This is a genomic window from Scopulibacillus cellulosilyticus, assembly GCF_042665295.1.
Classification (GTDB): domain Bacteria; phylum Bacillota; class Bacilli; order Bacillales; family Sporolactobacillaceae; genus Scopulibacillus_A; species Scopulibacillus_A cellulosilyticus.
Genome location: NZ_JBHTCO010000017.1, coordinates 57672 through 173014 on the forward strand (window position 1 = coordinate 57672; position 115343 = coordinate 173014).

Sequence of the window (115343 nt, forward strand, 5' to 3'; positions counted from 1 at the left end):
ATCCGTCATCGGCGAAGAGGTTGGTGAAGCGGGCACTTTGTCTTGCACTGAAAAAGGTTATACGGGGGACTTTGCGATTGTCATGGACACAAGTCACTTAAATATCCAAGGACAAGGCGGTGTCATTACCGGGTGGATAACTGTAAAAAGTAAACAAACGTTCCACGATGGCCTCAGGTCTAAAATGATTCATGCCGGCGGCGGGATTAAAGGAGCCAGTGCCATAGAAAAAATGATGAAAGTCATTCAGGGTTTACAAGAACTGGAACGCCATTGGTCGATTACAAAAAGTTATCCAGGGTTTCCGCCGGGGATCAATACGATTAATCCGGCTGTCATCGAAGGAGGGAGACATGCGGCCTTTATTGCAGATGAGTGTAAGTTGTGGATTACCGTTCATTTTTATCCTGATGAAACGTATGAAGAGGTGATAAAAGAAATTGAGGATCATTTATACAATACAGCATTGGCAGACCCATGGCTAAAAGAGAATCCACCGGAATTTCGTTGGGGCGGCAAATCAATGATCGAAGACCGCGGAGAGATTTTTCCTTCGTTGGAAATTAACCCGGATCACCCAGCAGTTGTTCGTTTAAGCAATCATCACAAGAAAGTAACAAATGAAGAAGCTGTTATAGGTATGTCAACATCTGTCAACGATTCCGGGTGGCTTGGAAGAGCCGGTATTCCTGCCGTTACATATGGGCCGGGGCAATTAGAAGATGCCCATTCAGTAGATGAAAAAGTGAGTATTCATGAATTGCTGGATTTTACAAAAACAATGGCGTGTTTTATTGCTGATTGGTGCAACACACGAAAGGAGAGAGAATGATGTCATTTACAGAACGGTTATCTAAAAATATCGAACCTATTTGGGCGAAAATCCATGATCATCCTTTTGTCCAAGGGATCGGAAATGGAACATTACCTCAAGAAACGTTTGCCTATTATATGAAACAAGATTATGTGTATTTAATCGACTATGCCAAGCTGTTTGCAATAGGTTCTATAAAAGCAAGAGATATTGAAACAATGGGGTGGTTTGCCAGACTTCTGCACGAAACATTCAACACTGAGATGGATTTACATAGGCAATATGCATCGGAATTTGGAATTACAAGAGAGGAATTGGAGCGAACCGAACCAACGCCTATCAACTTAGCATATACACGCTATATGCTCCATGTTGCCCAAAACGGTTCACTTTCTGAACTTGTCTCTTGTCTTCTTCCGTGCATGTGGAGCTATTGGGAAATCGGAAAGGAACTGTATGCCTATAATGGAGAGTCATTGTCCAAGAACCCTTACGCAAAGTGGATTGAAATGTATGCATCAGATGACTTCGGGGAGCTTTGTCAATGGCTGATTGAATGTCTTGATAAACAGACGAATGGAAAGCCGGAATTTGAACTTCAAGTTTTAGAGAAACATTTTCAAACGACATCCCGTTATGAGTATATGTTTTGGAATATGGTCTATGAGCAGCATGAATGGCCAATATGACAGGCGGTATGTTAAAAAAATGAATTAAAAATAGAAGCCCTGGACGGCATTACCGTTCAGGGCTTCTATCGCAGGAAGATGGAATTGTCGTTATGACTTCAGCGCCAAAATCTTTGGCTAAGGAGACGATGGAAGAATTGATACGCCAAATGTAATATAAGTCATAAACTAATTGGTCTTGATTGCTGTTTCCACGAAATGATTGTTCAGGAAAACGTTCAATTTGTTCTCTTTCTTTTTCAAGCTTCCATACTCTTGCTTTAAATGTTTTTCCTATCATCAGCTTATTTAAAGTATCAAGGTTATCTTGTAACCGTTGATTAACCTGTATTAGCGTCCTTTGTAAAAAGGGATTGATTCTGATCTTTCCTTCTGTGTTTGTAGAAGCTGTGAGATGTTTTGCATAATAATTCAAGGCGGTTAGAACGGTCAGCCTTCGTTCGATGCCGGATCTCCCTAACGCACCGGGTGTGTTATGAAGCGGTTTTGCTTCATCCCTGATTTGCTGAAGTTTCTCGTCCAATTCCAATGCCATATCCGCAAGGTAAGCGGATTGATCACTATCTATTAATTTGTTAATAAAACCATTAAGGTATAGTTTTAAGCCGTTCAGGAAGTCTACGGTTCTATCGGAGACTTTATCCCGAGTTTTTATAGGAAGGACAAGAACGGAAACGAGCAATCCGATGCCGACTCCCACAAGTGTATCAATAACACGTGCGGTTAATAATTGTTCATTAACGCCGCCGAGCAAAAGATTATACATGATTGCTAAGACCATTGTCATCCAAAAAGTCATCAGTGCATATGAAATATCAAGGAGATAAAAAGCCATAAAAATACAAATGAACAAGAGTAAGAGTTCCAAATCCGTACGCCCGTCTACAAGATGAGCGAAAAAGAATCCGCAAACCGCTCCAATCAGCGTACCAATAAATCTATGAAAGGCTTTGACAAACGTTCTCCCTACCGATTCGGTTCCAAGAAGAACGACAAACGCAGAAAGTAATGCCCAGAACTGGTGAGCAGGCGACAAAAGATAGCCAAATATTGTTGCAAGCTCACAGGCAATAGCGGCCTGGACGGCTTTCTTTGTGGATACCCGCATCCCCTTTTCATTTTCGTTGTTGCTTGACTCCAATTCGTCACTCTCAGAATTCTCGATGTTTAAAAAAGATTTAAGCTTCTCTTTGTTTATATTTTCTATTCTAATTTGGCGCATACGGTTGGCGCCTTCAATAAGGTGGCTTGCAATCGATTCTACGCGTCTGATTAAATACAACCAGTCTTGATTTTCATCATTTTTGTGATGAAATTGGTCTAAATATGCCCTTAACTCGCGAACAGCATTTTCAGCTTCCTTTAAATGCGAATGGTCATAATCATCCTCCTGCACATCCGAATAGCGTAACGAACGGACGACATTTAGCAGTGATTTTCTGATCACATCATTTTCAAATGCGTGTAATAGCTTTAAACGTTTTAACGCTGAGAATAATGTCTCTATTAACATTTCTGCATTAAAAATATACACTCGCAGGTGCTGGGAGCGAATGCCGGGCCATATTCGAGATGGCTCTGTGGAATGGAGTTCACCTGACAGCATTCTCGTATATGCGTTTAACTTTGTGATATGTCTGTTAAGACGGTTGAGCCTGAGCCAATTAATTTTTAAATCCTGTATCATATCAATCATGATGTCAAACGTTAAATTAACTTGAATATGGAATGAAGCCATGCTGCGTTTTAACGTCCTATCGGAGCGCTCTTTGAATAGAATAAAATGGGACAAATAAGCCGACGCAACACCGATAATAATACCAATTAAAAATAAAAGGAGCTGGTCAAACTTAACGTGCAAGAGAACGGATATATATAAGGAAAAAAACGAGACCATACATAAAGAAAAATAACGTGAACGATAACGCTGTAAATAAAAGGCTGAAAAAATAACAATAAGTAATACAATATCTATCACATGGTTAAAAGTTGACGTCCATGTACCTACTGTGACCGAAATACCCCCAGACAAAGGCAAGAGACACGTGGTGACTTTTTGTTCTGCCATTGTATCGTCATTGACGGCTGTAATGCTCATAAGACTTATGATGCCCGATAAAATGGCGGCTGTTATCTCTCCTTTTGCGAAAGTATTAACGATAAAAAGCATGCTGAGGACAGAACAGGCAACCGCAAATGTGACTCTGAGTGCCTTTTGAAGACGCATTCGTCCGGGATCTGAGGCGGAAATTCGATCAATCCAACGACGAACAGCCAAAAAGTTTATCCATTTTAAATTCATACCTTTTATGATATATGAAAAACAAAATGAGAGCCAGTCAATGAACTTTTTCTGTTTACGGAAAAAAGCTAAAAAAACCGGACCCAAGCGGGAACGGCTTTTATAACTTTTTAAAGTATGTTTTTGTGTGGGGATTCGGTAAAGAACAGCTCAACCAGCATGAGGCAAACCGCGCCAATAACCGCTGCTTGATCACCGAGTTTTGTAAGCATAACTTGAGTTGCTTTAGCTTGATCGGTCAGCCCTCTTTGGCTGATCGTATCCTTAATACTATCTAAAAGAATGTCGCCTGACTTTGTTACACCGCCGCCCATAATAATGCAGCTTGGATTTACGATATGGATAAGGTTGCTTAACCCGATGCCAAGGTATTTTCCCGTTTGTTTAAGCAATTTAATGCAAAATTGATCGCCTTGTAAAGCTGCCTGGTTAATCAACTCACCTGTCAATTGATCAAGATTATTGTCCGTCATTTCTATAAGCATGCTTTCTTCACCCATAACGAGCTGTTTCTTGGCACGTTCGGCGATATAAGGTCCTGCCGCTAATGCTTCAAGGCAGCCGTAATTGCCGCAGCTGCATTTAGGTCCATCAATATCGATGGTCATGTGACCGATTTCTCCGCTTAAGAATTCATTTCCGTGAAGTAACTTCCCATTAATAATTATGCCTGCACCGATTCCTTGGCCAACATTAACACAGACAAAGTCACCGATATCATAGCCATTTCCAAACCATGCTTCACCCAAAGCCATCGAGTTGGCATCATTTTCTATTTTAACAGTCATATTAAATTCAGATTCAAGATGTTCTTTAATTGGAATGTTACGGAGCTTCAACCCCGGGGCATAAATGGCTATACCGTTTTCAATATCAACAATGCCGTGCATGGCCACACCAATACCTAAAATATGTTCATGATTAATTTGTTTATTTTGATTAAGAAGCTGTTTTACTGAGTTTGATAGTAATGATAGAAGACTTTCATTTGTGACCGGATGAATAATATCTATGAAAACTGAGTCAATGATACCGGCATTCAAATTGGTTATGACGGAATAAATGGAGGTTGGGCTGACATCAATTCCAATGACGAAGAAATTTTTTGCATTTATAATAAGCATTGTCGGTTTTCTTCCGCCCCTTGATTCTCCTTGGTTGCTTTCAATAACAATATCAGAATCAATTAATTCTTTAACAATATTACTGACTGTTGGGGGCGTTAACTTAGTCTGTTTGGCAATTTCCGCGCGTGAAATAGGGCCTTCAGTTCTTATTTTATTTAAAATTAATGAGCGGTTAAGTGATTTCATTAATTGGAAGCTTCCGGCTAATAGCTTTTGTGTCATTGATACCACTCCTATGAACGATTAAAACAAAAATAAATTAATTTATACTAAGATTCTGTATATGCCTTTAGTCTTAACAATGGGCAAGTTTTCTTTAATTATAACTCTAGCTGCTTATTGAGTAAAATGGAAATTTACTGATAAAATAGTAAACAGCGCTATTGATAATGTTGTTTATAGGTCCTATAATGAAAGTAAATAAAATTAATTAATAAAGTGTCGGCTGAACTATTTTATCTTACTAAAAGAGTAAATGATAGTAGTTTTAGAAATCTTAATAAAGAAAGCGCTACCTAAAAGAGGAGGGTCATTAATGGCTGAATTAAGATATAATCCTTTACTTGACGACTGGACAATGGTTTCGGCAAAGCGGCAAAACCGTCCGCAAATGCCTAAAGATTTCTGTCCGTTCTGTCCAGGGTCGGGGCAAGTGCCCGACCATTATGATGTCCATCTTTATCATAATGATTTTCCGGTACTTTCTCCAAATCCGCCGGAGCCCGATAATGTTGGAGGATCACTTTATAAAACAAAAGAAGCTAAAGGGAAATGCGAAGTTGTCCTATATTCTCCAGACCACTATGCAACGATACCAGACCTTACCCGGAATCATATGTACAAACTGGTTGATCTTTGGACGGATACATTTGCTGAATTAGATAACGATCCTGAACATAAGTACGTGATGATTTTTGAAAACCGCGGGGAAGAGGTTGGTGTGACGATGCCGCATCCTCATGGGCAAATTTACGCTTATCCTTTTATTCCGTTAAAAGTAAGAACCGAACTGAATAATTGTCAAAAATATTATGAAAAAAATAATCGAAATATGTTTGACGATATGATTACTGAAGAAAAACGTTTTGAACAACGTGTTATTCTCGAAAATGAAGCTTTCATCGCTTTTATTCCATTTTTTACCGATTATCCATATGGTTTATTTGTTATCAGTAAAGAAAATAAGACAGCAATTACCGAATTTACAGAACATGAAAAGTATTTGTTAGGTGATATACTGCAAAAGATTGTCGGCGGTATGGATAAGATATATGATCGTCTGTTTCCTTATATGATGGTGATGCATCAACGACCGTCAAATGGCGAGGATGTAAGTCATTATTACCGTTTTCACATCGAGTTTTATCCGCCGCTTCGCGATAAAAATAAAATCAAATATAATGCTTCTTCAGAGACAGGCGGCTGGGCGGCTGCCAATCCGACAAAAGTTGAAGACACTGCCGGCATTCTTCGGGAAGCGATTACTAAGTATAAGCAAAAGGACTGATCTAATGGAATTAATAAAAAATTTGCTCGACGAATTTAAACACTATTTTCCGGGAAATGATGATATTCGTGTTTTCTTTGCCCCCGGAAGAGTAAACTTGATTGGTGAACATACCGATTATAATGGTGGATACGTTTTGCCGGCGGCGTTATCAAAAGGTACTTATATGGCAGTTAGCTTGCGTTCTGACCGGGAATTTTATTTGCGAAGTGCGAACTTTCCAGATTTGAAAATCAACTTTTCACTTGATGAACTAGTCTACAAAAAGGAAGATGATTGGGGGAATAATCCGAAAGGTGTCATTAGCGAATTAAAGAAGGCTGGCGCGTCAATTAAAGGAGCTGACATCTATTATTATGGGAATATTCCTAATGGTGCCGGTTTATCATCTTCAGCTTCAATCGGTATGGTTACAGCATTTGGATTAAGTCATATGTATAAGCTCCCAGCGGATATTAAAAAAATTGCCTTAATTTGTCAGAATATGGAAAACGATTTTATTGGTGTTAATACAGGTATTATGGATCAATATTCGGTTGGTTTTGGCAAGAAGGAACATGCTATTTTCATAGACTGCGGATCAATGACTCATGAATTGGTTCCGCTTCATTTAGGAGATTATAAGTTTGTTATTACAAACACAAATAAAAGAAGAGGCTTAGCCGATTCTAAATATAATGAGCGCCGCGAAGAATGTGAAAAAGGGCTTTTAGAAATTCAGAAATCGTATCCTGTGTGCCAAACGCTTTCAGATGTTTCATTAGAGATGTTTGAAAAAGTCAAAGAAAATCTCAATCCAACGATAAGAAAGAGAGTTCGTCATGTGGTCACTGAGAATAGGCGTGTCATCGATGCTGTCAGCGAGCTTAAGTCAGGAAATCTAAAAACTTTTGGCAAATTAATGGTTGCTTCACATGAGTCTTTAAGAGATGATTATGAAGTGACAGGCGAACATTTAGATGCATTATTTGATGCTCAAAAAACATGTGCCGGCTGTATCGGGACAAGAATGACAGGAGCCGGATTTGGCGGATGCACGATTAGTATCGTTCATAAAGACAATGTTCCTTCATTTAAAAAAAGTGTAAAAAATAATTATGAAAGTCAAACTGGCCTTGAGCCAAACTTCTATATTTGTGAAGTTGGCGATGGTGTCAAAGAAATAACAAAAGAGGGGATAGTATGACAGTTTTAGTCACAGGCGGCGCCGGTTATATAGGCAGCCATACAGTGCTTTATCTTAAAGAAAAAGGCTTAGATGTTGTAGTTTTAGACAGCTTGCAAAAAGGACATCGTCCCGCAGTCCTTGATACACCCTTATATGTTGGCCATTTAACCGATGAATCAATATTAGATGACGTATTTCAGAAGCATGATATTGATGCAGTCATTCACTTCGCCGCTGATTCACTTGTCGGAGAAAGTGTTGAAGATCCATTAAAATACTATGATAACAATGTCAATGGTACATTACAGTTATTGAAAAAGATGGTCGAGCACGGGGTGAAAAAGATTGTTTTCTCATCGACAGCTGCTACATATGGTGAACCGGAGTCTATTCCAATTCAGGAGTCTGACCCGACTTTTCCAACCAATCCTTACGGTGAGACCAAGCTGGCCATTGAAAAAATGCTGAAGTGGGCTGATCAGGCTTATGGGCTGAAATCCGTTTGTTTAAGGTATTTTAACGCTGCGGGTGCTGACCCGGAAGGCCGGATTGGCGAAGATCATCATCCGGAAACCCATCTTATTCCGATAGTATTGCAAGCGGCACTCGGCCAAAGAGACCACGTCGCAATATTTGGAGAAGATTATCCCACTGATGACGGCAGCTGTGTCCGTGACTATATCCACGTCATCGACCTTGCTCAAGCTCACTATTTAGCCTTGATAAAGCTCGATAAAACAAATGAAAGCGGTATATATAATTTGGGCAATGGTCAAGGATTCTCGGTTAAGCAAGTCATTGAAACATGCCGGCGTGTAACGGGAAAGGAAATTAAAGCTATTTCGTCGCCAAGGCGTCCGGGTGACCCGGCAGTATTAATCGCATCATCACAAAAAGCTGAAAAAGAACTGGGCTGGGTGCCTCAATATGCTTCTCTGGATACGATTGTTGAGCATGCATGGCAATGGCATCAAGTTCATCCAAATGGATACGAAGGGGTCTGACCCTGTGAACTGTGGATAATGTTAATAATGTGGATAAATTAACAAAACAATAAGTTGAATTTGGGGGAGCTGTTACTCTGCTCCCCGATAACAATTCTTGTATAAAAAGTTGTTGACTACGCTTTCATAATGCATTATTTTTAAATTAGTTAATAAAATTAAATAACAAAGACGATGTCTGTAAGCGCTTCAATAAAATATTTAGACATTGTGAAAATTCTGGGAGAGGGTGAAACCAGCATGAACAAAACCTTGTTTGATGCCGGTGTTGTCGATTATATTGTTATTATTGTTTATTTTGTTTTCGTCATCGGTATCGGTTTTTTATTAAAAAAACATATGAAGTCTGGTGAGGATTTCTTCTTATCCGGCCGATCTATACCAACATGGATAACAGGTCTTGCATTTTTGTCAGCTAATTTAGGCGCTTTAGAGTTACTTGGGATGGCGGCAAATGGTGCAGAGTATGGTATTATGACAGCTCATTTCTATTTTATTGGCGCTATACCAGCCATGATATTCCTTGGTTTGTACATGATGCCTTTCTACTATTCTACTAAGATTCGTTCAGTGCCGGAATATTTAAAGCTTCGTTACAATGAAGCAACCCGTGCTTTGAATGCGGTAACATTTGCGGTTATGACTATTCTTGTATCCGGTATCAGTCTGTACTCAATGGGACTTATTTTTAAAGTATTAATTGGCTGGTCGTTAACAACAAGTATTTTATTCTCAGCCGTCGTTGTATTGGTTTATGTAGGATTGGGGGGTTTGACATCGTCCATTTACAATGAAGTGGTTCAGTTCTTCTTAATCTGGTTAGGACTGCTGCCAATTCCTTTCCTCGGTTTGCATGAATTAGGCGGTTGGCATCAAATGCTTGCTCAATTACCTGGCAGTTTTGGACACTTATGGGGAGATACAATGCATGCTTCACAAAATGCCATGGGTATAAGCTGGATTGGTATTATCCTTGGCCTGGGATTTGTATTAGGTTTTGGTTATTGGACAACTGACTTCTTAGTTGTCCAGCGCGGATTCGCGGCAAGGAACCTGCGATCAGCACAAAATACGCCAATTTTTGCAACATTCTTTAAGATGGTCGTGCCGCTTCTTGTTATTATTCCAGGGCTTATTGCGGCTGTTTTGTTCCACAATCTTGGCAAGACGGGCGGCCCGAGTTATAACTTAGCGTTACCAATGCTGATTCAGCGCTATTATCCGCCAGGTCTTCTTGGATTGGGATTAACGGCTATGCTTGCAAGCTTTATGAGCGGAATGGCTGGTAATATTACAGCATTCACATCGATCTTTACTTACGATATTTACCAGGCTTATATCAAAAAAGAAGCATCCGACAAACACTACATAAGTGTAGGACGCTGGTCAATTGTTATTGGTGTTATTGTCAGTATTGGAACTGCCTATATTGCGGGCAGTTATCCAAGTGTTATGGATTATATGCAAACCTTATTCTCATTCTTCAATGCACCATTGTTTGGCACATTCTTGCTCGGTATGTTTTGGAAGAGAACAACAGCTTGGGGCGGCTTCTGGGGACTGCTTTGCGGTGTTGTTGGTGCATTTGTCGCATATTTTGCGATCCCGGCAGAATTCTATGGTTCAGCACAGGCAGGCAATTTCTGGCGGGCATTAATCGCGTGGGTGATTACTATGGTTGTAACCATTGCTGTCAGCTACTTTACAAAACCTAAGAAAAAAGAAGAATTAACAGGGTTGGTATACGGCTATTCCGAAAAACCAAATTACAAACACCTGGCCTGGTATAAACGCCCTGGCGTTCTATCTATTATTTCATTAATTATTCTGGTTATCATTAACATTTGGCTCTGGTAAAGGAGGGTGAATAATGGGATCTAAGAAAAAAGGTTATTTTGATCTTCGAAAAATTATTGGTGTCCTCTTTACATTTTATGGACTCTTAATCAGCGGATATGGTCTGTTTGCCGATCCAACCAAAGCCCATGATCATACTAATCTCAATCTTTGGTGGGGCATCGTTATTCTTATCTTTGGTTTAGCTTTTCTTGCTATATCTTTTTGGAAACCGATATCCGTTGATGATCAAAATGAATAATTTATAAGCCCTGTACAGCACTCAGCTATACAGGGCTGCTTCTTAATCTTCGCTATTTTCAGCCCGTCTGTCAGCTTCCTTAGCACGTTCTAAAGCTTCCTGATCGTCGGAATCAAGGGCTTGTGTATATTGGACATCTTCATTTTTGGCAATATCTTCTTCATGACCATCATATTTACGCTCCATCTCAGAAAACCTCCTATGACTTTCTGCCTTTTTGATAGGCGCTGTCAGCCCTTTTGAATTCTTTTTGATAAAGGACAGATTGTGTTTTGTTTAAATGGTCAAACCGATTGATTGTATGGTTGTCCCGTTTTGATCCCATATGATCACTCCTTTATTATAAGATGTTCAAAAAGTCGGGGAAAATGAATGAGTTAAAGTATGCGTGCTGACTTCTTCGCCGAAGATTATTCAAAGAAGTATTTCCACTTCTCGCCCGTGCTTACGCTCGTTCCTTCTTTTTGAACACCCATTATTATGCTATTTTTTCCAAAAAGCTTTAGTTTAATCAAAAGAAAAAATCCCCCTTAGATAATCAGCTTTGAAAGCCTTCTATAAGGGGGATTTTAATCTATGCTTCTTTCAGCTCATTTGCATTAAAGGTGAAAGTTTGGATATGCTGGTGATGAAGAATATACCGGTCCCTCGTGATTTCATATAAGTGAAACATGTTAGGATCATGATTTATATGATGTGCTTCCAAATTATCAACAATATGCACATAGGGAATTTTTTCTGCAGCTTTTTGGGAACGAATATTTGCTTTGCGAATTTTTAAATAGATCGTATGAATAGCTTTTTCCAGAAATAGTTCAGAAAAAAAAGCTTCTTTGGCTCTTTGGTTATAGCCTTTTCCAAAATAAGGCCTTCCAATCCATGTCCCTAAGAAACCTTTATTATCTGCAATGTCGTATAATGATATCGTACCGATAGGTTGTTTGTATTCATCAATAATTGTTCGGGAAATGAGTTCATTATTTTCTTCTTTCTTCATTGTTTCTTGAACAATAAGTTGATATTCTTCTAATGTTTCGGCTTTATGTCGGACATAAGGGTACACTTCAGGATCTTTCATTAACTGAAACAATACGCCACTTTCCGAAAGGTCACGTTTCTTTAACATGTTACATACCTCCCAGCGGGGTCCACCCCGAATAATATAAAAACTAGGCAATGAATGAAAAAACTTAAAAAGAAACTTATCATCTGTTTAGATGATCTTAGTTGTCTAGCTTTCGGGATGGGAATCGAACCCACTAGGACCAAAGAAACTTTGGTGGCGCACCAATTGCCTTCCCGTAGAGGATGTTCAAAAATGAAGAAAATTTTCGCCTGTTTTGAACATGTTTGCATATGAAATTTAGAATATTATATCCTGTTTTTTATAAAATGGGAATAGAAATTATCATTAATTTAAAAGATTTTTTAATGCGCTTTCAAGACTAGGATATTTAAAATTAAATGATGCGGTAACGGCTTTCTTGGGGATAACTTTTTGACCCTTTGTTATAAATTCACTTACTTCACCCAAGAAAAGTTTTAGAATAAAAGAAGGGAACAGAAACCAATGGGGGCGCTTTGTAACTTTTCCAATTGTTTGTCCAAATTCTTTCATCGTTACAGGGTAAGGCGAGGTGAAATTTACAGGACCATTTATAAATGGATGTTGAATAGTAAAGTCTATCAAACGAACCAGATCTTCAATATGAATCCATGAAACCCATTGCTTGCCGGATGCAATTGTTCCGCCGATAAAATATTTATAAGGTAAAATCATTTTAGGAAGCAAACCATCACTTTGTGCAAGTACAAGTCCGAATCTTGCCAATACAGTTCTGATACCCAGCTCCTCTGCGCGAAGGGCCTCTGTTTCCCAACGATAACTCACATCAGCTAAAAAATCGCTTCCTTCATAGCTGGATGTTTCTGTAAAGGATTGGGTTTTCGATGTGCCGTAATAACCAACCGTTGAAGCGCTGATAAGTAAATGAGGTTTTATAGGCATTTGGCTTAATAAGTTGATCAGTGACTTAGTCGCATTCAAGCGGCTTTGTAAAATGCTTTTTTTCTTTGACTCTGTCCAACGGCTGTTGTATATGGATGCCCCGGCAAGGTTAATAGCAACATCAATAGGCGGCAGCGGGTATTGATTAGCGCTTTTTCTAATTAACCATTGGACATAATGAACATATTGAGAATACTCTTCAGTAATACGTTTTCTTGTAAGAATATAAACGTGATGTTTTAAACTGCTGAAATGCTTTGTTAATGCTCGTCCAATGAAACCGGTCCCTCCTGAAATCAATAGATTCAACTATGTCACTCCTTTGAAATAGGTAATCTTCCTTAAAATATCTCTCTTATTGCCAAATTTTCTTCAAATGACAAGAAAGTCTATAATAGATTGAAGGTGATTAACATGTATCAAATAAATAAGCTGCGGGCAGATGAAAAAAATAAAGGCTATTTTTACGTTGATATTAAGCGGGAAAATGACAGTATTTTAACGATTCATGTCCATGAAGATATTTTTGTAGCGCATGAATTAAGAAAAGGGTTAGAACTAACGCAAGAAAAGCTAGATGCTATCAGGTCTGAAGAAAGCATGGTGAAAATCTATCATCTTGCGTTAAACTACTTATCATATCGTATGCGTACGAAAAAAGAAATGGAAGACTATTTGTTAAAAAAAGGCTTTGAACGAACAGAAATAGCGCAAATCATTCAAAGGCTGTCTAAAGAAAATCTATTAGATGATAAGATATTTGCCGAAGCGTTTGTCAGATCAAGAAAAAGGTTGACCACTAAGGGGCCGAATTATATTCTGCGTGAGCTTGTGCAATCCGGTGTGAATGAACAAGATGCAAGGGCTGCACTTGATCAATACAGTCCTTCAGAACAACAGGAAAACGCCTTTAAATTTATGAATAAAAAAATGGAAACCGGGTCAGCCAAGCGGTCTGCAATGGAACAAAAGCAGAGGCTCACCCGTTTGCTGCAACAAAGGGGCTACTATTCGGAGACAATAAACGATATAATCAACGAAGCTTTTTCCCAGTCGGAGGAAGAAGAATGGCAAGCCGTTTGTTTTCAAGGCGAAAAAGCAGCCCGCAAATACAAAAAGTTTACGGGCTGGGAATGGCAGCAAAAGATAAAGCAATATTTATTTCGCAAAGGATTTTCTGCTTCTCTAATCGAGCGATTTGTTCAGGAATATAAAGACTAACCCAACTGTTCTTTATCGACGTAAATGTCTTGGCGGCCATCATCGTGTTCATAAATATATTTTGCAACAGCTTCAGCTGATACAAGCCGGCTTGTATCCTTTATATGCGTTTCACTTTCCCAAAAAGGCGTGTTCATACCGCCCATATAAACAGGAACAACAGTAATATTGCTGTCGGCAAGCTCTAACTTAAGACTTTCAGAGAAACCCCGGATTGCAAATTTTGTTGCACAATAGACGGATTCATTAAGTTTTCCTTTAAGTCCTGCGGTCGAAATGATATTTAAAATTTTTCCTTTTTTATTTTTTAGAAGCGCAGGCAACATATATTTAGTAAAAAAGATTGTACCTTTTATATTAGTATCGATCATAGATAATATTTTCTCATCTGAAAGGTCTTGAAGAGGACCAAAATGCCCGATACCGGCATTATTAATTAGAAAATCGATTTGTTTAAAAGTTTCTTGAAGATGAGCGGCAGTTTGTTTGATTTGTTCAATATCGTTAAGATCGCAGACCTCAATAAAACTTTGGACACTCTGTTCGGCAAGTTCGCTTTTGACATCCAGAAGCTTACTTTCATTTCTTCCTAACAATATAGGCGTATAGCCGTGTTTTCCGTATTGCAGGGCAAGTGCCCGTCCAAGTCCTGAGCCGCCGCCGGTGATGATGATGTATGCCATTTATATCAATCCTCTCTAGTAAGGAAGTTCAAAAAGTCCGGGAAAAATGAATGGGTTAAAGTAAAATATGCATGCTGGTGCTCCTTCGCCGCAGCATACTCAAAGAAGTATTTCCACTTCTCGTCGCAACTCGCAGTAGTTCGAGATGTATTGCTCGTTCCTCCTTTTTGAACTTAAACTTTAATTTACCTTTTTACTAAATAATTTTATCCTTTATAATAGTACTAGTTAATTCCGATCAGGGGGCATATCCATTATGGAAAAACGGTATAGTCAAATGTCAGAGTACGAATTGCAACAGGAAATTGCCAGATTGAACGAAAAAGCTAAGAAAGCGGAGCAAATGGGCATGGTTAACGAGTTCGCGGTCTGTGAAAGAAAGATTCAGATGGCGAAATCTTATTTAATGGATCCGTCCCAATTTAAGCCTGGTGATGAGTATTATATTTCCGGTGATCCGGGCGATTCATTTAAAATTGCTTATATGAACGGAACATTTGCCTGGGGATACCGGGGAAATGCCAAGGAACTTACCGCATTTCCGATATCAATGCTGGTTAAGGAAAATAATTAACTCGGGTAATAATACAAAAAGAGAAGGGTAAACTTAAGCCCTTCTTTCTCTTCGTGTGGACGGCAACAGTTTTTTTCTGAGCTTCTTCTCGCTGTATACCCATCCGGTATAAGAACTTATAATGTTTAAATGATCATCAAGCCAGACTGCAGCAACAAACGGATAGTGTCCTTTTGACAGATATCTTAAATCAATAAATTTAACTTCATATCCTTTTTCAAATGGGCTGACCTCCCATCTGTGAATAGGGGAAAAGGATAGAAAAGCGTGCAAATTTTTATCTTTCTTTGCAGCCTGTATGATATCATTATCCGGCACCGGCTTTCGGGTAAACGTATCAATAATGTTTACGCTGGCTGCTGTTATTTCGCCGACATAATAATTGTTCTCCGCTTTAACAGATAAATGATATTGCGACCATCGCAAGGTCGGCGACAAAAATACTTCTATAGCATCAGGCAGCCTGGCCTTTACCCGGTTAACAATCTTGCGGTGAACATAGGCGCGCCATAAATAATAAATAATTAAAATGGCATAAACAGCTGAAAAAATCATCCAAGGATAACCAACAAAATACCAAAGTATAAAGCCAACGATATGAATGCCGAAAATGAACGGATCGAAAATATTAATCATGCCTAATGCGACCCAACGATATGATAAAGGTCTTATGGCTTGAGTACCGTATGCGTTAAAAATATCAACGAAAACATGAAGAAAAACACCGATAAAAGTCCACAACCATAAATGGAACATATTTGCCGTTGGAAAAATGATCATGATAACGGCAGCAAGCAGAATCGGCCATAGTAATGTTGCAGGTATGGAGTGAGTGATTCCCCGGTGGTTTCTAATATACGTAGCGTTATTTTTAAATTTAAGTACGGTATCTACATCAGGAATAATTGATCCGGCTAGAGTTCCGACTAGGACGGCGTGAGTTTCAGCAGTGCTGTGCGCAACAACAGGATCAATGGTTGCAAGTCCTGCTAACCCTATTCCCATGACAACATGTGTAGCTGAATCCATAGTATGTTCTGCCCTCCTATTGTTATAGCCACCTAACCATCAAAAAATGACTTTTTCTTGTGAAGTTTATATGTAGACATTAGGCTTAAGCTGTTTGCTGACAATATATCCTATGTTATTAGTATACAACGTGAGAGCCCTTTTCACATGTTTAAAGATTAACGATTTAGGAACTCTTTTACACCTGGAGGTTTTAAAAAAATATGACCATACAGCAAGATTTGGAAAATTTTAAGATTAACCAATTCAACAAAGATCTGATTCAATGGTTTTATCAAAATAAGAGAGATCTGCCTTGGCGTCAAACAAAAAACCCTTATTATATATGGATATCTGAAGTGATGTTGCAGCAAACTCAGGTAGATACAGTTATTCCCTATTATCAACGATTTATTACCCAATACCCGACCCCGGAGGATTTGGCTTCAGCGGAAGAAGAAGCTGTTCTCAAAACCTGGGAAGGTCTAGGCTACTATTCCCGTGCCCGTAATTTACAAAAAGGTGTTCGTGAAGTTGTTGAAGAATATCAGGGTCGTGTTCCAAATAATAAAAAAGATATTTTATCTATTAAAGGGATAGGACCTTACACAGCGGGGGCTGTACTGAGTATCGCATATGACCAGGCTGAGCCGGCTGTTGACGGAAATGTCATGCGAGTTCTGAGCCGCATCTTTTTAATAGATGATGACATAACGAAGCAGAAAACAAGGCGGTTATTTGAAGAAATTATCTATAATATTATTTCCGAAACGGATCCTTCTGCATTTAACCAAGGATTAATGGAAATTGGCGCGCTTATTTGCAAGCCCAAGCAGCCGAAATGTGATCAATGTCCAATTGCCAAACATTGCAGGGCATTCGATGAAGGCGTCCAAACTGAATATCCTGTCAAGAAAAAAAAGACGCCGCCTAAGCCGCTGTTTTTTGCTGCTCTTGTATTACGGGACAAAGCCGGAAAATTCTTGATCAGAAAACGCCCCGAACAAGGCTTGCTTGCAAACTTATGGGAATTTCCTATGGTTCCTCTGGAATCTTTGCAAACAGATACAAATAAAGCAGTTCAGGATTATATAAAAAAGAATTATGATCTTTCTATTCAAATAAACAACACGGAAATGAGCATACAACATACTTTTACCCATTTAAAATGGCATTTAAACTTATTTACGGGGATGATTGATAAAACTCCTGTTAAGGAAGGGGGAAAGTGGGTATCTTTAAAAGAATTGGAAAAATTCCCATTCCCGGTTTCACATCAAAAAATTGTCGATAAAATTAAACAAGGTCTGCTCTCATAAATAGATCAGACCTCGTTTAATCCGCCTCTTGATTCGATTTCTTCAACAACTTCGGTTCTTATCTCAACACCTTCACTATTTAAATATGGGGTTAGCTGCTGTAAACAATGGTGAAAATAAGCGAGTTCATTATCTTTCCATTCAGTTTTCGGGATCATGGATAATTCCGTAAAGTCCCTTCCGTCATACATTGATATCATCCTTTCTCGTATATATATAGTTATGTCCATTTTTAAATCTGCTCATTTAAATAAAGTAAAACATCGGCGGGGTTTTATTTATTCCTTAAAGCCGCTGCTTAAATAGGCAGATTTAGCACTTTGCGCCGGAATAAAAAAATTCTTATTTCTTTTACATAAAAGAAAATGACAATGGTTACATTAACTATCGTGGAGGTGATACCAATGGCAAAGCGTAATATGACACCTGCAGGAACTAACGCTGAACACGTTAGACAACAAAACCAACAAGCTGCAGGTAAAAACCAAGCTGGACAAGCTGGCCAATTCGGCACAGAATTTGCTAGCGAAACTGACGTTCAATCTGTACGTCAAAAGAACCAACAGTCTCAAGCTAAGAAAAGCCAAAACCAACAGTAACATCACCTTACACATGAATGAGCTCCCTAACATACGTTTAGGGAGCTTTAATAATAATTAAGCTATCCAATTTGGATAGCTTAAATTGTGCGATAGGAAATCATGAAATTTACTCAAAAAAATCTTCAAGTTGCTGCTGCCCTTTTTTGCTTTTGACATTTTCCGCATAAGGATTTTCTTCAAACGGCGTTTTTGGATCTAAATTTGTTTTAATTCCAAAAGTCGGACCCTTCGGCTGTTCTGCAATTAATCGATCATTTAATGCATCAAAATCAGGCGTTTGTTTTTCATCTACCATTTATGGAACACCTCCTTGTCTTTTATCATAGACATTTAACGGTGAACTATGTGTTTCCTTCGCCGACACATATTTTAACTTTTCATCATAGCTTGCAGCAGTTTGAGAATGTATCACGCGGTGCTCGATGTAAATCGGATTGTATCAACGTTAGAAAAAATGTAAAACATATTGTTATATTATTTTAAAATTTTAAGGAGACAAGTTATAATATATAAACATATAGCAAATGTCACTTTTTATATGAAAGGGGAACGACGATGCGTTTTCCTCGTATGGGTCAGATCATTCAAATTCAAAGTTATAAGCATGATGGTACGCTGCATCGCGTATGGGAAGAAACCATGGTTTTAAAGGGTACTCAGGATACTGTCATCGGTGCCAATGATCAAACATTAGTGATTGAGTCCGACGGCAGGCATTGGCGGACAAAGGAACCCGCTATCACGTATTTCAGCACCAAAGAATGGTTCAATATTATTTGTATGATCCGCCAAGACGGCATTTATTACTACTGCAATTTAGGATCGCCGATTACTTGGGATGAGGAAGCTCTTAAGTATATCGACTACGATCTTGATATTAAAGTATATCCGAATGGTTCATATAAATTGCTTGACGAAGATGAGTATTCTTTGCATAAACGAAAAATGAATTATCCAAAAAAACTCGATAATATACTAAAAAGCCATGTAAAAGAATTAATCGATTGGATAAAAAATGAAAAAGGGCCTTTCAATCCAGGTTTTGTGGACAAATGGTACAGCTTGTATAAAAAGTTAGAAAGAAACTAGGTGATGCTTTCTGGGCAGCATTAAGCGATATATGAAATTTGTTAAACCGTATAAAAAACAAATTGTAATTACGGTTATTGTCGGACTTGTAAAGTTTGGTATACCTTTATTGCTTCCTTTAATTTTCAAGTACGTCATTGATGATATTCTTAATACATCATTGTCAGATGCTGAAAAGCTGAAAAAGCTTCTCTACTTACTTGGAGGCGCTTTTTTTATTTTTGTTGTGATACGTCCGCCGATTGAATATTACCGGCAATATTTTGCTCAATGGACTGGAAATAAAGTCCTGTATGATATCCGTGATACATTGTTTGCGCATATTCAAAAGTTAAGCCTTCGTTTTTACTCTAACAGTAAAATCGGCGAGATCATCTCTCGGGTTATTAATGATGTAGAACAAACCAAAACCTTCGTTATCACTGGCTTAATGAATATTTGGCTTGATATGTCGACCGTTCTGATAGCCTTAGTTATTATGTTCTGGCTAAATTGGATTCTTGCAATTATATCTATTATTATGTTCCCGGTTTACGCTATGATCGTTAAAATTTTCTATTCTAAATTAAGGCAATTAACAAGGCGCCGCTCTCAAGCGCTTGCAGAAGTTCAAGGTCATTTGCATGAACGGGTTCAAGGGATGAATGTCATTAAGAGTTTTGCATTGGAAGATTATGAGCAGGGGCAGTTTGCTGAGAGAAATAAAAACTTTTGGCAAAAAGCGATAGATCATACATCATGGAACGCAAAAACGTTTGCGGTTGTTAATACCGTTACAGATATTTCACCGCTCCTTGTCATTGGTGTCGGCTCATATCTTGTTATTTCCGGAGATCTAAAGCAGATCGGTACATTAGTCGCCTTTTTCTCTTACTTAAATCAGTTATACGATCCGTTGAAAAGACTCGTGAACTCATCAACGACATTAACTCAGTCAATTGCTTCAATGGACAGGATCTTTGAATTTTTAGATGAAAAGTACGACATTAAGGATAAGCCGGATGCAAAACCGCTTGAAATTGTTGACGGACATGTCAGTTTCCGCGATGTATCCTTTTATTATAATCAAGACGAGTCGCCAGCCTTATCACACGTCAATCTTGATGTGATGCCGGGTGAGACGATTGCGCTTGTAGGTATGAGCGGGGGAGGCAAGTCAACGCTTGTCAGTCTTATCCCCAGATTTTACGATGTCACAAGCGGTGCTATTGAACTGGATGGCCGCGATATCCGTGATTTTAAAGTAAGAACACTTAGAGATAAAATCGGCATGGTACTGCAGGATACGGTTCTTTTTAGTGAATCGGTTAAAAGCAATATCAAAATGGGGAACCCCTATGCGACCGATAAAGAAGTTATTAAAGCAGCCAAAGCAGCGAATGCTCATGACTTTATTATGCAGCTGCCGCAAGGATACGACACCCCGGTCGGAGAACGCGGAGTCAAACTATCCGGCGGTCAAAAACAACGGATATCTATAGCGAGAGTGTTTTTGAAAAATCCTCCGCTTCTGGTCCTGGATGAAGCTACATCAGCCCTGGACCTTGAAAGCGAGCATCTTATCCAGGAAGCACTCGAAGATCTGGCAAAAGACCGGACAACATTTATTGTCGCACATAGACTGTCAACGATTACACATGCTGATCGTATCGTTGTCATTGAAAATGGCAAAATTATCGAAGTCGGCAATCATCACGAACTTATGGAGAAACGGGGCAGCTATTTTGATTTATTCCAAGTCCAACAACTGGACAGTGTATAAATCAAACTGTGGATAACCATCTTTTTTGGGGTCTGACCCTGTGAACTGTGGATAACTTTGGCAAAAGAGAGTCCTGATCGGGCTCTCTTTTGTTTAAGGGTTGACAAAAGAATTATTCAAATGTAAAATTAATCTCGAATTAGAGATAATTTAATTCAACTTAATTAAAAAAGAATTTTGCAGAAATGGAAGTTGGCTAATATTATTTTTTTGCCCTATACCTCGAATTCGAGTTAAATGAAACAAATAAATAATTATTAAAAGTCTAAAGGAGGTAAAACATTCATGAAACACTTTTTCCATAAAGGGAAGGATTTAAGTAAACCGACATTGCTTCTTCTGCATGGGAGAGGAGGAACGGAGACAGATCTTTTACCGGTGGCAGGCATGATTGATGATTCCGCTTCGGTATTAGGCGTTCGCGGAAATGTCAGTGAAAACGGGATGCCGCGATTTTTCCGAAGACTTGCTGAAGGGATTTTCGATGAACAGGATCTCATTTTTCGAACGAAAGAATTAAAAGCGTTTATCGATTCTGCCGCGAATGACTATAAATTCGATCGAAACAATGTGGTTGCTGTTGGCTACTCCAATGGCGCAAACATTGCGGCCAGCCTTCTTTTTCACTATGAAAATGCACTAAAAGGCGCTGTTTTATTTCACCCAATGGTTCCCCGGCGCGGCATTGAATTACCTAATCTCGCCGGCACACCAGTTTTTATAGGGGCAGGTATAAATGACCCCATTTGCAAACCTGAAGAAACAAAAGAGTTGGCCAATATTTTCGAACGGTCGGGTGCAACCGTTGAGATTCATTGGGAGAGTGCCGGCCATCAATTGACTCAATCCGAAGTTCAACAAGCGGCAAAGTGGTACTCATCAATCTAAATAAAGTGATGATTTAATTAATCGGCAAGTTTTCTTAATTAGGCATTTTAATTAATAGTAAATGAGAGGGTGAATGGAATGGAACTCAAAGGGATTCATCATTTATCAGCAATCACAGCAAAAGCTGATAAGAACTTTGATTTTTACACAAAAATATTAGGTCTCAGGTTAGTTAAAAAAACAGTTAACCAAGATGACACTTCGGTTTATCATTTGTTTTATGGAGATGAGAAGGGGAACCCCGGAACCGAATTGACCTTTTTTGAAATTCCGATGGCTGGACGAAACCATGACGGGGTTAATAGTATATCGGAAACCTCCCTTCGTGTTGCCAATGATCAAGCATTAGTTTACTGGAAAAAACGCTTTGAAGACTTTAATGTAGACCATGAAGACATTTCAAAACAAACAGGCCGCTCCGCACTTTCTTTCAAAGACTTTGAAGGACAACGCTTAACTTTAGTATCGGATGAAAATAATGATGGTGTCAAAGGCGGCACCCCTTGGGAAAAAAGTCCGGTACCTCAGGAATATGGTATTCGCGGATTGGGACCAATTAAATTAACGGTTAGAGATGCACAAAAAACAATAAATGTGTTAACAGAAATCATGGGATTCCGTGAAAAAGGGCGCTACCCTTCCTCAGTGAAAGGACAACCGGACATTTTAGTATTCGAAACTGGAGAAGGAGGAACCGGTGCAGAAATTCATTTAGAAGAGAGAAATGATCTGCCTCAAGAACGCCTCGGACGCGGTGGTGTTCATCATGTTGCATTTCGGGTTGACAATGAAGAAGAATTACGGGAATGGATAACGAAAATTCAAGCAGTCGGATTTCATAATTCTGGATATGTCGATCGTTTTTATTTCCGTTCTCTCTATTTCAGAGAGCCGAATGGCATATTATTCGAATTAGCAACAGACGGCCCCGGCTTTGACACAGATGAAGATATTAACCATTTAGGTGAGACGCTTGCTTTACCGCCATTTTTCGAATCACAGCGGGAGCAAATTGAAGCGAAATTAAAGCCTTTAAATACAAGACGATAATAAGCTTTAATTACGATAAGCACTCTGGCAAAAGGGGATAAAAAAAAACTGATTGAAATAAAACAACTATTTTTAAATGACCCGGCATATTAAATGATGTCGGGTCATTTTGGCAGGTTATTATTGAAGGGGGATCACAACTAACCTCCCTTTTCTTTAATTCTTGTTTTGTTATCTTTTTAGATTAGGTGCCCCCTGTTCGATAATAGTCTGTCTTTCACTTTTTCGATTAATAACTACAATTCCGCTGGCAACAAGAACAAGTGCGCCCAAAATATAAAAAGTTAAATGCTCACTCGGAATAAATATTGCTGACAAAATTGTGCCGGCGACAGGAACAACGAACTTATATATTGAAACCTCCCCGGCTTTATTATATTTAAGTAATGAAAACCATAATGAAAAGGCAACTGCAGATAGAAATGCAGAGTAAATTAACAAAGCCCAGCCTGATAGTGTAAAATGCATAGAGCCTGGTTGAAGCTTCGGAAACCCGATAATAAGCATGGTAAACGAACCGAAAAACATTTGGTAGCCGGTTAATGCAAATGGATGAATGTCAATTGAGAGTCTTTTGGCCAGAAAAGTACCTAATGCATTAGACAGACCAGCCAAAAGAAGAAAACCTTCGCCTAAAAAGGAAAAATTCAACGAAAAATCTTCTCCCCAGTTTGCAAGCACAATACCTCCAAAACCTGCAATTAATCCAAAAACTTTACGCCAATTTAAACGATCGTCCGAATATATAAAATGGGCCATAATAACAACAAAAAACATTTCACTGGAAGTTAAAATAGCACCTTTCATACCTGATGCATGAGCCAATCCAATATAAAAAAAGAAGTATTGCAGACTTGTTGTAAAGAATCCCAGACTTATAATTGCCGGTAAATGACGCCGCTTAAGTCTTAAAGCTTTTCTATCAACAATAAACATTAAAACTAACAGAATAAGTGAGGCCATCATAAACCGCATACCTGCAAAGACAATTTGTGCCAATAAGTTATTTTCAGAAATTCCGAGTACATGATAGCTGACTTTGACGGCAGGAAAGGCACTGCCCCATAAGATAGAGCAAAAGACAGCAATAATAATGACCCAATATCTTTTTGTTAAAAAAGCTTTAAAATTCTTTGGTTGTCCCAAAATTGCCCAACTCCCAAAAAAACATTGTATTATGGCATCTTCCTGTTTTAGCAGGAAGGCAGGTAACCCCGTCCGTCAAAAAGGGTGCACCTTACTCCTCAACACTTTCATTAACAGTAAAAGTCACTTTACTCCCGACCGCATAAAATACAGAAGTATGAACAGGAATGTGGTTTTTATCATAGGCAATTTTTTCAACTCTAAACAGCGGTTCGCCAACTTCACAATTTAACAGCGGCGCCTCTATTCTTGTAGCGAGTGCAATGTTTAACTCTCTTTTACTTGAGAAGGGCTGGGTATGATAAATATCTTTTAAAATTTTATAAGTGGATAATGAGTCTTCTATATATTGATCCAGATTCGGGAAGCGGTTCAAAGGATAGTGTGCGGTATCAAGCATTAAAGGTTCATCATCCAAATATAATTGTCTCACTAGTTTTAACACGGGTGCATCTTTCGGGATATTAAGTTTCTCTTCAAGATCCGGTGTTGATGATATGACTTCTTTGGAAACAACATGAGAATTAGGCTTTTTCCCAACAGTTTCTACGAATTCAGAAAATCCGGTGACAGCAAGGAGTTCGCTCTTAAAGGGGCGGTGTTTAACAAACGTTCCTTTTCCTTGCTGGCGGTCCAGGATGTTTTCTTCAACAAGATCGCTGACCGCTCTTCTTGCGGTGATTCGGCTGACCCCGTATTTTTCGCATAGTTCGATTTCAGTTGGTATTCTATCTCCGTATTTATAAACGCCTCTAGAGATTTCTTCTTTTATAATACTTTTCAATTGTTCATATAATGGCTGAGCACTATCAGCATTCAGTTTCATAGTATTCACCTGCAAACATATTAGATTATCCTTCTTTTATCATACTAATTCTTTTCTAGGTAAACAATTCCATTAGTAAAAATATTCAATGATAGTTAATTTTCATAAAATTATTGACAATGGTTATCCATGGTTTTATTATAATGTTATATAACGTTATATTCAAGTGAAGGAGGATAGCAGATACTTAAGGCACTTATTAATGAAAATTCATTTTTATTGGAGGTTATATGATGGCAACACAATTAACAGCTGATAAACAGGTACAAGAAGTTTTAGATGCGCTTAAAGGCAAAACTATAAAAAATGTATTCTTTGTCGCTTGCGGCGGTTCTTCAGCACTGATGTATCCAAGTAAATACCTTTTAGATCGGGAAGCGAAAACAATTGAATCGGATCTCTATTCTTCGAACGAGTTCATTCACAGGAATCCAGTAAAGCTTGGCAAAGACTCATTGGTTATTTTATGTTCTCATGCAGGCAAGACGCCTGAAACGGTCAAATCAGTCAGCTTTGCGAAAAGCAAAGGCGCAACAACCGTGGCTTTGACACATGAGCTTGGTTCGCCATTAACAGCGGATGCTGATTTTGTCTTACGTTATGAATGGGGCAAAGAAGCAAATGCCTTTAACACAAACTATAGCTTTATGTATCAGCTGGTTATGGGGCTTGTTTCTATTTATGAAGAAAATGATAATTATCAAAAAATGTTAAGCAGTTTGGATCAGCTGCAAACGGTATATGATAGGGCCTTAGAACAGTTTAAAGACAAAGCAGAACAGTTCGGTCATGATTATAAAGACGAGAAAATCATTTATACAATGGGAAGCGGCGCGAATTACGGGATTGCCTACTCATTTGCGATATGTATCTTAATGGAAATGCAATGGATTCATTCACACGCCATTCATGCCGGGGAATACTTCCATGGACCGTTTGAGATTCTGGATAAAGATGTGCCATTTATTATTTTGCTAGGTTTGGATGAAACACGGCCGCTTGAAGAAAGAGCCTTGAAGTTCTCAAAACGATTCGGAGAAAAACTTGTTGTATTAGATGCAAAAGACTTTGACCTGAAAGAAATTGATGAATCTATGAAAAAATATATTGCGCCGCTTGTTTTGAATCATGTGCTTAGACTGTATGCAGAAAAATTAGCGGATGAAAGAAATCACCCGCTTTCAGAAAGAAGATACATGTGGAAACTTGAATACTAAAGGATGTTCAAAAAGTCCGGGAAACATGGCTGTCGAATTTCTTCGTTGCGTCGCCGCTCCGGTTCTCACGTAGGTTCAGACTACGCTCCGATCCTCGCGGCTTCCGCGCCTCGAACTTCTCGGCCTTGTTTGTCCTCCTTTTGAACACATATTAAAAAATAAATATTCAATCCAGGAATTGGGGATGTGCCGATCCTCAATTCCTTCCTTATATCATTATACCATTTTCGCACTGAAAATTCTAATAACGGGGGGTGCAGCTGTCTTGAAAAAACTTTTATGCTTGGCAGCGGCTTTGCTTCTATTCACTTCCGTAATAAGCGGCTGTTCACATTCTGAAAAAAGTACAGCCAAAAGTACATCATCATCTCATAAAGATGGCCAAATTACATTGAAATTTATTCATCGCTGGCCTAAGGAACCGGAAAGATCTTATTTTGCGAGCGTTGTTAAAGAATTTGAAAAGGAAAATCCCAATATTCACGTTCAAACAGAGGCGGTTTTAAACGATGCTTATAAAGAAAAAATTCGTGTTTTAGCGGGAACGAATCACCCTCCCGACATTTTTTATTCATGGAGCGGAGAATTCGCTGATAAATTTGTCCGCGGAGGGAAAGCGTTGGATTTAACCCCGTATTATGAAAAAGACAAAGCATGGTCAAGCCGATTAGCGCAGTCACAAATTAGTCCTTTTACGTTTAATGGAAAGATATACGGTGTCCCATTATTTATGGATGGGAAAACTTTTTTCTACAATAAAAATATTTTTCATAAGCTCCATTTGGATCCTCCAAAGTCATACAACCAATTGATAGAAGATTCAAAAGTAATAAAATCAAAAGGCTATATACCGATTGCATTTGGAGATAAGGCCCCTTGGGCGATTGCTCATTATATTGGAACGTTAAATCAACGAATGGTGCCGCAAAGTGTTCTTAAAAAAGATTACAACCGTAAGACAGGCACTTTTACTAACCCTGAATATGTAAAGGCATTGGAAAAACTTAAGGAGTTAAATCCTTATTTCAATAAAGATGTTAATGCAATGGATCACGAGTTTGCAAGGCAAATGTTTAATGACGGTAAAGCAGCCATGATGTTTTTGGAAACGAATGAAATAAGCTTAGTTGAACCTGATATTCATTTCAAACTTGGTTTCTTTGATTTACCGGGTATAGAAGGCGGACAAGGCCGGGCGGATATTATGTCAGGTGCTCCTGAAGGATTTATGATTTCATCAAAAACGCAGCATCCGGAGGCTGCTATGAAATTCCTCGAATTTTTAACGAATAAGAAAAACGGACAAAAGCTTGTTAAAGATGCCGGGTATCTAAGTCCGGTCGATGGTGCACTGACAAAAGATAATTCAACAAAAGCGATGCGCGACGCCGCAACTCAGGTAAAAAATTCAAAGGATATGGCCGAGTGGCTTGATTCTGCGCTTGATATTCGAATTGTAAACGCATACTTAGAGGGTGCGCAAATGATGTTAAATGGCGATATGACACCCGAAGAAGTGATGAAGGGCGTTCAAAAAGCCGCAAAAAGCGTAAGAGAGCTTGCCAATGTAAAATAAAGGAGGGACATCAATGCCAAATCAGAGAAAATGGTTCCCATATGTATATTTGGCTCCCGCTTTAATTATGTTATTGCTGTTTGTCTATTATCCTATTATTTGTAATTTGTATTACAGCCTGTTTGATTGGAGCTCCTTTACACCAACAATGCAATTTAAGGGGCTTGGAAACTTTATTGATTTGTTTCATGATCCAATTTTTTATACAGCTTTAAAAAATAATATATGGTATGCGGTGATATCACTTATTTTTCAAGTGGGAGGCGGGCTGATCCTTGCGGCAATTTTAGAGGACAAGCTTGTGAGGAGATTTTCTCCATTTTTTAGAACAGTATTTTTTATACCGGTAATCATTTCTATTACTGTTATTGCTCTATTGTTTGACTTCTTTTATAATCCTGAAATTGGATTGTTAAATAAGCTTCTTGATTTAATTGGATTACACGGGTGGACAACAGGTTGGTTAGGTAACGGTCATACAGCGATTTTCGCAGTTATTGCCGTCTCGCAGTGGCAAAGCATTGGGTATATTGCCATGCTGTTTATCATTGCTATTCAAAAGATTCCGAATGAAATCTATGAGGCAGCTGAAATTGACGGTGCAAGCAAGATTAAGCAGTTTTTTCATGTAACAGTCCCAGGGGTTAAAGAAATGGCCTTTGTTACGACGATTGTTACGCTGACTCAAGCGTTTACAGTTTTTAATGAACCAAATATTTTAACTGACGGCGGGCCGGGTTATTCCTCACAAGTCCTGGCAACCTACTTGTATCACTCAGCCTTTGAAAATGACTCAATGGGTTATGCTTCAGCGATAGCAACAGTTATTTTGGCCATAACGTTAATTATTTCAGTGATTCAGTTGAGATTATTCCGTTCGGGAAAGGAGGTATAATCTATGGAAACAGAAAAACAGTATGAATACACTCAAGCCAATGTCTTATCGAAAATTGAGCCAAAAAAACTGTTAAAAACAAAAAAGCCTTTCTTGAGCGGATTTGTTGTATACTTTATTTTGATCGTTTATTTTATCATCATTGCTTACCCTCTCCTTTGGATGGTTATGAATTCCTTCAGAAGCTCAAAAGAAATTTTAGGCGACAGCTGGGGATTTCCAAAGGAATTTTTAATACAAAATTATGTTGACGCATGGCAAAGCGGGATTGCCGGTTATTTTCTCAACAGTGTGATTGTAACAGTGGCTACTTGTGTTTTAACGGTTTTAATCAGTGCGATGGGCGCGTATGCTTTTTCAAGATTTCAATTTAAAGGGAAAAATATTTTGCTTATATTCTGTCTAGGCGGACTGATGTTATCGCCGCAGGTAAGCTTAATCCCTTTATATAAACTCATGCAAGCGCTTCACATTTATAACACTTATTGGGCAATGATTTTGCCTTATGTTGCTTACCGGATTCCATTCACGCTGCTATTGATCCGGGCGTATTTCTTATCAATACCGAAAGAACTTGAGGAGTCAGCCAGTTTGGACGGCTGCAGCAACTTGCAGATATTTACGAAAATCTTCTTGCCATTAAGTAAGCCTGTATTAATGACAGCAACAGTCATGACCGGTTACTTTGCATGGAATGAGTTTATGTTTGCGATCGTTTTTGTTGATAATGATAAATTAAGAACAATTCCGGCCGGCCTTATGCAGTTTCGGGATGCCTTGCAAACGAATTGGGGCGTCTTGTTGGCCGGGCTAACGATTTCAGCCTTGCCAATTGTCATCTTGTTCTTATTTGCACAAAAATATTTTATTCGCGGTATGGCAAGCGGAAGCATCAAGGGTTAGACGAAAGGGGACTTAACGATGAAATTAATTGGTGCAGGAGATAATGTTGTTGATTACTATTTAGATAGAAATGAAATTTTTCCAGGCGGCAATGCTTTGAATGTTGCCGTTTTAAGCAAACAAACCGGCGCGGAACAAACCGGCTATATCGGTATTTTAGGAAACGACGGACCGGCAGCGCATATCATAGAAACATTAAAAAAAGAACAAGTGGATATAACTAGAATCAGACAAGCTTTTGGTGAGAACGGCATGGCAAAAGTGGAACTCAACGATGAAGGTGACAGGATCTTTGTCGGTTCTAACCAGGGCGGTGTTCAGAAGTCGCTGACGCTTCATTTTACGGATGAAGATTTGGCGTATATCAGGCAGTTTGATATTTTGCATACGAGCGTATACAGCCGCATTGAACATCAGTTGCCTAAGCTTCATCAAATAATAGACATTTCCTTTGACTTTTCAACCAAAATGGATGATGACTATCTTGATGCTGTTTGTCCTTATACGAAGATAGCCTTTTTCTCAGGCAGTCATCTGACTGAATTGGATTGTTGGAATTTCGCTCAAAAAGTTCATCAATATGGAACGGAAATTGTAGGCATTACACGCGGTTCGAAAGGTGCCTTTTTATCAGCAGATAACCATATTTTTGAACAGCCTGTTATTCCAACAGAAGCGGTTGATACGCTTGGTGCAGGAGACACGTTTATCGCAGCTTTTCTCACTCATTATTATAATGGAAGTTCGATTGAACAATCGATGGAAAAGGCGGCAGAAGCCGCAGCGGAAACATGTACACAATACGGGGCTTTTGGCCATGGGCTGTTTTTTACGTCCACAGTATAAATAAAGGTGAATGAGTTTCAACAGCCTATAGTTATGCCTCACGAATACAAACTTATTTTAATCCCGGAAATTCTTTTTGACATAAAGAATTTCCGGGGTTTTTTTATTTCGAACACGGAGATTTTTATTAACTGGAACCAACTTAAAGGTGTATAAAGGTATTTTTACAAGACCATAATGTGGAAGATTAAAAATGCTGGAGGTGGCAAAGGTGCTTACACCTAGGGAGTTAGATAAATTGATGATTTCTTATGCAGGAGATGTGGCTCACCGCCGTAAAGAAAGGGGATTAAAACTTAATCATCCTGAAGCGGTTGCTTTCATTACCCGTGAGCTTCTTGAGGCTGCCAGGGATGGGGAAAAGAACGTTTCAGAGCTTATGGAATACGGCGCCACATTGCTTAAAAAGAAAGATGTCATGGAAGGGGTACCCGAGTTGATTACAAAGATTCAAGTTGAGGGTTTATTTGAGGACGGTACCAAATTGATCACTGTACATAACCCTATCCGTTCATAATTGATAATCCTCTTTCTAAAGCTAGCTAAATAATAAGTTCCCATTTAAAACGCCTGAAAGCATCAATAAAAATAAAAATTCACTTGGTATTAGGAAAGGAAGAATGATTATGATTCCAGGAGAAGTGATATACGGTAAGGGAGATATTGTTTGTAATGAAGGAAGAGAGACAATTGAACTTTCCGTTACAAATACAGGGGATCGTCCTGTGCAAGTAGGCTCCCATTTCCATTTTTTTGAAGTTAATAGGCAATTGGAATTTGATAGAAAGAAGGCTTTTGGCTACAGGCTTGATATTGTTGCAGGTTCATCGACAAGATTTGAACCAGGAGAACAAATGACAGTTCAATTGGTTGCGCTTGCCGGGAAACGCCGAGTTTATGGACTTAATCAATTGACAAACGGTTCTACCAAGAATCCATATCAACTTACTAAAGCCATGGAAAGGGCGGCAAGACTCGGATTTAAAACTAAAGATTCAAAGTGAATCAGGAAAATTAAAATGTCAAAAGATGTCCTTTACACAACATCGGATTAAGATTCTAGATTAAGGGAGCGATGAAGATGTCTTTTAAAATGTCACGCGAGGAGCGGAATTTGCAATTTGGCCCTACAAAAGGGGACAAGGTCCGGTTAGCTGACACAGAGCTATTTATTGAAATCGAGGAAGATAAAACAATTCCCGGTGATGAAGTGCAATATGGTGCAGGAAAGGTCATACGGGATGGTATGGGGCAATCGACGAGCATAGAGAGAAGACATGGCACGCCGGACATTGTTATCACTAACGCAACAATTATTGATTGGTGGGGCATTATTAAGGCAGATGTCGGTATCCGCGACGGAAAAATTAGTGCGATTGGTAAGGCAGGCAATTCGGATATTATGGATAATGTTGATCCGAATTTGATTATTGGTGCATCAACAGAGATCGTTGCCGGTGAAGGGCTTATTCTAACAGCCGGGGCCATTGACTCGCATGTTCATTATATTGCACCGCAACTTTGTGAACATGCTTTATCAAACGGTACGACGACATTTATTGGCGGAGGCGTTGGCCCAGCGGCAGGAACGAACGGTACGACATGTACAAACGGGCCCTGGAATATTCAAAAAATGCTTGAAGCGGCAGAAGGGCTGCCGATTAATATCGGTTTTTCCGGTAAAGGCAATGCATCATATCCAGGTCCTTTAGCCGAACAAATTGAAGCCGGGGCCATTGCATTGAAAATTCATGAGGACTGGGGATCGACGCCTGCGGTTATCGATGCAGCCCTTAAAATAGCAGATGAATATGACATTCAGGTCGCTCTTCACGCTGACTCTTTAAACGAGGCAGGCTTTGTTGAAAGAACGATTGAAGCTTTTGATGGCAGAACCATTCATTCTTATCATACGGAAGGTGCCGGCGGCGGCCATGCACCGGATATTTTGAAAGTGGCCAGTGAACAGAATGTCCTCCCGTCATCCACTAATCCAACTAACCCTTATACTGTTAATACGATGGATGAAGAGATGGATATGTTAATGACTTGCCACCATCTTGATCCGGCAAGTAAAAAGGATGTCCAGCTTGCTGACTCTCGTCTCCGTAATGAAACAATGGCAGCTGAAGATGTGCTGCATGATATGGGTGTTCTTTCGATGATGTCGGCAGACGCCATGGCGATGGGCCGTATCGGTGAAACAGTACTGAGAACGTGGCAATTGGCTGATAAAATGAAACGTCAATTTGGAAAATTGAAAGATGAAACTGGAGACAACGATAATTTCCGTGTTCGGCGGTATGTCGCAAAATATACGATCAATCCAGCTATTACTCATGGCCTTGATGATATCATTGGCTCTATTGAAGTCGGAAAATATGCAGATCTTGTTTTATGGGAACCGGGATTCTTCGGCGTCAAGCCAAATATGGTTATTAAAGGCGGCATGATTTCATATGCACAAATGGGAGATGCAAACGCGTCCATACCTACAACGCAGCCGGTCATACACCGACCGATGTTTGCTCAATTCGGAAAGGCTATTAAGACAACTTCTTTGACGTTCGTTTCTAAGGCATCACTTCGTAACGGGATAGGTGAAAGACTTGGATTAGAGCGCGAGTTGTATGGTGTGACAGGCTGCCGCCATATCACTAAAAAAATGATGAAATTAAATAACTTAACCCCTCAGATTGAAATTGATCCTGAGACTTATGATGTAAGAGCTGATGGTAAGCTTTGTACATGTAAAGCTGAAAAGACAGTCTCCATGGCAAGACGTTACTTTATGTTTTAAAAATAATTGAAGTTTTCAATTTAGTTATAAGAAGTATAGTTTTCTATACTATTTATTTTAGAGGAGGATGACTAGTGATTATTACATCTATTGCAGGTCAATATTCTGAGACAAGTGAACACGAAGCCGACATTGAATATGTCTATTTAGATTCGGAGGAGTGTCCAAAAAAAAGATTTCGGACAACGACAGATAAAGGTACCGAAGTGGGTATTGATCTCCCGCCGGGTCCGCCATTAAGCGAAGGCGATATTCTGTATGCTGATAACAATCGGTTGATTGTTGTTAAAGTTAAACCGACTGATGTCATTGTGGCTAAGCCGCAAACAAAAAAAGAGATGGGCGAGCTTTGTTATCAAATTGGAAACTTGCATCAGCCGCTTCTAGTTCTGGAAGATGAGGTGCTTATCCCGGATGAAAAACAAAATGTAGATTTATTCCGGGCAGTCGGCCTTCCATTTCGTCAAGAAAAGCGGGTATTGCCTCAAGGCTTTGCAACAAAACGTACCGTTCATCGCCATACACACCCGCATCATCACGACGATGCGATGGAACACGGGGCGTGAGAAGGATGTGGGAACTGCTTCAATATACTGACAGCGCTTTTCCCACAGGAGCTTTCACGCATTCTTACGGCATGGAAAGTCTTGTTCAAGAGAAGGCCATTCATGATTTGAACAGTGCTGAAAAATGGCTTGTCCGTTGTTTAGCGAAAGGCTGGGCGCCAACCGATGGGTTAGCCATCCTTTTAGCTTGGCATGCAGTAAACGAGGCAGATGCACTTAGTATCCGAAACGAGCAGTTATTTGAGAATCTGGCGGAAATCGATATGACGCTGACCGCCTCCCGTCCGGCGAAAGAAGCAAATGATGCTTCTGTATCTACCGGTAAGCGCTTATTAAAAGAGGCCGTACAAATCCAAGACTCGCCGATACTTTCGGGTTATTATGAATGGATCAAGGGCCAGAAGCTTTTCAACTTTCTTGGGAATTTTTCAGTCGTCTACGGTATTATCGGCGCTTCGTCGGGATGGCCGTCAGAGCAAACAGGACTTGCCTCTGCATATGCAACGTCCGCCGGGCTTGTTGCGGCACTGATAAAACTTGTGCCGCTCGGTCAAAGTGAAGGACAGCTGTTATTGAGCCGTCTTTCCAAGCCGCTTTTTGATGCCATAACTGAACAGAAGAAAAAAACCCTTAGAGAGCTTGGTGCTTCTCTACCCCTTTGGGATATTGCGCAAATGAGACATGAATCATTATATTCACGTCTATTCAGATCTTAATATTTATAAGGAGGTTGAAATTATGAAACCAGTACGGATTGGTGTTGCCGGGCCTGTCGGCTCCGGTAAGACCGCTTTAATTGAACAATTAGTAAAACGAATGAAAGATCAGTATAGTACAGCAGTGATTACAAATGATATTTTTACAAAAGAGGATGAGAAAATCCTTGTACGGACAGGTGTGCTTCCTCCGGAACGGATTAAAGGGGTAGAAACAGGCGGGTGTCCGCATACGGCTATTCGCGAAGATGCGTCAATTAATCTTGATGCCATTGATGAGATGGTTGGCCGCTTTCCAGACCTCGACATCGTCTTTGTTGAGAGCGGCGGCGACAATTTGGCTGCAACCTTCAGCCCCGAATTAGCGGATTTTGTTATTTTTATCATTGATGTCGCCCAAGGCGAGAAAATTCCTCGCAAAGGCGGACCGGGTATTATGAAATCAGATCTATTTGTTATTAATAAAATAGATCTTGCCCCGCTTGTCGGTGCCAACCTTGATGTCATGCGAAGCGATACGGAACGCATGCGCGGCAATAAGCCGTACAAAATGACAAACCTAAATAACGGAACTGCAGTGGATGAAATTGTTAGCCATTTACGTAAATATGCCTTGTTAGAGGATTTGAAAGAGGAAGGAGCATAACCCTTATGAATCCCAAAGGATGGCAGCAGAGAATTTCAGTTGCTTGCGGTGAGGATAACAGAACGCATCTTGTTGAAAATTATGCAGAAGCCCCTTTGAGAGCGTTCGGTCCTTACTCTGATCCAAAAGGGCTTAAAATGAGACTTGTACAAATTGGCGAAGGGATTTTACAGGGTGATCATTATAGAAATACATTTACCGTCGGAGCAAATGCTACGCTAGTGATTGATACAGATTCATATACGAAGATTTATAAGGCGCCAAAAAGATCTTCGTCGCAGAACATGAAATTTTCAATTGGGCCCGGCGGAACATTGTATTACCTTCCAGACCCGGTTATCCCTTTTGCAGGTTCTGATTTCACACAACGGACAACAGTAGAGCTGGATGAAGGATCCCGGGCAGTATTATGGGATATACTTACCCCGGGGAGGCTTGGTTCTGGAGAGTGTTTTCAATATAAACGTTTCCTCAGTGAAACACGTGTGATATCGAAAGAATTAGGTGACCGCTTTCCTCTCGTTTGGGACAGGCAATGCTATGAGCCAACTAAAGCGGATCTTAACCAACCGCCGTTTTTTGGCGAATTTACTCATATTGGAAATCTGTGGATTGTAGCGTGGGGCGAATCAACTAAGGATTGGCCAACAACCGATTGGATTAAAAGCGTTCGACTAAATTTACAAGAGCGCAATATTATTCCTGAACCTTACCTTAAGCCATTTGAGGATGAAGAAGAAAATCAAAAAGAATCAATAGTGGCTTTGCCGAAAAAGCGCAACTTTTACGGAGAAATCAGTCAGCTGACGTGCGGCGTGCTTGTCCGTGTCCTCGGAAAGTCAGCTGAAGACATCGTGAATTTTTTCGATCAATGTGTTGAAAGTCTTCATCGGCAAGGGGAATAATCAGGGTAATGAGGAAATAGCAGTATGTCCTTTTTACGAAAACACCCAGATGCTTAAGTAATAAGTATCTGGGTGTTTTGCTAAATAATTAACTTTTCTCCGATAGTGTGTTTTCAAAGGCTAAACCGTTACTGGTGATTTTTTTTTATGAAAGTCAAGTCCCGAGAGAACTTCTTCAACGTAGCCGGCACGAATCACAAAATCTCCAAAGTGTTCACCTTCATGACGTTCTTTCGCATATTGAAAAAGAATAGGACGGAGTGTTTCCAGGATCTCCTCTTCTCCTATATTTTCGCGGTAAAGTTTGTTTAGGCGCTCACCAGCGAAACCGCCGCCAAGATACATATTGTATTTACCCGGCGCTTTGCCGATAAAGGCAATTTCCGCTAATCCCGGACGTGAACAGCCGTTAGGGCATCCTGACATACGTATAACGATTTCTTCATCATGAAGACCGGCTTCATCTAAAATAACCTCAATCTTATCCAGTAAAGAAGGAAGATACCGTTCAGATTCCGCCATAGCAAGCCCGCAAGTCGGAAGAGCTACACAAGCCATGGAATTTCTTCTCAGAGCGGAGTAGTGCTTGCCTTCAGTAAGTCCGTACTTTTTGACTAACTCGTTTATTTCTTGCTTCTTTTCGCTGTCAACATTAGCGATAATCAGGTTTTGGTTCGGGGTTAGCCGGAATTCCCCAGTATGAACTTTGGCAATCTCCCTTAGACCCGTCATAAGCGGATAGTCTTTAAAGTCTTTGATACGTCCGTTTTGAATAAATAGATTCAAATGCCACTTGCCGTTACTGCTCCGGGCCCAGCCATAGCGGTCGCCGTTATGGTCAAAATGATAAGGGCGTGCTTCTTCAAGCTCCCAACCTAACCTGTCATTTAATTCATCTTTAAACCAATCAAGGCCTCTGGCATCGATCGTGTATTTAAAGCGTGCATTTTTTCTATCTGAGCGGTTGCCGTAATCTCTTTGGATTGTGATAACTTTTTCTGCCACCTCAACGATTTTATTGACCGGAATGAATCCAATGACACGGGCAACCTGCGGGTAAGTGTTTGTATTTCCGTGAGTCATACCCATGCCGCCGCCAACAGCAACATTAAATCCTTTAAGCTGTCCTTCTTCTAAAATCGCAATGAAACCTAAATCATGAGAGAAGATATCTACGTCATTTGTAGGAGGCACCGCTATACCAATTTTAAATTTCCGGGGCAAATACACGGGACCGTACATAGGCTCAATATCTTCATCTGCTTCACGGCTGTCTGCCACTTTTTCTTCATCAAGCCAGATCTCATGATAGGCTTTTGTCCGCGGTGCCAAGTATTTATCCAGTTTATCGGCCCACTCGTAAACCTCCGAATGAATCTCTGATTGGTAAGGATTAGGGCTGCACATCACATTCCTGTTGACATCACCGCAAGCGGCCAGCGTACTGAGCAGTGCTCCGTTAATTTCTTGAAAAGTTTTCTTTAAATCCCACTTAAGAATACCGTGCATTTGAAAACACTGCCGGGTCGTCAGTTTAATTGTTCCATCGCCATATTTTTGGGCCAGATTGTCCAAGACTAACCATTGTTCAGGCGCCGTTACACCGCCCGGGGTACGTACACGCACCATAAACTGATAATCAGGTTCGAGTTTCTGCCGCCTGCGTTCATCCCGTAAATCTCTGTCATCCTGCTGGTAACTCCCGTGGAACTTTAACAACTTATTATCGTCATCAGACAGTGCACCTGTTAACTGATCTTTGAGCCCTTCAGCAATCGTTCCGCGAAGAAAGTTGCTTTCCCGCTTTATCCGCTCAAGGTCGCTTGGTTTTCCGTTATTTGGCGCTATACCTTTATTATCCATCGTAAAACTCCTTTCAATTAATCTTCAGCACGTCAATACACATCACGTTGATAACGTTTTTCCTGGCGCATTTGTGTCAAATAGAGTTCTGCTTCGTCCTGGGTCATGCCGCCTTCTTTTTCAAGGATCGCCTGCAATGTATGGTGAACGTCCTTAGCCATGTTCTTTTCGTCGCCGCAAACATATACATTGGCCCCATCTTTAAGCCATTGATAGATGTCCCGGCTTTTCTCAAGCATGCGGTGCTGGACATAAACCTTTTCAGCATTATCGCGGGAAAATGCGACATCCATTCTAGATAAAACACCTTCCTTAAGCCACTTTTGCCATTCAACCTGATAAAGAAAGTCTGACTTAAAATGCTGATCACCGAAAAATAACCACGTTTTTCCGAGCGTGCCTGTTTCCTCTCTTTCTTGCAGGAATGATCTGAAAGGAGCAACGCCAGTGCCGGGTCCAATCATGATGACCGGCGTTTCAGAATCCGACGGAAATTTGAAATTAGGATTACGGTGGATATAGATAGGCAATAGGTCGCCGGGTTCTATCCGTTCTGCGCACTGTCCGGAGCAAACACCAATCCGGTTGCGTCCGAGTGCTTCATATCTAACGGTTCCAATTGTAAGATGAACCTCATCCGGGTTCGCCTTAAAGCTGCTCGAGATTGAGTAAAGCCGAACAGGTATCCTGCGAAGAATCTGTAAAAATTCGCTTGGCGCTACTTTTCCAGGCGGGAAATCCCGTATCAAATCAAGCAGATCGCGCCCATCGAGATAGGATTTAAGTTCTTCCTCATGTCCTGATGCAATGAGTTCTGTCAGCTTTTCATTGGAGAAAAGCTGTGCTGCCTGTGTAAGCATCGGCTTTGTCAGTCTGGTAATCTCGAAATGGGAGATCAGAGCCTTACGTAATGTGCTCGTTTCACCTTGTTTATTTACAGGAACGATTTCTTCAGGGTTCCAATTCATCTCATTAATGATATTGTCTGCTAAGCCGGGATCATTTTCCGGGAAAATGCCGAGACTGTCACCCGGTTCAAATTTAAAATTAGACCCCTCGAGAGATAATTCAAGATGACGGGTTTCTTTGTTTGACCCGCGGCCGCTAAGTTTTAAATTTTCTAATACCTCAGCTTTAAAAGGATTAGTTCTTGAATAGACCGGCTTTTCTGTTTGCAATGCCGCTGCTGCCTGTGCAGTTGAAAGTATTTGTTCACCGGCAGGATTAGACTCCTGAGCCTCGCTTAATTTACTTAAAACACCCTCAACCCATTCCGCGGCTGGTTCATCAAAATCTACGTCACAATCAATCCGGGGGTAAAAACGTTCTCCCCCTAATTCCTCAAGCCGTTTATCAAAATCTTTGCCAGTCTGACAGAAAAATTCGTAAGACTGGTCTCCGAGTGAGAGTACTGAGAATCTCAGACCATCCAATTGGGGTGCCCGTTTACTGTTAAGAAATTCATAGAAGGACAAAGCATTGTCCGGCGGATCCCCTTCTCCATGAGTGGCCGTAATAATCAGCAAATCCTGAACATTTTTTAAAGTTTTTGGCTTGAAATCGTCCATCGAAGATAGAGTTGCTTTAAATCCTTGTTCCTCTAATTTCCGATGCATCTCTTCAGCAAGCGATTGTGCATTGCCGGTCTCGGAGCCAAAGAGCACCGTGACTTCCCGGGAAGCAGACTGGCTGACATTTTGAGAAGATCCTTCGGTGACGAGAAGACTTTGACCGGCGGTATCAGCCGTTGTAGAAATGGCTGCTTCAAAACTGGAAAGATACCCGCTGAGCCAAATTTTTTGTTTATCTGTTAGTGTTGGCAGCAACTGATTAAGAAGCTCTGCCTGCTCCTGACTAAAAGGACTGTTCGTTACTTGGAAATTCAAAATATTCACCTCGCAAATGAGTACATTTACTTTTTAAATAAAGCCTTCGGTTGTCCGATCAGCCATTTTTTCACTTTCAGAATAATCAAGATATCTAAATGAAGAAAGTTTTATAAGGGCTCCTGTACGGCGCAATTCATAGGAGCTAATCATAGCCCGATGCAAAGCGGAAAGGAAGGCCTTTTCATGCAGTAAGCTTTGCAACCAGGCAGTTGCTTGCGCCTTGGGGCTTGGTACCAGCCAAATTTTCTTTAATTTTTTATTATTATTTATAATAACCCCAATTATTCCGATGAGTCAACTTAGAATTTGTTAATAATTTTTAAAAGGATGAAGTTAGATCTTTAGAAGCTAATAATCAGGGAGATAACGGGGAAAGTGCATCAAGATTTAAAGGAATTAAAAAGGATAATAAAGCTAATACTCATAAAGGAAAGTCAAAAAGGGCAAAAAAGTGTCTTCGGCTATTAAATAATGAAAAACTATTCTTTTATATTGTAGGTGATTAATCAATGCTTGATGAAAAAACACTTGAAATTGTTAAATCAACAGCACCCGTTTTAAAAGAGCACAGTGATGAAATTGGCAAACATTTTTACAAACTTTTATTTTCAAAGGCTCCTGAACTTTATAATATGTTTAATCAAACAAATCAAAAAAGAGGAATACAGCAAGAAGCGCTGGCTTATGCAGTCTATGCAGCTGGGGAAAATATCAATCATTTAGATGAAATAAAGCCTCTTGTTATGCGGATTGCCGAAAAGCATAGGGCTTTGGGTGTTAAACCTGAACAATATCCAGTTGTAGGTGAAACATTGCTTCAAGCTGTAAAAGATGTCCTTGGCGACGCTGCCACAGATGAAATCATTGATGCTTGGGCAGCCGCTTACAATTATATCGCAGATGCCTTCATAAGCATTGAAAAAGAACTCTATGATAAAACAGAACATGAAACTGGCGGCTGGTTGGGCTTTCGTGACTTTATTGTAGATAAAAAGGTACCGGAGACGGACCAGGTGACGTCCTTTTATCTTAAACCTAAAGATGGAAGAGCAATAGCCGCGTATCAAGCGGGGCAATATCTGACACTGAAAGCAGCCATTGAAGGCGAGAAGTACACACATATGCGGCATTACAGCTTATCGGATGCCCCAGGCAAAGATTATTATCGAATTAGTGTTAAACGTGAAGAGGCTCATGGGGATGCGCCGGAAGGGATCGTATCTAATTATCTTCATAAAAAGGTTAAAGAAGGCGATGTTTTGCAGTTTGCCGCTCCAGCCGGTGATTTTACTGTAACGTACAATGACCTGCCAATCGTGCTGATTAGCGGCGGCATTGGACTAACCCCTCTAATGAGTATGCTGGAAATGCTTGTTGAGAAACAGCCGGAGCGATCGGTAACTTTTATACATGCGACAATGAATAGTACAACTCACGCTATGAAAAGCCGTGTTGAACAATTAGTTGCAGATCATAACAATGTAAAATCATATGTTTGTTACGAAAAGCCAACAGAAGATGATAAAAACTCACGTAACTTTGATAAAGAAGGGTTTATAGATCTTGAATGGTTAAAATCAATCTTGCCTGGCAATCAAGCTGATTTTTATTTTTGCGGGCCCATCCCTTTTATGAAAGCGGTCAATCAAGCGCTTAAGGATTTCGGTGTGTCTAAAGAACACAGCCATTATGAAGTCTTTAATCCAATCAGTATTTTGGAGGAAGCGTAAAGCCTTGCTTCTGCAGCTAATAAGTTAAACCTTCTAAAGTGCAAAAGAAAACCGCATTCAAAAAAGAAATGCGGTTTTTTTTACAGTGAATTAAAATTCTCTTATTTTATCAATATAATGACTTAAAGCCAATAACGGCCAAATATGCGGATAACTATGATAATAAATATAAAAATGCCCCGGTAACCCGGCACCCATTGGATATGTCAAGGATTTCTCAGGATGGTTTTCCCGATTTAATATATAGTCGATGCCTTTTTCAATCTCTGTGGTCGGCTTTTCATAAATTGATATTAAGGTATCGACTGCCCAGGAGGTTTGTACAATTGTAGAATATGTGAGGGGCACAAAGGTACGCTTTTGATCACTTTTACATGATTCACCCCAGCCGCCGTCTGATCGCTGAATATTCTTTATCCATTCAGCTGCCTTTTGAATAGCCGGGTGATGGGATGGTACCCCGACAGCTTTTAATCCGGTTACGGCCGCCCATGTACCATAAATATAAGAAACACCCCATCGGCCATACCATGAACCGTCGTCTTTCTGATTTTCTATTAACCAACGTACACCTGATTCTATACGCGGATGACGAATGGTTAACCTTAAATAGTTGCCGAAAAATTCAAGTGTCCGACCTGTTAAATCAGCCGTTGATGGATCTATGAAAGTATCTTTCAAATTTTCAATAGGTAATAGGGTAATGATGGATTGGTGGGTATTTTTGTCAAAGGATCCCCAGCCGCCATCATCATTCTGCATGTCAAGAAGCCATTTGACACCTGCATTCCAGGCTTTTCGATATTCATTATGATCAAGCGTAAACCGGGAAATAGCACGTAAAGCGGCTTGTGTATCATCAATGTCTGGAAGACTTGAATTATTCTCTGAAAATCCCCATCCTCCTTCAGTGCGATAATCCTTTTGAAAAGAAAGTAAGTATTTTGCTGAAGACAAAATGGCTGGATCATCAATAGAGAGTCCCGCTTCCTGCAAGGCATAACTGAACAATGCGGTGTCCCATATCGTTGAGGATGAATTTTGTATGTGACAGTCTTCATCAATTTTAAATAATAAAGATTTTAAGCCGGCGACAGCATTTTGTAAATGGCGTGAATGAGAATCATAGCCTAATGCAAGGAAGGCATAGATCATAAAAAACGTTGCACTGGCATAACTGAACAAGGTGCCATCCGCTTCAATCCCCTTAAGCATATATGATTCAGCTTTCTTAATCGCAGGTTTTGCCAAGAATTTTGATATTGAATAAATTCGTTTGCTTTTTCTTTTACGTTTTTTCGATATTGAAAATAAATGAGATAAATCAGGCGTCCACTGATTTCTAAATGAAGGCTTATGATGGCCTAATATTAAAATCGGTGCCAAGTGGGCTTTAACATAGGAACTTAATTTATATGAATGTATTTTATTCATCATAAAAAGCGGAAACGGGAAAAAATATGGCCAAGGATAAAGGTCATTAAGTGCTAACATAAATTTTGTTGAAACGTGTGTATTTTCAAGGCCGCCTTTCTTGAGAATAAATGACTCAGCTTTTTTCATATTGTTATCGGAGCCATCAGCATAACCTGAAAATAGCAAAGCAGTATAGGCTTCAACTGTTGCTGACAGGTTTCCGCTTTCATCATCATACAACCGCCAAGCGCCATTTGATTGCTGCGTATTTAATAAACGATTAACCAGAGCTTTGATCAAATCTTCCTCTTTATATTCAAGAACACGGAGAATGATAATCATATAGGCATCTGTCATTGGGCCGCTCTCAAAGCAGTATTTCCACGAACCGTCATCGGATTGATTTTTTTTAATATGATTGATCATCTGATGAATTTCACTTTTAACTTTTTCCTTAATAATCATTCCTTTCCCATCCCTTGCCGAATTGATTTATAACATGACTGATATAGGATATGATCAAAAGCGTGTAATACGGAATAGTTTGAATGACTATTTTGGCAGTGAAAGGAGTCGGAGCTGCTCCTAAATGGAAAATTTGGCTCATAAAAGAGGGGAAATGCTCATAACGGGGATAATTCGCTCATAATTGGAATATGGTTGCCCATAAAAGTGAAGAAGCCGCTTAGGGGTGTCGTTTAAAACTGAAGGAAATGATACTTATAAATTAAAAAGGGACTGTCCTAAAAGTAAAGAAGACTTTTAAGACAGCACCATTTATCTTTCATTATTAAAAAATGAATCAACAACTTGTTCAATCTTTTCAGGATCAGGATCTTGACCGGTAAATTGGAAAGGCATTTCTTGTAAAAACATACCATCTTTATATACGTGTACAGCGCCTTTTTGCAACATCACACTATATTCAACATCAAACGTGTATCCGTTCTTCTGAATGGCTCCCATTTATATTCCCCTTTCTGTCATCCGTATTTTTCCACATATAAGACAAGTTATGTAAAAAACATTTATATGATAAACTGGACTAAGAATTTATCAGATTTTTGAAATAAGGCGTATAAAAGAACATTACTAATCGGAAAGGTGAGGTTTATGGCAAAGTTAAAGCAGAGCGCATCGCCCATGCTAAGCCTGTCAAAATATTAATTGATGAAGACTTGCTGCAATATGATAAAATTTGGGCAGCAGCCGGACATCCAAAGGCCGTTTTTCCGCTTACATCTGATGAACTTGTACATAAGACTGATGGACAGGTTTGTGTAATAAAGGAGCAGCTTTAGAGATATAGCTCTTGACATGTAAATGTTTCAAGGGCATATATATCAACTTTTATGGAATTTGATTGTATTTTTTATACAAAAGACTCTTGTAATTTTTGCCTTTTAGCATTAATGTATATAGAAGTAAAGGGATTTTCCGAATTTTTTTAGATTATACGATATTAACTGAGATGGGTGTCTAAATCAGAAATACATGTTTTGTGAAGCTTCAAATGTGAAGGTTCTTTTTTGTTTTCTTTTTAAGGAATTTCTGGACGTTAATATTTTAGTTTATTAAACTTTTCATTTTCGTACGATTAACAAATAAATATAGAAAGGAAGTAGATTTGTTTTGTCGTTTCAATCGAACAGTCTTGAGCAGTCCCTTTGGACAAAGTCATTCATAATGCTGATATTTGGGAACTTTTTTACTTTTATGGGTTTCCAAATGTTAATACCTATTATGCCGCCCCATATTCAAGACATTGGTGCCTCGGGGGTTGAAATTGGTTTGGTCACAACGTTATTTTCACTGGGTGCTGTTTTTATGAGACCCTTTATCGGGTTTTTACTTGAATTCAGAACCCGTAAACCGCTTGTATTAATCGGTATTTTGTCACTGTTTGTTATTACGATATTTTATCCGCTAACACAAATTGTTTTTGTTTTCCTATTGATCCGTTTATTCCACGGCTTAGCATGGGGATGGGCTACAACTTCTAATGGGACGGCAGCCGTTGACAACGTCCCGCCGAAAAGACTTGGTGAAGGCATGGGTTATTACGGCCTTTCGGCGACGATTGGTATGGTTATTGCACCGAGCTTAGGCATTTTCCTTTATAATCATTATAATTTTCGTGTCACCAATACCGTGTCTGTGATATTGTGTGCTATTGCTATTATCTTATTGTCTATAAGTAAATACCGGTCGCCAGACAATGTAAAAAATGTAAAACGGGAAGAGCTGAAATTTTCTTTTTTTGGTTCTCTGATTGATAAGACCAGCTGGTATCAGGCACTAGTTACATTGATGGCGACTTTTGGATATGGGACGGTGACGACTTTTATTGTTATTTTTGCTACTGCACGCGGCATCCATCAGATTTATTTATTTTATTTATTTAATGCCATTGTAGCGACCTTTTCAAGACCTTTAACAGGAAGGCTATTTGATAGAAAAGGTCCAAAAACCATTATACTTATTTGTGCTTTTCTCGCATTTGCCGCGCTTTGGGTGCTGTCGTTTGCCACTTCAAATATTTTTATTATTATTTCCGGTATTTTGTTTGGCGCTGGTTACGGATCGCTTCTTCCAACGCTTCAAGCATGGATCCTGTCGCAAACGAAACCGGAACGGCGCGGCGTTGCCAATGGTATGTATTATTCAGCCATTGATTTAGGCATTGGTCTCAGCGGATTAGTGTTTGGTGTTGTTTCACAATTTGTCGGCATTTCAACAATATTTAAGATATCAAGCTTCTTCTTTATTTTAGTTATGATTCTTACAATATTTTATCGGAAGAGGCATGTAGGAAAGAGTATAAAGGTGCAGCGGTCACGCAGGACGGGAGCCTGAAGAAGGCACCCGGATTGATCCAGGTATCTTTTTAAGGTCTTTAGACGTAGTATTCGTTGTCCCGTAAAGAACAATAGAACCGATTTTCCTATCACATAAGGAAAATCGGTTCTTTATTAAACAATTAATCCCAAATATTAGGTCTTTTAACTTTCATTGTTCTTAAATAGTCTAAAAGTTGTCCCGTATGTACTGCTTCGTGATATGCTATACGCATTAACATATCTCCTAATGAACGAATATACCCTTCATCGGAACGATCTATTTTGATTGCACTTAGATCTTCATTAGAAAAGGAGCGAACTGTCTGTAAAAATTGTTGATGATAAGTCTCTGCAAAATCTAATTCATCTTCAACTGAAATAAATGGCCTTTTTTCAAATGGAGAATGAAAATCTTTCAAGCTTCCTCTATTTTCAATGGCAAGGCAATAATAATACTCTGATTCTAATACATGGCGGACCATTTCTAAACATGTCATGGCGCTTTCATCTGGCTTCCAATTCAATTTATCACCGGGAATGGCTTTCCATACAATAGTACTTCTTCTTCGAGTTTCTTTCAGGTTTAATATTAATAAATCAATAGTGTTCATTTATTTCTCCTCCTTTTTTAACCTTTTAAATTAAGTTTAATAGAGAAATTAAATAAAATGCAAATATTGTTTTTTGACGATAATTTCTGCCAAACAGAAGAGTTTGTTTTGAATGTTAATCACCCTTGTTTATATCAAATTAATAGTTAGTTTCATATAGTAGATGTTTCCTATTTCTTACGTTACTTCCTATAAATGATACAAAAGGTATATTGTGGACCGAAAATTTTTATAGTATTGTGAAAATATCTTAGAACAGGAGGTGTTAAATATGAGGATTAATGTTAAAAAAGCAAGCAAAAAAGCTGGTGTTGTATTAGGTTTCCCAGGTTAATAACTTCCAAGGGTATTACTTAAGATTTTAGAAATAGGGAACTATCTGATGATAGTTCCCTATTTCAGTAAATTTATACAGGAGGTCTTTTTGATGATTAAACCTAAATTTAAAGAAACAATACCGGTGTTTTTTGTAAATAATGAAATACATATAGGTGAAGAAGATGGTGTAGCAGGAATCATTGAAGACCCTAACGGCAGTATTAAATATCTAATATCGTTAATCGATGGAAAAAATACTATTGAAGATATTACAGAGAAAGTGTTACTTAAGTATCCAAACATTACTTCTCAAGAAGTACATGAAGCGATTAAATCATTAGATGAAGAAAAATATCTTGAAGACAACTCTATTAGTCCAAGAGTAATGGGTGAATACGAAAGAGAACGATATAAGGCAAATTTAAACTTTTTTTCGCTCTTTACATCTTTAGAAGATAGTAAATTTGAGATTCAAGAAAAAATTATGCATACAAATATTGCTTTATTAGGTATTGGGGGTTTAGGCAGCCAAATATTATATCATTTGGCGGGATTAGGATTTCATAATATAAATGCCTTAGACTTTGATACTTTAGAGTTGAGCAATTTTAACCGACAGTTGTTATATTCTGAAGAAAATATCAATGAACTAAAGACAGTACTTGCTAAGAAAAGGATTTCAGAGTTTAATCCTAATATCAACTTAAATATTACAAACAAACGGATCGAATGTTCAGAAGACGTTATGAACCATATTAAAAATAGCGAATATGTCATTTGTGTCGCTGATAAACCTACATTATATATTCAAGACTGGGTAAATGAAGCTGCAGTCAAGTTGAGAAAGCCTTTAGTTTCAGGTGGAATACTAAATACCAGAGGGCGTTTCTTTTCTGTGATACCCGGAAAAACTGGTTGTGTAGAGTGTCATAAAAAGACCCTAATGGAAAGTGATAGAACTGTTAATGAGGAACTTAATAATATGAATCAAGTAAACTTTCAGAGAAATAATGCAGCAATTAGTCCAAATGTAGCCATGCTAGCCGGTGCTATGGTTAATGAAGTTTTAGGACTAGTTACAGGTATTAGCAAACCCATATCATTAGGGAAAATGATGGAATTAAACTTCTCAACATATCAAACATATTCTATTTCAGAGTGGGAAAGACAAGACAATTGTCCAGTTTGTCATTCCATACTGCAACATTAACTCATTAATATTATAGCTGCTAAGAAGGGATATATATGAAATCTTATCAAGTATTAAAAAACAAAGATTTTTTATTTATATTTCTAAGTGCTACAACCAGCAACTTTGGTACTTCATTTTTTCAGGTTGCATTACCTTTATTAGTTTATAAACTAACCAAATCACCAAGTTTAATGGCTGTAACCTTTGTGTTAGAAATAACTCCTCAAGTTTTATTTAGCTTATTAGGAGGAGCCTTTGCAGATAAAATAAGCAAAAAGATCATTTTATTGGCAGGAGACATTATCTCAGCTGCCTTAGTTATTATCATTCCTATCACAGGACTAACAAATCATTTAGACGTTTGGATTGTCTATGTTATAGGATTTTTATTATCTTCAATTAGTGCATTTTATCATCCCAGCTTTGAATCTATAGTTCCAGAAATTTTACAAGGAAAAAATTTAATTCAAGGTAATTCTTTATTAAAGTTGTCTGAAACGATAACTACATTTATAGGTCCTTCTATAGCAGGTGTTTTAATATCCATAATTGGAACAATAAACCTGTTATATTTTAACTTTTTCACTTATTTCTTTTCAGCAGTATTTATTAGTTTCATAGCTAATAAATATAAGAATAACAATAATGACAATTCATCAATTTTGATTTCTATTAGAGAAGGTATTGATTACGTCGTTAAAACTAAAATTATATTAACAGGTACTATTTTTATATTTTTAATAAATTTAGGATATGGAGCAATGGAATCTTTATTCATGTTTTATCTGAAAGGTACGTTAAATCTTTCCTCTCAATACATTGGATTAGTGTTTTCTTTACAGACATTAGGATCATTTTTAGCCATTTATTTAGCCAATAAATTAAACAAATTACCAAGAGGAAATGTCATCATTTTAGCCGGAATCTTAATAGGGTTAGGACAAACAGCATTAATATTTTCTCAAGGGCTATTAATTATATTAATTACATGCAGAATAATCATTATAGGATCAGTTACTCTATTATCAATTAATTGGTTTACTTTACGACAAGAAGTCGTTCCATCTGGTCTGCTCGGTCGTGTTATTAGCTCAACACGTATGTTAGCTTATTTAGCTTTGCCTTTTGGCGGGATGCTGTCAGGTATATTTGTTCAGTATATACATGTAAAAGTCATATTTATTTTAGCTGGCCTTATTACAGTCATAGTATCTGTTATCGGGATTAAAACAGCATTATTTAAAAAAAATCAACAAGTTAAGAACGACATCACTAGTGGAACTAACTGAATATATACACTGATTTTCTATTGCATATTAGTGTCGATGGAATGTGGAGAAAAATTATACTTTTCTCCACATTCTTTATTTCACTTCGTATTGGTTCTAATTATTATGCCGCTATTAAGTCTTCCTTCTTACATAAGTTCGGTTACTTTTCCATAGGACAAAACATTCTCCGTTATTCGGTGAAAAGTTCTTTGGTTTTTAATCTCTTCACAAATTTCCTTAAGTAAAGTCACAGTAGATCTAAAGGGAGCAGATCCGCAACTTAATCTTTCTATTCCAATTTTTGAAAGCTCCGTTGTAGAAGGCATTTCCGGACTCACCAATAGATTAATTGGGCAAGAAATTTTTTGGCGAAGGGCACGAATAACCTCCAAGTCATTTAAGCCAGGAACAAATATACAATCGGCGCCAGCTTCCTCGTAAGCTTCAGCCCTTTTTATTGTTTCTTGAAAACGCTGATAGGGATTGCCAACATCTAACCAATACATATCAGTACGTGCATTAATAAATAATGCAGTATCGGTTGAAATAGAAAGATTTTTAATGGCCTTGATCTTTTCTTTTTGTAATGAAATATCAAAAACAGGATGTTCAGGATCCCCTGTACCGTCTTCAATATTAATTCCGACTGCTCCAGCTTCTATGACCCTCTTTACAGTATTTAACACTTCATTTACGGTTGATCCATATCCGGCTTCGATATCCGCGCTGACGGGAATATTTACAGAGCTCACGATGTTTTTAATTGTCCCGATCATTTTTTCCAAGGGTATATTCTGTCCATCTTTGAACCCTAAAGAAGCAGCGATACCTGCGCTTGTTGTCCCTATTGCCTCAAACCCACACTCCTCAAATATTTTAGCACTGATGACATCCCAAGCGTTTGGGAGTACAAAAACAGTATTTTGTTTATGAAGCTTGGAGAATTTTTTCGCCTTTAAGGAATGATCTATACTATTCATCATAAAGCCCCTTTCATGTAATTTTTACACAGCAGATGTTTTCGGCCCAATTATCACAGACGAAAGAAAATGCAACTATATAGTTATGGTACAGGAGCGGATCATCATCCGTAATATTTATTCATTACGTAGTAAAAATTTATAAACAAAAATTCTTAATGATGTAAATCCGTGTTTTACCGGCTATACCTCATAAAGACGTACAGCTATATCTTAGGGCCGCCGTTATCATTTGTTAAATATGTTTGGGTTTCAATTTTCCTTTTATGAGCCTTGTCTTTGTAAAATTTAATAACGTGTTTCGTTTGAAAAGTTGTTCCAACCATTCTAAAATACTGTTTATCGGAATATTGGATCCAATTACCTTTTTTTGATCCATTAAGATCTGCAGCTGCTGGGGCTGATAATAATGTAGACCATTTCGATTTTTCGGTATAATTTATAGTTTTACTGTAATGCCAAGAATCTTCATATACACTTTTAAATCCGAATTCAAGTGATATGACTAAAATCACCAAAGCTAAAAATAAAGCTGAGACTAAGACCTTTTTCAATTCTTCAACGCCCCCTTTTGTTGTTTATTTTTTTAAAATAAATAGCTATTGCCATTATAATATTTTAATATATTGAATATTTTGTAACCCTTACCCGACTACAGTTCATTTTACGTAATACAGGGAATAAACCCAAGAAGGCAATTTTCCCATTTTTAAAGGGGATAAAGGTAGGAAAATATAGAGAACTATATATAAAAAGGAACGATGAATCGTTGCTATATGCCTAAAAATGTTATTTAAACACTGAAATCAATTCTTCTTAATTTAAAGGGGAAGCGGTTTTCGCGTACTTAAGCGGTGCAACTTTATTTCAAAACTGTGATTATAATCATTGGATGAACAACAATTGCATATGGCGAAGGAGGGCCAGTGCCGGAGGGCGTAAAGAAAAGAATACCGTCTCAACAAGTTAGCAACGATGGTATAAAATTTGTTTCCTTAGTAAATTGAAGTCTCGGCTTATTTAAAAAACTGGCAGGAATTCTGCCAGTTTTTTAATGAGAGATAATTTAGTAATGTATGATTATTACTTCGCCTTTGCCAACTGCTTTCTCATTTCTTTAAGTTCTTCTTCAATTTTTATAAGAACCTTTTCAGTCCTCTCGGTATTTGCGCCAACAGATTCCATCTTTTCAAGATCACTTTGAATACGTACATAATCAGATTTTAACTCAATGATACGTTGTTCTATTTCTTCCTTTGTCATTTCGATCACCTCGTTCGCCGTTGTGTACTTTTATATTAATTCTTATTTGTTTAATGTGGCAAGAAGACCGTATTTTTAACCTTTATCATTTCATCATGGATAAAGGTAGAGAAAGTTTATAGAAATAAAAACTTTTTTGTTGAAAAAATGCCTATGTATGTTCATAAAAATCAAATCCCGCAGATTTCAATTATCTAGAGCTTAGGGAAGACCTTCCTTGCACCAATAAAAAGCCAAGAAGTAAGTACAAAAGGCATAGTCAAAGCTGGTAGCCCGAATGGCAACAAATAAGAGTCAACACCGGCTGTGATTGGTACTGTGACGATGGCTGCTATAATCCCGGTCAATGGCGCAAATCGACTCCTGATATCGAAAACTGCAGCAACGGCAATAATAGTTAATACGGCATTATACCCATAAAGTCCTAGATTGATCGAGGTAATATCTGCTCCTAGCATATAAGCTGATACCCAGCCGATGACTGTTCCTAAGGCAGTATAGAGGCCTAATTTCCAACCGGCGCAGAATATGCCAATCAAAATTATAATCCCAGACCAAAACTTGTCTTGCAAAAATATTTGACCAATGCCGCGAACCAACCCATCCTTCCAATCTATATGGCCAATTGTACTCAATTTCCAATGGGAAAGAGTCTGCGGTACCAGGTTCGGACTTAGTTTGATCAAGCCTAAATGGTAGGAAGCGAGTAACACAATCCATGTTACAGCAATAAAAGGGAACGTAAGCACCGGAATCCCGGAAGAGCGCATGACATGCATCATCGCAGCCGTCAAAAGAGCAGCAACTGCCGCACCGGCTAAAGCAATAATCCAGCGCTGACCGCCGGTTAAATTTAACGATAATGCTATTCCCGCCAAAACGGAATTATAACCAAATAAGCCTTGTTTGACGGTTTTTTGATCTGCCCCGCCTGCATGTCCAATTAATGTTCCTATAAGTGCGGATGCAATGGTGATGATCCCTATAGGAAGAGAAGCAATCGCTATGGCAATCAGAATGATCAACCCGGTCAAAGCGTTCTCAATCAAAATGACTTGCGAAATGCCTTTTAATGATGCTGATATTAATGAGAAAAATGCCCCGTTAGTAAATGAACTTTGTTTGCTATTTTGCATTACAATCACTTCTTTCTTTATTAGAAGATTAATAGGGCTTTTGTACTAGCATATTGTTGCTGTTTTTAAGTAACCGTACATGATTACCGGGGGCTGTAACGCTTATTTAAAGAATGACTAATATTATAGCAAACCTTCGAAAAATAGAAAAAACATTTATTTGATTTTCTAACAGTTTTCTCATCAAATTTTAATCTTTATCTCATCAAGTTATAATCCTTGATGGTTATTATTATAAACAAAGGAACATAATTTATTTAAAGGCATATCCAAAAAGATTGGAGGCGTTATCATGTTTAAAGATTTTGAGATAAAACCAATGTTTGAAGATCAAATACACGAGAGACATCAATTTTCCTTAAATATTTTAGGAAGTAATTATAGCGGCATATATCATAAAGGAGATATTCAATGGTTTAATCCGCATCCTAAAAATAATTTATCGAACGACCATTTAGGAAATGTTGAATCTAAAATCCACGAATTATTATTTGACTATTTGAAACAGTGATACTTTAATGAAACTATATGAATGATGTCCCGTATAAAAAAACGTTATACGGGATTTTTTGTGTCTAAAGACACATGTTTATTTCAAAAATTTGATTGTTTTACTTTTAACGGGCGAATTTGAATGTTATTACATATGTATAAAATTCGACAATTGATACAATAAAATCGACAGATCTTAAGCGGAGGATTATAATTTTATTAACGGTGCTCGTTCCCTTTAGGACTATTTAAGATTAGTCTATAGGTGATTTGAGTGCTTTTTGTTTTTAGTGTGAAAAAACTCTATCCAGGTAAAATGGGTATTCAGCAAGGAGGGTTGGTATGCGTTTATCACCTCGGGAGCAAGAGAAGCTCATGATTGTTGTAGCTGCAGATCTGGCCAAACGCCGAAAGGAAAGAGGATTAAAGTTAAACTATCCGGAAGCGGTAGCGATGATTACATACGAAATTATGGAAGGTGCCCGTGATGGAAAGACAGTTGCCGAATTGATGCAATATGGAGCAACGATTTTGAAGCGTGAAGATGTCATGGAAGGTATTCCGGAAATGATCGATGATATACAAGTGGAATGTACTTTCCCTGATGGAACAAAACTAGTGACTGTACACAGCCCAATTAGATAAAACGCTGGGAGGCTAGTAATCTATGAAACTAGGAAAGTTTGTGCCTGGGCAATTATTCTTAAAAGATGAAGATATTCTTTGTAATAAAGGAAGAAAAACATTGAAAGTCACGGTTACAAATACAGGTGATCGGCCGGTTCAAGTCGGTTCTCATTTTCATTTTTATGAAGTTAATGAGGCGCTTCAATTTAACCGGGATGAAACTTTCGGAACCCGCTTAAACGTTCCGGCGGGAGCGGCAGTACGCTTTGAACCTGGAGATAAAAAAGAAGTTGAATTAGTGGATTACGCCGGTGAACGCCGTGTTTACGGATTTAACAATAAAACAGACAGGGAACTCGAAAGCGGGTGTGGCAAATGAGTTTTAAAATGTCGAGAGAACAATATGCCCAAATGTACGGTCCGACAACAGGTGATGCGGTCCGTCTGGCGGATACTGATTTAATCATTGAGATAGAAAAAGATCATACCGTCTATGGGGATGAAGTGGTCTTTGGCGGAGGGAAGGTTATTCGCGACGGGATGGGGCAGCATCCACTTGTCACCCGCGGTGATAATATTCCCGACTTGGTTATTACCAACGCTGTTATTATAGATTATACCGGGATTTATAAAGCAGACATCGGTATACGGAATGGGAAAATAATGGCCATTGGTAAAAGCGGCAACCCGTTAGTTATGGAAGGCGTTGACATTGTTATTGGGGCATCGACAGAAGTTATCGCGGCTGAAGGAATGATTGTAACTGCCGGCGGCATTGATGCACATGTCCATTTTATTAATCCTTCTCAAGTTGATACGGCGCTTGCATCAGGTTTAACGACATTAATTGGCGGAGGTACAGGACCAAGCGCTGGTTCCAGAGCTACAACCGTTACCCCGGGCGAATGGAATATTCACCGGATGCTTGAAGCCGCAGAAGGGTTGCCTATTAATGTCGGTTTCACCGGAAAAGGTCAAGCTGCTTCAGAAGAACCGTTAGCAGAACAAGTAAGAGCTGGCGCCATTGGCTTAAAGGTTCATGAAGATTGGGGAGCAACCGCTTCAGCCATTGATTATGCGTTAAAAGTCGCGGACAAGTTTGATGTTCAAGTGGCCCTTCATGCAGATACCTTAAATGAGGGCGGATTTTTAGAGAATACGATGGCTGCTATTAAAGACCGGGTCATTCATATGTATCATACCGAAGGCGCAGGCGGCGGACATGCCCCGGATTTAATTAAATCAGCAAGTTATTTAAATGTTCTTCCGTCATCTACGAATCCGACTCTTCCTTATACGGTTAATACAATAGAAGAGCATCTTGATATGTTGATGGTTTGTCACCATTTAAACCCTTCTGTTCCAGAAGATATTGCCTTCGCTGATTCCCGTATTCGCCGTGAAACGATTGCGGCAGAAGATATCTTGCAAGATATGGGGATCTTCAGCATGGTCAGTTCGGATGCCCAGGCAATGGGACGGGTTGGAGAGGTTATTCTCCGCACATGGCAGACAGCGGATAAAATGAAAAAGCAAAGAGGTAAAATGGCAGGTGATAAAGGCATTGCTGACAATAATCGTGTCAAACGCTATGTTGCCAAATATACAATTAATCCTGCCATTACCCACGGTGTTTCTGATTATATTGGTTCAATAGAAGTTGGAAAAATAGCCGATCTCGTTATTTGGAAACCTGCGTTTTTTGGCGTGAAACCTGAAATGGTATTAAAAAGCGGCATGATTGTCCAAAGTCTGATGGGGGATCCTAATGCATCCATTCCGACACCCGAACCTAACTTATATCGCCCGATGTACGCTTCATATGGAAAAGCTTTATCGAAAAGCTCAATAACGTTTGTTTCGAAAGCTGCGATTGATGAAGATGTTAAAAATAAACTTGGGTTGGAAAAAACGATTCTCCCTGTCCGCGGCATTCGAACCCTTACGAAAAAAGATATGAAACTTAATAATGAAACACCTGCAATAACCGTAGACCCGCAAACGTATGAGGTAAGGGTGGACGGTGAGTTATTGACCTGCGACCCTGTTGATGAAGTGCCAATGGGGCAACGATATTTTCTTTTCTGAGGTGGAGCAATGATTATCGAAAAAGTTATTACAAACATTAATGATATGGAATCGGAAGAATTAAAAAAGCGTCATATTGAAAAGGTTTATCTTGAAAGCGGACACTTGGTAAAACGTATTCAAAGATTAAAAACAGATCACAATAGAGAAATTGGTATTCGTCTTCGTGATCCTAAAGATCTCATGGCTGGTGATGTCTTGTATATGGACGACAAAAATATGATTATTGTAGACGTCATGCCTGATGATTTACTGATCATCCGTCCGCGCAGCCTGAAGGAAATGGGAACGATCGCCCATCAGCTGGGAAACCGGCATTTACCCGCACAATTTGAAGATAATGAAATGCTTGTACAGTACGATTACTTAGTAGAAGAGTTGCTTGAAGATCTCGGAATTCCATACGCTCGTGAGAAAAGGAAAGTAAAAGAAGCTTTCCGTCATATAGGACACAGTCATGAATGATCAATTATTTCCTTTAATCCAGTTATGCGATTCCAACTTCCCAACGGGAGCGTTCAGTCATTCCTTCGGTTTGGAAACATACATCCAAGAGGGGAAAGTATATAATAAGGAAACTTTCTCTAAGTGGCTTCAGGTCTATTTAAATGAACAGCTTGTCTATACAGACGGACTTGCTTGCCGCCTTGTGTATGAAGCACTTGAAAAGGATGACATTCAAAAGGTATGGAACCTTGATCAAATGTTAATCGCCCAAATTCTCCCGCGTGAAACAAGAGAAGGTACACACAGGGTCGGAGAAAGGATGCTGAGTATTGTCGAATCATTGTATGATGTGCCTGCTCTTTCTTTATATCGAAACCGTATAGACAACAATCAATCTTTTGGTCATTCTGCTATTGTCTTTACGATGGTTGCCCATCACCTGAGTGCTTCTAAATCCACTGCTGTTTTATATTATTTATATATGACTATTTCAAGTCTTGTTCAAAATGCTGTACGGGGAATTCCATTAGGTCAAACAGCGGGACAGAAAACGATTAGAGAGTTTCAATCACTTTTACAAGATGCTGTTAAGAAAATTGAATGTTTAGATGAAGATGACTTCGGTATTGTTTCACCAGGCCTTGAATTATCGCAAATGAAACATGAACGGGTAAATATACGAATTTTTATGTCTTAAAAATATGTTCAAAAGATCTTGGGACAAGCATTAGTTGCCGCCCTCTTTTGAACATTCACTTAAATTTGTAATCATTAAGGAAGTGTTTTTAATGGAGCCAATTATCATCGGATTAGGCGGTCCTGTTGGAGCAGGAAAAACCATGTTGGCTGAAAGATTGACGAGGTTTATGAGTGATGAGATCAGCATGGCAGTAGTCACAAATGATATCTATACAAAAGAAGATGCTAAAATTCTAATTAGAAGCGGTGTATTGCCTGAAGATCGGATTATTGGCGTTGAAACCGGGGGATGTCCTCATACAGCAATAAGGGAAGATGTCTCTATGAATGTAGCCGCCATTGAAGATTTGAAAAAGCGCCATCCGGATGTACAATTGATATTAGTTGAAAGCGGCGGTGATAATCTCGCCGCAACATTCAGCCCTGAGCTCGTAGACTTTTCTATTTATATTATTGACGTAGCACAAGGTGAAAAGATCCCGCGTAAAGGCGGGCAGGGAATGATTAAATCTGATTTATTCATTATTAATAAAACGGACTTGGCGCCTTATGTTGGCGCAAGTCTCGAAGTGATGGAATCTGACACAAAAGTCTTCCGCGGTGATAAACCATTTGTATTTACAAATTTAAAAGAAAATGATGGACTTGATAAAGTGATAGATTGGATCAAACAAAATGCATTATTAGTAGGATTGGATTGATATGAAAGATTGGACAGGTATCTTACGGTTAGAGGCAGAAAATAGACTGGGAAAAACAGTCGCGAAAGATATATTTTTTCAGGGTGCTTTCAAAGTACAGCGCCCTCATTATTATGATGGATCAGGACAAGCCTGTTATTATATATTAAATCCGGGCGGCGGTTATTTAAACGGGGATCGCTATAAAATGGAATTTTTGTTAAATGAGCAGTCAGAATTGCTCCTGACGACACAATCGGCAACAAAAGTGTATAAAACACCAACACAGCCCGTCTATCAGGAAACTGAAATTTCTCTTAAGGCCGGAAGTTATCTTGAGTATATTCCCGATCCGCTTATTGCGTATCGTCATGCGCGGTATAAGCAAAAAAATATTATTCGCATGGAAAAAGGCTCGACATTTCTCTATACGGATATACTTACTCCAGGATGGTCTCCGGATGGGGAATTGTTTGCATACGATATGCTTCAGTTAAAAAATGAAATTTATATGGATGACCGTCTGGTTGTCTATGATCATATTAAATTAAATCCATTAGAGCAGATTATTTATGAAATTGGATTTATGGAAGGTTTTACTCATTTAGGTTCAATGATTGTTATTGGGGAGCAAGTAAATGCTGAGTTTCTCGATCGTTTGTACGAGTCATTAGAAGTTAATACATCGCAATACAGTGTCGGCCTCTCGCTCTTGCCCGTCCCCGGTTTTACTCTCCGGGTATTAGCGGCATCGACCCAGCAGATTGAAAGCATCTTTGCCCGTTGCCATCAAATGATTCGTCAAGAATGGTTTAACAGGAAGCCTGTCTTTCTTAGAAAATATTAATATTTTTTTGCCATAAATAGAGGAATCATTTATGGCAATGGTGAATCAAAATGGGGTAAATATTGAAGGTAATTTTATAACAAAGGATGAAACGGTGAATGTCAACTTTAATATTAATCCTCGTAGTCTTTATACTTGGAATCCGGCACGGCTTGGATGCTGATCATCTCGCATATATTGACGGTGTTGCACGGTTTAATTGGAAGGAAAATAGTCCGTTTGCCCGCTGGGTAGGGACTTTCTTTTCCTTTGGACATGCCTCTGTTGTTGTTGTTATTGCTATTATTCTTGGCACAGTGAGCAGGCATTTTACTTACCCAAGTTATTTTGATGCTATTGGATCATGGGTTTCTATTATTTCTTTATTTTTAATTGGCACCCTTAATCTTTATAACCTATTAAAAACAGCCAAAAATCAAGAATATCAACCGAGCGGTATTAAAGGAAAAATGATTCCTAAACTGTTCCGGGAAACGACCAATCCATTTGTCATTATTTTGACAGGCGTCTTTTTTGCCGCGGCTGCTGATACAGTCAGTCAAACGGCAGTGTGGGCGTTGGCAGCCGCCCATCAGGCAAGCTTCATGCCGGTTATATTAGGCTTTACATTTATGATTGGTATGATGATCACAGATACAGCAGATTCATTGATTACTTATAGGATGATTAATCAATCCGGCAAAATGGGTCAAGTTGCTTCAAAGGTTATGGGCTGGATCATTGTTGCACTGGCCTATGGCGTTTCGCTTTATGAAATGATCACTTTCTTTAAACCATCAGCGGAAGTAAACTTCGAAGTTGTCGGAGTTGTCATTTTTGCTATTATCGCGTGCTGTTACATTATTTTAAAAGTAAAAAAAGCTCAAGATATGTCTAATAACTCTGATGCCGCGCATTAATGGCTGGAAAAGAAAAGTGTAGGGAACTGCTCCTCTGCACTTTTTTTATTTATCCTTCTTTTCCGATGTGATTAGAGGAGAGGCATTTGTTTTCGCTAAAATCAGCGTCATGATAAAATGATAAAGATTAATCCATTATATAAGAAACACTAACCATAATAAGGAGGTGTCCCAAAGCCATTGGGCTTTGGTATGACATGAAAATTGCAAACGGTGTAGAAATGCTGGAATTAAAAACTGACGTTACAGGGCATCAAATGACCTTACATCCGTCTTTGGTTTGGGATAGTGATAATGTTGTTTTAATTGATGCAGGAGTACCTGGACAAGCAGATCAGATTCGTGCAGAAATGGAAAAAGCAGGCGTTTCATTCGATAAACTTACGACTGTTATTTTAACGCATCAAGACTTTGATCATATTGGCAGCCTTCCGGAAATTATTCAGCAATCAAAAAATAAAATTGAAGTTATCGCTCATGAAGCAGATAAGCCGTACATCGAAGGCGAAAAACTCTTGATGAAAATGGATCGTGAGCGGGCGGAAAAAATGACCCCTCCTAAGGCAAAAGTTGATAAAACGGTTGCCGATCAAGAAGAATTGCCTTATTGCGGAGGCATTAAAGTTATTTATACACCGGGACATACACCGGGCCATATCAGCCTGTACTTAGAGAAAAGCAAAACACTGATCACTGGTGATGCCATTGTTAGTGAAAATGGCCGTCTTATCGGTCCAAACCCGCCATTTACACCTGATATGGACCTTGCTCTTCAATCTATAAAGAAATTTACTGAATATGATATTCAATCTGTTATTTGTTATCATGGCGGCTTGTGCACTGATAACGTGAATCAACAGCTGCGCGATATAGTAAAATAACCGGCTAATAAAAAGACGCTCTTTCATCAATGGAAAGGAGCGTCTTTAAATTTTAATAACTTTATTTCTTAACTAAATACAAAGACAGGCCACTGAAACAATTAAGATTCCTTCGTTAAGTTAAATTACATAAGTGTAAGAAATTATGGTTGAATGAATTCCAATGGCGGTACACCTTATTGACTGCTTCCTTTTTCTATTTCATATTTAAGTGCAATCAATGTACGGGCGGTCTGGATTTCAGCGGCACTGATGGCTAACACTTCACATCCTCTTTTCACCTTTAAATCGTACAGCGGACTATATTTTATTGACCCAGTCTCTAACCTGCTTAGTATCATTTCGTCAATGCCGCAAGCTTCTCCAAAAGCACTGAGGGACATGTTTCTTAAGCACCGTAAATAACGGATTTCTTCTGGATTAAACGCATATGTGTAGGGGAGTTTTCTTTCACCAATTCCAATCATTGTTAAAACACCTCACATTTGATAGATTATTTTGGTGGCTATAATCAATTGTTTAAAAGTAGTCAAAGTTAATTTCCGCCTAATTCTTCGTCAAAAAATGACATTTTGCTAATCCTATTATAAAATATAAGTATCAGAAAAGGTAACCGTTTTGAGAATTTTATATATTTATCATACTTGATGTCGGAAAATAATGAAAGAAATAGGTTTTAATTTTTCTCAGCCAAATGAGAAACTAAGTCAAGAAAATCAGAAAGATGAGAGAGTTAGATTCCAAAAAAGTTTATGTAAAAGATGTTTTATTCTAAATAAAAATAAACCACCCTTCAAGTTAAAGGGTGGCTGACCTTTAATTAGCTGCTCACTAATAGGCAGCATTATTTTTTACTGAAAAGTCTGGTCCAAAATCCAGTTTTTTTTGCTGGCTGTTCCTCGTCCGGTTCTGTGGCTGCCGCAATTTGCTTTGTTTCCTGAAACTCCCTAAGTACCTTCATCAACTGTTGGTCTCGTCGGTGGCTATCCTCTTTGTAAGCATGTTCAAGTTCTTTAACATTATCGGTTAAATCTAACTCTGTTTTTTTAAAACTTGTAACATCTTCATCAGCGGCAAATGCTGGATCGTTCTCAGAATCATCCGGCTTATCGTCATCAATTATTTTAGGAAACTCATTTTTTAAAGCGGCTTCAACATCAGCTGTTTCGAATCTTTCTTCATAAAGTGTTTTAATTCGTGCTAATACCTTTACGGCTGAATCTTCATATCTTCTGCCGCGTTGTCCCCCGCGATGAGCAAAAAAGTCTGGAAAGTTGGAGATATAGCGACGAATTGAACTGTCAGTTATATTTGTTCTTTCGGCTAATTCTTTGATCGTAAGCCATTCTGTCATTAGCTTCCCCCTTATCGTTACTGCCTATTAGGCAGTTATTAGTTATTACTAACAGATTTTACAGTACATATTTGACGTCACTTGTCTCCAGTCCTGCCAAGCCTTATGATTCTTTGTCCAAAAAAAAGGCGGGGCTAGCCCGCCTTTCTTGACATTAATTTACCGCAACACACGGTGCTTCAGCTGAGGGAAAGTTTTACGAATTTGATCAATCTGATCGAGGTTAATTTCACTTTTGACTATCGTTTCAAATTCCCCGGCTGATGCCATAACGACTCCCCAAGGATCAACAATTTGACTATGTCCTGACATAAGGACGCCTTTTGTTGTTCCCGCACAATTACTTGATATAAGGAAGCATTGATTTTCCAGGGCACGAGCTGCATTAAACAGCTTCCAATGTTCAAGACGCTGGTGAGGCCAAGCTGAAGTAATAAGCAATATTTTTGCCCCTTTATCAACTTGAGCACGATAGAGTTCCGGGAAACGAAGATCATAGCATGTGGATAAACCAACCTTCCCAAATTCAGTATCCACGACTGCCGGCGTATCCCCCGCAGTCAATATCTCTCCTTCCAGTGAACCGTAACGGAACAGGTGAATTTTTCGGCTGGTACCAACCATTTTTCCCTCGCGATTAAATAAAACACTAGTATTATAGTAATTATCGCCGTCTTTTTCTACAAAACTACCGGCAAATAACCACGCGTTTAATTCTTTTGCTTTTGCGGAAAAACGTTGTACAAACGGCCCGTCTAACGGCTCTGCTTCATTCGTATAAAGATCAAATGCAAAATAGCCGGTGGCCCAAATTTCTGGAAGAAGAATAAGGTCTTGATCTTTCAAGTTATCCAACATCTTATCCACGCGTTCAATTCGTTGTTCTTTTGACTCCTTATCCGGAATCTCAAGTTGAACACTAGCCACTTTGATTGAATTTACCATTGTCATGTTATTTCCTCCTTTAATTACGGATAAGCGGTTTGTCTGGTTTGATACCTAACCACATAAAGATTGAGATTAAGATTGGGATAATACTAAACAGCAGTGTCCATTCCCAGCCAATGGTTTGAGATAACCAACCACAAACAAGCGGTGATAAAAACGCTCCAAGATTGCCCCAAAAATTCATCCATCCGGATACTGAACCTGAATATTCGTTACCAAGGTCAAGTGCACTTGCCCATGATGTGACAACCGGGAATCCAAGGGCTCCAAGCGAAATCGTTAGCCATAAAATATTCATTGCAGCTGTAGTAGAATGCGACGCAAGATACATTGAGACAGCAAAAATAATGAGACCGCCTATGGCCAAACCGCCTCTTGCTGCCATCTTGGACTTACCGTTTTTAACCATTTTATCAGAGATGGCTCCGCCAGTCATGACTGTTATAAAGATTGCCAACCAAGGCAAACTAGCCGCAAATCCGGAGTTTGCAAGTGACATATGACGAGCTTCCTGAAAATAAGTCGGCAGCCAAACTAGGAAAAGGGTGACGATGTAGAGTGTCACGAAGTATTGTAATCCAAAAATCCAGAAACGGGGATTTGCTAATAACTTACCCCAAGGTGCAACTTTTTTCTTTTCTTTTTCAACAGTTCTTTCTTCGAGGATCAATTCAAGTTCTTCTTTACTGATTTTTGGGTGCTCTTCAGGTTTATTTCTGCCAAGAAGAAACCAAATGACTGTAACAATAAATCCAATAAGACCAAAGACATAGAATACTGCGTGCCATCCCCAAGCATTATAAATAGCAATTGTAATAATAGGAGCTATCACCGGTCCAAAGTAGGAACCTGCTAACAAAGCACTTGAAGCTCTTCCTTTTTCCTGTTTCCGAAACCAATACGTATTAAATACCGCATTACCTGGATACATCGGACCTTCGCCTATACCAAAAAGAAATCGAACGGCTCCGAGAACACCATACGACCTCGCTACAGCGGTGAAAATAGTAAAAACAGACCACCAGAACATGGCGAAGGCAACAATAAAGCGTGAGCCATAACGTTCACTAAGAAGTCCAGATGGAATTTGTGCAATAGCATAACCAAGGGAATATAATGAATTTAAGAATCCGAATTCAACTTTATTCATGTGAAAGTCATGCATCATCGGTGTCGCCACAACAGAAATATTTGATCGGTCCATGTAAGCGATAAGACCTATTAAAAAGAAAATAAATGCAAGCCACCATCTAAGATGAGTACGTTTTTTTGACATGGTATATCTCCCCTCCTTATATCGTATTGATTGATGACTACTTTAAAATGAAATTCTCTTGTTTATCTCGGTGCAGCCGTCCGTAAGAAAGCGGGGGATGAAGGAAACCCCCGCTGATGGAAATTTCACTTTATTCTTTTACGGAAATATCACGAACAGCATACTCGTGGGTTATCTTTCGATTCGTTACCGGATCATGCATGGTTAAACGATATTTATCCCCATATTTAAATGAGCCGCCAAGAATCGGTACGGTTCCCCCGAAAAGCACATTGCCATTCTCATTTAAATTTCCTCTTTTTTCGGTTAGTGTTAGAATGTCAGATATATGCATAACAGATGAAACTTGACCTTCTTGATAAGTCTCCCATTGTCCTTCTATGTTAATTTCACAAGTCAACATAATGTCATCCCAATGTTCAACTAACTCATCAACCGCCCATGCATATTTGGCAACAGGTTTTGGTGTTGCTTGCTTGGCATAAGGAATGCTATAACCTTCGAGTTCCCGATCAGTATGATCTGATCCGACTGTTAAATAAGTCGTATTTTTACTTTTTAGAAGTACAAATTCTACTTCTCCTGATGTTTTTTCGCCTAGAACATCGATGGTTTCATTTTGTGTAACTAAAATGTCACTGACAGGATAAATCATTGGTACAGTTGGCGGCGGTGCAATGCCTTCACGGCTTAATTCTTCGATATGCTTTTTCACCATTTCTTGATTTCTGCCTGAATAGCCAATACATAAGGCTTTCTCTACATTGAATTCAATGATTTCTTGATTGGGTAAAATGAATTTTAACTTATGCATGTAAAATAACGCTCCATTCTCAAAGTTTTTATTGGTTATCTATTAATCGGTAAGATTGTTCGGTTTTCTCCAAGTGATGATTCATAGCCTTTTTACATGGTGCTTCGTCTTTTTGTTCTAGCGCTTCAATAATTTTACGATGTTCTTCAATAACTTCTTCCATTCGTTTTTGTTTCCTAATGGCTTTATGACCAATCAAACGAGTGATGTTATGAAGTTTTATAATCATTTCTTCTATGATATTGTAATCAGTCCATGTAATAAGGGATAAATGGAACTTCTGATCAAGCTCAATAAAGCCAAGCTCATCTTTTTTTTCGATAGCTTCTTCTTGACGGCAGACGAGTTCTTTTAATGTTTTAATTTGTTCAGCAGTAACCGTTTTCAAAAGTTTGGATAGAATTTCAGGCTCGATGACTTTTCTTAATAAAAAAATTTGTTCAATTTCTAGTTGGGTATATTCTCTAATCTTTAGACCTTTTCTTGGTACGGATATCAGCAGTCCAGCACCGATCAGTTCTTTGACAGCCTCCCTTACAGGCGTACGGGAAATTTGCAGGGCTTCTGCCAAGTCAGTCTCGGTATAAAATAAGTCGGGCGATAACTGTTCCGTTAGTATGGCTTTTTTTAATTGTTTATAAGTCAGTTCTTGAATTGTGTCTTTTTTTACTGCTGGACCGACATTTAACCGTGACATTGTTTAACCTCCTTCGACTTAAGTATTAAGTATTATGTGTTATGTGTTATGTGTTATGTATACATAATACAATAAAAAATCCTATATTCAAACAATTAAATCTTGGAAAACTATTTCATCTTAATAAATAGTTAAAAAATACTAAACAAATATTATTCTTTTATTTGTTAGATGTTGAAAGCCGTATTGGATTGAAAAAATAAAATATAAACAAAGTAAGCAGGCTATATAATTTCTCCTTTTTGGAAATAAATGTTTCTGAAAGGAGAGAGAATCAATGTTGCGGGTACAAATAGGCAAGAACGGTACGATGAATTTAAAAATTTTGGGGATAGCGGAACACGGCAAGGATAAATTGGATTTCTATTATAAAAATATAAATGAACCGGCATACATATCAAAATATTGGATTTCATTAAGCTTTGATGGTTCAAAGTGGAACATCGCTGACTTCTGTGTCTACAATACAAAAGAAGAAGCATATCAATATGTCGGAGGGTTATTTTCTCATATATTAACAGATCCTCTAATAGACGGTCTCATTTCATATTATGATTCTACAGATAGAAAAAAACAGCATTTTCAAGACTTGATTGACGAGTTGCATGGATTATAGCGGGATATTTTACTTTTCAAAAAATATAATTTTGAAATAGTTTAAAGTTAATTCAATGAAGGAAATTGAAATTACCGGAACAAAAAATGTTACTATATAGTTAGTTAGACTCAAATGTTACATATAATAAACGGCCATATTAGGAGACAACATGATTACGACAGAAATACAGAAAAATGGCCTTTTTTATCAAAGGCTTAGTAAAATTAATCAATATTCAATAGAAACAAAGCAATGTATTGAAAATACGGTAAAAAAACTGATCGAAAATGATACAAACATTAATCGTCCGGGGATGCTGCTGGGAAAGATCCAAAGCGGTAAGACGAGAACCTTTATAGGTGTTACTGCACTTGCTTTTGATAATGGCTATGATATTGCCGTCGTTTTGACAAAAGGAACAAGGGCACTGGCCCAACAAACCTATGAGCGGTTAAAAAAGGAATTCGCATCCTTCAGAGATGAAGATGTTGTACAAATTTTTGATATTATGACGATGCCTGATAATCTTATAAATTATGAATTAGATCAAAAACTGCTGCTCGTCGTTAAGAAAGAAATGCATAATTTGAACAAGCTGTTTAAAGCGTTTTTTGAAACTTATCCATGCCTTTCTAATAAAAGAGTATTAATTATAGATGATGAAGCGGACTTTGCAAGCATTGGTTTTAAGAAAACAGATAAGGAGATCATTGAGATTAATAGAATTGCAGGTCAAATTGACCAGCTTAGAAAGGACTTAAAGCATTCGGATTTCCTGCAAGTGACCGCGACACCGTACTCGCTTTATTTACAGCCAGAAGAATTAAAAATAAATGAATCATCGAAAACATTTAAGCCGGTAAGACCGGCTTTTACCGAATTAGTTCCAGTGCCAAAAGAATATATTGGCGGGGAATATTATTTTGAGGAAAGTGAAGAAAATAAATCAATAGCTTCCTGTATATATGAGCCAATTACTAATGATGAATTACTCGTGTTAAAGAAAGAGGACCGGCGCCGTTTTAAAATTGAACAAGCCTTAAAGAGTCATAAAGTTAAGTCGCTTAGAAATGCAATCATGACTTTTATGGTTGGCGGGATTATTCGGCGCCTGCAGGACCAAGATAAAGGAATCAAGCCTAAGAAATATAGCTTTATTATTCATACGGAGCAGCGAAAAGGGACCCATGAGTGGCAGGAATCCATTGTTATAGCTGTCAAAGAGCAGCTTAGACAAGCATTAGCCAACGATCCGCTTGTTCTTGAACAATTAATTAAAAGTGCTTATAACAACTTAATTAAATCTATTTGTCTAATAGATGGTACTGCTCCAAAATACGAAGAAGTCAAGTGCCAGGTATTATTAGCTATTAAACAAGACTATTTGATGGTGACAAAGGTAAATTCAGAGAATGACATTAATCAACTATTAGATGATACCGGGCAATTAAAATTGAGAACACCTCTAAACGTTTTTGTCGGGGGGCAGATTCTGGACCGAGGTGTTACAATTGGTAATCTCATCGGCTTTTATTATGGCAGAAGCCCGCGGCGATTCCAGCAAGATACGGTCCTGCAGCACTCCAGAATGTTCGGTTACCGTCCTCTTGAAGATCTTGCTGTCACCCGCTTTTATACGACAATAGAAATTTATGATGTTATGAAAAATATCCACGAATTCGATTCGGCATTGAGAAATGCCTTTGAGAAGGGCGGACATAACAATGGTGTTGTTTTTATCCAAAAGGACAGCAGGAACAAAATCATTCCATGCAGTCCGAACAAGCTGATCCTGTCAACAACTACCACGTTAAAACCTTTTAAACGGCTTTTGCCTGCAGGCTTTCAAACGGGTTATAAAACTTATATTTCAAAAACAGTTAAAGAACTAGATCGATTGATCATGGAACGCGGCAATTTTAAAAAGCCGTATCTTATTAATGTAAAAAGGGCTGTGCAAATTATTGAAAAGATTAACGCTACTTTTGATGATAAGGACGGTACTCCTTGGGATGTAAAATCCTTCATTTCATGTATGGAATATTTATCGCTTAATGCTGAAGGGAAAGAGACAGGTCATATTTGGGTTATTGTTAAAACAGAGCGGGACAGTTCCCGTACAAGAGAGGACGGCCGGTTTATAGATTCCCCTGATACGGCAAGAGGTAAAGACAGCGAATTGAAGCTTGCAAGAAAAGTTGCGACTAAAGTTCCAGCGCTTATTTTATTAAGGCAAAAAGGGGAAGAGATCAAAGGCTGGCGCGGCTCGCCTTTCTGGTGGCCAGTGCTTGTGACACCGGGGAATACGCCGGTGACTGTTTTTCAAGGCGGTAATAATAATAGCCTTTTGGATTAAAATATATGATTGGTAACTTCTTGATAGGGAGATTACCAATCATTATTATTTTTATCCCGGTGCAACCGTCCGTAAGACGCCCACCTCAAAAACGTAAGAGAATCATTAATGTTTAGGCGGGAGATAACGAAAAGTAACACCTCGAAGAAATTAAAGGTGAAGTTGATTCTGTTGCAGTGACATCAGTTTTCTCACCTGTTTCAAGAAAACATGAAGAAAGGGCGCAAGAAATATTAAAAGAGGTAATAGGAAATGATTTACCAGTCTCATTGTCATCTGAAATTGGAAGTGTCGGTTTACTGGAAAGGGAAAATGCGACAATTTTAAACGCCTCCGTTGTAAATGTCGCACATACAACAGTCAATGGTTTTGTCAATGCACTAAAAGCAGAGGGAATTGAAGCAAAGGTCTTTTTGGGGCAAAACGACGGTACTTTGATGTCTGTAGATTATGCACTCAAATACCCAATTCTTACAATTGCCTGCGGTCCGACAAATAGTTTACGGGGCGCTTCTTATTTAACAGGTTATGATAACGCGCTTGTTGTTGATGTGGGAGGAACGACGACTGATGTTGGCGTTTTAGCCGGATCATTCCCAAGAGAACCATCTCTTGCCGTTGAAATTGGCGAAGCAAGAACGAATTTCAGGATGCCGGATCTTGTATCAGTTGGCCTTGGCGGCGGCACCGTCATCCGTATACATGAAGATGAATCTTTTACAATCGGTCCTGACAGTGTCGGTTACAAGATTACAGAAAAAGCATTCATTTACGGGGGAGACACTTTAACAACAACAGATGTCGTTGTCGGATTAGGGTTTGCCGATCTGGGCGATCCGACAAAGGTCAGCCACTTGGATAAAGCATTGCTAGAGAAGATTTACGCAGCAATGGTTGAGCACATTGAGACAGCGATTGACCGTATGAAGACAAGCGCCGAACCAGTTCCGGTTATATTAGTCGGCGGCGGAAGCATCCTTGTTCCAGACAAGCTAGAAGGGGCATCTGAAGTCATCCGACCCAATCATTTTGGTGTCGCCAACGCTATCGGATCCGCAATTGCTCAAGTCAGCGGGCAAGTCGAACGAGTTTTTTCTCTTGATGAGCATGGCCGGGAAAAAACATTAGAGCTGGCTAAACAAATGGCTATTGACGAAGCAATAAAGGCCGGAGCAGATAAGGAGCGCTGCAACATTGTTGATATTGAGGATGTACCACTCGCTTACTTGCCAGGTAACGCTACACAGGTAAGGATTAAAGCAGCAGGGGATTTAATGATTACTGCTGAAGAAAATGTGATGTAATTTAGAAAGTAAGTAAACCAGCCCTTTTGTGATAGGGCTGGTTTTTTTAAGTTTACGAGATTTTTTGGCAGGACTTTATCTTATAAAAGGCAAAAAAGATCCAAATAAGAAACTGGAATTTAAATTACAGTTAATGAGGTTATTGCTTAAAAACGAGCCGGGTGGTAAAAAATATAGTAAGAAAACCATACAAAATTTATTCGCATTTATTGATCATATTATACGGTTGCCCAAAGAAGATGAAAAGACATATGAGCGGGAAATGGAAGAAATGGTAAATAAGGAGGATGCCGGTATGAACTTATCCATTGAAGACACACCATTTGCCAAATATCTTATAAAGAAATACAAAAAAGAGGCAGAAGAAATAGGTGAACAGAAAGGATTACAAAAAGGATTGCAAAAAGGATTACAAAAAGGAATTAAAGAAGGAAAACAAGAAGCAGCAAAAGAAATTGCAAGGAACATGTTATTAGAAGGTTACAGTATTAAAGAAACCGCTAAACTTACACAGGTGTCTATTGAGGAGATCGAAAAATTAAGAGAAGATATGTGAATAATGGCAGTTTGTGAAATAGTGTAGTGATGGATGTCCAAATTTACAAATGTAGAAAAAGTAACCCATTCTAGGTCCTAATTTCAAGATAAAGGTAATAAATGGATTATTTTTTGGTGTTCGTAGATAATTACATTAGCAGGCTGTACAACTAGGCCTTTTTCTCAGCTAGAATTTCAGGTATTTCTAAATCTCAATAAAAAGGTATGTATACTACATTTCTTTGTATAACTAAAACAAACATTTCTTTGTATTTTCATTAGTTGTTACAGCCTTTAACTTATTTTAAAAAAACGAGGTCATTGGAATGAATTATAATATGAATGAATTTCATATCGACCCTTGAGCCACAAGGGATTCAGAACACAAAAAAATGAGTACCTCCCCAAATGTCGAATTGAGTAAGCACCACACAAACTCATAAGACTGGAGGAAGACTCCCTATGACTATTATACAACAAGGAAGCCTTTTTGACCTGCAAGAATTATATGATTTAGAATGTTTGATTGAAAAAGCTGAACATGAAGCTAGTCTTCCTCTTTTCGAAAAGAAGATTGAAGATCAGAATATATTGAAAAAGGGCATTAAAACAGCGATATTAAAATAACTTTTTAAAGCATTTGCGATATAAAGGAATATTATAGATGAAACTTCCGCTAATGGAAGTTTCACCTTATCGCTTTTAATAGTGTTTTGATTTTGTTTGTTGTAATAACATTTATCGATTTTTCACAGTTACATTTATGGACATTTTGGAATCTTAATGAAAAGGTTTGTTTACTACTTTTCTTTTTATAACTAAAATAAACGCAGCTGTTCATTTTCATTAGTTGTTTCAGTAAGTAATTTATAACCTAGGCTCCTATATCCCTTTAAGCGTTTTTCGTACATTTTTTGAAGTATAGGTTCACGGTGATCGACATAATCATACACTTGTACAACTTGTTTATTATCATTCAGCCGATGTAACCTTCCAACGTATTGGCTTAATATTCCTTTCCATGAAATTGGTAAGGTAAGGAAAAGAGTATCTAATCGACTATCATCAAACCCTTCGCCAATATATTTACCCGTTGCAATAAGAAGCCGCTCCTGATCATTAGGAATTGTTTTTAATTTGTTTAATTCATTACGCTCCTGTTTAGCAGTCATTCCACCAGTTAAAACGATCAAATTTTTTACAAAACCTTGAAATTTACATTTTAATTTTTCTATATGAGCGATACGTTCGGTAATGATTATTGGCGATCGACCTTTATCTAATGACTTAAGAACATCATCGAATATTAGCTCATTACGTTTTTCGTCCATGGCTAATTCTCCAGATAGATTTTGAAATATTTTTCTTTCTTCTTTCAAAGAGCTTTTAAAATGTGTAAACCTAGGTATAATAAGGTGTTCAAATGGTCGAACCCGTGCTTGCTTTTTAGCACTTACTTTAAAACGCACTGGACCGCATTGCATGTAAATGATAGGATAAGTCCATCTTTTCTAGTTGGTGTAGCAGTTAGGCCGTGAACAAATTTTGCGGCTGCCTTTTTTAAAACCTGTTCAAAACTAAATGCTGAGATATGATGACATTCATCTACGATAATTTGACCATATTGATTTATGCCATCTTTTACTTTACCTTGATGATTAAGACTTTGAATGGTTGCGACGTCAATTTTACCAGTCGGCTTGTTTTTTCCGCCGCCAATTCGCCCAATAGAGTTTGGATCTATTTCTAAAAAACTAGAAAGTTGTTCAGTCCATTGCTCGAGTAATTGTTTACGATGAACAATAATAAGCGTATTTACTTTTCTTTCAGCAATTAACGATGCGGCAACGACTGTTTTCCCAAATCCAGTAGTTGCGGATAAAATGCCATTATTATATTGAAGAAGTTTCGATACAGCCTCTTGTTGCTGTGGCCTTAATTGACCTTTTAAAGTAATATCTAGCTTTTCTCCAACATTGCTGTGATCACAAATAATAGTATTAATAGAATGATCATTGAATAACTTTTCGACGTCTTCTAAAGCCCCGCGCGGTAAAATGATATATGATGGATAATCTTCGACGCAGTCAATTTTCCTTTTAATACCATGGGTAGAAAGGCGTTTCTTTTGCGCTTTATAAAACTCTGGATTGTTAAGCGTACCTAATTGTATTAATTGATTTATGATAGAAGGTGGAAGATTTCTTTTTTCTATATAAATGCCATTTTTGCATACAAGCTTAATCTCTTTTGGAAATAGGGTGGTATTCTCATTAACCTTATCGCTTGTTGAAATTTGTAAACTAACATTCTCATCTTTAGTTTGGTTTACAATATTTTTTACAGTTTCCAAGGACATTTTTTGAACAGTTGATAAATAGGTCCATTGATCTCGGAAGGGTTCAAAATTTCTATTAACAAAAAGACTATTCCCGTTGTAACCAGGGTGAAGCTGTAAAGGAAGGGCTATTAAATTTCCAAAGCCTCCTTTAGGAAGTGTGTCTTGATTTGGAAATAAGCGATCATATGAATCCAAACCAATTTGGTATCTGGTATTAAGTGTGGTAGATAATAAGCCTGATCCCATTTTTCTAGCAAGAGAAGCGGGGATAGGCGTTTCAAAGAAGATCCAAACATGGGCTCCATTACCCGAACGTGATCGTTCAATATTAGCTGGGACTTTAAAGTTATCGCATGTATTTAAAAATGCAGAAACATCTTCTTTCCAGTTTTTTTTATCAAAATCAACTGCAAGTAACCAACAAGTTTCATCTTCTAATAGCGGATAGATCCCCATTGTATGATCTCCGTTAAGATGGTCATTGATTGTTTGATCAGAAATAGGAATAAGTTTTCTATTTAAGCATTCAGAGCATTTAATGTTTGGCTTTTCACATAATGATGGATGCCATTCATTTTGACATGCAGGTGAGTAACCTGATTTTCCGCTTTTTGCTGATTCCCAGCGTTGTGCATAAACATCCTGTCTTCCTTTGAATAAGCTTCTATACAATTTAATTTTGTCTTTTATAGTAGATTTCTTTGTTATAATACGATTTTTGTTTAGTAATGGTGTTGTTTCCGAAATACCAAGAAGATATCTTAGCCGTTTATTTTCATCTCTTAAACGCTCACATTCTCTTAATGCCGTCTGCAAACGAATTTTTAAATCTTCCATAGATATCCCTCGCTAAAGGTATAATTAAGAATTTATAATTGGGTGTAGTACTATTATTGTACAAAAAATAAGAACTTATAAGTAATAGGAAATTAATTACTTTAATGGTGCTCTTCTAATTTATCAAAACCGGAAAGGGATAAGCATCCTAGTAACGATGGAAATCTTTAAGGGGAAAACATTAAGGGGGGAGTTCGATTTTCGATTCATCGCTCTTCTTCAGGGTTAATACCCCAAAAAATTTGATGTGATATTTCTGTATTAGCATAATAACAAGCCTCTACTAATACTTGTTCTTTTTCCTTTAAAATTCTATAAACAATAATAACATTGTTAATTAAAGTCCAGAAGTATCCATTAAACTCAAAACCTGGATAATCCGCAACGCCTTCAGCAAGTTCATAAGGATTATGAGAAAGCAGCAATTTTGTTCGAAAATACACTTTTTCATAATCAATGTTAAAAAATTTCCCAAGATTCCGAAGAGCCGTTCTTTCCCAAGTTACACGGAATTTATTATCCATCATTCCTGGCCTCTCGAATAATTTTTATTGCTTCTTTATCATCCTTAATATAATCTTGGTTTGAAGAGGCTTCCTTTAATTGCTCTAAAATTTCCTTATTATTAAAAATTGCTTTTGTCATATATTTTTTTTGTTTTTCTGTTAGTTGAGGCTTTTTCTCGATTGCGACTGAGTAGCCTAAACTTTCAATTGCATTTACTAACTCATCTAAAGCGATTAATGATTTATTGTTAACGATTTTGTCAAATTGCTCTCGACTGATGTAATCCATAAAGAATCACCTGCCTTTTTATTTAGTATACCATGATTCGATTTTCTGTTAAATTTACTGGTTGCACATAATTGTTTTAAATAACGAATGAATTTCATAAATAACAATCCTTAAGACATAAGGGGTTTAGAACATTAAAAAAGGAGTAACTCCCACAAATCTCGAAATAGTAAGTTTCGACACAAAACTACAGAGAATGGAGGAATACTCATTAGTTTAGGCTATTAAAATTTTATCTGAACTTCTGGGATATAAAATGTTAATTTATTTTATAGCGTTACCGATATTATATTTGAACGTTGTGGGAAAGATTAGTGGCTTATCATACACTAATCTTTTTTATGTAGGCAAACAGCTTTAAATAAATATCAAAATCTTTATAAACCTATGAATTTTGGGATTGACTTATAGATATATAATTGGTTAAATAGAATCAATAAAATAAATTAACAAGGAGGTGCTCATTTGAGAATCCGTCTATCCTTTCAGATGTCATCATTTCCATTAGGCTATCGATTCGGATTGTTATCAGTTATTAAGGATATCATACGGGAAGGTTCCGAAGCTTACTATGATGAATTTTTTGTAAAGAACAAAAATAAGATTAAGCCGTATGCGTTTTCGGCTTATTTCAAAGACATGAAAATAGAAGAAAACAAGATTTTTGCAAAAGAACTTCATTTAACAATTTCAAGTTCAAAATATGATTTTATTATGTTTTTGATAAATGGTAGTCAAAAGAAAAAACAATTTATATATAAAGATCATTTATTAGAACTTAAACGTGTTGAAATGTTAAAAATAGATGATATTAAGCATTCAATAACAGCATTTCGTACTTTATCGCCAATACTAATCGAAAATAAAGACGGAAAACCGCTTTCTCCTGATTCACCTAACTATTTATGCGAACTAGAATACGCGTCGCAAAACATGGTTACAGAATTACTTCAAAGACCCCTTCAGCAACCAATCAATATACTTCAATCAAGCTTACAAAAGCAAGTGATTAAAGAACATTTCCATCAGACCCAAGATAAACCTTTATATTTTACCGCTTTTAAAGGACTAATTGTTTTAGAAGCACATAAAGAAGATCTCCAGTGTTTATACGATTGCGGCCTAGGCTTCAGAACTAATCAGGGGTTTGGACTTTTAGCAAGAGAGGAGGTAGGTGGATGAATTTTGTCTTACCGATGAGTGAATGGCATTTGAATCAGGGACTGCTCGGTTATTATCGGATATTAAAGAAAAGCGGTGTAGATGTTCAAACAACGGATGATGGGCTAGTTTTCGATACAGAACATTTGGAAGTACTACCGCAAGCTATGTTTAATTATTATTTGGATAAATACAGTGTTAAGGCACGAGAAGGGAGAATTATTCAATCCTATTGGTCAAAGTTTGCTAATGGGGATAAAAACGCTAAAAAGGAAATAAATGATCGCTTAAAAAAACAAATTTATGATAAGGTAAAAAAATATTATTCTGAAACACCGTCAGGAGCAGAATTACTTGAGAATATTGAAAAGTTTCGTGCTGAAAAGACGTATTCAGAAGAACTTAGCGAGTTATTAAATACTATTTTTAAGGGATTAGAGACACCAGAGATTCATGATAAGCTAACTGCAAACTTTTTCAAAGCTGTCATACTTGGCCCATATTTTGGACAGGTTAGTTTCCTTAATGTTGTTAAAAATGATTTAACTATTCCACAACAAATTGAGCTATTCACAAGAGATTTTGTCCAACCAGTAATTGAAGAAATAAAGTTTTTGGATCTGCTTAAATCTGCTAAAAATGAGAAGCAAGTAACCAACTTTATTGAGAATGGTCAGCATAAAGGGATTAAATCATTAAAACGTCCGTTAAAAAAGCTTTCTTTAAATGAAATAAAAGCATACATAAAAGATACAGTCAATAAATGCAGCTTTTTTGAAGACTTTTTAGGGTTTGAACAATTCAATGAAGGGGTTTTTTCCCCGCTTGCTTTAAGTGCGGGAAATGCAATTAATTTTTCTTGGAATGCAAATGGTAAAGTCTCTATACCAATTAGTGCAATTGCAAAACTAATTTTATTTTGTTCCCCAGCTGGTGCCACCATGTCAGGAAATAAATCCATTTTCGTTCAAAATGAGGGGATATTTGCTGAGTTATTAAAGGTAAATGAACATTATTCAAATCAAAAGAACATGGATAAATCTTTTGACGAAATTATTTTTGATTTGGTTGCGGAACAACAATTAAAAGCAGATTACACGATGAAAAACTTTTTAATTCTAGAATATGAATCGGATTATCAGGCCAAGAAGACATTACTTGATTATATGACGCTTACACCGGAACTTACTCATTTATTTAAGGAACATAATAAATTATTTAGCTATATGTCTTACCGTTTTCGTGTTTCTTTAATACATGACTTACTAAATTACAAGGATACAAAACAATTACTCTTTTATGAATTAAGAGAAAAGATAAAGCATCAATATTCGTCTCTTGAAATTATTTACGCTACACTTATTCGGCATTTTTATCAATGTTATCAGAAGGGAGGCGTCCAAATGTCAATGGACACCAAAAAACAAAGCAGTTATATATGGGTATTATATAAGAGTGGTGCTTCTATTCAACGAATCGTTGGTGAAAAAAAAGCTCAAGGTATTGCTTATCGTCTCCTTAATACAGTGAAGTCAGGTAATAAAAAGCAATTTATGGATACGATAATGCGGGTTTATATTTCAGCTAATCAACAAATGCCATCATTGTTTCTTAATGTTTTGCATGAAGAGAAAATGGATTTTGCTACTGTGGCGGATTCATGGATAGCCGGTTTGATTTCTAAAAAAAATGAGGTAGGGGATGAAACCAATGATTAAAAATAAAGCGCTAACATTTACGGTTGTTTTTCGAGCCAATTCATTAAATTACGGGGAAGGTACGCAAAATATTTCTGAGTTAAAAAAGTTTCATCGTGGAAACGGCGAAGCATACTCCTTTGCTTCACGGCAAAGTATTCGCTATGATATCGTGCGCTTGGGCAATCAGTTTTATGAATGGAATTTAGATGTCGTTGATAAATCAAAGGGTGTTGTTCAGTTTAAAGACGATTGTACAATTAAAGACTCAGTTGAAATGGATTTATTTGGTTATATGAAAACGAAGGCTAAAGAGGGTGCTACAAAGCGTTCAGCCGTTTGCAGATTAAGTCATGCTATTTCTTTAGAACCTTATAAGAGCGATTTAGAATTTCTGAATAATATGGGTTTAGCTGCTCGTATCAATGAAGATCCCAATCTGGCTACTCTTGAGCAGCATATAAGTTTGTATACTTACACAATAACAATAGATCTATCGAAGGTTGGTAAAGATTTAGATATTGAACTAGATCAAGTGGAAAAAGCAGAGCGCGTCAAGCAGTTACTAGAAGTCACGAAGTTTTTAAATCGAGAAATTCGAGGTCGACAAGAAAATCTAGCACCTTTATTTGTTATTGGTGGAGCATACAATATTCCTAATCCATTTTTTCTTGGCAGAGTAAGTTTGTTAAATGAAAATCCGGGACAAATCAATATAGATTTGTTATCCGATTCACTTAATCAAAGTGTGTTTGGACAGAACATAAAAGATCAAACGAAAATTGGTTTAGTTAGAGGAACGTTTAAGAATGAAAGTGAATTTTCCTCATTAGCCGATGTAGTTTCTATTGAAGCGTTTTATCAATATCTCCTAGAACAAGTGGATGATTTTTATGGAGTTTCAGTATGAAAGCATTAAGGTTGAAATGTTTTCAAGAAACAGCCTGCTATACAAAGCCATTTGCTTCTAAAGTAGCAGAAACTTATCCTTTGCCGCCTTATTCAACGGTAAAAGGTATGATACATGCAGTAATGAACGCTACGGAACTAATACCCTTTTCATTAAGCGTTCAAGGAGATTTTGAAACAAGAATCGTTGACTATCGTAAAACTTACATGGTTAAGAAAAAAGGTTTTGCCATGCCAATCATTATGGATGGGTTATCTTCAGATGTTCCAGTTTATGATAATAAAACAATGACTTCTATGCCACTATACACACATATGCTTTATAATGTAAATCTTATTATCCACGTAAGAGCAGAAGAAGATTTGCTAGAAAAAATGCTTGTAGCTTTTCAAAACAACGATCAACATCTCTCTCTTGGAAGATATGAGGATTTATTAAGATTGGATGATGTTGAGATTGTAGAGTTAGAAGAATGCGAGGGAGCAGAACTTACAAATAATATTTATATTCCAGTTTATTATTTAAATGAAAACATTAGCGGTATACCTTATCAATTAAATTGGATATACAATATTAAGGATGGTTTACGAGAATGGGAAAAAATTAAGGTAAAATATGTACCGAAAGCTACAGACATTTATGATGATGCTATGACCCAAACTCTCTATATTGATCAGGAAGAGAATCTTGTGTTTTGGAATGTTTAAGTTTGCTGAGGGTATTAGTTTCCTCAGCTTTTTCTATAATCATAAACGCATTAAATAGGGGGAGAGAATTTGATATATGCAAAATCAGATCCAATTGAAACACTTTACGAGCATACAGAAGAATTAAAAAAACGCTTAGTTATTTTGAAAAAAGCATATGGAAAAATTTTTGGTAATGAAAGGCTATGGAAAGTTATACAATATGCTGTTCAGTATCATGATGCAGGAAAAGTCTATAGCCCGTTTCAAAATAGAATTTGTAAGACCATTGGGGAAAATATAAAAAATGATAGCGAATTACCTTATATTCCTCATAATTACTTATCGCCATTTTTCGTTCCATACTCACAATTAAATTTAACAGATAAGGAAATAAAAGTTCTCATTCAATCAATTACTTATCATCATGAAAGAAACCAATCGATTTTAAAAAAAGAAATAAAAAGAGCTTTAAAGGAAGATTTAATGCATAATCAAAGTTCCCTAAGTGAACATTTACAAGTATTTATTCCCGAAAAGGAAGAGAACATTTTCAAAACATTTGGTTTAATGATAAATAGAATTAAGTCTGGTGATGATACAGAGCTTTATTTACAATATATACTTGTAAAAGGTCTGTTGCACCGCCTTGATCATGCCGCTTCCGCCCATGTTGAGATTGAGTCCGATGTTGATTATGATTTAGCGGAAATGACGGAAAAGTACATTATAACAACGTTAAATAAAAAAGATGCAAAGGTTTCTGAACTATTAAGACCCGTTCAAATCTTTGCTAAGAAAAATCAAAATAAAAATTTAATTATAGTTGCACAAACAGGAATGGGGAAAACAGAAGCAGCTTTACTTTGGGCTGGAAAAAAGAAAACCTTTTTTACACTGCCTCTTCGTGTGAGTTTGAATGCCCTTTACGATCGGGTAAAAGATCAAATGGGATTTAAAGGTACGGGGCTTTTACACTCATCCAGTGCCAGTCATTTAACGGAAAAAGGGGAAGAGGATTGGGAAATCATTAGGGATCAGTCGAAACATTTATCTTCGAAGCTATTATTTACAACGATTGATCAAATTTTAAAATTTCCTATGAAGTACAGGGGATATGAAAAGTATTATGCTACAATGGCGTATTCGGCTGTCATAATTGATGAAATTCAAGCTTATGATCCGAAAATTGCTGCTTTTTTAATTAAAGCCATTGAAATGATACACCAAATTGGCGGTAAATTTATGATTATGACGGCTACACTGCCAACTATTTATAAAGAAGAGTTAATAAGGCGGGGGGTTCTAAATTTAGGTGATTATCTCTACGGTGAATTTGTTAATGATATCACTCGGCATCGAATCCAGTTACAAAATGAAAAAATAGATAATGCCACTAATGAAATTGCAAAAATAGGACAAGAAAAGAAAGTGCTAGTCATTGTTAACACAGTAAAAAAGGCGCTGGAAGTCTATCAACAACTTAAGAAAAAACACGTGGACAATGTCCGCCTTCTTCATTCTATGTTTGTGCAAAAGCACCGTTCAATGCTAGAAAATGATATTTTAGCGTTTGATAAAAGGGAGAATGAACCGGGAATTTGGGTAACAACGCAACTTGTTGAGGCTTCAGTTGATATTGATTTTGATGTCCTTTTTACAGAAATGTCAACGCTCGATAGTCTTTTTCAAAGATTGGGCCGCTGTTACCGTAAAAGGGAGCTAGACCATGATGGGATTAATGTCAATATTTATACAAGGGAACCATCGGGGCGGAAGTATATATATGATGAAGATATTATGGATCTTAGTGTAGAAGCACTATTACCCTATAACAAAAATATTCTTAGGGAAAAAGATAAAGTTCAGTTAGTCAAAGATCTATATTGTCGTAAGCATCTTCCAAAGCAATTTTTAAAACAATTTGACCAAGCATTAAATGAAATTGATAATTTTCCTGATTATTATTATGACAATAATGATGCACAAAAACTACTGAGGGATATCCAGTCCGAGTTAGTTATACCCAGTTCTCTTTATTATGAACATCTGGATTTATTTAAACTTCTGACAAATGAGGAAAATCCCGATAAAAGAGCAAAGTTAAGGAGGGAGATTGAAAAATATACTGTCTCATTAAGGAAGTCAAAAACACGAGGGTTAGTAAAACCGATTCCGTTTATACGAAACGGTAAGGATGGTAAAAATTATCCCGTCATTTCTTATATAAAGATATTAGATCTTCCTTATGACTTTGATGAAAAGGAGACAAAAGGGTTTGGTGTTCAACCTAGTAAATCGATAGAGGAATCTATATAGCATGAGGACTCTGACTTTTATGCCAGGGTTCTTTTTCTTTAAGTTATAAGGAGAAACAATGAAGTATGTTTTTTATAAAAGGGGAAATGACTGATTATGGGAATAATCTGTAATCATTATAAAAAGATAGGATGACGGTATTTTGGAAACACGCACAATTGGCGGGATTCACTTACACTATTTTGTTTTATGTAAGAGAAAACTTTGGCTATATGAACATGGAATCACAATGGAACAGGAGGATGACCGTGTTCTTGAAGGAAAGGTACTGCATCAAAGAGCATATCCACAAATTAAGAAGCGAGAAATTTTAATAGACAATGCTTTCAAAGTAGATATGATCGATGGAGGTTATATCCGAGAAGTTAAGATTTCAAGTAAAATGCCTGAAGTTGATAAAATGCAAATGCTATTTTATTTGTATCAGCTTGAGCAGCGCGGCATAAAGAAGAAAGGTCTTATTAGTTATACGACTGAGCGTAAGACAGTTGGTATTGAATTAAATAAAGAAAACCGTAAGCTTATTAAAAATGCAATTACTAGGACAAAGGAAATAATTGAACAAGATCAGCCGCCAATTTTAAAAAAATATCCATATTGTAAAAGTTGCGCGTACTTTAGCTTTTGTTATTCAATGGAGGATGATGATGAGTGCTAAGGGATCATTATATTTTTAATAACGGTCGGTTAAAGAGAAAACACAATACTGTATATTTTGCGAAAAATGATGGTGAAGAGCAATCATTGCCCGTCGAGAAAATACGGAATTTACACCTGTTTGGTGAGGTTGATTTTAATTCAAAATTGCTTAATTTTTTAAGTAAACATGACATTGTTTTACATATTTACAACTACTACGGTTATTATTCGGGCACTTATTATCCGCGAAAGAAAAATGTGTCCGGCTTTTCACTTGTGAATCAAAGTGCTCACTATCTAGATAATTATAAACGTATGTTCTTGGCCGTTCGCTTCTTACAAGGGGGCGTTCATCATATGTTAAGAAACCTCCGCCGCTATAAAGAAAAAACTGCACCTATTATTGCGGAAATGGAAATGGAAGCAATGAAGATGCAAGTAGCAGAGACTATTCAAGAACTAATGGGTGTTGAAGGATGTATCAGACAGCATTACTATAGAGCGCTTAATGATGTTTTAAAATATGATTTTGTTTTTGAAAAACGTGAAAAGCATCCACCACGTGATCCTTTGAATGCGCTCATCTCTTTTGGGAACACAATGATGTACCGTACAGTTTTGTCAGAGATACATCGTACATCCCTAGATCCAACAATTAGCTATCTACATGAACCTTCAACAAAACGTTTTTCACTTAGTTTAGATATCGCTGAAATATTCAAACCATTAATAGTCGATCCAATTATTATATCTTTAATAAATAAGCGCGGTATCTCTAAAAAGCATTTCAGCTACATTGAAGGTGAGATATGCTATTTAAATGATGAAGGGAAAAAGAAATTTATAACAAGGTTTGAAGAACGACTAAAACAAAGTGTAAAGCATAGAACGTTAAAACGGCAAACCACTTATAGGTATATGATTCGTCTGGAATGTTATAAGCTCATAAAGCATTTAATAAACGATGAGATTTATAAACCGTTAAAGGCATGGTGGTAAAATGTTTGTCATTATTACATATGATGTAGGAGAAAAACGAGTAGGAAAAGTTTGCAAAAAATTAAAGGGATACCTTGATTGGACACAGAATTCAGTATTTGAAGGTGAAATAACAAAAGGAAGTTTGGATAAATGTTTATTTGAATTGGATCAAATTGTTAATCCTAACGAAGATTCAATCTATTTATATCGTGTTGACAATCCAAGAAATATAAAAAAGCATATATACGGTCAAGAAAAAAATCACTCCAATTTCTTTCTTTAATGATATAATAGGTACAATGAAATAGTTCTTTGTTTGCAGTAAATCGCTTTTATAATAAAAATACCAAAACCCTTGAAAATACTGGGGTAGAGTGCGCTTTCAATATAATTTTAAAAATATAACTCATGGTTTACTGCAAAAGGTACAAATATAGTTATATCAAAGTGCCCGGAAAGCCTTTGATATAACAGGGTTTTTAATTGTTTATTTTTAAGGGTTTTATCTGAACGTAGTGGGATATAAAGGGCTAAATGGTTCATCAATGGACATTAATCTCCATCCTCCGTTTTATCTGAACGTAGTGGGATATAAAGTCCAACAAAAATTTATCTTCCTCAGGGTGGACATAAAGTTTTATCTGAACGTAGTGGGATATAAAGAATAGAGAGAGCTTTTAGAACTTGATTATCGAAATCAACCTGTTTTATCTGAACGTAGTGGGATATAAAGATATGAAAAAGATATTCAGAAAATGAACGTCCCTAAAGTTTTATCTGAACGTAGTGGGATATAAAGAGTTTTAGAGGATTTGGAACTGATGAAATTTGTATTAGTTTTATCTGAACGTAGTGGGATATAAAGAGAAAATACAAAGGCCGGCATAGAACCTGAATGGCTTGTTTTATCTGAACGTAGTGGGATATAAAGTTTATAATCATCTTCTGCACCGGTTTTGCATGTTTAGTTTTATCTGAACGTAGTGGGATATAAAGCAATAATGCGATTTGTATTACTTTCAGCAACAGTCGGTTTTATCTGAACGTAGTGGGATATAAAGGGAATTTGGTTTCCCACTCCTGATATTTCTTTTCTAAGTTTTATCTGAACGTAGTGGGATATAAAGCCGTCCGTTGATATAAGTATTCCATGACTACCGTACATGTTTTATCTGAACGTAGTGGGATATAAAGGAGTGCACTGCGGCTTTGATAGCGGATGTTTTAAGGTTTTATCTGAACGTAGTGGGATATAAAGTACGTTACGACGGGTGCAGTCTTAATTACGAGGAAAAGGTTTTATCTGAACATAGAGGGATATAAGATTACGGGTTCGTTCATTTTGATGTTATTTGCCTTCTCTTAAAGTAAAGGCATTTTTTAGTCTAGTCAGTCTAAGCATTATGGACCGTGGCATTTGAGAAATTGGAGTAAAGTTATTAATGTTATAAGTTTGTGCTGGATTATTTTTATCTATATCATGATGATTATTCCGTCAAATCAAAATGCACCCACGCCCTTCTTGTTATGTTTATTATTTTACTTATTATGGACTTTCGTATTATAGAAAGTATTTTGAAGGATCTGGCCAGGCGCTGATGAAGTAGTTAAATGATACGGCTGATATAGAAAGTTAATAAGTTATATGATTGAGCAAGAACAAAAATATTCTCTCTTGTTTACTTGTCAAATTTCAAGCTATTATTAGATGATTTTTAGACTAAAAAAGGAAGTTTCCTCTATTTGAGAAAACTTCCTTAATCTTAGTTAGAAATTATGAGCGGCTTGTCTATCCTTCAACAATGAAATACTATATTCCGGCAAAATCATTTAATAGGAGGCGATAGGAGCCCATGCTTTAAATTGGGGCATATAGTTCAATTACCCTGCATCACTACTGATTACTAGGGAAAGAAAACTCAGTTTTTAATCCGATGTCTTTGGCTTCAGGCCATCTTTCCGAGATGGTTTTTGTTTTGGTGAAGAAGCGTGCTGTGTCCGGGCCGAACATATGGCCATCACCGAATTTTGAACGTTTCAACCCTCCAAAGTTGTGGTAGCCGACCGGGATCGGAATTGGAACATTCACCCCAACCATGCCAACTTCAATTTCTTCTGTGAATTTTCTAGCGGCAGGGCCGTTATTTGTAAAAATAGTCACGCCGTTTCCATATTCGTGCTCATTAATTAAGTTAATCGCTTCATCTAATGTATTAACGCGTACTGCGATACGGGCAGGCCCGAAAACCTCCTCCTGATAGATTTTCATATCAGGGGTAACATGGTCTAAAAACGTTGGCCCTAAGTAAAACCCTTTTTCTGATTGTGTATGTCGTCCATCTATACATAAATGCGCGCCTTCTTCTAGACTTTCATCAATATATTTGATGACCGTATCTTTAGACTCTTGTGTAATGACGGCTCCAAAGTCGGCATTTTCGTCGTTATAAGATCCAACTTTAAGCTCTTGAACTTTCTCTTTTAATTTAGCAACGAAAGCTTCGGCTGTTTTTTCTCCAACAGGCATTGCTACAGAAATAGCCATACAACGCTGCGATGCTGCACCATAAGCTGCTCCCAGGAATGCTGTTACGGCTTGATCGATATTGGCATCAGGCATAATGACCATGTGATTCTTGCCGCCGCCGAATGAAGCTACCCGCTTATTATGACGTGTTCCTTCATGATAGACATACTCTGCAACCTTAGTTGAGCCGACAAATGAGATTGCATGGATCTTAGGGTTATGAAGAATGGCATCAACCGCTTCTTTGTCACCATTAATAACTGTCCAAACCCCGTCTGGCAAGCCGGCTTCTTTCCATAACTCTGAAAGGAATAATGCAGAATTCGGTACCTTTTCAGAAGGCTTTAAAATCACTGCATTGCCTACGGCTATTGCCATTGAAGTCATAGCAAGCGGCACCATCGCCGGAAAATTAAATGGAGAAATAGCCGCTACAACGCCCAATGGTTGTTTCATAGAAAAAGAGTTAATCTCTCCGCCAACATTAACTGAGTATTCCCCTTTTAACAAATGCGGCGCATTGAGGGCTAAATCAACGGACTCGATTCCTCTGCCAATTTCACCTTTTGCATCGGCAATGGTTTTGCCACTCTCAAGGCCAATCATTTCAGCCAGCTGATCCGTTTTTTCTACCAGCAGACTTCTAAATCGGTGGATAATTTGTACCCTTTTCCCAACTGAAATTCTCTTCCACTTTTTAAAAGCAGCATGCGCTGCTTCGACAGCTTCGTTCACTTCCTCTGTTGAAGCTAGCGGGCACAAACCAATGATCTCTCCAAATGAAGGGCTGTAAATATTACTAGTACGCCCGCTTTTCCCTTCCGTCATTTCACCGCCAATAAAATGTGTTAATGTTTTTACATTATTTTGAATTTTTGTCATTGATAAAACCTCCTCATTTATCGTGAAAGTTAAATTAACTTCTAAGGACTGCCTATTTCCATTCATTGTTTTGCATTTTAACATCAATGTTTCCTGAATATGTAACTTTTGTTTGTTTCTTTTTTGTCAGCATATATGAAAGAATAACAATAAAGGTAATCACACATGTAAACAGTAACTGGATTTGCATAGATTGAATAAATGCCATGGAAATTAATAAAGTTGCAATAGCTAAAATGGTGAAATAAGTAAGGTACGGGTAAAACCACATTTTAATTGTTAAAGCGCCAGGGTTCTCCCTTTCCATTTTCTTTCTCATACGTAATTGAGAAATAGCAATGAGTAAATATAAAATCAATGTGATTGCATTGCACGAATCAACCAAGAATAAAAAAACCGTTTCTGGCGAGATATAATTCATGATTACGGCTACATAAGAGAAAACGGTACTGGCTAAAATGGCTTGAACAGGAACACCAGTTTTGCTAACCTTTAAAAAGCGCTTCGGTGCCTCGCCTTTTTCAGCTAGGGCAAACAGCATGCGCGATGTTGCGTATAATGCGGAATTGAGGCAAGACAATACAGCTGTTAAGACAATGAAATTCATAATTTGAGCGGCAAAAGGAATGCCAATATAATTAAGCACAGCGACAAAAGGACTTTGCAAAATTTCTGATGACCCCCAAGGGAGCAGTGTAACGACGACCATAATCGAACCGATATAAAAAACCATAATCCGCCACGTCACTGAATTGGTTGCTCTTGTAATAGCTTTTTGGGGCTCGGCTGATTCTCCAGCTGCAATCCCAACAATTTCTGTTCCCATAAAAGAAAAAATCACTGTGGCAACACCTAACAAAACCGCTCCAAATCCTTTTGGCATAAATCCGCCTTGTCCAATCAAATTTGAGAAACCAACGGGCTTGCTATCGGGTGCGAAACCAAAAATAAATGTAAAACCGATAAACAAGAATAAAATAATGCTGACAACTTTTATTAACGAAAACCAATATTCAAATTCGCCGTATGATTTTACGGAAAAAAGGTTGGTCAGCGTTAACAAAATAATCAAAATTAAGCTGATTAACCATAACGGGATACTGCTAAACCAAGAATGCAGAATAGCTGCCCCGGCGGTTGCCTCAAGAGCGATTGCAATAACCCAAAAGAACCAATACAGCCACCCGATTGTAAAACCTGCCCACGGACCTATAGCTTCATGAGCATAGTGAGCGAAAGAACCGCTGGTCGGGTTTACGGATGCCATTTCTCCCAACATTCTCATTACGAATACGACAAGCATTCCAGCTATTGCATAAGAAAGAATTGATCCGGGGCCAGCTGAATGAATGACAACCCCGCTTCCTACAAAAAGTCCTGCTCCAATAACACCTGCTATAGCAATCAATGTCATGTGGCGCCTTTTCAAACCCTTTTGTAATTGATCAGCCATCGTTTTCTCCTTTCATATAAAGCATTGGTGGATAATTCAATCTATTTATAAGATTCTACCATGTTAGCGTTTACATGAAAATAGACAAAGTGTAAACTTATAATAGATAATATATTGACATCGTTTATCCCGATGCAACCGTCTGCAAGATTTCCGCCTTAAAAATTGAGAATAAGAGATGAAGTTTAGTAGGGGAGATAACGAATGACTAATAATCCCTTTTGGAGGCAAATTCAATGCTTAACGAAAATTTCACTTTTACTATTAAAGATGTACTAAAACGCCCATTGTTCCAAGATGCAGATGTTGCAGCCGGGCATAATGGGTTATTACACCCGGTTCAATGGGTACATATTCTTGAAACACCTGGAGGCTATTCTTTTCTCAATGGGGGAGAATTAGTTCTGTCTACTGCCAGCGGATTCGGCAAAGATAGTCGTGAACGTCTTTGTTATTTACGCGAATTAATTAAAAAAAGGGCAGCCGGCTTATGTATTGAGCTTGGATCAGTCATCGGGGAAATTCCTCAAGATATGATAGAGTTGGCAGAACAGCATGATTTTCCTTTAATTGCTTTTAAAAAACCCGTCCATTTTGTCAATATAACTATGGACTTGCATGAAACCATTATGTATCGCCATATAGAGGCCATGCGTGATCTTGAAAAGTATTCGCTGGATATTCAACGACTGACTCTTGAAACTCAAAGTATAAAGAAGGTCCTTTATAACTTTCATAAATTCACAAATGAGCAAACGTTCTTTATCAATTTAGATAATTCCTCTCTTTTTATACCAGAGATGTCTCAGTCAATTGAAAAGGACTTTGTTCATTCATTCAAAACTTCTATACCCCATACTGATATTTCTGGACAAAATAAAAAGACATTATCTATCTCAGAAGGGGAACAAATTCTTTATCAACCAATAATGGCTATGGGGCATGCCTTATCATATATTGGTGTCATCCTGCATGACCATGATCCCGATCAATTTCTTTATTTGTCACTTGATTATACTGCTACATCAATGGCCCAAATTCTATTACGAAAAATGTTTGCGGAGGAACGATTTATTGATAACCAGCACCGGATACTTGATGACATTCTCCAAGATAAGATTAAGGACAAAGAGCATATTCAAACACTTTTAGGGGTTAAAAATAAAAAAGATTCCCCGCCATCATACCTTCCTATTATTTTAGAAATGAAACAAGGGAGTGACTACTACGACCAACAAACAGATTCTCCTTTCCATGATTTAATTGGAATTTTCCGTTTAGTTATAACCCGCTGTGGATTTCGTGCATTTATTCTTAGCAAGGGATACAGAGTTTATTTGCTGCTTATTGAAAGAGATGAAGGCGATAACTCTGATATTCGTAAAAAATCAAAAAAGGTCGCTTTGGAATTGGAAAAGTCATGTAAAAAAGCCTTTGGTGCTGAGGTTGGTATTCGTTTGGGGATTGGGAGAATTTCATGCAACTATCATCAGATTAATCTTCATTTTGAAGAAGCCGAACAGATGATGCGCTTTCCTTCAGAAAGTTCTACCCTCCTTTTTGATGAACTTGGGGTATATAGACTTTTTATACAGAATAATACTTTTGCGCTGAACTCATTTATTAATGACTATCTTGGTCCAATTCTTGAGTATGATGCGGAACACAACAGCCATTTGTTATTAACGCTAAAGGTACTCTTAAATAGCTGTTCAAAGCAAGAAGCTGCAGAAATTCTATATATTCGACGTCAAACACTCTACCAACGTCTAGAAAAATTGAAGAGAATGATAGGTGAGGATAAGTTTATGCCGCATAATCGTCTATGTCTTGAACTGGCAATACACGCATATGAATGGTTAAACAAACCAATTCATTAAATTTAAAGAAGAGTTCAAAAGGCGCTCACTTGGTGTTTTTTACTTTATATTTAACTGAACGTTTCTTTTAATACATAGCAGAGCTTATAATAGTGAAAAAAAACCCACCCTAGCTATGTTTGCTAAAAGCTTGGGTGGAGTCATTTTTTAAAACTATAACCGTACTCTTTTGAAAAAGGGGCGTATAGTTTAAAGCCGATAGTCTGCACCTGGGTGTATCAGGTGATAATTTCTCCTTCATATACGCTCGCTTGCGAATTAGAATTACTTTTTTCTGCTTTGTGGGAGTGATGCTTTTGAAACATGTCACTGTTAATATAGGCATCAAAGGCCTCTTTTGTTTCCCAGCGCGAAATGGCTTCAATTTTGTTGTCAGCCTTCCACAGCTCCATATTGACAAATCCTTTAAATGCTTTTAAGTGCGGTGCCGATTTACGAAACCTTTCGGCTACTCTCTCAGTATCCTCAGTGGCAATTGTATTGACTACAACATACATGTCAAGTCCTCCCTTAGTTCAATGATTTTGACACAAGTGTCGGTGGAAATTACAAAATTTTTATTTAATTGTTGAAGCTATCATCTCAGATTCCGACACAACTGTCAATTTTGATGCTTTGACTGTTCAGGATCCTTTTGATCCTTTCATTCCTTCATATAAAACTAAGAAAATCATGTCGCTCCAATCCCGGTCTGTCAGCGCTTCGTTATTTGGAATATCAATAGCTGTGAAATAAAACCGGGCAAGAACGGAACTTGGTATATCGGGGCGGATTTCACCGGCATCTTTCGCTTTTTCAATTAAATGAGTTATCATTTGATAAAGTTTTTCGTGTTCCTCGGAAAGCCTGTCAATTGAAGATTTAACCGCAGGTGAACTGCTGCGGTTTATTAATGGAATCATCTGTGAGATTTGATGGATCTGAGAATATTTTATAAAAATATGCATTAAACTTTTCAACTGCTGTAAGGGAGATATTGAAGACTCCAAAGCATTGCTTTCAGCGGTAATCCAGTTCATAATGTTAAGCATATAGGCTGTAACGAGTTCTTCCTTGTTGGCATAATACTCGTAGATTGTGCTCCTTGCCACATTTAGCCGATCCGCTAACAGCTTAAAATGAAAGCTTTCATACCCTTTTTCCAATAGCAGACGCTCAGTTTCATTCATAAAATCTTGAAATTCAATTTTTCGTTTCGCCATAAGGTTCATCCTCATTCATTCATAAATCCGAAGTTATCAGTTACTTCCAGTCTCTAATGTAATGTAAATTGGTTAAAAACTCAATAAGTAAAGATACAATGCTTTAAACCATACAAAAAAGTCCAATATCACGGTTTTGTACAAGATTTCATTGTACTTCCGATATTGGACTTCATTATATAAAAACTTAATTCTCATGACACATAAAAGTAATGTGATTTTTTGAAAAAAGATCTAACGTGTCTTTTGACACAGGCTGATCGGTAATAAAAGTGTCAATTTCATTTGCATTTGCAAATGATGCAATAGATGTATTACCAATTTTGGTATGGTCTATTAATGCATTGACTTTTTTTGTTTTCTTTATCATTTCTCTTTTTAATTCTACTTCATAATAATTAAAATCAGTTAAACCTGTTTCAAAAGTAAATCCATTTCCCGAAGTAAACATTTGATCAACGTTGATTTTATTTAATAAATCTACGCCTAATGTCCCTTCTAAAGAACTTGAACCTTGCTTTACAATCCCTCCAAGCAAGATTACCGTTATTTCGGCGTTTTCATTTAATTCTAAAGCAGTATTAATGCCATTTGTGACAACTGTTAACCGAATGGGTTTATTTTTTAACAGTCTGGCAAGTTCTAAAACTGTTGAACTGGCATCAAGTAGAATGCATTGGTTGTTTTTTATCAACTCAATGGCTTGGTGGGCAATTTTAACTTTTTCTGCTTTATTTTTCTTTTCCCTTACTGAAAAACTGGTACCGTTTTCAACATAATCGTTTAAGACAGCCCCTCCAAATGTACGGGTCAACAAACCCTCTTTTTCCATTTTATTAAGGTCAGACCTTAGAGTAGCTTCTGATACACCCATTTTTTTCGATAGATCCTTAACCGTTATCCGTTGTTCTTGATTAAGCAACTCCATAATTTTATTTCGTCTTTCAGCCATAAACATTTTCGCCATATAATATCACCTTATATTCAAACATAGTTGTTTTTGTATCCGTAACAATAAAATTGTTTAATTACCTTTATTATAACAATAAATAATGAATTTGAAAGATCATTTTTTAATGAAATGATAATAAATGAAAGTAAACGAAAATAAATGAATTGACAAAATAAAAACAAACGATTACTATATGATTATAGTCAATAAAATTCAGATATATTCAGCAGTAAAGAGAGGGTGTTTCTTTTGAAAATTGCGCTTGGTTCAGACCATAACGCTTATAATATGAAAGAAGAAATAAAAAAATATATAAATGAACTGGGTCATGTAGTTGAAGATTTCGGATGCTATTCATGCGAAGCCGTTGACTATCCTGATGTTGCTTTTAAAGTTGCCCAGGATATAGTTGAAAATAAGTATGACAGAGGTATTTTGTTATGTGGTACAGGGCTTGGTGTTTCGATTGCCGCAAATAAAGTTCCAGGCGTTCGGGCAGCGGTATGCCATGATACTTATTCTGCTGAGAGAGCCCAAAAAAGCAATAATGCGCAAATCTTAACGATGGGTGCTCAAGTCATAGGTATTGAACATGCCAAAAAGGTTGTTGAAGCTTATTTGAATTCAGAGTATAATGGCGGGCGTTCAGCACATAAAGTCGAAAAAATAAATGAAAAGGAAAGACAATTTTTGAAAGGAGCCTGCAGTTAAAATGAAAAAGTTGATGAACGATCCAACAAATGTTGTTGATGAAATGATTGACGGATATTTGAAAGCGCATCCAACATATATTCAACAATCCCCTAAAAATAGCCGAACCATAGTTACAGTTAGAGAAACTAAGCCAGGCAAAGTAGGTGTTGTTATTGGCGGCGGTTCAGGGCATGAGCCAGGTTTTATGGGGTACGTCGGGGATGGTATGGCGGATGGCGTTGCGATAGGTAATATTTTCGCTTCACCTTCTCCTGATCCGATTTTAGAGGCGGCAAAATTAGTTGATAAAGGATCAGGTGTTGTCATTTTACATGGTAATTATGCGGGCGATGTTATGAATTTCGGCATGGCGAAAGAATTGGCTGAGATGGAGGATATTCGTGTAGAAACAGTTCTAACTACAGATGATGTTGCATCTGCCCCGAAAGAAGAAAGTGAAAAACGCAGAGGTATTGCAGGTGAATTTTTTGGTTTTAAAACTGCAGGTGCAGCTGCGGATAAAGGCTATCATTTAGACGATGTTGTCAGAGTTGCTAAGAAGACAAATGAAAACACACGATCAATGGGTGTAGGGTTAAGTCCTTGTTCCTTGCCTCAGACGGGAGAGCCAAGTTTTGTACTTGAGGAAAATGAAATGGAAATCGGCCTTGGCCATCATGGTGAACCGGGTATTGAAAAAGGTCAAATTCAATCCGCTGATCAGGTTGCAGATCGTTTGTTAAATGATATTTTGGCGGATATGCCTCTGGAAAAGGGGGATAATGTTGCGGTTCTTGTTAACGGCCTAGGCTCCACTACAAGGATGGAGTTATATATTATGTTTAGGAGAGTTGAACAAGTGCTTAAAGAAAAAGGTGTAAAAATTCATCGTTCTTATGTAGGCGATTACATGACATCGTTAGAAATGGGCGGCTGTTCCATTACACTCATGAAATTAGACGAAGAATTAGCGGAACTAATCGATTATCCTGCTGATTGCCCAATGTTCGTTCAAAAATAGGAGGATAGACATGATATATAGTGCAAATGATTTAAAACAATTCTTTAAAAATGTTGTAGAAATGATAGAAGACAAAAAAGATTATTTATCAGAGCTTGATAGAAAATTAGGTGACGGCGATCATGGCGTGACGATGTCAATTGGGTGGCAAGCTGTTAATGAACAGTTAGATTCCGATTTAAAAGATGAAGAAGATTGTACAAAAATTAGTATGGCAGTTGCGCGTACATTCTTAAGTGCAGTAGGTTCATCTGTCGGTCCTTTATATGCGACAGGGCTTTTAAGAGGGGCCAAGATTGCAGGTAATAAATCTGAGTTAAATGACAGCGACCTTGTCAACTATTGGGCCGCTTTTGTTGATGGTGTCAAAGAACGCGGCGGGGCTGAAGTTGGCGACAAAACGATGATGGATACACTTATACCTTTCTCTGAAACATTAAAAAAACAATTTACTGAAACAGGTGAAGCTAGCCTAGCCTTTGAAAGCGCTGTTGAAGCAGCAAAACAGGGGATGGAATCAACAAAAGATTTGTTATCAAAAAAGGGCAGATCCAGCAGACTAGGGGAACGTTCAAAAGGTGCTATTGACCCCGGCGCCGCATCAGCTTATTTAATCCTATCGATCTTTTTAGATTCCATTAAATCATTACAACATTATTGATTTAATCAATCAATTTTATAAAAAGAGGTGACTGTTGACTGTATGAAAAGTATCGTTTCTGACCTATTGAATATTACTCAAAAAGCTGCTATTGCCGCTTATCCCTGGATCGGCAGGGGGAAAAAAGATGAAACAGATGGTGCAAGTACCAATGTCATGCGGAATTTGTTAAATCAAACAGATATTGAAGGCGTCATTGTTATTGGAGAAGGTGAAATGGATAAGGCACCAATGCTTTATATCAATGAAAAAGTTGGAACTGGTTCAGGGCCAATAGTTGACATAGCCGTTGATCCGGTTGATGGCACAACTTGTGTTGCTCAGGGACAAGGCGATGCGATCACTGTTATGGCTGTTGCCGAGAAAGGCGGCTTATTGCACGCTCCGGATATGTATATGAAAAAAATTGCTGTTGGTCCCAAAGCAAGTCAAGTAATTGATATAGAGAGACCGCTCACTGACAACTTAAAAGCCGTTGCAAAGTCCTTAGGGAAGCCTGTTTCAGATCTTAATATTATGGTTCAGGATAGAGAAAGACACCAGTCGATGATTGATGAGATTCGCCAAATCGGCTCCAAAGCAAAGTTGTTCTCAAACGTTGATATCACGTGTGCAGTAAGTACTGCCATTATTGAAAAAAAAATTGATATGTTTGTTGGCATTGGCGGTGCGCCGGAGGGGGTTATAGCGGCCACAGGATTAAAATGTTTAGGAGGTAATTTTCAAGCACAGCTTTTGCCAAAGAATGAATTGGAATATCAACGTTGTGTCGACATGGGAATCACTTATCCAAATCAACCGCTGAAGCTGGATGATATTGTGAAAACAGAAAATTGCTTTTTTACAGCTACAGGAGTCACCGACGGATTTCTATTAAAAGGTGTAGAAGAATATAGAGATTATTTTATTACCCATTCTTTTAGTGCGACAGGTCGTCACGGACATTATCAATTTATTAAAACAGTACACAGTCATATAAAGCATCATAAATCCAATCAACCAAACGTGTCTATGGCTTAAAATCCAAAATAAGACTATTAAAAATGGGGGATGAACATAAATGAGTGCAACTGTTAAACCGGAAGTGTCTAAACAATTTGTTATTCCAGAAACTATGAAAGCGGTTATGGCTTATAATCCAGGAGATTATCGTTTAGCAGAAGTCGAGACGCCTAAGTTAGAAAATGATGAAGAAATTATTATTAAGGTTGAAGCTTGCGGCATTTGCGCAGGCGATGTAAAAGCGTATACCGGTGCGCCTAGTTTCTGGGGCGATGAAACGCAGCCGGCTTATATTAAAGCGCCTATGATTCCAGGGCATGAATTTATCGGACATGTTGTTGCCAAAGGTGATAAAGTTAAAGATTTTGAAATTGGAGATCGTGTTATTTCGGAACAAATTGTACCTTGTTGGAACTGCCGTTTTTGTAAGAGAGGCCAATATTGGATGTGTGAAAAACATGACTTATACGGCTTCCAAAATAATGTTAACGGCGGTATGGCGGAATATATGAAATTTACAAAAGAAGCTATTAACTATCGTGTTCCTGATGATTTACCGATTGAAAAAGCTATTTTAATAGAACCTTATGCATGTTCCCTTCATGCTGTCCAACGTGCGCAAATTCAACTTGGCGACTTCGTTGTTCTTTCAGGGGCGGGAACGCTCGGTTTAGGTATGGTTGGTGCCGCAAAGAAATGCGGGCCGGGTAAACTAGTTGTTTTAGATCTTGTTGACGAGCGTTTGGAACTTGCTAAAAAGTTTGGTGCAGACATTGTATTAAATCCTTCTAAAGTAGATGTTGTAAAAGAAATTAAAAACATGACGGATGGTTATGGATGCGATATTTATATCGAAGCAACAGGTCATCCAAAATCAGTTGAACAAGGGTTAAGTATGATAAGAAAATTAGGCCGCTTTGTCGAATTTAGCGTATTTAAGGATCCGGTTACTGTTGACTGGAGCATTATCAGTGACCGTAAAGAACTCGATCTATTAGGATCTCACTTAGGACCATACTGCTATGATCTTGTCATTGAAGGGATTTCTAATGGCGACTTTCCAACTGAAGGTGTTGTAACACATCAATTACCGCTCAAAGATTTTCAAAAAGGTTTTGAAATGGTTAAGTCCGGCAAAGAATCCCTTAAAGTTGTTTTAAAACCTTAATTTATATTTATACATTTCTTTTAAAAGGACGTGGCGTTAATGGATTATAAAAAAATATTCGATTTAACAGGGAAGACTGCTATTGTTACAGGCGGTGCTGTCGGCTTGGGAAGAGAAATGGCTGAAGCGATTGCGCAGTTTGGATCCAATATAGTTGTTGTTGATATTCAGGGAGAGGCAGCTGAAAAGGCTGCCCAAGAATTAAAAGAAACTTATAATGTTAAGACATTAGGGATAGAAGTTGACGTGACAAGAGAAGATCACGTTCAACAAATGATCCAACAAGCGGTCAGTAAATTTAATACAATAGATATTCTCCTTAATAACGCTGGCATATGCCAAAAAATCGATGCGCTTGATCAAGACTATAATGATTGGAAAAAGACAATCGATGTCAATATTAATGGCGTATTCCTAGTTGCAAAGTATGTTGGGGAAGTCATGAAGGAAAATGGCGGAGGTTCCATCATTAATACAGCTTCAATGTCCGGGATTATCGCTAACCGGGAATCTCAGACAGCTTATAATTCATCAAAGGCTGCAGTAGCCATGATGACCAAAAGTCTTGCATCAGAATGGGTCAATGATAATATTCGCGTTAATGCCATTGCGCCGGGTTATATGAAGACTGAAATGGCACGCCCGCTATTTGAAGAAGATGGTGAATTGAAATGGGTGCTCGACCTAGTGCCTATGAAAAGGCTGGGCGAACCATACGAACTTGGCGGGACCATTGTTCTGCTGGCCTCTGACGCCTCATCGTTTACGACAGGATCTGTTTTTGTGATTGATGGCGGTTATACGATTTGGTAATAACGAAATTTAATATTAGGAAAGTGAATGTTTCATATAAATTGTTATGTTTACTTTCCTAATTATCGATATAACAAATTAATTAATTTGAATATCCAGATTACAAATGGTTGTTCTTTACCTAATTTATAAAGAAATTTGGTGATAAAAGTGAAAGCGATACCATATAACAATAATTTTCTTGATAAGATAGGGATACCTTCACATCTTTTTTGGGGATACTTGGGAGTCATGATATTCATGATGGGAGATGGCCTCGAACAGGGATGGTTAAGTCCCTATCTCGTCCATCATGGATTAACATTGCAGCAATCTGCAACATTATTTACATGCTATGGTATAACCATTGCAGTTTCCTCTTGGTTCTCGGGCGTGCTTGTAGATATGTTAGGAACGAAACGGACGATGCTGACAGGATTAATCCTTTATATCATCGGTACTATAGGTTTCGTAGGGATTGGAATAACTAAGTTATCGTTTTTAACGATGCTGCCAACATATATGCTTAGGGGCTTTGGATACCCGCTCTTCTCTTATGCTTTTCTTGTATGGATTGCTTATAGAACACCTCAGAAAAAGCTTGGCTCTGCTGTTGGTTGGTTTTGGTTCGTATTTACGGGAGGGATCAATGTTCTTGGGGCTTATTACTCCAGCTGGGCAATTAAGCATTTAGGCCATATTAATACTTTATGGAGTGCTCTTATTTGGGTTATTTTAGGCGCTATATTTGCACTGGTTATTAACCGCGACAAATTAGAAAGAAAGACAAGTCATCAAGGAACGGCACAATTCAAAGAACTTTTGAATGGTTTAACAATTATCAAAAAGGAACCAAAGGTTGGCATTGCCGGCATCGTTAGAATTATCAATCAAGCAGCACAATATGCCTTTCCGGTCTTCATCCCGACCTATTTAGAAAGTTATAATATTTCGACTGAAGTATGGCTGCATTTATGGGCAACCATTTTTATAAGCAATATCGCTTTTAACTTATTCTTTGGCTTCATTGGTGATAAATTTGGCTGGCGAAATACGGTTATGTGGTTCGGCGGTGTCGGCTGCGGTGTCTTTACACTCATGTTTTATTATGCACCACAATTTGTAGGCGGTAACTTTTGGATCATCTTAATTATTGGTATTCTATGGGGAGGTTGTATAGCCGGATACGTTCCTCTCTCGGCACTTGTTCCATCACTTGTAAAAGATGAAAAGGGTGCTGCAATGTCAATACTAAATTTAGGTGCAGGTCTATGTGTCTTTGTAGGGCCGGCTATTGTAGCTCTTTTCATTAATGTTGTCGGTAATACAGGCATTATATGGATTTTAGCCATTCTATATTTTATTAGTGCATTTCTAACTAAATTTGTGACATTACCAAATAACGCCAAAACAGTTGAAATATCAGAAGAAGATGTCGCGCATCTAACGCATTAGGGTCAGACCCCAAAAAGTTGTGGATAATGTGGATAATGTGAATAACTATGATAGCCATCAATGGGAATAAATCCTGCTCCTGTTGATGGCCTTATTATTTTTGATAAAAAAAGACCAATCAACGATTGATCTTTATGTAGTAAAAATTATTCGCCTCTTATAATTTTGTTCCGGTCAGCCATTTGCGGCGGTTGATCCAGCCATCCGTTTTTAATCATAATTTTGATGCCGTCTTCTGCATAAAAGTATATATTTTTAGCCATTAACGCCATTTTTAAAGTCAAGTCATTTCTAAGACTGAAAATGGCACCGAAGCTTTGGCTTCCTAAACCGAAACTATTCAAAAGAAAAATGCAAAACATCATAAGCTTATCTGAAAATGGTGATTTTGTTGAGTTTGTAACAAAGTTTCCAGAAGCTGCAGAAAAAGATATGTCGCTTTGCAGCATTTTTTCTTCTAATTCCTTGATTATTTTCTTTGAAATTTCTTTCCCTTTTACAAAGTAATCTTTAACCTCTTTGTTCTTAGCGCATTGCGCAAATCCGGTAATCAGCTGTATACCAATATTATTCGTTTCAATACTATGGTGAAGATATCCAAGTTCAATTGTATTTAATGATCTTTTTTCACCAAAAAGGTTAAAACCATTTAAGTAATTAGTATCATTAACGATCTCATTGGTGATTGGATGTGTAACGTTAGGCGGCCGGGAAAGAATACCCTTTTCAAGCAAATATTGCGTGCAAGAGTTATAACATTTTTGAGTAATGGCCGTAAGATCTTTGTATATTAAGACAACATCCTCACGATAGGCCATATTTAAATGGAGGGTATACATTCCCATGCTAATTTCTTTCAAAATACGAACAAACATAATATCAAAACCGAAGTCGAATAACTTAGGAGCGTTTCGATCTACATCTCGTTCATTAAAACCATTGGGAATAGCAATATCTTCATTTTTAAAAGTAACTTCTATTTTTTCAACATATGTTTTCAAGTTATGCCATAAATCAGTCATTATATTCTTAGCTTGTTTATCATCTGATTTCTCAATAAAATATTCCAGAACTCTCATGATAAACGTTTTTTCAAGATAAGTTAGCCATAAGGTACCGATTTCGGATGAGCTTAATGGTTGTGATGACCTTTGCAAGTTGTTAACCTCCCATTAGTTTATATAGTTAATTTTTTCAATTCTTCTGTTCATATTCGGGAAATTTAAAAGAATTGTTAATAAGTTTTTTGGAAGGTGAAAAAGATTCACTTGCTTTAAGGTATAAACTATCGAATTTTTTTAATAAGCAGAAGCGGCATAAGAGAAGGTTGTTTCCCTATGCCGCTTAGATTAATTCATTGTTAACCTTTTGCTCTTGCTGTTGAATGTCTAATAACAAGCTCAGGCTCAAATGTTGCAGATTCAATGTTGTTTTGATGATTTTCAAGCATATCGATAATAGACTTCGCTGCAGCTTCACCCATCTTTATTTTTGGATGCCTAATCGTTGTTAACTTAACTTCTGAAATTTTGGCAAGATGAGAATCATCATAACCAACAATTGATAAATCTTCAGGGACTTTCAAGTTGAGCTCGCGTACAACGTCTAATATTCTCATAGCTGTTTCATCGTTATAGCAAAAAATTGCTTCAGGCCTATCAGATAACGGCCTTGAAAGATATTCCTTTACTTTTGCTTTCAAAGGCCCCTTATGCTCTTCGGTTGTATAAGTCACGATCATATCAGGAGAAGGAATCTGATGTTGATCCCGGTGAGCCTGGATATATCCCTTCATCCGGTTAACGCCTTGCAAGTCGTCTGTTTTAAAAATGCCCATGATTTTTTTATGTCCTAATTTAAGTAAATGCTCAGTTGCCAAATATCCGCCTTTTTCATCATCCATAGTAAAACTTGGCGCTGCAAGTTCGGGGTATGAAGCATTAATCATGACATAAGGGATTTTATGTTTTTCTAAATTCAAGTAATAACCAAGGTTGGGGTTATGCAAAGCACTCTTTGTTGGTTCAACAATCAGGCCGTCAATGTTCTTAGTGATAATGTTTTGTAAACTCTTCTTTTCATTTTCAATATTATTATTAGTGCTTGTCAAAAGCAGTGTATAGCCGTTTTGAGATAAATAAGACTCGATACCCCTGATAATTGAAGGGAAAATATAATCAGAAAGGTATGTGGTTATGACCCCGATAGTTTTATTTGTATGGACTTTTGTGTCCGAGAAACGATCCACAACATAGGTGCCGCCGCCCTGGATTCGGTAAAGCCATCCTTCATTAACAAGTTCTCCAATCGCCTGACGGACAGTATGGCGGCTAACGCCAAATTTCTCCATAAGTTCACTTTCAGACCCTATTTTTTTATTCGGTTCAATAAGCCCTTCAAGAATCCACGATTTAATTTCCTCTTGTATTTGAATATATTTTGCAACCATGTTATGCCTCCAAAAATACATACGTACAAATATTATTTTAACACATTTAATAAAAGGGTTGCTATTTGTTTGTATTGAATTCAAATACTATAAGTAATTTTCAAAAAATAATTGACAAATGAAAAGGCTTCATTTTATATTTATTGTACGTACAAATCTATACCTTTTAATTTCAATTAATAACATATACGTATGTTTATGGATGGGAGGTGAAGTCCTTAATAAAATATACCATTGGGGTCAGATTTTGAATCGGAATCTGCTCAGGTGGTGCTTATTGAAACATCAAATGGATGGATTTCGTCTACAGTAGTCAGGGAATGTCTCGACGGTGTTATTGTTTAAAAACTCTCAGGTGCGGACGTAAACCTTGAGGAAAATTAGCAGCAGCGCAAGTGACTGGAAGACAGCTTCATTACTTCGCTTTATGAATTTATGGTGAATAACCAAAAAAACATCTTTTATGAAGGACTACACTTATCCCTTAGAGCCGGAAAATAAATGATTCTTAGTTCTCAGGGTTAAAAGGCATTAAGAATAGGAGTGATTTGGTTATGACAAATTTTTTAAATCCCATTGTATTACAAAGAGCCGATCCTTTTGTATATAGACACACAGATGGTTTCTACTATTTTACAGGTTCCCATCCATTATATGACCGGATTATTCTTCGACGCGCAGCTCACCTTAATGGATTACATGATGCACCTGAGTATGTTGTTTGGAAGAAGCACAAATCCGGACCTATGAGCCATTTAATATGGGCTCCCGAGATACATCGAATCAAAGACAAATGGTATATCTATTTTGCAGCTGCTCCTAACGAAGAAATTGAAGATGACACATTTAATCATAGAATGTTTGTCATAGAAAATGAATCTGACAATCCAATTAAGGGAAAATGGATAGAAAAAGGGGAAATTAAGACAGAATGGCCAACGTTTGCACTTGATGCAACAACATTTGAACACAAAGGGATTCAATATTACGTTTGGGCTCAACAAGATTTAAATATTAAAGGGCACTCAAATATTTATATTGCCGAAATGGATAATCCCTGGACCTTATCAACCCGGCCGGCAATGCTTTCGAAACCAGAACTTCCATGGGAGATTAAAGGATTTTGGGTGAACGAAGGACCATCAGTATTAATGAAAAATGAAAAAGTATTTATAACATACTCTGCAAGTGCTACTGGTCCGGAGTATTGTATGGGGATGTTAACGGCAGATGCAAATGATGATTTATTGGATCCAAAATCATGGACCAAAAGCAAAGAACCTGTCTTTCAAAGTTATTCACCAAACAATCAATTTGGTCCGGGACATAATAGTTTTACAGTATCTGAAAACGGCAAAGAAGATATTTTAATCTATCATGCCAGAAATTATACAGAAATCGATGGAGATCCGCTTTATGATCCGAATCGTCATGCACGAGCCCAAAAGATACAATGGGACGAAGGTGGAAACCCTATTTTCTCTGTGCCTGTGCCGGATGAAAGATGGACACCAAGATTGCCAGAGGTTGTAACTAAATAATTAAATGAGGAGATAACGATGAACAATCTTAAAAAGGCTAGTTTCTGGAATTTTGGCGGTATGTATTTCTTTTATTTTATGATTTGGGCGTTAGTGTTAACTTTTCTGCCATATTGGTTAAAAAATCAAGGACATTTAAATACAGGTGATTCAGGGTTAGTCTTCTCAACAATGGCCCTGACAGCTTTAATTCTTGAACCTATTTATGGTGTGATTCAGGATAAATTAGGGCTGAAAAAGTATTTGTTTGCCTTTGTGGTTTTATGTCTCTTATTTGTTGGACCTTTTGTTCAATTTGCTTTTATACCATTATTGAATATTAATCCTATATTTGGTGCCGCTGTTGGCGGAGCTTTTCTTAGTTTATGTCTTAACGGCGGGGTCGGCGTTGTGGAGTCCTATATTGAAAGATCAAGCCGGGCCAACAAATTTGAGTACGGTCATGTGAGGTTGTTTGGATCATTGGCGGGAGGCACGGCAGCGTTCATAGGCGGTATCATGTTTGTCCGTAATCCATACAGCATTTTCTGGGCTTCTACTTGTTCTGCTATTATCTTAGGTCTTTTACTATGGATGGTTAGAATTAAAAAACTTGATTATCAAAAAGATGAAAGGGTTAAAGATGAAAGCGAATATGTGAATAAGGATAATATCTTAAAAGTTTTTAAGAAAAAAAGTTTTTGGGGACTTTGCTTATTGATCATTGGAAGCGCATGCATGTATGATGTTTTTGATCAGCAGTTCCCTAACTATTTTGCCAGTTTTTTCACTCATAAATCAGCAGGTGAATCTTTTTTTAGTAAAGTAGCATCCGTTCAAACATTTTTAGAAGCCGGGTTTATGGTTATAGCGCCGTGGTTTGTCAATAAAGTTGGAGCAAAAAAAGGTCTTATTCTATACGGGATCATTTTATTTATACGTGTTCTTGGCAGTGCATTCTTTACTGATATATGGATGTTAACTGTTTGGAGATTAATGGCATCCCTAGAAATGCCCTTAATGTTAGTTTCAATAATGAAATATATTACCGGTGTTTTCGATCTTCGTTTATCTGCAACAGTTTATATGTTAGGTTTTAATTTTGCCAAACAAGTCGGGGTTACTATTTTTTCAACAGTTATGGGGAAGCTTTATACCAATATAGGTTTCCATAATTCGTATATCTTCTTGTCAATTTTTATCATTGTGATGGTCGCCATCGGTGCATTTTTGATGGAAAACGATAAAACAGCAAATCAAACTCAAAATATTAAAGTTAAAAAAGTAATAAAACCTCTATAAATAGTTTTTGGGGTACAAGCTAATATGAAAATGCATTTTAGTTATTTAAATTACTTAGAACACTCAAAAGGCTTCATAAACTTGTGATAACGAAGTCAACAAGTAACTTTTGCACCAGCTGGACAACGCCTTTAGTTCCTTTAAAAAACTTGAAAAATTAATAGAAATGACATCTAAACCTACTGAAGATAATCAATGCGATATTAGTTGCGTTTCTGATTCGTAAGATTTTATATAAGTATAAATAGTTGGAAGAAAAAATGGCCTGATAATGATTCAGGTCCTTTCTAGTTTAAATCTAGGGTCAAGTATTCACTATGTTGTATTATTCAACACATGTTCTACCATCAATGATGAATGATAATTTTGTTTCATTTAACTCACTTTTTCATAGTTATCCGCATTCTATTTCCAATTTGAAATATTTGTACGTACATATTTTGTTGGAATTTGAGGAAATTAAAGATTTTGTATTATTTTTGCATGAATTTAACGGAAGGTTCAATTTTTTTATGTTTTTTATTTTGGTTTTATGCCATTTTCTCCTTTATTACAAACATAAAGGAGAAAATGGCGGTGTATTGTTATATTGATTGTAAGTATATATATATATTGATAGTTGACAAATTGTACGTACAAATTATATACTGATGTTGTTAACGAGTTAACCGGAAGGGAAAGAAACTCTTTCCTTTTATAGATATTGAAACCGCTGTCAGAGAAGGGATTAACGTGAAATCGAATAAAACAAATATTAAGCAAGCGATTACCAAGGGAGAAACTTCTCTTGGAATCGAATTCGGATCTACACGTATAAAAGCAGTGTTGATTGATAATAGTTTTGAAACAATTGCTTCTGGAAGTTATGAATGGGAAAACATTTTGGATGATGGAATTTGGACGTACAACTTAGTGGATATTATTACTGGTTTGCAAGCTGCTTATAGCGAAATGAAGCAAGAAGTTGAACGAAATTATGGAATTACAATTCGAACAATTGGTTCTATTGGAATTTCTGCAATGATGCACGGGTATATGGCTTTTGACAACACTGGTGAGCTGCTTGTTCCGTTTCGGACTTGGCGTAATGCAACAACCGGTGTTGCGGCAAAAGAATTAACTGATAAATTCCAATTCAATATCCCTGAACGGTGGAGTATTGCTCACCTTTATCAAGCAATATTAAATGAAGAGAAACATTTACCCCGTATTGATTTAATGACTACTTTAGCTGGATTCATACACTGGCTGCTGACTGGCAATAAAGCCATTGGCATTGGCGATGCTTCGGGTATGTTCCCGATTGATGAATCAACGCAAGATTACAATAAATCGATGATCAAAAAGTTTGATGAACTCATTGCGGCCAAAGGTTATCCTTGGAAACTAAGGGATATTCTTCCTAAAATCTATATCTCAGGCGAAAAAGCAGGTGAATTAACCGAAGTTGGAGCGAAAATTCTGGACAGATCACAAAATTTACAACCTGGTATTCCGCTGTGTCCACCAGAAGGTGATGCCGGAACAGGGATGGTTGCTACAAACAGTGTAAGGAAACGTACCGGAAACATCTCAGTAGGAACTTCAGTTTTTGCCATGATTGTATTAGAGAAAGAACTTTCTAAAGTGTATCCGGAAATTGATTTGGTAACGACACCAAACGGCAACCCTGTTGCAATGGTTCATGCAAATAATTGTTCAAGCGATATCAATGCTTGGTTGGGATTGTTCCGTGAATTTTCAGAGGCGATGGGACAAAAAGTTGATTCAAATAAATTATTCGATGTGATGTTGAATAAAGCTTTGGAAGCTGACTCGGATGGCGGCGGTTTGCTTAGCTATGGCTATTTCTCAGGTGAAAATATCACAGGATTAGAAAAGGGCAGGCCGCTATTTGTCCGCTCGCCTGAAAGCAAATTCAATTTAGCCAATTTCATGCGGACTCATCTTTTTACTGCTTTTGGTGCTTTGAAAATTGGAATGGATATTTTAACAAAGAAAGAAAACATCTCAATTGATAGCATTTTAGCTCACGGCGGTTTATTTAAAACCCCTGTTGTTGGGCAAAAAATTGCTGCAGCTGCATTGAATGCTCCAGTCTCTGTTATGGCAACAGCAGGAGAAGGCGGTGCGTGGGGAATTGCTATTCTTGCTTCTTATATGATGAACAAAGATCAAAAAGAAAGCCTTGAAGACTTTCTTGATAATAAAGTCTTTGAAGAGGTTGACAGGCAAGAAATTTATCCTGATGAATTTGATGTTAAAGGATTTGAAGCATTTTCCGAACGATACAAAAAAGGTTTAGTGATTGAGCAGGTCGCTGTAGATCATTTAGTGGAAAACGGGGGGAATTGACGTGTTAGAACGACTGAAAGAAGAAGTATTTCAAGCTAATTTGGATTTGCCTAAACATGGACTCGTGAAATATACGTGGGGAAATGCAAGTGCCATTGATCGTGAAAGTGGATTATTTGTTATCAAACCTAGCGGTGTTGATTATGAAACTATGAAAGCCAGCGATATGGTGGTTGTTGATTTAGAAGGCAATGTTGTTGAAGGAGAGTTGAACCCTTCATCAGATACACCGACTCACGCCGTGCTTTATAAGCATTACCCGGAAATCGGCGGTATCGTTCATACTCATTCAACTTGGGCGGCAATTTGGGCTCAAGCTGGCCTCGATGTTCCAGCGATGGGGACCACTCATGCAGATACATTCTATGGTTCTATACCATGTGCACGCTTCTTGACGCAAGAGGAGATTGATCGTGGTTACGAAGCGGAAACCGGTCATGTCATCATCGAGACCTTTGAAAAGCGCGGATTAGATGTTTTAGCAGTTCCCGGTGTCTTGCTTCATGGTCATGGTCCATTTACTTGGGGCAAAGATGTAAAATCAGCGGTAATGAATAGTGTGGTATTAGATGAAGTGTCGAAAATGAATTTATTTGCACGGGAATTAAATCATTTTGCTGAAGAATTACCACAACGTATTCTAGATAAACACTATTTACGAAAACATGGGGAAAACGCCTATTATGGTCAAAAGTAATACAAACTATCAAATGAAGAAAAGAGGATCATTATGTCAACAGTAGGAAAAAAGGAATTTTGGTTTGTCGTAGGTTCTCAACATCTTTACGGGGAAGAAACGTTAGCAGAAGTCAAAGCGCACGCACAAACGATGACCGATGCATTAAATGAAAGCGGTGTTTTACCTTACCCGCTTGTATTGCAAGATTTAGCTGTCAGTGCAGATAAAATTACTAGCATCATGAAAGAAGTTAACTATCGTGATGAAGTTGCCGGTGTCATCACTTGGATGCATACTTTCTCGCCTGCGAAAATGTGGATTCGCGGAACAAAATTATTACAAAAACCATTACTTCATTTAGCAACACAATTCAATGAAAGTATTCCTTGGGCAACAATCGATATGGACTTCATGAACTTGAACCAATCAGCTCATGGTGACCGTGAATATGGTTATATCAATGCCCGTTTGAACAAACAAAATAAAGTCGTAACAGGTTACTGGCAACGTGCTGAAGTACAACAGCAGATGGCAGAATGGATGGACGCGGCGGTTGCTTATAATGAAAGCTTCAACATTAAAGTCGCCCGCTTTGGTGATAACATGCGTAACGTTGCAGTTACCGAAGGGGATAAGATTGAGGCGCAAATTCAGTTTGGGTGGACAGTTGACTATTTTGCTATTGGAGACCTTGTTCAATACGTGAATGCTGTTAAGGATGAAGAAATTGATGCGTTATTTGCGGAATACGCTGAACTTTATGAATTTGATTATGGTACGTACAGTAAAGAAGATTGGGAAGCCAGCGTCAAAGAACAAGCAAAATATGAAATCGCTATTAAACGTTTCCTTAATGATGGCGGTTACAATGCCTTCACAACAAACTTCGAAGATTTATATGGTATGAAACAGCTTCCCGGTCTTGCAGTTCAACGCTTAATGGCACAAGGATACGGCTTTGCTGGTGAAGGAGATTGGAAGACTGCAGCGCTCGATCGCTTACTGAAAGTGATGAGCCATAACCAATCAACTGGCTTTATGGAAGATTACACTTATGAGTTAGCTGCTGGACAAGAATCAGTCCTTCAATCACATATGCTTGAAGTTGACCCAACTTTAGCAAGTAACAAACCAAAAATTATCGTGTCTCCATTAGGTATTGGTGATCGTGAAGATCCAGCACGTTTAGTATTTGACGGTAAAGCGGGAGACGGTGTTGTTGTTTCAATGGCTGACTTTGGTACTCATTTCAAACTTTTGATCAACGAAGTTTCGGCATTTGAGCCAACTGTACCAGCTCCAGAGCTTCCGGTGGCCCGTGTCCTTTGGAACGTCAAGCCAAACTTCCACGATGGAGTTAAAGCCTGGATTGAGAATGGCGGCGGTCACCATACAGTTGTTTCATTGAATTTAACAACAGACCAAATTGTAACTTATGCAAAACTTGTTGGCTTAGATTACGTCATTATTAAGTAATAATGCTGCTGCCCTCCGGGGAGGCTTCGCTTCCTTGGAGGGAAATTAGATAACTCAATCCGTTAAACGGCGTGTATATTCCATTAGTTAGGGAATGGAATCAGAATTATCAGGGATATAATCAAAATCATGATTTCCAAATTCGCCTGAGGGACCGCAGTTTTCAGGAAAAAATGAAAGCGCATAAATTAACGTAACTGTGTGGGTTATTGAAAACAGACAATGTAAAGTATCAAATAAGTTTATCTTCTTCCCATTTGCAGGTATCTTATTTGGTTGCGATATCGGGATTATCACCGGTAAGGAAGGTGGACCTGCAGTTTGAAAAAACTTTATTTCTTAAAAAGCCATCAATATTTTAGTAGTGGGATTTTTAAACAAAAAAATTTCAAACCTTAAGGGGGGAACTTTAATGGTTGGTGAAAAGAAAATCTCGAGTGGCTTCATTTATTTTTTCGGGGCTTTTGGCGGCATTCTTTTTGGTTATGATATTGGCGTTATGACGGGTGCATTGCCTTTCCTGGAAAATGATTGGAACCTTCAAAACAGCGCCGGCGCTATTGGCTGGATTACTTCTGCGGTGATGTTTGGAGCAATTTTCGGAGGTGCACTGGCCGGACAGCTTTCTGATCGTTTAGGACGGCGTAAAATGATTTTAATATCTGCTTTAATTTTTGTTGTTGGATCCATTTTGTCAGGAATAGCCCCTCATAATGGGCAATACTTTTTGATTGTTGTTCGGATTTTATTAGGATTAGCCGTTGGTGCTGCTTCTGCGCTGGTCCCGGCTTATATGTCGGAGATGGCTCCTGCGCGTTTACGCGGGCGTTTATCAGGCATTAATCAAACAATGATTGTTTCCGGGATGCTGCTCTCGTACATTGTCGATTATTTGTTAAAAGGGTTGCCGGAGACAATGGCATGGCGGTTGATGCTTAGTTTGGCAGCTGTACCCGCTTTGATTTTATTTTTTGGTGTGTTGCGGTTACCCGAATCACCACGTTTTTTAATTAAGAACAATAAACTTGATGAAGCACGCAAAGTGTTGAGCTTTATTCGCTCCAAAAAAGAAGAAATTGAGTCTGAAATAAAACAAATTCAAGAAACTGCCAGAGAGGAATTGAAGGCAAATCAAAAAGCGTCATGGGGTACATTATTGAGTAATAAATACCGTTATTTGGTCATTGCAGGAGTGGGTGTAGCGGCTTTTCAACAATTCCAAGGCGCTAATGCAATTTTCTATTACATTCCTTTGATTGTAGAAAAAGCAACAGGGCATGCAGCTAGTTCAGCGCTGATGTGGCCAATTATTCAAGGGGTTATTCTCGTAGCAGGTTCATTAGTATTCATAATGATTGCTGATAAATTTAATCGCCGTACTTTATTAACAGTGGGCGGAACGATTATGGGGCTGTCCTTTATTTTGCCGGCAATATTGAATTCATTAATTCCTCATGCAAATCCGATGATGATCGTTGCTTTCTTATGTATCTATGTAGCGCTTTATTCATTCACGTGGGCCCCTTTAACTTGGGTTATAGTTGGAGAAATTTTCCCGCTGGCGATTCGTGGACGTGCGTCAGGTTTGGCTTCATCATTTAACTGGATTGGCTCTTTCTTAGTTGGATTGTTATTTCCAATCATGACCGCTTCGATGTCACAAGAAGCCGTTTTCGCAATTTTCGGTGTTATTTGTATACTTGGGGTTGTATTTATACGGATACGCGTTCCTGAAACTCGCGGACGAACCTTGGAAGAAATCGAAAAAATAGGACAAAAAAGACAAGTTGGGGGAAAAAGTGCGTAAATAGACCGATAATGTTGCTTTCTTATGGCCGAAGTTGCTGCTTCGGCCATTTTTTATACTTTTAGTATAAATCAGCAGCAAAGACGATAATTCGATGTAGATGCCAATTTAAAGTTAAAAGAATAAGCGGTGCTCCTGCGCGACGTTATTCATAGAAGCTTTTCAAAGCTCATCGCAAAGCTTCAAAGAAGTTTATTCAGGCGGCCGCTTAACTCACTCGTCTACGCCTAACGGCTTTCCAATCGGCAAGTTTTCTTTAATTTGAAATAAAAAGTAAAAAGTCTTTACTTCTTTGGATAAAAGCCTATTTTCTTTATGTCAAGAAAATGGGCTTTTTTTCATCGATTTAAGGACACAGAGATGCCAGGCTTGCAACTGTTTTAAATCAAACAAAAAAAGTGGAGTTACTCCATTTTTTTATGAAAATGAATTCAAAAGTCTCTCAAATGGCTATTGACTTGGAGGAAGCTCCAAATCATATAATGGCTTCACGAAGTGTGAATATTCTTGACGATATTATGATATTCGTGTCACATAAGGGAAGAACAAGCTATGAATATAATGAACGGATTGGGAGGTGAGTGCCAAGTTTTCTTCAGAAACTTTAAAATTCCTTTCCCATAATTAAAACGCACTTTGTGTAGGACCTAATCAGTTTGTAAGAGTTACGCTTTACCAAAATTGAAAGCATTTACATTAAAAAGTATAAGTGTTTGTAAAATTTTAAGAGGGGAAGATCTTGATGGTAAGGACTGGAACTCAATATTTAGAATCTATTAAAGACAAGCGAAATGTATTTATCGGCGGAAAAAAAGCAGATGATGTAACCACTCATCCTGCTTTTAAAGGGATCACTAGAACTATTGCCAATCTCTACGATATTGCAGCAGATGAGAGTAACAATATGACCTATGAAACAGAAGATGGAACGATAGCAAATAAAATCTATATGATTCCAAAGAGCAGGGAAGATTTGCGGGATCGCAGGGAAGCGATTTCAAAGTGGTCTGAATCTACATTTGGCTTTGTTGGCAGATCCCCTGACCATGTTGCGGCATTTATGGCAGGGTTTGCAAGTTCACCGGAGGTTTTTGAACGCGGAAATCCAAAATTGAAAAATAACGCGCTGAACTTTTATAAATTCGCCAGAGATAATGACTTGTATTTATCCTATGTCATCATTCCTCCGCAAATTGACCGCAGTAAAGCAGCTCATGAGTTAGAGGAAAAATTCCTGGCAACCGGTGTTTATGAAGAAAGACAGGATGGCATTGTGATTAGGGGTTCTCAAATGCTGGGGACAGGGGCAGCCGTATCTGATTATTTGCTTGTCAGTTGTATTACACCATTAAAGCCTGGCGATGAAACCTATGCGGTCTCTTTTGTTGTTCCAATGGATGCCCCGGGATTGAAACTGTATGCACGGCCAAGCTATGCAGCGGACAAACCAAGTACATATGATTACCCGCTGTCCACTCGTTTTGATGAAAGTGATGCTTTAGTCGTCTTTGATGATGTATTTATCCCTTGGGAGCGTGTTTTTATTTATAAAGACATTAAATTGGTACAGGCGCAATTCCATGAGACGCCGGCTCACCGGTTGGGGAACAGCCAGGCACAAACCCGTTTTGTCAGCAAGCTCAAATTTATCATTGGTTTGGCTAGAAAAATTGCAGCCGCTAACGGCATTGATAAAATTCCGGCTGTTGCAGAAAAATTAGGTGAATTGGCTTCACTGGCATCATCGGCTGAAGGAATGCTGCTCGCTTCAGAATATTATTGTACGATTGATAAAAACGGTACAGCAGTTCCAAACTCACGCTTCTTATATGGGGCAATGGGTTTACAAAACACACTATATCCGCAAGTGATTCATATTTTCAGAGAACTTGTTGGCGGAGGTGTTCTGCAAGTGCCGTCTTCCTATAAAGAATTAATCAACCCTGAAACGAGAAATGACATGCAAAAGTATATTCGTTCGGCTACGGTTCAAGTAGAAGAAAAAGTACAGCTGTTTAAGCTTGCGTGGGATGTAATCGGCAGTGAATTTGCCGGCCGCCATCAACAATATGAAATGTTTTATGCGGGCGCGCCATTTGTTGCCAAAGGATTCTCATTCAGAAATTATGGATACGAGGAAGCGGTAGCATTAGCTGACAAATGCTTAGAAAGTTATGGTCTTCCAGAGGAAGCTTCCGTACAAAATTAACTGATTGACTATTGGAAATTGTCAGGTGATGGGGAGTCCTTCAAGTGAAAATAGGGTCCGTTCAGCTAGAAATAAAAAACTTGAATTAAACTGCCATACTAAAATTTTAAAAGATTCAGAGGAGGAAGTCATATGCCAAAAACAGAATTAGAATTTACTCATTACAGCAATTTTGAAGCAGAGCCATTGAACGTAGAAGGCTTGTCACAACGGGTGATTGCGGAAGATCCAGATACAAAGGGAGTTGCAACGCGTATCCTTCAGTTTGAGCCGGGCACTGATACATCGCCGAATGGCGTTCAAATTCATGATTTTTGGGAAGAGCTAATTATTATTGAAGGTTCAATTATTGATTTGGAATTAAACGAAGAATTTAAAGCGGGAGATGTTGCAACTCGTCCTCCTGGAATGAAGCACGGTCCATGGAAGTCTCCAAATGGCTGCAAGATTTTTGAATGCCGCTATTACGCTAAAGGGCAATAAAACAAGACATTCATCAGGAAAAACAAGCGGATAAGTATATATTTTGTGAATGGTTCGCTGCCCATTACACTTAACTGCTTTTGCAGCGTTTTATGTATACCCAATACAGAATTCATTATAAGAAAAGATAGCCTGAGAAAATAAAATAGCCAATAAAATATGTTATGGGATATTCTCCCCGACTAAAAATCTATGAAAAAGAAGATGTAATCGGCAGTCCAATAATGGAATGGCTCATGTAAGGTAAATATTTGTCCAATTCATTACCTTTTAGAGTCATTTCCTAATGGATTGCTTACTTTTTAAGGAGGTCATTAGCGAATGGATGATAGAACGTTTAGAAACGCAATGGGAAAATTCGCGACTGGAGTAAATGTTATTACAACCTTAGCAGACGGTGAAGCACATGGAATGACAGCAAATGCTTTTATGTCGGTTTCGCTCAATCCGAGATTAGTTTTAATATCTATTAGTGAAAAAGCTAGAATGCTTGATAAAATCAATACTTCCGGAAAATTTGCTGTCAATATATTGTCAGATGCTCAAAAGGAATATTCCATGCATTTCGCCGGACAGATGAAAGAAACACACACAGTAGAGTTCGATTGGATGGATGGCGTACCGGTAATAAAAAATGCTTTGGCTAATATAGTTTGCAACGTACAAAGTAAACAAATTGCCGGAGACCATACTTTATTTATCGGAGAAGTGAAGGATATCAATTTTGGCGAAGGTAAGCCACTCACCTTTTATGAAGGTAAATATGGTGAAATTGTCGAAAAAGAAATTAGGCAGGAAATCTAAAAATTCGTATTTGTAAGTTTGCCGGACAGTCTACTTGTTATAAATCTTATGATAGGAGGAGTTCGATTGGAAAAATTAAACCAAAAAGGGAAAATGAATTCAAAAGAGCTTTGGAATTGGACAGCAGTGGAGCTTGCTCATGGCATTAAAACTAGGTTGATCTCATCGCGTGAGGCGGTCTTAAGTTCGTTAAACCGCATTCAAGAAGTCAATCCGCACATAAACGCTTTAGTAGATGTATCAGCAAAGGAAGCATTAGCGGCAGCGGATGAGGCTGATCGAAAAGCAGCTGAAGGTAATCCCCTTGGACCCCTGCACGGTGTGCCTGTTTCGATTAAGGTCAACATCGACCAAAAGGGACATGCGACAACAAACGGTCTGGTGGACTTACGAGATAACATTGCTTCGAAAGATAACCCGGTGGTTGCAAATTTAAGGAAGGGCGGAGCTGTATTTGTAGGCCGCAGCAATACACCGGCTTTTTCTTTCAGATGGTTTACAGACAATGATTGTCATGGTAAAACGCTTAATCCATGGCATGCGGAAAAAACACCAGGAGGATCCAGCGGAGGAGCTGCTGCCTCGGTTGCGACCGGCATGGTACCTATTGCTCATGGTAATGATATAGGCGGTTCGATTCGTTATCCAGCGTATGCCTGCGGTGTTGCAGGACTTAGGCCAACTGTTGGCCGAATCCCAAGTTGGAATGATTCTGATCAACAAGACAAGCCCCTTTCGAACCAATTAATGTCTGTACAAGGCCCGTTAGCACGCACCATATCCGATCTTCGGTTGGCATTTGACAGCATGATTGGTTTTGATCCCCGCGATCCAGTCTCTATGCCGGCCCCTTTAAAGGAAGAGCCCTTAAAGCGGCCAATCCGCGTCGGGCTTTTGCGTGATGTTGGCGTTGCCAGACCAAATGAAGCTGTAAACAAGGCTTTGGATGAAGCAGCCGTAAGATTGCGTTCAGCGGGCTATATTGTTGAAGAGGGTTGAACTTCCCCTATTCGCTGAAGCGTACCGACTTTGGCTTTTACTTTGTTTGGGGGATTTCCGGCAAAAGATGCCTCTTGTGGAGCAATCAGGGGATCAAGGAATTATAAAAGCCTTAAATCATTACTCCGCCATTTCTGAAGTGTGGTGGGGGCCGAACCCGGACCTTAAGGACTATATGAAAGGTTATGCGCGCCGCGGGACGCTTATTGGTCAGCTTCAACAGTTTTTAGAAGACTGTCCATTAATCTTACTCCCGGTTTCATCCGAGCAGGCCTTTGATCAGGATGCGGATATTGCCAGTATCGAGAGCATGCGGCATGTTGTATCTGCACAGTGGCCGATGACATCGATTCCGACACTTGGCTTTCCGGCAATTTCTGTTCCAACATCCGTTGCGGAAGGACTTCCTGTTGGCGTTCAGATTCTTGGCAGGAAGTTTCGTGAAGATACATTGTTTGAAGCAGCGGAAATTATTGAGGCGCATAACGATATAGTTACACCAATAGATCCAAACTGGAATTCTTAAGAAGTTATTTTCTGATTAGCATCCAGAAACAGAGGTTTTTTGGCCATTTAAAATTAAATAAATCTTCAACAGAAAATAATTGATTTATCAAATTTAGAAGGCTGAAGAAAAAAGACTGAGAAAAATAAAGAGGGTGATTAATCCTATGGATGAAAGTGCCAAGCTGCAGCGCTCGCTTACTTTAATGTCAGTTGTACTTTTTGGATTTTCGTTTATGGCACTCGGTACTGTTTTTAGTACCTATGGCGTTGCTGCTGAAATGTCACACGGCATGGTTGCGGGCTCTTATGTTATTGCCTTATGTGTCATGCTTTTTACAGCCTATAGTTATGGACAAATGGCAAAAGAATTTCCTTATTCGGGTTCCGCTTATACATTTGCTCAAAAATCGATCAACCCATATATTGGATTTTTAGTTGGTTGGTCAATATTGTTAGACTACTTATTTATTCCTATGGTCAATTATTTGCTCTTTGGTATATTTTTCTCGGCTGCATTTCCGGCTATCCCCAGTTATGTTTGGATCCTATTCATGTTGATACTTGTAACGGGTGTTAATGTTTTAGGGATAAAATTAGCTAATGCTGCAAATATCATTTTGACAGTTTTAATTATTTGCTTCATTGTCATTTTTTGTGTTTTATCAATTCAGTCAATTATGCATGGTACAGG

The 115343-nt window shown here is 37.9% G+C and carries 111 protein-coding genes, 1 pseudogene and 1 CRISPR repeat array (2 of these 113 cut by a window edge); of the genes and pseudogenes, 74 read left to right on the forward strand and 38 right to left on the reverse strand.

Features of this window, described 5'->3' with window-relative positions:
- Positions 1-832, forward strand: the 3' portion of a protein-coding gene (locus ACFQRG_RS13345) for an acetylornithine deacetylase (RefSeq protein ID WP_380966778.1). 452 nt of this gene lie to the left of the window's left edge; the window shows 832 of its 1284 coding nt (coding positions 453-1284); its start codon lies off the left edge, out of view; it ends in the stop codon at positions 830-832.
- Complete coding sequence (tenA, locus tag ACFQRG_RS13350) at positions 829-1503, forward strand: thiaminase II (RefSeq protein ID WP_380966780.1); 675 nt, start codon at positions 829-831, stop codon at positions 1501-1503. Before ACFQRG_RS13345 ends, tenA begins: the two co-directional genes overlap by 4 nt.
- Before the next feature lie 49 nt (positions 1504-1552).
- Here the strand turns inward: tenA and ACFQRG_RS13355 are convergent, their stop codons facing one another.
- Positions 1553-3781, reverse strand: a complete 2229-nt coding sequence (locus tag ACFQRG_RS13355) for an FUSC family protein (RefSeq protein ID WP_380966782.1) — start codon at positions 3779-3781, stop codon at positions 1553-1555.
- A 134-nt stretch (positions 3782-3915) separates the two neighbouring features.
- Positions 3916-5154 carry an ROK family transcriptional regulator gene (locus tag ACFQRG_RS13360; RefSeq protein ID WP_380966784.1) on the reverse strand — a complete coding sequence of 413 codons (1239 nt, stop codon included), beginning with the start codon at positions 5152-5154 and terminating at the stop codon, positions 3916-3918.
- Between the two features lie 313 nt (positions 5155-5467).
- Here ACFQRG_RS13360 and galT point away from each other — a divergent pair, with 313 nt between their 5' ends.
- The 5 genes from galT (at position 5468) to ACFQRG_RS13385 (ending at position 10709) form a co-directional block, all read left to right on the forward strand.
- Positions 5468-6439 (forward strand): galactose-1-phosphate uridylyltransferase, encoded by a 972-nt coding sequence (gene galT, locus ACFQRG_RS13365; RefSeq protein WP_380966786.1) that lies wholly within the window; start codon positions 5468-5470, stop codon positions 6437-6439.
- A 4-nt stretch (positions 6440-6443) separates the two neighbouring features.
- The gene (locus ACFQRG_RS13370; protein ID WP_380966788.1) at positions 6444-7625 is read left to right on the forward strand and encodes a galactokinase; all 1182 of its coding nucleotides are present in this window, start codon (positions 6444-6446) and stop codon (positions 7623-7625) included.
- Positions 7622-8611, forward strand: a complete 990-nt coding sequence (galE, locus tag ACFQRG_RS13375; protein ID WP_380966790.1) for a UDP-glucose 4-epimerase GalE — start codon at positions 7622-7624, stop codon at positions 8609-8611. The genes ACFQRG_RS13370 and galE overlap by 4 nt, the downstream gene beginning before the upstream one ends.
- Before the next feature lie 240 nt (positions 8612-8851).
- Entirely contained in the window at positions 8852-10468 is a 1617-nt protein-coding gene (locus ACFQRG_RS13380; RefSeq protein WP_380966792.1) for a sodium:solute symporter family protein, read from the forward strand.
- Between the two features lie 13 nt (positions 10469-10481).
- A complete protein-coding gene (locus ACFQRG_RS13385) occupies positions 10482-10709 on the forward strand; it encodes a hypothetical protein (protein ID WP_380966794.1) in 228 nt (75 codons plus the stop codon).
- A 42-nt stretch (positions 10710-10751) separates the two neighbouring features.
- Here the strand turns inward: ACFQRG_RS13385 and ACFQRG_RS13390 are convergent, their stop codons facing one another.
- The 4 genes from ACFQRG_RS13390 to ACFQRG_RS13405 form a co-directional block, all read right to left on the reverse strand.
- Complete coding sequence (locus ACFQRG_RS13390) at positions 10752-10895, reverse strand: hypothetical protein (RefSeq protein WP_380966796.1); 144 nt, start codon at positions 10893-10895, stop codon at positions 10752-10754.
- A 13-nt stretch (positions 10896-10908) separates the two neighbouring features.
- Positions 10909-11034 (reverse strand): YfhE family protein, encoded by a 126-nt coding sequence (locus ACFQRG_RS13395; RefSeq protein ID WP_380966799.1) that lies wholly within the window; start codon positions 11032-11034, stop codon positions 10909-10911.
- Between the two features lie 249 nt (positions 11035-11283).
- Positions 11284-11835: a GNAT family N-acetyltransferase gene (locus ACFQRG_RS13400; RefSeq protein WP_380966801.1), complete on the reverse strand. Its 552-nt coding sequence runs from the start codon at positions 11833-11835 to the stop codon at positions 11284-11286.
- 285 nt (positions 11836-12120) lie between these two features.
- On the reverse strand, positions 12121-13026 hold the full coding sequence (locus ACFQRG_RS13405; protein ID WP_380966805.1) for a TIGR01777 family oxidoreductase: 906 nt from the start codon (positions 13024-13026) through the stop codon (positions 12121-12123).
- Positions 13027-13131: 105 nt separating this feature from the next.
- Between ACFQRG_RS13405 and ACFQRG_RS13410 the strand changes: the two genes are divergently transcribed.
- Positions 13132-13938, forward strand: coding sequence for a RecX family transcriptional regulator (locus ACFQRG_RS13410; protein WP_380966807.1), 807 nt, complete (start codon positions 13132-13134; stop codon positions 13936-13938).
- Here ACFQRG_RS13410 and ACFQRG_RS13415 read toward each other — a convergent pair.
- Positions 13935-14621: an SDR family NAD(P)-dependent oxidoreductase gene (locus ACFQRG_RS13415; protein ID WP_380966809.1), complete on the reverse strand. Its 687-nt coding sequence runs from the start codon at positions 14619-14621 to the stop codon at positions 13935-13937. The genes ACFQRG_RS13410 and ACFQRG_RS13415 overlap by 4 nt on opposite strands.
- Positions 14622-14877: 256 nt before the next feature.
- On the opposite strand from ACFQRG_RS13415, the gene ACFQRG_RS13420 reads away from it, so the two are divergent.
- Positions 14878-15195: a YfhH family protein gene (locus ACFQRG_RS13420; protein ID WP_380966811.1), complete on the forward strand. Its 318-nt coding sequence runs from the start codon at positions 14878-14880 to the stop codon at positions 15193-15195.
- Between the two features lie 33 nt (positions 15196-15228).
- Here the strand turns inward: ACFQRG_RS13420 and ACFQRG_RS13425 are convergent, their stop codons facing one another.
- Positions 15229-16224, reverse strand: a complete 996-nt coding sequence (locus tag ACFQRG_RS13425) for a metal-dependent hydrolase (RefSeq protein ID WP_380966813.1) — start codon at positions 16222-16224, stop codon at positions 15229-15231.
- A 203-nt stretch (positions 16225-16427) separates the two neighbouring features.
- On the opposite strand from ACFQRG_RS13425, the gene mutY reads away from it, so the two are divergent.
- Positions 16428-17522, forward strand: a complete 1095-nt coding sequence (mutY, locus tag ACFQRG_RS13430; RefSeq protein ID WP_380966815.1) for an A/G-specific adenine glycosylase — start codon at positions 16428-16430, stop codon at positions 17520-17522.
- A 5-nt stretch (positions 17523-17527) separates the two neighbouring features.
- On the opposite strand, the gene ACFQRG_RS13435 is transcribed toward mutY, so the two are convergent.
- Positions 17528-17713 (reverse strand): cytosolic protein, encoded by a 186-nt coding sequence (locus ACFQRG_RS13435; RefSeq protein ID WP_380966817.1) that lies wholly within the window; start codon positions 17711-17713, stop codon positions 17528-17530.
- Positions 17714-17926: 213 nt separating this feature from the next.
- On the opposite strand from ACFQRG_RS13435, the gene ACFQRG_RS13440 reads away from it, so the two are divergent.
- Positions 17927-18121, forward strand: coding sequence for a gamma-type small acid-soluble spore protein (locus ACFQRG_RS13440; RefSeq protein ID WP_380966820.1), 195 nt, complete (start codon positions 17927-17929; stop codon positions 18119-18121).
- A gap of 109 nt (positions 18122-18230) precedes the next feature.
- On the opposite strand, the gene ACFQRG_RS13445 is transcribed toward ACFQRG_RS13440, so the two are convergent.
- Complete coding sequence (locus ACFQRG_RS13445) at positions 18231-18419, reverse strand: hypothetical protein (RefSeq protein ID WP_380966821.1); 189 nt, start codon at positions 18417-18419, stop codon at positions 18231-18233.
- Positions 18420-18679: 260 nt separating this feature from the next.
- Here ACFQRG_RS13445 and ntdP point away from each other — a divergent pair, with 260 nt between their 5' ends.
- The 4 genes from ntdP (at position 18680) to ACFQRG_RS13465 (ending at position 22913) form a co-directional block, all read left to right on the forward strand.
- Positions 18680-19213, forward strand: coding sequence for a nucleoside tri-diphosphate phosphatase (gene ntdP, locus ACFQRG_RS13450; RefSeq protein WP_380966823.1), 534 nt, complete (start codon positions 18680-18682; stop codon positions 19211-19213).
- A 31-nt stretch (positions 19214-19244) separates the two neighbouring features.
- Positions 19245-20975 (forward strand): ABC transporter ATP-binding protein, encoded by a 1731-nt coding sequence (locus ACFQRG_RS13455; RefSeq protein ID WP_380966825.1) that lies wholly within the window; start codon positions 19245-19247, stop codon positions 20973-20975.
- A gap of 285 nt (positions 20976-21260) precedes the next feature.
- Positions 21261-21863 (forward strand): alpha/beta hydrolase, encoded by a 603-nt coding sequence (locus ACFQRG_RS13460; protein WP_380966827.1) that lies wholly within the window; start codon positions 21261-21263, stop codon positions 21861-21863.
- A 78-nt stretch (positions 21864-21941) separates the two neighbouring features.
- Complete coding sequence (locus ACFQRG_RS13465) at positions 21942-22913, forward strand: ring-cleaving dioxygenase (RefSeq protein ID WP_380966828.1); 972 nt, start codon at positions 21942-21944, stop codon at positions 22911-22913.
- A 171-nt stretch (positions 22914-23084) separates the two neighbouring features.
- Here the strand turns inward: ACFQRG_RS13465 and ACFQRG_RS13470 are convergent, their stop codons facing one another.
- Positions 23085-24059 carry a DMT family transporter gene (locus ACFQRG_RS13470; protein ID WP_380966830.1) on the reverse strand — a complete coding sequence of 325 codons (975 nt, stop codon included), beginning with the start codon at positions 24057-24059 and terminating at the stop codon, positions 23085-23087.
- A gap of 91 nt (positions 24060-24150) precedes the next feature.
- Positions 24151-24885 (reverse strand): GntR family transcriptional regulator, encoded by a 735-nt coding sequence (locus tag ACFQRG_RS13475; RefSeq protein WP_380966832.1) that lies wholly within the window; start codon positions 24883-24885, stop codon positions 24151-24153.
- Positions 24886-25115: 230 nt separating this feature from the next.
- Here ACFQRG_RS13475 and ACFQRG_RS13480 point away from each other — a divergent pair, with 230 nt between their 5' ends.
- The 12 genes from ACFQRG_RS13480 to ACFQRG_RS13535 all read left to right on the forward strand — a co-directional run bounded on the left by ACFQRG_RS13480 (position 25116) and on the right by ACFQRG_RS13535 (position 35955).
- Positions 25116-26102 (forward strand): SIS domain-containing protein, encoded by a 987-nt coding sequence (locus ACFQRG_RS13480; RefSeq protein ID WP_380966834.1) that lies wholly within the window; start codon positions 25116-25118, stop codon positions 26100-26102.
- A gap of 265 nt (positions 26103-26367) precedes the next feature.
- Entirely contained in the window at positions 26368-27678 is a 1311-nt protein-coding gene (locus tag ACFQRG_RS13485; protein ID WP_380966836.1) for an ABC transporter substrate-binding protein, read from the forward strand.
- Positions 27679-27691: 13 nt separating this feature from the next.
- Positions 27692-28573 (forward strand): carbohydrate ABC transporter permease, encoded by an 882-nt coding sequence (locus ACFQRG_RS13490; RefSeq protein WP_380966838.1) that lies wholly within the window; start codon positions 27692-27694, stop codon positions 28571-28573.
- 3 nt (positions 28574-28576) lie between these two features.
- Positions 28577-29476, forward strand: coding sequence for a carbohydrate ABC transporter permease (locus ACFQRG_RS13495; protein WP_380966840.1), 900 nt, complete (start codon positions 28577-28579; stop codon positions 29474-29476).
- Between the two features lie 18 nt (positions 29477-29494).
- Positions 29495-30322, forward strand: coding sequence for a PfkB family carbohydrate kinase (locus ACFQRG_RS13500; protein WP_380966842.1), 828 nt, complete (start codon positions 29495-29497; stop codon positions 30320-30322).
- 211 nt (positions 30323-30533) lie between these two features.
- Positions 30534-30839, forward strand: a complete 306-nt coding sequence (locus ACFQRG_RS13505; protein ID WP_380966844.1) for an urease subunit gamma — start codon at positions 30534-30536, stop codon at positions 30837-30839.
- A gap of 109 nt (positions 30840-30948) precedes the next feature.
- Complete coding sequence (locus tag ACFQRG_RS13510) at positions 30949-31326, forward strand: urease subunit beta (RefSeq protein ID WP_380966846.1); 378 nt, start codon at positions 30949-30951, stop codon at positions 31324-31326.
- Positions 31327-31403: 77 nt separating this feature from the next.
- On the forward strand, positions 31404-33122 hold the full coding sequence (gene ureC, locus ACFQRG_RS13515; protein WP_380966848.1) for an urease subunit alpha: 1719 nt from the start codon (positions 31404-31406) through the stop codon (positions 33120-33122).
- 74 nt (positions 33123-33196) lie between these two features.
- Positions 33197-33688: an urease accessory protein UreE gene (locus ACFQRG_RS13520; RefSeq protein WP_380966850.1), complete on the forward strand. Its 492-nt coding sequence runs from the start codon at positions 33197-33199 to the stop codon at positions 33686-33688.
- Positions 33689-33693: 5 nt separating this feature from the next.
- Positions 33694-34404, forward strand: a complete 711-nt coding sequence (locus ACFQRG_RS13525; RefSeq protein WP_380966852.1) for an urease accessory protein UreF — start codon at positions 33694-33696, stop codon at positions 34402-34404.
- Positions 34405-34426: 22 nt separating this feature from the next.
- Complete coding sequence (gene ureG, locus ACFQRG_RS13530) at positions 34427-35050, forward strand: urease accessory protein UreG (protein WP_380966854.1); 624 nt, start codon at positions 34427-34429, stop codon at positions 35048-35050.
- 5 nt (positions 35051-35055) lie between these two features.
- Positions 35056-35955 carry an urease accessory protein UreD gene (locus ACFQRG_RS13535; protein WP_380966856.1) on the forward strand — a complete coding sequence of 300 codons (900 nt, stop codon included), beginning with the start codon at positions 35056-35058 and terminating at the stop codon, positions 35953-35955.
- Positions 35956-36075: 120 nt separating this feature from the next.
- On the opposite strand, the gene cysI is transcribed toward ACFQRG_RS13535, so the two are convergent.
- Both cysI and ACFQRG_RS13545 read right to left on the reverse strand, forming a co-directional pair.
- A complete protein-coding gene (gene cysI / locus ACFQRG_RS13540) occupies positions 36076-37818 on the reverse strand; it encodes an assimilatory sulfite reductase (NADPH) hemoprotein subunit (protein WP_380966858.1) in 1743 nt (580 codons plus the stop codon).
- Positions 37819-37850: 32 nt separating this feature from the next.
- Entirely contained in the window at positions 37851-39704 is a 1854-nt protein-coding gene (locus ACFQRG_RS13545) for an assimilatory sulfite reductase (NADPH) flavoprotein subunit (RefSeq protein WP_380966860.1), read from the reverse strand.
- Positions 39705-40216: 512 nt separating this feature from the next.
- Between ACFQRG_RS13545 and hmpA the strand changes: the two genes are divergently transcribed.
- A complete protein-coding gene (gene hmpA, locus ACFQRG_RS13550) occupies positions 40217-41437 on the forward strand; it encodes an NO-inducible flavohemoprotein (RefSeq protein WP_380966862.1) in 1221 nt (406 codons plus the stop codon).
- Positions 41438-41527: 90 nt separating this feature from the next.
- Here the strand turns inward: hmpA and ACFQRG_RS13555 are convergent, their stop codons facing one another.
- Both ACFQRG_RS13555 and ACFQRG_RS13560 read right to left on the reverse strand, forming a co-directional pair.
- On the reverse strand, positions 41528-43318 hold the full coding sequence (locus ACFQRG_RS13555; protein ID WP_380966864.1) for a terpene cyclase/mutase family protein: 1791 nt from the start codon (positions 43316-43318) through the stop codon (positions 41528-41530).
- A gap of 312 nt (positions 43319-43630) precedes the next feature.
- The gene (locus ACFQRG_RS13560; RefSeq protein WP_380966866.1) at positions 43631-43819 is read right to left on the reverse strand and encodes a DUF5370 family protein; all 189 of its coding nucleotides are present in this window, start codon (positions 43817-43819) and stop codon (positions 43631-43633) included.
- 720 nt (positions 43820-44539) lie between these two features.
- Here ACFQRG_RS13560 and ACFQRG_RS13565 point away from each other — a divergent pair.
- Positions 44540-45709 carry an MFS transporter gene (locus tag ACFQRG_RS13565; RefSeq protein ID WP_380967036.1) on the forward strand — a complete coding sequence of 390 codons (1170 nt, stop codon included), beginning with the start codon at positions 44540-44542 and terminating at the stop codon, positions 45707-45709.
- 124 nt (positions 45710-45833) lie between these two features.
- Here the strand turns inward: ACFQRG_RS13565 and ACFQRG_RS13570 are convergent, their stop codons facing one another.
- Complete coding sequence (locus ACFQRG_RS13570) at positions 45834-46304, reverse strand: DinB family protein (protein WP_380966868.1); 471 nt, start codon at positions 46302-46304, stop codon at positions 45834-45836.
- A gap of 427 nt (positions 46305-46731) precedes the next feature.
- On the opposite strand from ACFQRG_RS13570, the gene ACFQRG_RS13575 reads away from it, so the two are divergent.
- Positions 46732-47832 (forward strand): HesA/MoeB/ThiF family protein, encoded by a 1101-nt coding sequence (locus ACFQRG_RS13575; protein ID WP_380966870.1) that lies wholly within the window; start codon positions 46732-46734, stop codon positions 47830-47832.
- A gap of 35 nt (positions 47833-47867) precedes the next feature.
- Positions 47868-49103, forward strand: a complete 1236-nt coding sequence (locus ACFQRG_RS13580; protein ID WP_380966872.1) for an MFS transporter — start codon at positions 47868-47870, stop codon at positions 49101-49103.
- Between the two features lie 128 nt (positions 49104-49231).
- On the opposite strand, the gene ACFQRG_RS13585 is transcribed toward ACFQRG_RS13580, so the two are convergent.
- The 4 genes from ACFQRG_RS13585 to ACFQRG_RS13600 form a co-directional block, all read right to left on the reverse strand.
- Positions 49232-50065: an isocitrate lyase/PEP mutase family protein gene (locus tag ACFQRG_RS13585; protein ID WP_380967038.1), complete on the reverse strand. Its 834-nt coding sequence runs from the start codon at positions 50063-50065 to the stop codon at positions 49232-49234.
- 206 nt (positions 50066-50271) lie between these two features.
- On the reverse strand, positions 50272-50619 hold the full coding sequence (locus ACFQRG_RS13590) for a hypothetical protein (RefSeq protein WP_380966874.1): 348 nt from the start codon (positions 50617-50619) through the stop codon (positions 50272-50274).
- A 529-nt stretch (positions 50620-51148) separates the two neighbouring features.
- The gene (locus ACFQRG_RS13595; protein WP_380966876.1) at positions 51149-51328 is read right to left on the reverse strand and encodes an SE1832 family protein; all 180 of its coding nucleotides are present in this window, start codon (positions 51326-51328) and stop codon (positions 51149-51151) included.
- Positions 51329-51522: 194 nt separating this feature from the next.
- Positions 51523-52464, reverse strand: a complete 942-nt coding sequence (locus tag ACFQRG_RS13600) for an urea transporter (RefSeq protein WP_380966878.1) — start codon at positions 52462-52464, stop codon at positions 51523-51525.
- Positions 52465-52756: 292 nt separating this feature from the next.
- On the opposite strand from ACFQRG_RS13600, the gene ACFQRG_RS13605 reads away from it, so the two are divergent.
- The 10 genes from ACFQRG_RS13605 to ACFQRG_RS13650 all read left to right on the forward strand — a co-directional run bounded on the left by ACFQRG_RS13605 (position 52757) and on the right by ACFQRG_RS13650 (position 60124).
- Positions 52757-52975 carry a DUF5342 family protein gene (locus ACFQRG_RS13605; protein ID WP_380966880.1) on the forward strand — a complete coding sequence of 73 codons (219 nt, stop codon included), beginning with the start codon at positions 52757-52759 and terminating at the stop codon, positions 52973-52975.
- A 323-nt stretch (positions 52976-53298) separates the two neighbouring features.
- On the forward strand, positions 53299-53601 hold the full coding sequence (locus tag ACFQRG_RS13610; RefSeq protein ID WP_380966882.1) for an urease subunit gamma: 303 nt from the start codon (positions 53299-53301) through the stop codon (positions 53599-53601).
- A gap of 22 nt (positions 53602-53623) precedes the next feature.
- Entirely contained in the window at positions 53624-53962 is a 339-nt protein-coding gene (gene ureB / locus ACFQRG_RS13615) for an urease subunit beta (RefSeq protein ID WP_380966884.1), read from the forward strand.
- A complete protein-coding gene (gene ureC, locus ACFQRG_RS13620; RefSeq protein ID WP_380966886.1) occupies positions 53959-55671 on the forward strand; it encodes an urease subunit alpha in 1713 nt (570 codons plus the stop codon). Before ureB ends, ureC (ACFQRG_RS13620) begins: the two co-directional genes overlap by 4 nt.
- A gap of 9 nt (positions 55672-55680) precedes the next feature.
- On the forward strand, positions 55681-56136 hold the full coding sequence (gene ureE, locus ACFQRG_RS13625) for an urease accessory protein UreE (RefSeq protein WP_380966888.1): 456 nt from the start codon (positions 55681-55683) through the stop codon (positions 56134-56136).
- Positions 56129-56815, forward strand: a complete 687-nt coding sequence (locus ACFQRG_RS13630) for an urease accessory protein UreF (protein WP_380966890.1) — start codon at positions 56129-56131, stop codon at positions 56813-56815. The genes ureE and ACFQRG_RS13630 overlap by 8 nt, the downstream gene beginning before the upstream one ends.
- A 91-nt stretch (positions 56816-56906) precedes the next feature.
- Positions 56907-57518, forward strand: coding sequence for an urease accessory protein UreG (ureG, locus tag ACFQRG_RS13635; RefSeq protein ID WP_380966892.1), 612 nt, complete (start codon positions 56907-56909; stop codon positions 57516-57518).
- Position 57519: 1 nt separating this feature from the next.
- On the forward strand, positions 57520-58344 hold the full coding sequence (locus ACFQRG_RS13640) for an urease accessory protein UreD (RefSeq protein WP_380966894.1): 825 nt from the start codon (positions 57520-57522) through the stop codon (positions 58342-58344).
- Positions 58345-58442: 98 nt separating this feature from the next.
- Positions 58443-59243 carry a HoxN/HupN/NixA family nickel/cobalt transporter gene (locus ACFQRG_RS13645; protein WP_380966896.1) on the forward strand — a complete coding sequence of 267 codons (801 nt, stop codon included), beginning with the start codon at positions 58443-58445 and terminating at the stop codon, positions 59241-59243.
- A gap of 197 nt (positions 59244-59440) precedes the next feature.
- Positions 59441-60124 carry an MBL fold metallo-hydrolase gene (locus tag ACFQRG_RS13650; protein ID WP_380966898.1) on the forward strand — a complete coding sequence of 228 codons (684 nt, stop codon included), beginning with the start codon at positions 59441-59443 and terminating at the stop codon, positions 60122-60124.
- Positions 60125-60300: 176 nt separating this feature from the next.
- Here the strand turns inward: ACFQRG_RS13650 and ACFQRG_RS13655 are convergent, their stop codons facing one another.
- The 6 genes from ACFQRG_RS13655 to ACFQRG_RS13680 all read right to left on the reverse strand — a co-directional run bounded on the left by ACFQRG_RS13655 (position 60301) and on the right by ACFQRG_RS13680 (position 65213).
- A complete protein-coding gene (locus ACFQRG_RS13655) occupies positions 60301-60591 on the reverse strand; it encodes a hypothetical protein (protein ID WP_380966900.1) in 291 nt (96 codons plus the stop codon).
- A gap of 377 nt (positions 60592-60968) precedes the next feature.
- Positions 60969-61478, reverse strand: a complete 510-nt coding sequence (locus ACFQRG_RS13660) for a MerR family transcriptional regulator (RefSeq protein ID WP_380966902.1) — start codon at positions 61476-61478, stop codon at positions 60969-60971.
- 159 nt (positions 61479-61637) lie between these two features.
- Positions 61638-62429, reverse strand: a complete 792-nt coding sequence (locus ACFQRG_RS13665; RefSeq protein WP_380966904.1) for a carbon-nitrogen family hydrolase — start codon at positions 62427-62429, stop codon at positions 61638-61640.
- A gap of 13 nt (positions 62430-62442) precedes the next feature.
- Positions 62443-63702 carry an MFS transporter gene (locus ACFQRG_RS13670; RefSeq protein ID WP_380966906.1) on the reverse strand — a complete coding sequence of 420 codons (1260 nt, stop codon included), beginning with the start codon at positions 63700-63702 and terminating at the stop codon, positions 62443-62445.
- A gap of 130 nt (positions 63703-63832) precedes the next feature.
- Entirely contained in the window at positions 63833-64516 is a 684-nt protein-coding gene (locus ACFQRG_RS13675; RefSeq protein ID WP_380966908.1) for a DUF2848 family protein, read from the reverse strand.
- A gap of 28 nt (positions 64517-64544) precedes the next feature.
- Positions 64545-65213, reverse strand: a complete 669-nt coding sequence (locus tag ACFQRG_RS13680; RefSeq protein WP_380966909.1) for a GntR family transcriptional regulator — start codon at positions 65211-65213, stop codon at positions 64545-64547.
- Positions 65214-65490: 277 nt separating this feature from the next.
- Between ACFQRG_RS13680 and ACFQRG_RS13685 the strand changes: the two genes are divergently transcribed.
- The 5 genes and pseudogenes from ACFQRG_RS13685 (at position 65491) to ACFQRG_RS13705 (ending at position 70635) form a co-directional block, all read left to right on the forward strand.
- Positions 65491-65829 carry a hypothetical protein gene (locus tag ACFQRG_RS13685; protein WP_380966911.1) on the forward strand — a complete coding sequence of 113 codons (339 nt, stop codon included), beginning with the start codon at positions 65491-65493 and terminating at the stop codon, positions 65827-65829.
- 151 nt (positions 65830-65980) lie between these two features.
- Entirely contained in the window at positions 65981-68167 is a 2187-nt protein-coding gene (locus ACFQRG_RS13690) for a Z1 domain-containing protein (protein WP_380966913.1), read from the forward strand.
- Between the two features lie 146 nt (positions 68168-68313).
- Positions 68314-69471, forward strand: a pseudogene (locus ACFQRG_RS13695) (hydantoinase/oxoprolinase family protein); the annotation flags it as partial.
- 64 nt (positions 69472-69535) lie between these two features.
- Positions 69536-70027: an RpnC/YadD family protein gene (locus tag ACFQRG_RS13700; protein WP_380966915.1), complete on the forward strand. Its 492-nt coding sequence runs from the start codon at positions 69536-69538 to the stop codon at positions 70025-70027.
- Positions 70028-70470: 443 nt separating this feature from the next.
- On the forward strand, positions 70471-70635 hold the full coding sequence (locus ACFQRG_RS13705; RefSeq protein WP_380966917.1) for a hypothetical protein: 165 nt from the start codon (positions 70471-70473) through the stop codon (positions 70633-70635).
- 191 nt (positions 70636-70826) lie between these two features.
- On the opposite strand, the gene ACFQRG_RS13710 is transcribed toward ACFQRG_RS13705, so the two are convergent.
- From ACFQRG_RS13710 to ACFQRG_RS13725, 4 genes are all read right to left on the reverse strand, one after another.
- The gene (locus tag ACFQRG_RS13710; RefSeq protein ID WP_380966919.1) at positions 70827-71339 is read right to left on the reverse strand and encodes a DEAD/DEAH box helicase; all 513 of its coding nucleotides are present in this window, start codon (positions 71337-71339) and stop codon (positions 70827-70829) included.
- A gap of 122 nt (positions 71340-71461) precedes the next feature.
- Complete coding sequence (locus tag ACFQRG_RS13715) at positions 71462-73186, reverse strand: TOTE conflict system archaeo-eukaryotic primase domain-containing protein (protein WP_380966921.1); 1725 nt, start codon at positions 73184-73186, stop codon at positions 71462-71464.
- Positions 73187-73392: 206 nt separating this feature from the next.
- Positions 73393-73713, reverse strand: a complete 321-nt coding sequence (locus ACFQRG_RS13720; protein ID WP_380966924.1) for a hypothetical protein — start codon at positions 73711-73713, stop codon at positions 73393-73395.
- Entirely contained in the window at positions 73703-73981 is a 279-nt protein-coding gene (locus ACFQRG_RS13725; RefSeq protein ID WP_380966926.1) for a hypothetical protein, read from the reverse strand. Before ACFQRG_RS13725 ends, ACFQRG_RS13720 begins: the two co-directional genes overlap by 11 nt.
- A gap of 465 nt (positions 73982-74446) precedes the next feature.
- Between ACFQRG_RS13725 and cas6 the strand changes: the two genes are divergently transcribed.
- From cas6 to cas2, 8 genes are all read left to right on the forward strand, one after another.
- Entirely contained in the window at positions 74447-75163 is a 717-nt protein-coding gene (cas6, locus tag ACFQRG_RS13730; protein ID WP_380966928.1) for a CRISPR-associated endoribonuclease Cas6, read from the forward strand.
- Positions 75160-76860, forward strand: coding sequence for a type I-B CRISPR-associated protein Cas8b1/Cst1 (gene cas8a1, locus ACFQRG_RS13735; protein WP_380966930.1), 1701 nt, complete (start codon positions 75160-75162; stop codon positions 76858-76860). The genes cas6 and cas8a1 overlap by 4 nt, the downstream gene beginning before the upstream one ends.
- A complete protein-coding gene (cas7i, locus tag ACFQRG_RS13740; RefSeq protein ID WP_380966932.1) occupies positions 76853-77749 on the forward strand; it encodes a type I-B CRISPR-associated protein Cas7/Cst2/DevR in 897 nt (298 codons plus the stop codon). The genes cas8a1 and cas7i overlap by 8 nt, the downstream gene beginning before the upstream one ends.
- The gene (gene cas5b, locus ACFQRG_RS13745) at positions 77746-78456 is read left to right on the forward strand and encodes a type I-B CRISPR-associated protein Cas5b (protein ID WP_380966934.1); all 711 of its coding nucleotides are present in this window, start codon (positions 77746-77748) and stop codon (positions 78454-78456) included. Before cas7i ends, cas5b begins: the two co-directional genes overlap by 4 nt.
- Positions 78457-78525: 69 nt before the next feature.
- Complete coding sequence (gene cas3, locus ACFQRG_RS13750) at positions 78526-80754, forward strand: CRISPR-associated helicase Cas3' (protein ID WP_380966936.1); 2229 nt, start codon at positions 78526-78528, stop codon at positions 80752-80754.
- 142 nt (positions 80755-80896) lie between these two features.
- Positions 80897-81412, forward strand: a complete 516-nt coding sequence (cas4, locus tag ACFQRG_RS13755) for a CRISPR-associated protein Cas4 (RefSeq protein ID WP_380966938.1) — start codon at positions 80897-80899, stop codon at positions 81410-81412.
- Entirely contained in the window at positions 81406-82392 is a 987-nt protein-coding gene (cas1b, locus tag ACFQRG_RS13760) for a type I-B CRISPR-associated endonuclease Cas1b (protein ID WP_380966940.1), read from the forward strand. The genes cas4 and cas1b overlap by 7 nt, the downstream gene beginning before the upstream one ends.
- Position 82393: 1 nt before the next feature.
- The gene (cas2, locus tag ACFQRG_RS13765; RefSeq protein ID WP_380966942.1) at positions 82394-82657 is read left to right on the forward strand and encodes a CRISPR-associated endonuclease Cas2; all 264 of its coding nucleotides are present in this window, start codon (positions 82394-82396) and stop codon (positions 82655-82657) included.
- A 216-nt stretch (positions 82658-82873) separates the two neighbouring features.
- Positions 82874-83699: a CRISPR direct-repeat array (repeat unit 29 nt; unit sequence GTTTTATCTGAACGTAGTGGGATATAAAG).
- A 569-nt stretch (positions 83700-84268) separates the two neighbouring features.
- Here the strand turns inward: cas2 and ACFQRG_RS13770 are convergent.
- Positions 84269-85783, reverse strand: a complete 1515-nt coding sequence (locus tag ACFQRG_RS13770) for a CoA-acylating methylmalonate-semialdehyde dehydrogenase (RefSeq protein ID WP_380966944.1) — start codon at positions 85781-85783, stop codon at positions 84269-84271.
- Between the two features lie 52 nt (positions 85784-85835).
- Complete coding sequence (gabP, locus tag ACFQRG_RS13775; RefSeq protein WP_380966946.1) at positions 85836-87236, reverse strand: GABA permease; 1401 nt, start codon at positions 87234-87236, stop codon at positions 85836-85838.
- A 236-nt stretch (positions 87237-87472) separates the two neighbouring features.
- Between gabP and ACFQRG_RS13780 the strand changes: the two genes are divergently transcribed.
- Entirely contained in the window at positions 87473-89116 is a 1644-nt protein-coding gene (locus ACFQRG_RS13780; RefSeq protein WP_380966948.1) for a PucR family transcriptional regulator, read from the forward strand.
- A 218-nt stretch (positions 89117-89334) separates the two neighbouring features.
- On the opposite strand, the gene ACFQRG_RS13785 is transcribed toward ACFQRG_RS13780, so the two are convergent.
- The 3 genes from ACFQRG_RS13785 to ACFQRG_RS13795 form a co-directional block, all read right to left on the reverse strand.
- Complete coding sequence (locus ACFQRG_RS13785; RefSeq protein WP_380966950.1) at positions 89335-89613, reverse strand: antibiotic biosynthesis monooxygenase family protein; 279 nt, start codon at positions 89611-89613, stop codon at positions 89335-89337.
- A 126-nt stretch (positions 89614-89739) separates the two neighbouring features.
- Positions 89740-90318 (reverse strand): TetR/AcrR family transcriptional regulator, encoded by a 579-nt coding sequence (locus ACFQRG_RS13790; protein ID WP_380966952.1) that lies wholly within the window; start codon positions 90316-90318, stop codon positions 89740-89742.
- Positions 90319-90505: 187 nt separating this feature from the next.
- Positions 90506-91285, reverse strand: coding sequence for a DeoR/GlpR family DNA-binding transcription regulator (locus tag ACFQRG_RS13795; RefSeq protein ID WP_380966954.1), 780 nt, complete (start codon positions 91283-91285; stop codon positions 90506-90508).
- A gap of 234 nt (positions 91286-91519) precedes the next feature.
- Between ACFQRG_RS13795 and rpiB the strand changes: the two genes are divergently transcribed.
- The 7 genes from rpiB (at position 91520) to ACFQRG_RS13830 (ending at position 98062) form a co-directional block, all read left to right on the forward strand.
- Positions 91520-91981, forward strand: coding sequence for a ribose 5-phosphate isomerase B (rpiB, locus tag ACFQRG_RS13800; RefSeq protein ID WP_380966956.1), 462 nt, complete (start codon positions 91520-91522; stop codon positions 91979-91981).
- Position 91982: 1 nt separating this feature from the next.
- Entirely contained in the window at positions 91983-92984 is a 1002-nt protein-coding gene (locus ACFQRG_RS13805; protein ID WP_380966958.1) for a dihydroxyacetone kinase subunit DhaK, read from the forward strand.
- A gap of 10 nt (positions 92985-92994) precedes the next feature.
- Positions 92995-93645: a dihydroxyacetone kinase subunit DhaL gene (dhaL, locus tag ACFQRG_RS13810; protein WP_380966960.1), complete on the forward strand. Its 651-nt coding sequence runs from the start codon at positions 92995-92997 to the stop codon at positions 93643-93645.
- A gap of 42 nt (positions 93646-93687) precedes the next feature.
- On the forward strand, positions 93688-94665 hold the full coding sequence (glpX, locus tag ACFQRG_RS13815) for a class II fructose-bisphosphatase (RefSeq protein WP_380966962.1): 978 nt from the start codon (positions 93688-93690) through the stop codon (positions 94663-94665).
- Between the two features lie 40 nt (positions 94666-94705).
- Positions 94706-95815, forward strand: coding sequence for an MDR/zinc-dependent alcohol dehydrogenase-like family protein (locus ACFQRG_RS13820; protein WP_380966964.1), 1110 nt, complete (start codon positions 94706-94708; stop codon positions 95813-95815).
- 39 nt (positions 95816-95854) lie between these two features.
- On the forward strand, positions 95855-96628 hold the full coding sequence (locus ACFQRG_RS13825) for an SDR family NAD(P)-dependent oxidoreductase (protein ID WP_380966966.1): 774 nt from the start codon (positions 95855-95857) through the stop codon (positions 96626-96628).
- Between the two features lie 150 nt (positions 96629-96778).
- A complete protein-coding gene (locus tag ACFQRG_RS13830) occupies positions 96779-98062 on the forward strand; it encodes an MFS transporter (RefSeq protein WP_380966968.1) in 1284 nt (427 codons plus the stop codon).
- Between the two features lie 146 nt (positions 98063-98208).
- On the opposite strand, the gene ACFQRG_RS13835 is transcribed toward ACFQRG_RS13830, so the two are convergent.
- A complete protein-coding gene (locus ACFQRG_RS13835; protein WP_380966970.1) occupies positions 98209-99219 on the reverse strand; it encodes a DUF3231 family protein in 1011 nt (336 codons plus the stop codon).
- A gap of 203 nt (positions 99220-99422) precedes the next feature.
- The gene (locus ACFQRG_RS13840) at positions 99423-100511 is read right to left on the reverse strand and encodes a GntR family transcriptional regulator (RefSeq protein ID WP_380966972.1); all 1089 of its coding nucleotides are present in this window, start codon (positions 100509-100511) and stop codon (positions 99423-99425) included.
- A gap of 554 nt (positions 100512-101065) precedes the next feature.
- Here ACFQRG_RS13840 and ACFQRG_RS13845 point away from each other — a divergent pair.
- The 12 genes from ACFQRG_RS13845 to ACFQRG_RS13900 form a co-directional block, all read left to right on the forward strand.
- Entirely contained in the window at positions 101066-102052 is a 987-nt protein-coding gene (locus ACFQRG_RS13845) for a glycoside hydrolase family 43 protein (protein ID WP_380966974.1), read from the forward strand.
- Positions 102053-102070: 18 nt separating this feature from the next.
- Positions 102071-103333, forward strand: coding sequence for an oligosaccharide MFS transporter (locus ACFQRG_RS13850; protein ID WP_380966976.1), 1263 nt, complete (start codon positions 102071-102073; stop codon positions 103331-103333).
- A 732-nt stretch (positions 103334-104065) separates the two neighbouring features.
- Positions 104066-105688, forward strand: a complete 1623-nt coding sequence (locus ACFQRG_RS13855) for a xylulokinase (RefSeq protein WP_380966978.1) — start codon at positions 104066-104068, stop codon at positions 105686-105688.
- Position 105689: 1 nt separating this feature from the next.
- Positions 105690-106385, forward strand: coding sequence for an L-ribulose-5-phosphate 4-epimerase (locus ACFQRG_RS13860; RefSeq protein WP_380966981.1), 696 nt, complete (start codon positions 105690-105692; stop codon positions 106383-106385).
- 33 nt (positions 106386-106418) lie between these two features.
- The gene (gene araA, locus ACFQRG_RS13865; protein ID WP_380966984.1) at positions 106419-107843 is read left to right on the forward strand and encodes an L-arabinose isomerase; all 1425 of its coding nucleotides are present in this window, start codon (positions 106419-106421) and stop codon (positions 107841-107843) included.
- Between the two features lie 412 nt (positions 107844-108255).
- Entirely contained in the window at positions 108256-109650 is a 1395-nt protein-coding gene (locus tag ACFQRG_RS13870; RefSeq protein WP_380966986.1) for a sugar porter family MFS transporter, read from the forward strand.
- A 742-nt stretch (positions 109651-110392) separates the two neighbouring features.
- On the forward strand, positions 110393-111859 hold the full coding sequence (locus tag ACFQRG_RS13875) for a 4-hydroxyphenylacetate 3-hydroxylase family protein (protein WP_380966988.1): 1467 nt from the start codon (positions 110393-110395) through the stop codon (positions 111857-111859).
- A gap of 132 nt (positions 111860-111991) precedes the next feature.
- Positions 111992-112342 carry a cupin domain-containing protein gene (locus ACFQRG_RS13880; protein ID WP_380966990.1) on the forward strand — a complete coding sequence of 117 codons (351 nt, stop codon included), beginning with the start codon at positions 111992-111994 and terminating at the stop codon, positions 112340-112342.
- A 321-nt stretch (positions 112343-112663) separates the two neighbouring features.
- On the forward strand, positions 112664-113146 hold the full coding sequence (locus ACFQRG_RS13885) for a flavin reductase family protein (protein ID WP_380966992.1): 483 nt from the start codon (positions 112664-112666) through the stop codon (positions 113144-113146).
- Positions 113147-113212: 66 nt separating this feature from the next.
- Positions 113213-114145 carry an amidase gene (locus ACFQRG_RS13890; protein ID WP_380966994.1) on the forward strand — a complete coding sequence of 311 codons (933 nt, stop codon included), beginning with the start codon at positions 113213-113215 and terminating at the stop codon, positions 114143-114145.
- A gap of 67 nt (positions 114146-114212) precedes the next feature.
- Positions 114213-114671 carry an amidase family protein gene (locus tag ACFQRG_RS13895; protein WP_380966997.1) on the forward strand — a complete coding sequence of 153 codons (459 nt, stop codon included), beginning with the start codon at positions 114213-114215 and terminating at the stop codon, positions 114669-114671.
- A gap of 145 nt (positions 114672-114816) precedes the next feature.
- A protein-coding gene (locus tag ACFQRG_RS13900) for an APC family permease (RefSeq protein ID WP_380966999.1) crosses the window boundary here: on the forward strand, positions 114817-115343 show its 5' portion. Its footprint extends 808 nt past the window's final position; only the first 527 of its 1335 coding nucleotides appear in the window; the start codon lies at positions 114817-114819; its stop codon lies off the right edge, out of view.

Coding starts and splice junctions, on each gene's coding strand:
- ACFQRG_RS13670 (WP_380966906.1), bottom strand. CDS start 63,702: ATGTCAAAAAAACGTACTCATCTTAGATGGTGGCTTGCATTTATTTTC.
- dhaL (WP_380966960.1), top strand. CDS start 92,995: ATGATATATAGTGCAAATGATTTAAAACAATTCTTTAAAAATGTTGTA.
- ACFQRG_RS13510 (WP_380966846.1), top strand. CDS start 30,949: ATGATTCCAGGAGAAGTGATATACGGTAAGGGAGATATTGTTTGTAAT.
- ACFQRG_RS13570 (WP_380966868.1), bottom strand. CDS start 46,304: ATGAACACTATTGATTTATTAATATTAAACCTGAAAGAAACTCGAAGA.
- ureG (WP_380966854.1), top strand. CDS start 34,427: ATGAAACCAGTACGGATTGGTGTTGCCGGGCCTGTCGGCTCCGGTAAG.
- ACFQRG_RS13495 (WP_380966840.1), top strand. CDS start 28,577: ATGGAAACAGAAAAACAGTATGAATACACTCAAGCCAATGTCTTATCG.
- ACFQRG_RS13630 (WP_380966890.1), top strand. CDS start 56,129: ATGAATGATCAATTATTTCCTTTAATCCAGTTATGCGATTCCAACTTC.
- ACFQRG_RS13840 (WP_380966972.1), bottom strand. CDS start 100,511: ATGGTTGCAAAATATATTCAAATACAAGAGGAAATTAAATCGTGGATT.
- ACFQRG_RS13435 (WP_380966817.1), bottom strand. CDS start 17,713: ATGTATGACGGAAGGGACTTTACGGAATTATCCATGATCCCGAAAACT.
- ACFQRG_RS13395 (WP_380966799.1), bottom strand. CDS start 11,034: ATGGGATCAAAACGGGACAACCATACAATCAATCGGTTTGACCATTTA.
- cas5b (WP_380966934.1), top strand. CDS start 77,746: ATGAAAGCATTAAGGTTGAAATGTTTTCAAGAAACAGCCTGCTATACA.
- ACFQRG_RS13585 (WP_380967038.1), bottom strand. CDS start 50,065: ATGAATAGTATAGATCATTCCTTAAAGGCGAAAAAATTCTCCAAGCTT.
- ACFQRG_RS13560 (WP_380966866.1), bottom strand. CDS start 43,819: ATGGGAGCCATTCAGAAGAACGGATACACGTTTGATGTTGAATATAGT.
- ureC (WP_380966848.1), top strand. CDS start 31,404: ATGTCTTTTAAAATGTCACGCGAGGAGCGGAATTTGCAATTTGGCCCT.
- hmpA (WP_380966862.1), top strand. CDS start 40,217: ATGCTTGATGAAAAAACACTTGAAATTGTTAAATCAACAGCACCCGTT.
- ACFQRG_RS13370 (WP_380966788.1), top strand. CDS start 6,444: ATGGAATTAATAAAAAATTTGCTCGACGAATTTAAACACTATTTTCCG.
- ACFQRG_RS13425 (WP_380966813.1), bottom strand. CDS start 16,224: ATGGATTCAGCTACACATGTTGTCATGGGAATAGGGTTAGCAGGACTT.
- ACFQRG_RS13420 (WP_380966811.1), top strand. CDS start 14,878: ATGGAAAAACGGTATAGTCAAATGTCAGAGTACGAATTGCAACAGGAA.
- ACFQRG_RS13415 (WP_380966809.1), bottom strand. CDS start 14,621: ATGGCATACATCATCATCACCGGCGGCGGCTCAGGACTTGGACGGGCA.
- ureB (WP_380966884.1), top strand. CDS start 53,624: ATGAAACTAGGAAAGTTTGTGCCTGGGCAATTATTCTTAAAAGATGAA.
- ACFQRG_RS13690 (WP_380966913.1), top strand. CDS start 65,981: ATGATTACGACAGAAATACAGAAAAATGGCCTTTTTTATCAAAGGCTT.
- ACFQRG_RS13465 (WP_380966828.1), top strand. CDS start 21,942: ATGGAACTCAAAGGGATTCATCATTTATCAGCAATCACAGCAAAAGCT.
- ACFQRG_RS13790 (WP_380966952.1), bottom strand. CDS start 90,318: ATGGCGAAACGAAAAATTGAATTTCAAGATTTTATGAATGAAACTGAG.
- ACFQRG_RS13410 (WP_380966807.1), top strand. CDS start 13,132: ATGTATCAAATAAATAAGCTGCGGGCAGATGAAAAAAATAAAGGCTAT.
- ACFQRG_RS13535 (WP_380966856.1), top strand. CDS start 35,056: ATGAATCCCAAAGGATGGCAGCAGAGAATTTCAGTTGCTTGCGGTGAG.
- ACFQRG_RS13455 (WP_380966825.1), top strand. CDS start 19,245: ATGAAATTTGTTAAACCGTATAAAAAACAAATTGTAATTACGGTTATT.
- ACFQRG_RS13445 (WP_380966821.1), bottom strand. CDS start 18,419: ATGGTAGATGAAAAACAAACGCCTGATTTTGATGCATTAAATGATCGA.
- ACFQRG_RS13565 (WP_380967036.1), top strand. CDS start 44,540: ATGCTGATATTTGGGAACTTTTTTACTTTTATGGGTTTCCAAATGTTA.
- cas2 (WP_380966942.1), top strand. CDS start 82,394: ATGTTTGTCATTATTACATATGATGTAGGAGAAAAACGAGTAGGAAAA.
- ACFQRG_RS13895 (WP_380966997.1), top strand. CDS start 114,213: ATGCCTCTTGTGGAGCAATCAGGGGATCAAGGAATTATAAAAGCCTTA.
- mutY (WP_380966815.1), top strand. CDS start 16,428: ATGACCATACAGCAAGATTTGGAAAATTTTAAGATTAACCAATTCAAC.
- ACFQRG_RS13825 (WP_380966966.1), top strand. CDS start 95,855: ATGGATTATAAAAAAATATTCGATTTAACAGGGAAGACTGCTATTGTT.
- ACFQRG_RS13885 (WP_380966992.1), top strand. CDS start 112,664: ATGGATGATAGAACGTTTAGAAACGCAATGGGAAAATTCGCGACTGGA.
- ACFQRG_RS13575 (WP_380966870.1), top strand. CDS start 46,732: ATGATTAAACCTAAATTTAAAGAAACAATACCGGTGTTTTTTGTAAAT.
- ureG (WP_380966892.1), top strand. CDS start 56,907: ATGGAGCCAATTATCATCGGATTAGGCGGTCCTGTTGGAGCAGGAAAA.
- ACFQRG_RS13845 (WP_380966974.1), top strand. CDS start 101,066: ATGACAAATTTTTTAAATCCCATTGTATTACAAAGAGCCGATCCTTTT.
- ACFQRG_RS13650 (WP_380966898.1), top strand. CDS start 59,441: ATGAAAATTGCAAACGGTGTAGAAATGCTGGAATTAAAAACTGACGTT.
- ACFQRG_RS13600 (WP_380966878.1), bottom strand. CDS start 52,464: ATGCAAAATAGCAAACAAAGTTCATTTACTAACGGGGCATTTTTCTCA.
- ACFQRG_RS13720 (WP_380966924.1), bottom strand. CDS start 73,713: ATGATGGATAATAAATTCCGTGTAACTTGGGAAAGAACGGCTCTTCGG.
- ACFQRG_RS13595 (WP_380966876.1), bottom strand. CDS start 51,328: ATGACAAAGGAAGAAATAGAACAACGTATCATTGAGTTAAAATCTGAT.
- ACFQRG_RS13460 (WP_380966827.1), top strand. CDS start 21,261: ATGAAACACTTTTTCCATAAAGGGAAGGATTTAAGTAAACCGACATTG.
- ACFQRG_RS13655 (WP_380966900.1), bottom strand. CDS start 60,591: ATGATTGGAATTGGTGAAAGAAAACTCCCCTACACATATGCGTTTAAT.
- ntdP (WP_380966823.1), top strand. CDS start 18,680: ATGCGTTTTCCTCGTATGGGTCAGATCATTCAAATTCAAAGTTATAAG.
- ACFQRG_RS13500 (WP_380966842.1), top strand. CDS start 29,495: ATGAAATTAATTGGTGCAGGAGATAATGTTGTTGATTACTATTTAGAT.
- ACFQRG_RS13660 (WP_380966902.1), bottom strand. CDS start 61,478: ATGACAGAATGGCTTACGATCAAAGAATTAGCCGAAAGAACAAATATA.
- glpX (WP_380966962.1), top strand. CDS start 93,688: ATGAAAAGTATCGTTTCTGACCTATTGAATATTACTCAAAAAGCTGCT.
- ACFQRG_RS13675 (WP_380966908.1), bottom strand. CDS start 64,516: ATGCATAAGTTAAAATTCATTTTACCCAATCAAGAAATCATTGAATTC.
- ACFQRG_RS13770 (WP_380966944.1), bottom strand. CDS start 85,783: ATGACAAAAATTCAAAATAATGTAAAAACATTAACACATTTTATTGGC.
- galE (WP_380966790.1), top strand. CDS start 7,622: ATGACAGTTTTAGTCACAGGCGGCGCCGGTTATATAGGCAGCCATACA.
- ACFQRG_RS13645 (WP_380966896.1), top strand. CDS start 58,443: ATGTCAACTTTAATATTAATCCTCGTAGTCTTTATACTTGGAATCCGG.
- cas7i (WP_380966932.1), top strand. CDS start 76,853: ATGATTAAAAATAAAGCGCTAACATTTACGGTTGTTTTTCGAGCCAAT.
- gabP (WP_380966946.1), bottom strand. CDS start 87,236: ATGGCTGATCAATTACAAAAGGGTTTGAAAAGGCGCCACATGACATTG.
- ACFQRG_RS13665 (WP_380966904.1), bottom strand. CDS start 62,429: ATGACAATGGTAAATTCAATCAAAGTGGCTAGTGTTCAACTTGAGATT.
- ACFQRG_RS13820 (WP_380966964.1), top strand. CDS start 94,706: ATGAGTGCAACTGTTAAACCGGAAGTGTCTAAACAATTTGTTATTCCA.
- galT (WP_380966786.1), top strand. CDS start 5,468: ATGGCTGAATTAAGATATAATCCTTTACTTGACGACTGGACAATGGTT.
- ACFQRG_RS13490 (WP_380966838.1), top strand. CDS start 27,692: ATGCCAAATCAGAGAAAATGGTTCCCATATGTATATTTGGCTCCCGCT.
- ACFQRG_RS13875 (WP_380966988.1), top strand. CDS start 110,393: ATGGTAAGGACTGGAACTCAATATTTAGAATCTATTAAAGACAAGCGA.
- ACFQRG_RS13480 (WP_380966834.1), top strand. CDS start 25,116: ATGATGGCAACACAATTAACAGCTGATAAACAGGTACAAGAAGTTTTA.
- tenA (WP_380966780.1), top strand. CDS start 829: ATGATGTCATTTACAGAACGGTTATCTAAAAATATCGAACCTATTTGG.
- ACFQRG_RS13880 (WP_380966990.1), top strand. CDS start 111,992: ATGCCAAAAACAGAATTAGAATTTACTCATTACAGCAATTTTGAAGCA.
- ACFQRG_RS13725 (WP_380966926.1), bottom strand. CDS start 73,981: ATGGATTACATCAGTCGAGAGCAATTTGACAAAATCGTTAACAATAAA.
- ACFQRG_RS13680 (WP_380966909.1), bottom strand. CDS start 65,213: ATGTCACGGTTAAATGTCGGTCCAGCAGTAAAAAAAGACACAATTCAA.
- araA (WP_380966984.1), top strand. CDS start 106,419: ATGTCAACAGTAGGAAAAAAGGAATTTTGGTTTGTCGTAGGTTCTCAA.
- ACFQRG_RS13780 (WP_380966948.1), top strand. CDS start 87,473: ATGCTTAACGAAAATTTCACTTTTACTATTAAAGATGTACTAAAACGC.
- ACFQRG_RS13705 (WP_380966917.1), top strand. CDS start 70,471: ATGACTATTATACAACAAGGAAGCCTTTTTGACCTGCAAGAATTATAT.
- ACFQRG_RS13870 (WP_380966986.1), top strand. CDS start 108,256: ATGGTTGGTGAAAAGAAAATCTCGAGTGGCTTCATTTATTTTTTCGGG.
- ACFQRG_RS13640 (WP_380966894.1), top strand. CDS start 57,520: ATGAAAGATTGGACAGGTATCTTACGGTTAGAGGCAGAAAATAGACTG.
- cysI (WP_380966858.1), bottom strand. CDS start 37,818: ATGGATAATAAAGGTATAGCGCCAAATAACGGAAAACCAAGCGACCTT.
- ACFQRG_RS13555 (WP_380966864.1), bottom strand. CDS start 43,318: ATGATTATTAAGGAAAAAGTTAAAAGTGAAATTCATCAGATGATCAAT.
- ACFQRG_RS13685 (WP_380966911.1), top strand. CDS start 65,491: ATGTTGCGGGTACAAATAGGCAAGAACGGTACGATGAATTTAAAAATT.
- ACFQRG_RS13475 (WP_380966832.1), bottom strand. CDS start 24,885: ATGAAACTGAATGCTGATAGTGCTCAGCCATTATATGAACAATTGAAA.
- ureE (WP_380966888.1), top strand. CDS start 55,681: ATGATTATCGAAAAAGTTATTACAAACATTAATGATATGGAATCGGAA.
- ACFQRG_RS13380 (WP_380966792.1), top strand. CDS start 8,852: ATGAACAAAACCTTGTTTGATGCCGGTGTTGTCGATTATATTGTTATT.
- ACFQRG_RS13385 (WP_380966794.1), top strand. CDS start 10,482: ATGGGATCTAAGAAAAAAGGTTATTTTGATCTTCGAAAAATTATTGGT.
- ACFQRG_RS13610 (WP_380966882.1), top strand. CDS start 53,299: ATGCGTTTATCACCTCGGGAGCAAGAGAAGCTCATGATTGTTGTAGCT.
- ACFQRG_RS13580 (WP_380966872.1), top strand. CDS start 47,868: ATGAAATCTTATCAAGTATTAAAAAACAAAGATTTTTTATTTATATTT.
- ureC (WP_380966886.1), top strand. CDS start 53,959: ATGAGTTTTAAAATGTCGAGAGAACAATATGCCCAAATGTACGGTCCG.
- ACFQRG_RS13400 (WP_380966801.1), bottom strand. CDS start 11,835: ATGTTAAAGAAACGTGACCTTTCGGAAAGTGGCGTATTGTTTCAGTTA.
- ACFQRG_RS13785 (WP_380966950.1), bottom strand. CDS start 89,613: ATGTATGTTGTAGTCAATACAATTGCCACTGAGGATACTGAGAGAGTA.
- ACFQRG_RS13390 (WP_380966796.1), bottom strand. CDS start 10,895: ATGGAGCGTAAATATGATGGTCATGAAGAAGATATTGCCAAAAATGAA.
- cas8a1 (WP_380966930.1), top strand. CDS start 75,160: ATGAATTTTGTCTTACCGATGAGTGAATGGCATTTGAATCAGGGACTG.
- ACFQRG_RS13715 (WP_380966921.1), bottom strand. CDS start 73,186: ATGGAAGATTTAAAAATTCGTTTGCAGACGGCATTAAGAGAATGTGAG.
- ACFQRG_RS13605 (WP_380966880.1), top strand. CDS start 52,757: ATGTTTAAAGATTTTGAGATAAAACCAATGTTTGAAGATCAAATACAC.
- ACFQRG_RS13710 (WP_380966919.1), bottom strand. CDS start 71,339: ATGGACGAAAAACGTAATGAGCTAATATTCGATGATGTTCTTAAGTCA.
- ACFQRG_RS13795 (WP_380966954.1), bottom strand. CDS start 91,285: ATGGCGAAAATGTTTATGGCTGAAAGACGAAATAAAATTATGGAGTTG.
- ACFQRG_RS13525 (WP_380966852.1), top strand. CDS start 33,694: ATGTGGGAACTGCTTCAATATACTGACAGCGCTTTTCCCACAGGAGCT.
- ACFQRG_RS13440 (WP_380966820.1), top strand. CDS start 17,927: ATGGCAAAGCGTAATATGACACCTGCAGGAACTAACGCTGAACACGTT.
- ACFQRG_RS13360 (WP_380966784.1), bottom strand. CDS start 5,154: ATGACACAAAAGCTATTAGCCGGAAGCTTCCAATTAATGAAATCACTT.
- ACFQRG_RS13850 (WP_380966976.1), top strand. CDS start 102,071: ATGAACAATCTTAAAAAGGCTAGTTTCTGGAATTTTGGCGGTATGTAT.
- ACFQRG_RS13805 (WP_380966958.1), top strand. CDS start 91,983: ATGAAAAAGTTGATGAACGATCCAACAAATGTTGTTGATGAAATGATT.